The 115,343-nt window shown below is 48.6% G+C and carries 107 protein-coding genes, 2 tRNA genes and 1 pseudogene; 42 read left to right on the forward strand and 68 right to left on the reverse strand.

All coding sequences use genetic code 11. From position 1 onward, the window contains the following. Nucleotides 1-92 precede the first annotated feature (92 nt). The 3 genes from FIM25_RS06295 to FIM25_RS17045 all read left to right on the forward strand — a co-directional run bounded on the left by FIM25_RS06295 (nucleotide 93) and on the right by FIM25_RS17045 (nucleotide 2,979). A complete protein-coding gene (locus tag FIM25_RS06295) occupies nucleotides 93-920 on the forward strand; it encodes a transposase (protein ID WP_139447447.1) in 828 nt (275 codons plus the stop codon). Nucleotides 921-1,051: 131 nt separating this feature from the next. Continuing rightward, nucleotides 1,052-2,593: an ATP-binding protein gene (locus FIM25_RS06300; protein WP_139447449.1), complete on the forward strand. Its 1,542-nt coding sequence runs from the start codon at nucleotides 1,052-1,054 to the stop codon at nucleotides 2,591-2,593. A gap of 212 nt (nucleotides 2,594-2,805) precedes the next feature. After that, nucleotides 2,806-2,979: a hypothetical protein gene (locus FIM25_RS17045; RefSeq protein ID WP_179953204.1), complete on the forward strand. Its 174-nt coding sequence runs from the start codon at nucleotides 2,806-2,808 to the stop codon at nucleotides 2,977-2,979. 344 nt (nucleotides 2,980-3,323) lie between these two features. Here FIM25_RS17045 and FIM25_RS06305 read toward each other — a convergent pair whose 3' ends face one another. From FIM25_RS06305 to FIM25_RS06325, 5 genes are all read right to left on the reverse strand, one after another. Further along, nucleotides 3,324-5,051, reverse strand: coding sequence for a transposase (locus tag FIM25_RS06305; protein WP_139447451.1), 1,728 nt, complete (start codon nucleotides 5,049-5,051; stop codon nucleotides 3,324-3,326). Between the two features lie 207 nt (nucleotides 5,052-5,258). Beyond that, a complete protein-coding gene (locus FIM25_RS06310; RefSeq protein ID WP_139447453.1) occupies nucleotides 5,259-6,998 on the reverse strand; it encodes an ABC transporter permease subunit in 1,740 nt (579 codons plus the stop codon). Then, nucleotides 6,989-8,023, reverse strand: a complete 1,035-nt coding sequence (locus tag FIM25_RS06315; RefSeq protein WP_139447455.1) for an ABC transporter ATP-binding protein — start codon at nucleotides 8,021-8,023, stop codon at nucleotides 6,989-6,991. Before FIM25_RS06315 ends, FIM25_RS06310 begins: the two co-directional genes overlap by 10 nt. A 66-nt stretch (nucleotides 8,024-8,089) precedes the next feature. Continuing rightward, complete coding sequence (locus FIM25_RS06320; RefSeq protein WP_218961316.1) at nucleotides 8,090-9,121, reverse strand: ABC transporter substrate-binding protein; 1,032 nt, start codon at nucleotides 9,119-9,121, stop codon at nucleotides 8,090-8,092. Nucleotides 9,122-9,342: 221 nt separating this feature from the next. Continuing rightward, a complete protein-coding gene (locus tag FIM25_RS06325; protein WP_179953205.1) occupies nucleotides 9,343-9,774 on the reverse strand; it encodes a TraR/DksA family transcriptional regulator in 432 nt (143 codons plus the stop codon). A 262-nt stretch (nucleotides 9,775-10,036) separates the two neighbouring features. Between FIM25_RS06325 and FIM25_RS06330 the strand changes: the two genes are divergently transcribed. Beyond that, nucleotides 10,037-11,734 (forward strand): methyl-accepting chemotaxis protein, encoded by a 1,698-nt coding sequence (locus FIM25_RS06330; protein ID WP_139447459.1) that lies wholly within the window; start codon nucleotides 10,037-10,039, stop codon nucleotides 11,732-11,734. On the opposite strand, the gene FIM25_RS06335 is transcribed toward FIM25_RS06330, so the two are convergent. The 5 genes from FIM25_RS06335 to FIM25_RS06355 all read right to left on the reverse strand — a co-directional run bounded on the left by FIM25_RS06335 (nucleotide 11,704) and on the right by FIM25_RS06355 (nucleotide 22,773). Then, entirely contained in the window at nucleotides 11,704-12,177 is a 474-nt protein-coding gene (locus FIM25_RS06335; protein WP_139447461.1) for a YaiI/YqxD family protein, read from the reverse strand. The genes FIM25_RS06330 and FIM25_RS06335 overlap by 31 nt on opposite strands. Nucleotides 12,178-12,298: 121 nt before the next feature. Further along, on the reverse strand, nucleotides 12,299-12,823 hold the full coding sequence (locus FIM25_RS06340; protein WP_139447463.1) for a DUF2937 family protein: 525 nt from the start codon (nucleotides 12,821-12,823) through the stop codon (nucleotides 12,299-12,301). Between the two features lie 137 nt (nucleotides 12,824-12,960). Beyond that, on the reverse strand, nucleotides 12,961-14,088 hold the full coding sequence (locus tag FIM25_RS06345) for a hypothetical protein (RefSeq protein ID WP_179953206.1): 1,128 nt from the start codon (nucleotides 14,086-14,088) through the stop codon (nucleotides 12,961-12,963). 12 nt (nucleotides 14,089-14,100) lie between these two features. Beyond that, complete coding sequence (locus FIM25_RS06350; protein ID WP_179953207.1) at nucleotides 14,101-16,200, reverse strand: DUF1538 domain-containing protein; 2,100 nt, start codon at nucleotides 16,198-16,200, stop codon at nucleotides 14,101-14,103. A gap of 156 nt (nucleotides 16,201-16,356) precedes the next feature. Beyond that, nucleotides 16,357-22,773: a response regulator gene (locus FIM25_RS06355; RefSeq protein WP_139447470.1), complete on the reverse strand. Its 6,417-nt coding sequence runs from the start codon at nucleotides 22,771-22,773 to the stop codon at nucleotides 16,357-16,359. A gap of 461 nt (nucleotides 22,774-23,234) precedes the next feature. Here FIM25_RS06355 and FIM25_RS06360 point away from each other — a divergent pair, with 461 nt between their 5' ends. The 9 genes from FIM25_RS06360 (at nucleotide 23,235) to FIM25_RS06395 (ending at nucleotide 34,358) form a co-directional block, all read left to right on the forward strand. Then, nucleotides 23,235-24,161 (forward strand): acyltransferase, encoded by a 927-nt coding sequence (locus FIM25_RS06360; protein WP_139447679.1) that lies wholly within the window; start codon nucleotides 23,235-23,237, stop codon nucleotides 24,159-24,161. A 145-nt stretch (nucleotides 24,162-24,306) separates the two neighbouring features. Further along, entirely contained in the window at nucleotides 24,307-25,386 is a 1,080-nt protein-coding gene (locus FIM25_RS06365) for an AAA family ATPase (RefSeq protein WP_139447472.1), read from the forward strand. Beyond that, nucleotides 25,383-26,276 (forward strand): DUF4435 domain-containing protein, encoded by an 894-nt coding sequence (locus FIM25_RS06370; RefSeq protein WP_139447475.1) that lies wholly within the window; start codon nucleotides 25,383-25,385, stop codon nucleotides 26,274-26,276. Before FIM25_RS06365 ends, FIM25_RS06370 begins: the two co-directional genes overlap by 4 nt. Before the next feature lie 125 nt (nucleotides 26,277-26,401). Next, nucleotides 26,402-27,991 carry a hypothetical protein gene (locus FIM25_RS06375; RefSeq protein ID WP_139447477.1) on the forward strand — a complete coding sequence of 530 codons (1,590 nt, stop codon included), beginning with the start codon at nucleotides 26,402-26,404 and terminating at the stop codon, nucleotides 27,989-27,991. A gap of 4 nt (nucleotides 27,992-27,995) precedes the next feature. Continuing rightward, nucleotides 27,996-28,460, forward strand: coding sequence for a nucleotidyl transferase AbiEii/AbiGii toxin family protein (locus FIM25_RS06380; protein ID WP_139447479.1), 465 nt, complete (start codon nucleotides 27,996-27,998; stop codon nucleotides 28,458-28,460). Continuing rightward, nucleotides 28,450-28,617 (forward strand): hypothetical protein, encoded by a 168-nt coding sequence (locus FIM25_RS17050; RefSeq protein ID WP_179953208.1) that lies wholly within the window; start codon nucleotides 28,450-28,452, stop codon nucleotides 28,615-28,617. Before FIM25_RS06380 ends, FIM25_RS17050 begins: the two co-directional genes overlap by 11 nt. Before the next feature lie 57 nt (nucleotides 28,618-28,674). Further along, complete coding sequence (locus tag FIM25_RS06385) at nucleotides 28,675-29,469, forward strand: hypothetical protein (protein ID WP_139447480.1); 795 nt, start codon at nucleotides 28,675-28,677, stop codon at nucleotides 29,467-29,469. Beyond that, entirely contained in the window at nucleotides 29,462-33,886 is a 4,425-nt protein-coding gene (locus FIM25_RS06390) for a coiled-coil domain-containing protein (RefSeq protein ID WP_139447482.1), read from the forward strand. Before FIM25_RS06385 ends, FIM25_RS06390 begins: the two co-directional genes overlap by 8 nt. Before the next feature lie 184 nt (nucleotides 33,887-34,070). Further along, nucleotides 34,071-34,358 (forward strand): AAA family ATPase, encoded by a 288-nt coding sequence (locus FIM25_RS06395; protein ID WP_139447484.1) that lies wholly within the window; start codon nucleotides 34,071-34,073, stop codon nucleotides 34,356-34,358. Nucleotides 34,359-34,569: 211 nt separating this feature from the next. Here FIM25_RS06395 and FIM25_RS17870 read toward each other — a convergent pair. The 6 genes and pseudogenes from FIM25_RS17870 to FIM25_RS06420 all read right to left on the reverse strand — a co-directional run. Continuing rightward, nucleotides 34,570-35,166 (reverse strand): annotated as a pseudogene (locus FIM25_RS17870) (IS630 family transposase); the annotation flags it as partial. A gap of 12 nt (nucleotides 35,167-35,178) precedes the next feature. After that, the gene (locus FIM25_RS17295; RefSeq protein ID WP_218961317.1) at nucleotides 35,179-35,598 is read right to left on the reverse strand and encodes a winged helix-turn-helix domain-containing protein; all 420 of its coding nucleotides are present in this window, start codon (nucleotides 35,596-35,598) and stop codon (nucleotides 35,179-35,181) included. A gap of 297 nt (nucleotides 35,599-35,895) precedes the next feature. Next, nucleotides 35,896-36,702: a shikimate dehydrogenase gene (locus FIM25_RS06405; RefSeq protein ID WP_246052042.1), complete on the reverse strand. Its 807-nt coding sequence runs from the start codon at nucleotides 36,700-36,702 to the stop codon at nucleotides 35,896-35,898. Nucleotides 36,703-36,711: 9 nt separating this feature from the next. Continuing rightward, the gene (pheA, locus tag FIM25_RS06410) at nucleotides 36,712-37,821 is read right to left on the reverse strand and encodes a prephenate dehydratase (RefSeq protein ID WP_246052044.1); all 1,110 of its coding nucleotides are present in this window, start codon (nucleotides 37,819-37,821) and stop codon (nucleotides 36,712-36,714) included. A 2-nt stretch (nucleotides 37,822-37,823) separates the two neighbouring features. Then, entirely contained in the window at nucleotides 37,824-38,816 is a 993-nt protein-coding gene (locus tag FIM25_RS06415) for a 3-dehydroquinate synthase II (RefSeq protein WP_139447489.1), read from the reverse strand. Between the two features lie 169 nt (nucleotides 38,817-38,985). Then, the gene (locus tag FIM25_RS06420) at nucleotides 38,986-39,789 is read right to left on the reverse strand and encodes a 2-amino-3,7-dideoxy-D-threo-hept-6-ulosonate synthase (protein WP_139447491.1); all 804 of its coding nucleotides are present in this window, start codon (nucleotides 39,787-39,789) and stop codon (nucleotides 38,986-38,988) included. Nucleotides 39,790-40,617: 828 nt separating this feature from the next. On the opposite strand from FIM25_RS06420, the gene FIM25_RS06425 reads away from it, so the two are divergent. The 6 genes from FIM25_RS06425 to FIM25_RS06450 all read left to right on the forward strand — a co-directional run bounded on the left by FIM25_RS06425 (nucleotide 40,618) and on the right by FIM25_RS06450 (nucleotide 45,576). Continuing rightward, nucleotides 40,618-40,887 (forward strand): HU family DNA-binding protein, encoded by a 270-nt coding sequence (locus FIM25_RS06425; protein ID WP_139447492.1) that lies wholly within the window; start codon nucleotides 40,618-40,620, stop codon nucleotides 40,885-40,887. Between the two features lie 341 nt (nucleotides 40,888-41,228). Beyond that, nucleotides 41,229-41,492: an HPr family phosphocarrier protein gene (locus FIM25_RS06430; RefSeq protein WP_139447493.1), complete on the forward strand. Its 264-nt coding sequence runs from the start codon at nucleotides 41,229-41,231 to the stop codon at nucleotides 41,490-41,492. A gap of 8 nt (nucleotides 41,493-41,500) precedes the next feature. Further along, nucleotides 41,501-43,264, forward strand: a complete 1,764-nt coding sequence (ptsP, locus tag FIM25_RS06435) for a phosphoenolpyruvate--protein phosphotransferase (RefSeq protein WP_139447495.1) — start codon at nucleotides 41,501-41,503, stop codon at nucleotides 43,262-43,264. A 28-nt stretch (nucleotides 43,265-43,292) separates the two neighbouring features. Continuing rightward, nucleotides 43,293-43,760 (forward strand): SsrA-binding protein SmpB, encoded by a 468-nt coding sequence (smpB, locus tag FIM25_RS06440; RefSeq protein ID WP_139447497.1) that lies wholly within the window; start codon nucleotides 43,293-43,295, stop codon nucleotides 43,758-43,760. 63 nt (nucleotides 43,761-43,823) lie between these two features. Next, nucleotides 43,824-44,333 carry a chemotaxis protein CheD gene (locus FIM25_RS06445; RefSeq protein ID WP_139447499.1) on the forward strand — a complete coding sequence of 170 codons (510 nt, stop codon included), beginning with the start codon at nucleotides 43,824-43,826 and terminating at the stop codon, nucleotides 44,331-44,333. A gap of 19 nt (nucleotides 44,334-44,352) precedes the next feature. Beyond that, nucleotides 44,353-45,576 carry an HD domain-containing phosphohydrolase gene (locus FIM25_RS06450; protein ID WP_139447501.1) on the forward strand — a complete coding sequence of 408 codons (1,224 nt, stop codon included), beginning with the start codon at nucleotides 44,353-44,355 and terminating at the stop codon, nucleotides 45,574-45,576. A 140-nt stretch (nucleotides 45,577-45,716) separates the two neighbouring features. Here the strand turns inward: FIM25_RS06450 and FIM25_RS06455 are convergent, their stop codons facing one another. Next, nucleotides 45,717-46,820: a ParM/StbA family protein gene (locus FIM25_RS06455; RefSeq protein ID WP_139447503.1), complete on the reverse strand. Its 1,104-nt coding sequence runs from the start codon at nucleotides 46,818-46,820 to the stop codon at nucleotides 45,717-45,719. A 468-nt stretch (nucleotides 46,821-47,288) separates the two neighbouring features. After that, nucleotides 47,289-48,002 (reverse strand): tRNA (N6-threonylcarbamoyladenosine(37)-N6)-methyltransferase TrmO, encoded by a 714-nt coding sequence (tsaA, locus tag FIM25_RS06460; protein WP_246052049.1) that lies wholly within the window; start codon nucleotides 48,000-48,002, stop codon nucleotides 47,289-47,291. Between the two features lie 273 nt (nucleotides 48,003-48,275). Here tsaA and FIM25_RS06465 point away from each other — a divergent pair, with 273 nt between their 5' ends. Continuing rightward, the gene (locus tag FIM25_RS06465; RefSeq protein ID WP_139447505.1) at nucleotides 48,276-48,926 is read left to right on the forward strand and encodes a TIGR04211 family SH3 domain-containing protein; all 651 of its coding nucleotides are present in this window, start codon (nucleotides 48,276-48,278) and stop codon (nucleotides 48,924-48,926) included. Here the strand turns inward: FIM25_RS06465 and FIM25_RS06470 are convergent, their stop codons facing one another. The 7 genes from FIM25_RS06470 to rplM all read right to left on the reverse strand — a co-directional run bounded on the left by FIM25_RS06470 (nucleotide 48,927) and on the right by rplM (nucleotide 53,507). After that, on the reverse strand, nucleotides 48,927-49,319 hold the full coding sequence (locus FIM25_RS06470; RefSeq protein WP_139447507.1) for a hypothetical protein: 393 nt from the start codon (nucleotides 49,317-49,319) through the stop codon (nucleotides 48,927-48,929). Between the two features lie 236 nt (nucleotides 49,320-49,555). Next, nucleotides 49,556-50,341 carry a ParA family protein gene (locus FIM25_RS06475; protein WP_246052051.1) on the reverse strand — a complete coding sequence of 262 codons (786 nt, stop codon included), beginning with the start codon at nucleotides 50,339-50,341 and terminating at the stop codon, nucleotides 49,556-49,558. Nucleotides 50,342-50,515: 174 nt separating this feature from the next. Beyond that, the gene (locus tag FIM25_RS06480) at nucleotides 50,516-50,791 is read right to left on the reverse strand and encodes a hypothetical protein (RefSeq protein WP_139447511.1); all 276 of its coding nucleotides are present in this window, start codon (nucleotides 50,789-50,791) and stop codon (nucleotides 50,516-50,518) included. An 82-nt stretch (nucleotides 50,792-50,873) separates the two neighbouring features. Continuing rightward, on the reverse strand, nucleotides 50,874-51,383 hold the full coding sequence (locus FIM25_RS06485; RefSeq protein ID WP_139447513.1) for a hypothetical protein: 510 nt from the start codon (nucleotides 51,381-51,383) through the stop codon (nucleotides 50,874-50,876). 126 nt (nucleotides 51,384-51,509) lie between these two features. Then, nucleotides 51,510-52,532, reverse strand: coding sequence for a type I glyceraldehyde-3-phosphate dehydrogenase (locus tag FIM25_RS06490; RefSeq protein ID WP_139447515.1), 1,023 nt, complete (start codon nucleotides 52,530-52,532; stop codon nucleotides 51,510-51,512). Nucleotides 52,533-52,652: 120 nt separating this feature from the next. After that, on the reverse strand, nucleotides 52,653-53,045 hold the full coding sequence (gene rpsI / locus FIM25_RS06495; RefSeq protein ID WP_139447517.1) for a 30S ribosomal protein S9: 393 nt from the start codon (nucleotides 53,043-53,045) through the stop codon (nucleotides 52,653-52,655). Nucleotides 53,046-53,069: 24 nt separating this feature from the next. Next, nucleotides 53,070-53,507 (reverse strand): 50S ribosomal protein L13, encoded by a 438-nt coding sequence (rplM, locus tag FIM25_RS06500; protein WP_139447518.1) that lies wholly within the window; start codon nucleotides 53,505-53,507, stop codon nucleotides 53,070-53,072. 201 nt (nucleotides 53,508-53,708) lie between these two features. Between rplM and FIM25_RS06505 the strand changes: the two genes are divergently transcribed. Continuing rightward, nucleotides 53,709-54,311, forward strand: a complete 603-nt coding sequence (locus tag FIM25_RS06505) for a class IV adenylate cyclase (RefSeq protein WP_179953209.1) — start codon at nucleotides 53,709-53,711, stop codon at nucleotides 54,309-54,311. Between the two features lie 143 nt (nucleotides 54,312-54,454). Here the strand turns inward: FIM25_RS06505 and FIM25_RS06510 are convergent, their stop codons facing one another. From FIM25_RS06510 to FIM25_RS06590, 17 genes are all read right to left on the reverse strand, one after another. Next, nucleotides 54,455-55,018, reverse strand: coding sequence for a bactofilin family protein (locus tag FIM25_RS06510; RefSeq protein ID WP_139447522.1), 564 nt, complete (start codon nucleotides 55,016-55,018; stop codon nucleotides 54,455-54,457). A 113-nt stretch (nucleotides 55,019-55,131) separates the two neighbouring features. Then, on the reverse strand, nucleotides 55,132-56,652 hold the full coding sequence (locus tag FIM25_RS06515) for a M14/M99 family metallopeptidase (RefSeq protein ID WP_139447525.1): 1,521 nt from the start codon (nucleotides 56,650-56,652) through the stop codon (nucleotides 55,132-55,134). Then, entirely contained in the window at nucleotides 56,618-57,463 is an 846-nt protein-coding gene (locus FIM25_RS06520; protein ID WP_179953210.1) for a bZIP transcription factor, read from the reverse strand. Before FIM25_RS06520 ends, FIM25_RS06515 begins: the two co-directional genes overlap by 35 nt. Continuing rightward, nucleotides 57,430-58,737, reverse strand: coding sequence for a L,D-transpeptidase family protein (locus FIM25_RS06525; protein ID WP_179953211.1), 1,308 nt, complete (start codon nucleotides 58,735-58,737; stop codon nucleotides 57,430-57,432). The genes FIM25_RS06520 and FIM25_RS06525 overlap by 34 nt, the downstream gene beginning before the upstream one ends. A gap of 199 nt (nucleotides 58,738-58,936) precedes the next feature. Further along, nucleotides 58,937-59,977, reverse strand: coding sequence for a Holliday junction branch migration DNA helicase RuvB (ruvB, locus tag FIM25_RS06530; protein WP_139447531.1), 1,041 nt, complete (start codon nucleotides 59,975-59,977; stop codon nucleotides 58,937-58,939). Beyond that, complete coding sequence (gene ruvA / locus FIM25_RS06535; RefSeq protein ID WP_139447533.1) at nucleotides 59,967-60,614, reverse strand: Holliday junction branch migration protein RuvA; 648 nt, start codon at nucleotides 60,612-60,614, stop codon at nucleotides 59,967-59,969. Before ruvA ends, ruvB begins: the two co-directional genes overlap by 11 nt. A gap of 27 nt (nucleotides 60,615-60,641) precedes the next feature. Further along, nucleotides 60,642-61,148: a crossover junction endodeoxyribonuclease RuvC gene (locus FIM25_RS06540; RefSeq protein WP_342774330.1), complete on the reverse strand. Its 507-nt coding sequence runs from the start codon at nucleotides 61,146-61,148 to the stop codon at nucleotides 60,642-60,644. Beyond that, nucleotides 61,120-61,983, reverse strand: a complete 864-nt coding sequence (ybgF, locus tag FIM25_RS06545) for a tol-pal system protein YbgF (RefSeq protein WP_139447535.1) — start codon at nucleotides 61,981-61,983, stop codon at nucleotides 61,120-61,122. Before ybgF ends, FIM25_RS06540 begins: the two co-directional genes overlap by 29 nt. 69 nt (nucleotides 61,984-62,052) lie before the next feature. Beyond that, on the reverse strand, nucleotides 62,053-62,640 hold the full coding sequence (gene pal, locus FIM25_RS06550) for a peptidoglycan-associated lipoprotein Pal (RefSeq protein WP_246052053.1): 588 nt from the start codon (nucleotides 62,638-62,640) through the stop codon (nucleotides 62,053-62,055). 16 nt (nucleotides 62,641-62,656) lie between these two features. Further along, nucleotides 62,657-64,003, reverse strand: a complete 1,347-nt coding sequence (gene tolB / locus FIM25_RS06555; protein ID WP_139447536.1) for a Tol-Pal system beta propeller repeat protein TolB — start codon at nucleotides 64,001-64,003, stop codon at nucleotides 62,657-62,659. An 11-nt stretch (nucleotides 64,004-64,014) separates the two neighbouring features. Beyond that, complete coding sequence (locus FIM25_RS06560) at nucleotides 64,015-64,884, reverse strand: energy transducer TonB (protein ID WP_179953212.1); 870 nt, start codon at nucleotides 64,882-64,884, stop codon at nucleotides 64,015-64,017. Beyond that, entirely contained in the window at nucleotides 64,884-65,300 is a 417-nt protein-coding gene (locus FIM25_RS06565; RefSeq protein ID WP_139447540.1) for an ExbD/TolR family protein, read from the reverse strand. The genes FIM25_RS06560 and FIM25_RS06565 overlap by 1 nt, the downstream gene beginning before the upstream one ends. Beyond that, entirely contained in the window at nucleotides 65,300-65,998 is a 699-nt protein-coding gene (tolQ, locus tag FIM25_RS06570) for a protein TolQ (RefSeq protein ID WP_139447542.1), read from the reverse strand. Before tolQ ends, FIM25_RS06565 begins: the two co-directional genes overlap by 1 nt. A gap of 210 nt (nucleotides 65,999-66,208) precedes the next feature. Further along, nucleotides 66,209-67,861 carry a chaperonin GroEL gene (gene groL, locus FIM25_RS06575; protein ID WP_139447544.1) on the reverse strand — a complete coding sequence of 551 codons (1,653 nt, stop codon included), beginning with the start codon at nucleotides 67,859-67,861 and terminating at the stop codon, nucleotides 66,209-66,211. A 127-nt stretch (nucleotides 67,862-67,988) separates the two neighbouring features. Further along, complete coding sequence (gene groES / locus FIM25_RS06580) at nucleotides 67,989-68,282, reverse strand: co-chaperone GroES (protein ID WP_139447546.1); 294 nt, start codon at nucleotides 68,280-68,282, stop codon at nucleotides 67,989-67,991. A 253-nt stretch (nucleotides 68,283-68,535) separates the two neighbouring features. Beyond that, nucleotides 68,536-68,781 carry an FmdB family zinc ribbon protein gene (locus FIM25_RS06585; RefSeq protein WP_139447548.1) on the reverse strand — a complete coding sequence of 82 codons (246 nt, stop codon included), beginning with the start codon at nucleotides 68,779-68,781 and terminating at the stop codon, nucleotides 68,536-68,538. Nucleotides 68,782-68,931: 150 nt separating this feature from the next. Next, nucleotides 68,932-69,474: a hypothetical protein gene (locus tag FIM25_RS06590; protein ID WP_139447550.1), complete on the reverse strand. Its 543-nt coding sequence runs from the start codon at nucleotides 69,472-69,474 to the stop codon at nucleotides 68,932-68,934. A gap of 141 nt (nucleotides 69,475-69,615) precedes the next feature. Between FIM25_RS06590 and FIM25_RS06595 the strand changes: the two genes are divergently transcribed. Next, complete coding sequence (locus FIM25_RS06595; RefSeq protein ID WP_139447551.1) at nucleotides 69,616-69,711, forward strand: 30S ribosomal protein bS22; 96 nt, start codon at nucleotides 69,616-69,618, stop codon at nucleotides 69,709-69,711. Nucleotides 69,712-69,778: 67 nt separating this feature from the next. On the opposite strand, the gene hflC is transcribed toward FIM25_RS06595, so the two are convergent. Then, nucleotides 69,779-70,765, reverse strand: coding sequence for a protease modulator HflC (gene hflC, locus FIM25_RS06600; RefSeq protein ID WP_139447553.1), 987 nt, complete (start codon nucleotides 70,763-70,765; stop codon nucleotides 69,779-69,781). Beyond that, a complete protein-coding gene (hflK, locus tag FIM25_RS06605) occupies nucleotides 70,762-71,814 on the reverse strand; it encodes an FtsH protease activity modulator HflK (RefSeq protein WP_139447555.1) in 1,053 nt (350 codons plus the stop codon). The genes hflC and hflK overlap by 4 nt, the downstream gene beginning before the upstream one ends. 424 nt (nucleotides 71,815-72,238) lie before the next feature. Here hflK and FIM25_RS06610 point away from each other — a divergent pair, with 424 nt between their 5' ends. The 7 genes from FIM25_RS06610 to FIM25_RS06640 all read left to right on the forward strand — a co-directional run bounded on the left by FIM25_RS06610 (nucleotide 72,239) and on the right by FIM25_RS06640 (nucleotide 76,976). Further along, a complete protein-coding gene (locus FIM25_RS06610; protein ID WP_139447557.1) occupies nucleotides 72,239-72,559 on the forward strand; it encodes a DciA family protein in 321 nt (106 codons plus the stop codon). Continuing rightward, complete coding sequence (locus tag FIM25_RS06615) at nucleotides 72,556-73,278, forward strand: tRNA1(Val) (adenine(37)-N6)-methyltransferase (protein WP_179953213.1); 723 nt, start codon at nucleotides 72,556-72,558, stop codon at nucleotides 73,276-73,278. The genes FIM25_RS06610 and FIM25_RS06615 overlap by 4 nt, the downstream gene beginning before the upstream one ends. An 84-nt stretch (nucleotides 73,279-73,362) precedes the next feature. After that, nucleotides 73,363-73,454, forward strand: a tRNA-Ser gene (locus FIM25_RS06620). A 97-nt stretch (nucleotides 73,455-73,551) separates the two neighbouring features. Beyond that, a complete protein-coding gene (gene dnaX, locus FIM25_RS06625) occupies nucleotides 73,552-75,525 on the forward strand; it encodes a DNA polymerase III subunit gamma/tau (protein ID WP_139447561.1) in 1,974 nt (657 codons plus the stop codon). Between the two features lie 18 nt (nucleotides 75,526-75,543). Continuing rightward, nucleotides 75,544-75,855 (forward strand): YbaB/EbfC family nucleoid-associated protein, encoded by a 312-nt coding sequence (locus FIM25_RS06630; RefSeq protein WP_139447687.1) that lies wholly within the window; start codon nucleotides 75,544-75,546, stop codon nucleotides 75,853-75,855. A gap of 55 nt (nucleotides 75,856-75,910) precedes the next feature. After that, on the forward strand, nucleotides 75,911-76,513 hold the full coding sequence (gene recR / locus FIM25_RS06635; protein ID WP_139447689.1) for a recombination mediator RecR: 603 nt from the start codon (nucleotides 75,911-75,913) through the stop codon (nucleotides 76,511-76,513). After that, nucleotides 76,503-76,976, forward strand: a complete 474-nt coding sequence (locus tag FIM25_RS06640) for a YkgJ family cysteine cluster protein (protein WP_139447563.1) — start codon at nucleotides 76,503-76,505, stop codon at nucleotides 76,974-76,976. The genes recR and FIM25_RS06640 overlap by 11 nt, the downstream gene beginning before the upstream one ends. On the opposite strand, the gene FIM25_RS06645 is transcribed toward FIM25_RS06640, so the two are convergent. Further along, nucleotides 76,903-77,175, reverse strand: coding sequence for a hypothetical protein (locus FIM25_RS06645; protein ID WP_139447565.1), 273 nt, complete (start codon nucleotides 77,173-77,175; stop codon nucleotides 76,903-76,905). The genes FIM25_RS06640 and FIM25_RS06645 overlap by 74 nt on opposite strands. Nucleotides 77,176-77,242: 67 nt before the next feature. On the opposite strand from FIM25_RS06645, the gene murI reads away from it, so the two are divergent. Continuing rightward, entirely contained in the window at nucleotides 77,243-78,028 is a 786-nt protein-coding gene (gene murI / locus FIM25_RS06650; RefSeq protein ID WP_139447567.1) for a glutamate racemase, read from the forward strand. Here the strand turns inward: murI and FIM25_RS06655 are convergent. The 7 genes from FIM25_RS06655 to FIM25_RS06685 all read right to left on the reverse strand — a co-directional run bounded on the left by FIM25_RS06655 (nucleotide 77,992) and on the right by FIM25_RS06685 (nucleotide 85,015). Continuing rightward, nucleotides 77,992-78,810: a hypothetical protein gene (locus FIM25_RS06655; protein ID WP_139447569.1), complete on the reverse strand. Its 819-nt coding sequence runs from the start codon at nucleotides 78,808-78,810 to the stop codon at nucleotides 77,992-77,994. The genes murI and FIM25_RS06655 overlap by 37 nt on opposite strands. A gap of 15 nt (nucleotides 78,811-78,825) precedes the next feature. After that, a complete protein-coding gene (locus tag FIM25_RS06660; RefSeq protein ID WP_246052057.1) occupies nucleotides 78,826-80,565 on the reverse strand; it encodes a chloride channel protein in 1,740 nt (579 codons plus the stop codon). Then, nucleotides 80,562-81,260 carry a PTS sugar transporter subunit IIA gene (locus FIM25_RS06665; RefSeq protein ID WP_139447571.1) on the reverse strand — a complete coding sequence of 233 codons (699 nt, stop codon included), beginning with the start codon at nucleotides 81,258-81,260 and terminating at the stop codon, nucleotides 80,562-80,564. Before FIM25_RS06665 ends, FIM25_RS06660 begins: the two co-directional genes overlap by 4 nt. A gap of 143 nt (nucleotides 81,261-81,403) precedes the next feature. Further along, a complete protein-coding gene (locus FIM25_RS06670) occupies nucleotides 81,404-82,219 on the reverse strand; it encodes a flagellar motor protein MotB (RefSeq protein WP_139447573.1) in 816 nt (271 codons plus the stop codon). 95 nt (nucleotides 82,220-82,314) lie between these two features. Further along, entirely contained in the window at nucleotides 82,315-83,079 is a 765-nt protein-coding gene (locus tag FIM25_RS06675; protein WP_139447574.1) for a motility protein A, read from the reverse strand. A 278-nt stretch (nucleotides 83,080-83,357) separates the two neighbouring features. Then, complete coding sequence (locus tag FIM25_RS06680; protein ID WP_139447576.1) at nucleotides 83,358-84,341, reverse strand: HD-GYP domain-containing protein; 984 nt, start codon at nucleotides 84,339-84,341, stop codon at nucleotides 83,358-83,360. 104 nt (nucleotides 84,342-84,445) lie between these two features. After that, nucleotides 84,446-85,015, reverse strand: coding sequence for an HD domain-containing protein (locus tag FIM25_RS06685; RefSeq protein ID WP_139447578.1), 570 nt, complete (start codon nucleotides 85,013-85,015; stop codon nucleotides 84,446-84,448). A 315-nt stretch (nucleotides 85,016-85,330) separates the two neighbouring features. Here FIM25_RS06685 and FIM25_RS06690 point away from each other — a divergent pair, with 315 nt between their 5' ends. Together FIM25_RS06690 and FIM25_RS06695 are read left to right on the forward strand one after the other, a co-directional pair. Beyond that, nucleotides 85,331-86,386, forward strand: coding sequence for a LysM peptidoglycan-binding domain-containing protein (locus FIM25_RS06690; protein WP_139447580.1), 1,056 nt, complete (start codon nucleotides 85,331-85,333; stop codon nucleotides 86,384-86,386). A 67-nt stretch (nucleotides 86,387-86,453) separates the two neighbouring features. Continuing rightward, nucleotides 86,454-87,029, forward strand: coding sequence for a GspH/FimT family pseudopilin (locus tag FIM25_RS06695; protein ID WP_139447693.1), 576 nt, complete (start codon nucleotides 86,454-86,456; stop codon nucleotides 87,027-87,029). A gap of 94 nt (nucleotides 87,030-87,123) precedes the next feature. Here the strand turns inward: FIM25_RS06695 and FIM25_RS17670 are convergent, their stop codons facing one another. The 13 genes from FIM25_RS17670 to FIM25_RS06760 all read right to left on the reverse strand — a co-directional run bounded on the left by FIM25_RS17670 (nucleotide 87,124) and on the right by FIM25_RS06760 (nucleotide 103,548). Then, entirely contained in the window at nucleotides 87,124-87,534 is a 411-nt protein-coding gene (locus FIM25_RS17670) for a type IV pilin protein (protein WP_139447582.1), read from the reverse strand. Nucleotides 87,535-87,609: 75 nt separating this feature from the next. Next, nucleotides 87,610-91,221: a pilus assembly protein gene (locus tag FIM25_RS06705; RefSeq protein WP_179953214.1), complete on the reverse strand. Its 3,612-nt coding sequence runs from the start codon at nucleotides 91,219-91,221 to the stop codon at nucleotides 87,610-87,612. A gap of 80 nt (nucleotides 91,222-91,301) precedes the next feature. Beyond that, on the reverse strand, nucleotides 91,302-91,604 hold the full coding sequence (locus tag FIM25_RS06710) for a hypothetical protein (protein WP_139447586.1): 303 nt from the start codon (nucleotides 91,602-91,604) through the stop codon (nucleotides 91,302-91,304). Between the two features lie 37 nt (nucleotides 91,605-91,641). After that, on the reverse strand, nucleotides 91,642-92,133 hold the full coding sequence (locus FIM25_RS06715; protein WP_179953215.1) for a pilus assembly PilX family protein: 492 nt from the start codon (nucleotides 92,131-92,133) through the stop codon (nucleotides 91,642-91,644). 15 nt (nucleotides 92,134-92,148) lie between these two features. Then, nucleotides 92,149-93,324, reverse strand: a complete 1,176-nt coding sequence (locus FIM25_RS06720) for a PilW family protein (RefSeq protein ID WP_139447590.1) — start codon at nucleotides 93,322-93,324, stop codon at nucleotides 92,149-92,151. Between the two features lie 80 nt (nucleotides 93,325-93,404). Further along, nucleotides 93,405-93,911, reverse strand: coding sequence for a type IV pilus modification protein PilV (pilV, locus tag FIM25_RS06725; protein WP_218961319.1), 507 nt, complete (start codon nucleotides 93,909-93,911; stop codon nucleotides 93,405-93,407). Between the two features lie 402 nt (nucleotides 93,912-94,313). Then, nucleotides 94,314-99,062 (reverse strand): PilC/PilY family type IV pilus protein, encoded by a 4,749-nt coding sequence (locus tag FIM25_RS06730; protein ID WP_139447592.1) that lies wholly within the window; start codon nucleotides 99,060-99,062, stop codon nucleotides 94,314-94,316. 86 nt (nucleotides 99,063-99,148) lie between these two features. Then, nucleotides 99,149-99,763, reverse strand: a complete 615-nt coding sequence (locus tag FIM25_RS06735) for a hypothetical protein (RefSeq protein ID WP_139447594.1) — start codon at nucleotides 99,761-99,763, stop codon at nucleotides 99,149-99,151. Between the two features lie 148 nt (nucleotides 99,764-99,911). Beyond that, the gene (locus FIM25_RS06740) at nucleotides 99,912-100,337 is read right to left on the reverse strand and encodes a type IV pilus modification PilV family protein (RefSeq protein ID WP_179953216.1); all 426 of its coding nucleotides are present in this window, start codon (nucleotides 100,335-100,337) and stop codon (nucleotides 99,912-99,914) included. Then, a complete protein-coding gene (locus FIM25_RS06745; protein WP_139447598.1) occupies nucleotides 100,334-100,936 on the reverse strand; it encodes a PulJ/GspJ family protein in 603 nt (200 codons plus the stop codon). The genes FIM25_RS06740 and FIM25_RS06745 overlap by 4 nt, the downstream gene beginning before the upstream one ends. A gap of 8 nt (nucleotides 100,937-100,944) precedes the next feature. After that, complete coding sequence (locus FIM25_RS06750; RefSeq protein ID WP_139447600.1) at nucleotides 100,945-101,412, reverse strand: GspH/FimT family pseudopilin; 468 nt, start codon at nucleotides 101,410-101,412, stop codon at nucleotides 100,945-100,947. Nucleotides 101,413-102,029: 617 nt separating this feature from the next. Further along, entirely contained in the window at nucleotides 102,030-103,247 is a 1,218-nt protein-coding gene (gene trpB, locus FIM25_RS06755; protein WP_139447602.1) for a tryptophan synthase subunit beta, read from the reverse strand. Between the two features lie 4 nt (nucleotides 103,248-103,251). Next, on the reverse strand, nucleotides 103,252-103,548 hold the full coding sequence (locus tag FIM25_RS06760; RefSeq protein WP_139447604.1) for a Trp family transcriptional regulator: 297 nt from the start codon (nucleotides 103,546-103,548) through the stop codon (nucleotides 103,252-103,254). Between the two features lie 635 nt (nucleotides 103,549-104,183). Here FIM25_RS06760 and FIM25_RS06765 point away from each other — a divergent pair. Then, on the forward strand, nucleotides 104,184-105,734 hold the full coding sequence (locus FIM25_RS06765) for a HEAT repeat domain-containing protein (RefSeq protein WP_139447606.1): 1,551 nt from the start codon (nucleotides 104,184-104,186) through the stop codon (nucleotides 105,732-105,734). Beyond that, on the forward strand, nucleotides 105,731-106,402 hold the full coding sequence (locus FIM25_RS06770; RefSeq protein ID WP_139447608.1) for a CPBP family intramembrane glutamic endopeptidase: 672 nt from the start codon (nucleotides 105,731-105,733) through the stop codon (nucleotides 106,400-106,402). Before FIM25_RS06765 ends, FIM25_RS06770 begins: the two co-directional genes overlap by 4 nt. Here FIM25_RS06770 and FIM25_RS06775 read toward each other — a convergent pair. Next, nucleotides 106,389-106,667, reverse strand: coding sequence for a hypothetical protein (locus FIM25_RS06775; RefSeq protein ID WP_179953217.1), 279 nt, complete (start codon nucleotides 106,665-106,667; stop codon nucleotides 106,389-106,391). The two genes, FIM25_RS06770 and FIM25_RS06775, sit on opposite strands and share 14 nt — an antisense overlap. A 692-nt stretch (nucleotides 106,668-107,359) precedes the next feature. Between FIM25_RS06775 and FIM25_RS06780 the strand changes: the two genes are divergently transcribed. The 8 genes from FIM25_RS06780 to ald all read left to right on the forward strand — a co-directional run bounded on the left by FIM25_RS06780 (nucleotide 107,360) and on the right by ald (nucleotide 113,416). Beyond that, a complete protein-coding gene (locus FIM25_RS06780; RefSeq protein WP_139447612.1) occupies nucleotides 107,360-107,821 on the forward strand; it encodes a chemotaxis protein CheX in 462 nt (153 codons plus the stop codon). Between the two features lie 129 nt (nucleotides 107,822-107,950). Next, entirely contained in the window at nucleotides 107,951-108,220 is a 270-nt protein-coding gene (locus FIM25_RS06785) for a glutaredoxin family protein (protein WP_139447614.1), read from the forward strand. Next, a complete protein-coding gene (locus FIM25_RS06790; protein ID WP_179953218.1) occupies nucleotides 108,213-109,112 on the forward strand; it encodes an alpha/beta fold hydrolase in 900 nt (299 codons plus the stop codon). Before FIM25_RS06785 ends, FIM25_RS06790 begins: the two co-directional genes overlap by 8 nt. A 90-nt stretch (nucleotides 109,113-109,202) precedes the next feature. Next, nucleotides 109,203-109,535 carry an inorganic pyrophosphatase Ppa gene (locus tag FIM25_RS06795; protein ID WP_139447619.1) on the forward strand — a complete coding sequence of 111 codons (333 nt, stop codon included), beginning with the start codon at nucleotides 109,203-109,205 and terminating at the stop codon, nucleotides 109,533-109,535. Nucleotides 109,536-109,632: 97 nt separating this feature from the next. After that, on the forward strand, nucleotides 109,633-110,964 hold the full coding sequence (locus FIM25_RS06800; RefSeq protein ID WP_179953219.1) for a PhoH family protein: 1,332 nt from the start codon (nucleotides 109,633-109,635) through the stop codon (nucleotides 110,962-110,964). An 83-nt stretch (nucleotides 110,965-111,047) separates the two neighbouring features. Then, nucleotides 111,048-111,123 (forward strand) — tRNA-Ala (locus FIM25_RS06805). 240 nt (nucleotides 111,124-111,363) lie between these two features. After that, on the forward strand, nucleotides 111,364-112,131 hold the full coding sequence (locus FIM25_RS06810; RefSeq protein WP_179953220.1) for a substrate-binding periplasmic protein: 768 nt from the start codon (nucleotides 111,364-111,366) through the stop codon (nucleotides 112,129-112,131). A gap of 166 nt (nucleotides 112,132-112,297) precedes the next feature. Further along, nucleotides 112,298-113,416: an alanine dehydrogenase gene (gene ald / locus FIM25_RS06815; protein WP_139447623.1), complete on the forward strand. Its 1,119-nt coding sequence runs from the start codon at nucleotides 112,298-112,300 to the stop codon at nucleotides 113,414-113,416. Nucleotides 113,417-113,786: 370 nt separating this feature from the next. Here the strand turns inward: ald and FIM25_RS06820 are convergent, their stop codons facing one another. Together FIM25_RS06820 and FIM25_RS06825 are read right to left on the reverse strand one after the other, a co-directional pair. Further along, nucleotides 113,787-114,584 (reverse strand): DNA alkylation repair protein, encoded by a 798-nt coding sequence (locus tag FIM25_RS06820; RefSeq protein ID WP_218961321.1) that lies wholly within the window; start codon nucleotides 114,582-114,584, stop codon nucleotides 113,787-113,789. Further along, nucleotides 114,581-115,273 (reverse strand): hypothetical protein, encoded by a 693-nt coding sequence (locus FIM25_RS06825; protein ID WP_179953221.1) that lies wholly within the window; start codon nucleotides 115,271-115,273, stop codon nucleotides 114,581-114,583. The genes FIM25_RS06820 and FIM25_RS06825 overlap by 4 nt, the downstream gene beginning before the upstream one ends. Between the last annotated feature and the right edge of the window lie 70 nt (nucleotides 115,274-115,343).

Consider the following 115,343-nt stretch of genomic DNA (forward strand, 5'->3'; position numbering starts at 1 on the left):
GTAAAGAGGTATCGTCCCAGTCACTGCAAAACCCATCCGATCCGGATGCCACCTACTGCGGTCATAAGGGTAAAGGGTTCCAGGTACAGGTCATGGAGACCTACTCACCGRACAAAAGTCAGCCAGATCTGATTACCCACGTCAAAGTTGAAGCCGCCCATGAAAATGATGCCAATGCCCTGCTGCCAGCCATCGAGGATGTGGCGGAACGGAACTTGATYCCGACAGAGCTTTTGGCCGATTCTCTCTATGGCAGTGATGAAAACCTGGCAAAGGCTAAAGAGCTTGGAGTCGAAATTGTCTCCCCGGCTATGGGCAAAACTCCGGCGGGTTTCAGTTTGACCGAATTCTCGTTTTCGGATGCAGACGAGATGATTGCCTRCCCTGAAGGCCAGAAGCCTAAAAAGATCAAGAACGGTAAGAATGATGGCAAGATTGTTCACTTCGATAAGGTCACCTGTGAAGGTTGCCCGAGGCAATCCGACTGTCCTGTAAAAATTTTAAAGAACAGTGCAACCATTAAGTATGACGACAAAGTTTTACGTCTGGCCAGACGAAGAGTGGTGGAAAAAACGGAGGGTTTTCGAGATGTCTACCGATTYCGTTCCGGCGTCGAGGCAACCATGTCCGACCTTGACCGCATGACTGGAATAAAACATCTGCGGATCAGGGGAATGACAAGGGTCAGGGTTGCAGCGGTACTCAAAGTGACAGGATTAAACATCCTGAGGGCAACTGCGTTCAGAAATCGCCTCAAAAGGGTAAAAAGGCGAGGTGAGGGGGCAAACACCCTTAAATTTGCCCTTCATAAGATTGTCAAAGAGCGCATTTTGCATCTACCAGACTCGATTCATCAATTTGTAAGGATATTTTTGTCCCGGAACAATCTTTTCAACTTTTCCTCACAAAATATGGCTTGAGACTTTTTGCGAGTGCATCAATGGTAACTTTTTTTTTATGCCCCACTGTGCAAGAATGATTTCCTTGAGGATTTATTAAAATAAAATTGTTTACTAAAGGTTTATGACGACTAAAAAACGATGGTGAAACAATGAAAAAACTACCCATAGGCATATCCAATTTAAAAGAATTTGCAGAAAACAATTATTGCTATGCAGATAAAACAAAACACATCAGGCAACTTACAGACAATGGAAAATATTATTTTCTTTCAAGGCCGAGAAGATTTGGAAAAAGTCTTTTTGCAGACACTTTAAGGGAAGCCTTCCGGGGCAACAAAGATCTTTTTAAGGGTCTTTATCTTGAAAACAACTGGGACTGGTCACAAAAATATCCTGTGATTTTCTTAAGTTTCGGTGGGGGAGTAATTAAGGAGCGTGAAGATCTTGACCGGAAAATTGATTTTTTGCTTGAAAAATCAATGCGGGAATATTCTATTAAAATTGACTGCAATTCTGTAAGGGAAAAATTCAGTCGGTTAATTGAGCTGCTTAATGAAAAATTCAACAAAAGAGTCGTAATCATAGTAGATGAATACGATAAGCCGATTTTAGATAATATTACAAACAAAGACAAAGCCCTTGAGGTAAGGGAAGGCCTGAAAAATATCTATTCCGTAATAAAAGACAGCGATGCCTATGTACAATTTGCTTTTTTAACAGGTGTAAGCAAATTTTCAAAGGTCAGTCTTTTTTCAGGACTTAATAATCTGCAGGATATCACCCTTGATAAAAGGTATTCAGATATATGCGGATATACGGAAAACGAGCTTGAAACAGTATTTAAAGAACGGCTTGAAGGCTTAAGCAGAGAACGCATAAAAAAATGGTACAATGGTTACAATTTTTCTGGAATTTCTGTGTACAATCCATTTGATATACTTTTGTTTCTGGATACAAAAGAATTTAATAACTTCTGGTTTGAAACAGCAACCCCAACCTTTTTAATAGATATTTTAAAAGAAAAAAAATACCTTATACCCAACCTTGAAAAACTATATGCAACAGAAGCACTTCTTGGAAGTTTTGACATAGACTTTATTGAGCTTGAAACAATTTTATTTCAGACAGGATACCTGACAATAAAGGATTCTTATAATCTTGGTTCAAGAAAAATGTATGAGCTTTCATTTCCAAACCATGAAGTAAAAATGAGTTTGACAGAATTTATACTTGGATACTTTATAAGCAGTCCTAAAATCCAGATAGATTCGGGAATGAAGCTTTACAGACTCATTGAAGCAAACAAAATAGATGAATTAAAAGATCTATTTTACACATTTTTTGCATCAATCCCCCATGACTGGTACAGAAAAAATGAGCTTTCAGGATATGAGGGCTATTATGCGTCAATTTTTTACTGCTATTTTGCTTCCATAGGCCTTGATGTAAGAGCTGAAGATACAACCAATCAGGGCAGACTTGATATGAGCGTTAAGTTTGAAGACAGGGTATATGTTTTTGAGTTCAAGGTAAAAAGGCTTTCACAAAATAACAAATCAGCACTTGGTCAGATAAAAGATAAAAAATATTATGAAAAATTTATTTCAGATTTTAAGGATATTTATCTTATCGGTGTTGAGTTTGACAGTGAGACCAGAAACATTACCTGCTTTGAATGGGAAAAAGTCTGAAATAATAAGTGCTTGTTACTTACTCCAATACTGATATCATCCAGAATACAAAATCCATGGATTGTGGTTCTGCTGATATCTCTGGCTTCCAGGGTAAAGCCATCCAGGGTCTGTCGTTTTATCAAAACGCTTTTACCAGCAGCAGCCCCTTCCAGTACAAAGGCGTAAAGGCCTAGCAGAATCTCATCACCATCCTGAAGAAGGGTGGGCCTATGAATCTGTTTTCCATTCACATAGGTGCGGCAAGGCTAGGGCTGAAGTTTGAAAGAGATTTCAAGTTTAGGGGTCCATTTTGGGCTTTAGAAACCATAACATTAAAGAGAAAAAGAAGGGTCCAGAGCAGCCCAGCCAGCAGGTATCCTGAAATAACAATTAAAAAATTCTGATTCCAACCGACAGACATTCTGAAAAAAATATTTAAAAATACTGATTACTGAGTCCAGGGGAATCCCGATCCATTAAATTTTTAAAATAGTTTTTCTGCATGGCAGCTTCTGGCCCCCACCCTTGCGCCCCCGCCCCCGGATACAGCCACGGTTCTTGGAAACTCTTTTTCTCTTTAATGATTTTTTCCTGACCTTCTCCCGGTTCATTCTGATTGCCCGTCACTCTGCAAGGACCACAAAATAACGACAGAGGGCAGACAACGAACTGTATTACAGTCATCCTATAACAATATATTTACAATCAAATTCATAGCAAATATATTATGATGCACTCGCAAAAAGTCTCAAGCCATATTTTGTGAGGAAAAGTTGAAAAGATTGTTCCGGGACAAAAATATCCTTACAAATTGATGAATCGAGTCTGGTAGATGCAAAATGCGCTCTTTGACAATCTTATGAAGGGCAAATTTAAGGGTGTTTGCCCCCTCACCTCGCCTTTTTACCCTTTTGAGGCGATTTCTGAACGCAGTTGCCCTCAGGATGTTTAATCCTGTCACTTTGAGTACCGCTGCAACCCTGACCCTTGTCATTCCCCTGATCCGCAGATGTTTTATTCCAGTCATGCGGTCAAGGTCGGACATGGTTGCCTCGACGCCGGAACGRAATCGGTAGACATCTCGAAAACCCTCCGTTTTTTCCACCACTCTTCGTCTGGCCAGACGTAAAACTTTGTCGTYATACTTAATRGTTGCACTGTTCTTTAAAATTTTTACAGGACAGTCGGATTGCCTCGGGCAACCTTCACAGGTRACCTTATCGAAGTGAACAATCTTGCCATCATTCTTACCGTTCTTGATCTTTTTAGGCTTCTGGCCTTCAGGGYAGGCAATCATCTCGTCTGCATCCGAAAACGAGAATTCGGTCAAACTGAAACCCGCCGGAGTTTTGCCCATAGCCGGGGAGACAATTTCGACTCCAAGCTCTTTAGCCTTTGCCAGGTTTTCATCACTGCCATAGAGAGAATCGGCCAAAAGCTCTGTCGGRATCAAGTTCCGTTCCGCCACATCCTCGATKGCTGGCAGCAGGGCATTGGCATCATTTTCATGGGCGGCTTCAACTTTGACGTGGGTAATCAGATCTGGCTGACTTTTGTYCGGTGAGTRGGTYTCCATGACCTGTACCTGGAACCCTTTACCMTTATGACCGCAGTAGGTGGCATCCGGATCGGATGGGTTTTGCAGTGACTGGGACGATACCTCTTTACTGGGTTTGATAACCACCTTCGTGGTGTCATCATTCTTTTCGACTACACATTGCTCGCTGAACATCCGCACCAAAAGCTTATAAGAGGCCATGGAAGCAACGGCTTCATGATCTTTGAACCGTTCCACCAGAAGAAAGCAGTCGTTGCCAAGTTGCTCAAGGGTGCGGGATGCATCGCTGGGCTTGACAGCAAACAGACCATCATTTTTTGCTTCATAGCAGGTGGCAAGCTCATCAAGGGAATGGTAAAGATCAGGATGGTGTCGTTTGAGATTGATGAGAAACTTCCGGTGAGTTCTGACAAATAAACGGATCCGTCCCAGGTGGGCCATGTTGGAAAAGATATGCACCGAATCCAGGCGCTGTTTTGATGTATCCAGACTGAACAAWTTTTGCAGTGTCTCTGAGATATTTTCAAAAAGTGCCTGTTCAAGCCCAAGCTGCCCGATTTTATCCCTCAGGCCCCAAAGGGTTCGGTGAGCCACATAGCAGCTGGAGTCGGAAGGGTCTGTAATGTTCAGTGCATAGTGCCACTCGATATTAAGGGCATATTGCCGAATCGCCTGATCATCAGTCAGATCCTCCATCTGCTGTAACAAAACAAGTCCGAGCATGGCATGGAGTTCYTTGGTAGGCCGACCCTTVCCGTCGTCAAAGAGATGAAACAGTTTCTTGACCGGAAGTCTGTGGAGGATTTCTTCACGAAACAGATGCGCCCATGATGACTCCAGAAGAGCCAGCCTCTTTGGACCAAGATGCTCAAACGGRCTGAACATGTCGTACTGTTTGTGGTCTTTGACGTAGATCATGCAAAATCCTTATAATAGATTAATATCACAGGATATATGTAACAAAAACGGCTCCTTGAATCAATAGCAAAACCACATCAAGACAACAAATTTAAAAGGTTATGGAATTTTGTTTTTTTGCGAGTCCATCGTATTTAATTAAATAAATATTTTATCTTCAATGCTGGATGGTTTTCACGGCTCTGTCTTTATTTTATGCCCGGAAACTTAACGGATCAAAGAAATATGCCTGTACCCGAAGGCATTTAGCAGAAGCCTTGCCACCAGCAGCACACCCACCACTACGGCCATGATGCATACGGAAAATGCGGCCGCCTGATTCACAGCACCCCGATCTTCCAGCATCAAAACAGAAACGGCCGCCACCTGCGTGGAAGGCGTTATGAGAAAAATCACCGCACTGAGGGTCACCATGCTTCGCATGAAGAAAAACACCGCCACCCCCACAAGGGTGGGCCACATCAGGGGCAGGGTGATTCTGCGCAGGGTCCTTATGAAAGACCCGCCCAGAGCGGCGGAAGCCTCATCATAGGTTCCTGCTATCTGTTTCATGCTGGTGGAAGCGATGAGAAAACCCTGGGCATGGTAATGATAAACATTACAAATGGCTAAAAGCAGAAGAGAACCATAGAGCATGGAAACGGGACTGGAAGGATGGTTAAAGGCCAGCACATAGCCAAGGCCCAGCACCATGCCGGGAATGGCTGCGGGTGCAATGCAGAGAAAATACAAAGGTCCGTCCATGAATGTGCGGCAGCGTTCCGTAACCCATGCACCCAGACCCGCAACAATCACACCGATACCTGCAGCCATCAGCCCGATATAAATACTGTTCCACAGGGGAGCAATGCCATTTTGCACATCAAAATTGTAGTGACGCAGGGAAAACTCCATGCGATAGGGCCACAGATGGGTAAAGCTTGCAAAAATCACCACTCCCACCACTGCGAGAATGACAGATGCCATGGGAAGAACAAAGCTGCCAAAGGCAAGATCCCTTGGGAGATGGGGCTGAATCTCTAAAGGCTGGGCACGGTCGGAGATCTCCATATTTCCACCTCGTGTCAGCCACTTTTCCAGTCCAACAGCCAGTGCCACGGGCAGCAACAGAATCATGCCGATGACCGCGCCCAGCTCAAAGTTTGCCTGTCCTATCACCTGATTATATACTTCCGTTGCCAGTACACTGTAATCTCCGCCAATAACCATGGGATTGCCGAAATCCGTCATTACCAGAGTGAACACCACAAATCCCGATGCCATGACGGCAAAGCGGGTGGAAGGCAGGGTTACTTTCAGAAAGGTTCTGACACTGCCTGCCCCCAGAATGCGGGAGGATTCGTAAAGGCGGTTATCCGCCATGGCAAGGGAGGCGGAAAAAATGAGAAAGGCATAGGGAAACACATAGAGAACACTGGCAATGACAATTCCCCAGTATCCGTAAATGGAAAAATCCGTGCCAAAGGTGCGGTTGATCAGGCCATTGCGGCCCAGCAGAAGAACCAGCCCCTGGGCCTGAACCAGAGAGGGAGCAAACACCGGAATCAGGGCAAGAAGTCGGAAAAAATTTTTAAAGGGAATACGGGTTCTCTGTATGGCATAGGCATAGATATAGGCCAGAATGAGGGTAATTCCCGTTGTCATCAGGGTAACGGCAAAACTGTTGTACACAAGACCCAAAAAACGTGATGTTCCCATAACGGAAATATAGTTGCCAAAACCCGTGCCCTCGGGAGTCTGAAAACTGCGGCCAAGGATATGCACCATGGGGTAAAGTACAAAAAGAACAAGGGGCAGCGCCACCAGCAGAGGCATCAGTCCCTTGAGCAGAGCTTCTCCATCCATCTGTTTCATTTTCTGTACAAAAACAGCAGGGGTAATCATCGTCAACATCCTGCGGGGAAACAGTCTTGGGGAAGGTTCTTCTTCCTGTCGAATCAATGCCATTCCAGTACCCTCACATTTTCCGGCTGAACGCAGAGCGGCAGGCTGGCACCCACTTCCAGTCCATCCCCCATGCCCTGCAATTCCGATACAATCGTAAAATCTTTTTCCCCACCCATAATATTTCCCACCCGCAGGCTCACGCGGGTAAGGTTACCCAGCCTTACCACCTGATCCACAACACCGTTGAAAGTGCCTTCTTCCCTGCTGCAACAGGCAATCTGCACATCTTCGGGACGAATCCCAATGACCCTTGGCCTGCTGCCCTCTGCAGCCACATGGCTTTGAACGGGTATTTCCTTCTGGGCAGGAAGAACATTCATTTTGCCGATAAACTGCGCCACAAAGGAGTTTTCCGGTTTTCTGTAAATGTCCATGGGAGTTCCCGTCTGCATCACCCTGCCGTCTTTCATCACCATTACCCTGTCGGCCATGGAAAGGGCTTCCTCCTGATCATGGGTTACCATGATGCTGGTGATTTTCAGATGCTGCTGCACCCGCCGTATTTCTTCCTGCAGCTCTTCCCTTACCTGTGCATCCAATGCGGAAAGGGGTTCATCCAGAAGCAGAAGGGAAGGTTCCGGCGCAAGCGCCCTTGCCAGAGCCACCCGCTGCTGCTGCCCGCCCGAAAGCTGGTGGGGAAGTTTACGGGCATGGTCCCCAAGATGCACAAGGGCAAGCATTTCCTCCACCCTTGTTCTGATTTTCGCCCCCGGCCACCTGCGACACTCAAGCCCGTAAGCCACATTGGCGGCAACACTTAAATTGGGAAAAAGGGAATAGGACTGAAATACCACACCGAAATTTCGTTTTCTTGCGGGAAGGGATGATAAATCCCTGCCATCCAGATATATGCTGCCCCCATCGGCAGATTCAAGGCCTGCTATTATTCTCAACAGGGTTGTTTTGCCGCAGCCAGAAGGGCCAAGAAAACAGATCATTTCTCCTGTTTCAACGCTTAAGGATACGCCATCCAGCGCCTTCATCCCCCCGAAGAACTTGCTTATTTTCCGTATTTCCAAAGACATGCTTATCCCTTCCATCGCAAAACAAAAAAGCTGCACAGGCAAAAAGCCCGTACAGCTCTGATTTTTCTAGCGTTCCAGCCGCTGCTGCCAGGTATTGAGAATCCGGTCCCTGTTTGTCGCAGACCAGTCAAAATCCATGTCCACCATCACAGAGCCTATATCTTCGGGAAGACCGGCTGCCACAAAGTTCTTTGGCATGGTGCCACCACTTACGGTAACGATTTCTTTCCACTTATAGTATTCATTTACCGCATTGGCAGAAAGTGCCCAGTCAATGAAACGCTTTGCATCCTTCTTGTTGCGGGAGGATTTCATGAGCCCTGTGGCTTCCAGCTCATTGCCGGCACCTTCTGAAGGAATGACCATGGTAATGGGAAATCCTTCATCAATGTTTTTGATGGCCCGAAGGGCAAAGGAGGCACCCACGGCAAATTCACCAGCACTGGCCGCATTACAGGGCCGGGAACCGCTTTTGATATACTGGGCAATATTTTTGTCCAAAGCTTCCAGATAACGCCAGCCTCTCTCCTCTCCCTTCATCTGCAGGATGGAGGCAATCTGAAGATAACCGGTACCGGAGCTGGCAGGGTTAGGCATGACCACTTCACCCTTGAATTTGGGCTTCAGCAAATCTTCCCATGAGGTGGGCATGGGCAGGTTTCTGCGTTTCAGTACTTCATTGTTCACGCAAAAAGCAGCCATGTATCCTGTGGTGGCAAACCAGCGGTTCTTTGCATCCCTGAACCGTGCGGGTACCTTTTCAATGCCTTGCGGCTGGTAGGATTCCAGCATGTTAAGAATCCGGGGATCGACCATGTTGGTTACAGCCCAGCCCCAGATTACATCGTGGCGGGGATTGGCGGATTCCGCCAGCATGCGGGCATGGAGATCTCCTGTGGAAAGACGCAGCATATTCACTTTGATATCCGGCAGATCCCGCCGGGCAGCGGCAAGAAAGGCTGCTGCCTCATCTTCCTCATAGGAGGTATACACGGTGATTTCACCCGCATGTACAACGGTGGCAGGCAGAAAGACACCCATCATTCCTGCTGCCGCAAACAGACATACCATAAAGGATTTTATTCCCCAGAACTTCATCCGGACACTCCGCTGTAAAGGTTTTCATCAGGAAAAGGAACAGGCTTTTGCCTGTTTTTTTCCGCCAGTATCGGAAGGCACCTTACGCAGGAATTGTCAGGATAAAATATGGTTTCTGTTTGTTTTTTGTGAGCAAAAATGCCCTTTTTCATGGAAAAAGGGCTGACGGAAAACAAGGCTACTGAAATCAGGGGCTTACGCCATCCAGCTTCCCTTAAATATCAACCGCAAAGCAGGGCCATATACCCTGCATTTGACTCCCTGAACTCCTGAGCCTCCACACTGAAAAGGGCATCAGGAAGAGCCAGCATTCTGGGAATACCTATGGGTTCACCCGTCAGGCAGCAATATCCGTAATCCCCTTCCTCAATAAGACGAAGGGCTTCGGTGTTTCTGTCCAGCACTTCCCTGAAACGGGCCTGCACCCTAAGTTCCTGCTCCCTCCATGTTTCGCATATGCTGCGATCCACCATATCGGAAACCCTTACCATATCCGCTTCACGGATCTCCCTGAGCCGTATGCGGGCCTCCTGCACCAGCAAATCCCGCTGTTCCATCAGGCGTTCCCGAAACCACGCCTTCTGCCGTTCATTCATATAAGGCTCATCTTCATAGAGCTGATACGCATCGAGAACAATCATGGATAAAGCCATCTTCATGCTCCTTTCCTAAAATATTATTTTCCCGATTCTGCCAGCATGAAGATAGAAAAACCATGTTCAGGGAGTATAAGGGTCTGATTAAAATCTGGTCATTCCTGCATTCTCTCCTGCCCACGCATGGGAGCAGCCTTCAGGATCTTTTCACAAACTTCTAACACATTTCTCATTCTTCCTGCTCCTTGATGGCCTAAGTGTCCGCAGAGCTCTTTCCTATGATGCTCTAAGATATCTTCATGACTATTAAGGAGAAGAAATGCGGATAGCAGGAAAAATTCAGCTTCTTGTGGGAAGCGTGCTGGTACTTTGCCTCACAATCGCTGCCGGACTGACTTTCCGGGGACTTCACTCCCTTGAAACCATGTCCCTCAATGCCATGGAGTCTCAGCTCATGGATGAAAGGCAGCGACAGCTAGAAGATCTGACCGCTGCCGCTGCCCACATTGTATCCACGGCCAGTTTTTATACGGATGCGGTGAATGCCCTTTCGCCCATGCGTTTTGGCGCACAGGGTCAGGATGGTTTCTGGGTGATGGATACGGCGGGCATGCTCTATGTTTCTGCCAGCCTTCCTGAGCTTACGGGCAAGGTACAGAAGGGGCATTTTCAAGACAGCCATGGCCGCTATATGGTAGATGAAATTCTGGAAGCGGCAGCCACCTCGGAAACCGGCTTCCTCTCCTTTTCCTTTGAAAAGGACGGCCATATTGCGGAAAAACTGCTGGCCTACCGGCTGGTGCCTGAATGGGACTGGATTGTCTGTGCTGATTTGTGGATGGATGATATCAAAGGGCATCTGGATGCCCGGCGCATGGAACATGGCAATGCCGTTTTCCAGACAGGAAAATCCATGGCCGGAACAGGTCTTGTGCTGGGTATAACGCTTTTTATTTTTGTCCGGTGGATGACAGCCCGCATTTTTGGACCCCTCCGGGAAACGGCATACCGTTTCCGTGAAGTTGCCGAAGGCGGTGGCGATCTTACGGCCAGCGTAAAGGTCTGGACCCGTGATGAAGTGGGGCGGATGGCAAAGGCCTTCAATGCCTTTCTCGGGATGCTGCGTAAACAGGTGGGAGCCATAGGGTTCATTGCACAGAGCATCCAAAGGGAAGCCGTGGCCTTCAGCCATGTGGGCCGGGAGCTTGCAGAAACATCCCAGGCCGTGGAAAAAGGCACTTGCGGGCTTGCAAAACAGATGGGCCATATGAAAGAAGAAATGGCCTCCGTAACGCAGGCCATGCTTTCCGTGGAATCGGATACCCATAAAGTTCGTGGAATTGCAGACAAGCTGAAAGAAGCCGTGGGCCTTGTGGCTGTTCAGAGCGAAAAGGTACTGAACACAACAAAAATCACCCTTTCCCGTTCAGAAACCGCCAGCCAGCGTATGCAGAAACTGGGAGGAGCAGCCGCCAGTATTCATCGAGTGGTGGATCTGATAACAGATATTGCGGATAAAACCCACCTGCTGGCTTTAAATGCCACCATAGAATCCGCAAGGGCCGGAGCAGCAGGCAGGGGCTTTGCCGTAGTGGCTTCAGAGATCAAGGAACTTTCCAGAAAAACTTCCGAGGCCACCGGAGAAATCCGGGGAAGGCTCAATGAAATCCTCAGTACAGCAGGGGAAGCCGGTGAAGAAATCAGTGGCATTGTGGGTGTGGCGGAAGAACTTGAAACCATGATGCAAGCCATGGCGGCAGATATGCAAAGCCGCCAGCATCAGGCGGTGGATCTCAGCACAGCCATGGCAGGCATTGGTCAGGGGGTTGACAGGGTGAAGGAAAGCATTGGCCGCACCCTTGAAAATACGGAAAAAATGGCAGAAGAGGTGGAAAAGGTAGGCCATACCGCAGCCCACCTCCAGAAAAACAGCAATGCCGTGGGCAACTCCGTCAGTATTCTCGAAACCCTTTCTCTGGATCTGGGTCAAAGGATGGGGCGTTTTGTGGTGAGCTGACGCCGGATCGCCTGAATCATCTCGTCAAATTTCTGGAGAAAACGGGATCGATCCTTTGGTCCCATGGGCTTTGGCCCGCCGGTGATTTCTCCGGCTCCCCGCAGCTCCGCAAGGAGGTTGCGGCTGGCAACCACATCCCCGATATTGCTTTCCGTAAAGGCTTTTCCACCGGGACCAAGGACGGAGGCATTTTTTGCAATGCAACGGGCGGCAAGGAGTATGTCGGCGGTTACGAGGATATCAAAGTCTTGTATTTTCTCAACTATCCAGTCGTCCGCCTCATCAAAACGTCCCCCCACCACCTGAAGAGTGATTCCCTTTTCACGGGGAATCCGCATGGAAGTATTGGCAACCAGAGTTACCGGAAGATCGTAGCGACGGGCAACCCGGTAGATTTCTTCCTTTACCGGGCAGGCGTCAGCATCCACAAAGATATGAAGCACCTAAAACCTCTCTTTTTATAAAAATATGGCTATGCTTTTTTCTGCATAAGACAATAAATTCTGATCAGCACTCTGACTCAGCCATTGATTCCCAGCCCTGTTCTGTCCGGAAGAAAAGGAGTCACCCCTTTTTCTTTGATATTTTAAGGGTCTTTCGGAAAAGAATAAGAAAAACCGACAAGAGCATCTCCAGAAAAAGGGCTGTGACAAGACCTGCCGCAAGACCCGCAAACACAGCATCCGTATCTAACCGGATAACATGGGTGTAGGTTTCAAAAACACTATCGCGTACGTCCTTTACCGGCCTGAGAAGCACATGACAAATGGCATTGAACCGGCTTTTTCTGAAATCAATAAGGGCCTTTTCAAGAAGATTTTTCCTTGCACTGATGGCGGCAATATTACCGCCGCCATCCTGAAAAACAGGATCTCCGGTTTTATCGTAATGGTCAATGAGGCGACCAAGATCCCCTTCAAAGTAACGGTCCGCATCCTTTTGAAAAAGTGCAAGACTGCGCATGGATTCCTGAAGACGAAACTCCAGGCTTTTGCCGTAGGCATCCAGAAAACCTGGAATCTGGATACCAAAAAGCACCCCAGCCATAAAAAGAATAAGGCGGGCATAGGCATAAAGTTTCATCATCATTGCCCCACTACTCCGTATAGTCTGCTGCAATTTTATCAAAAATCAAATTATCAGAATGCAGCCTCCACCCCCAAGAATAAGAACAGGCTAGCGGATGCCATGAAAAAACACAGTTCTTTCTTCAAAAACCGCTCCCTTTACTGCCCGGCATCACCCAGAAAGGTACAAGCCTTTGGAACCAGACTGATCTGCACCTCGCCTGCGGCTTCTTCCATAAAAAGCCCCGCCTGTCTGAGGGCCTCCAGCACCTCCTCCACCTGATTTTCGCCTATGGTCATCACACTGATCTCCCTCGCCGGACTGACTTTAGACTGGGACTTTTCCAGATCTATGTGTTTTAAAAGACTTAAGGTGGCTCCCCCGGCACCGGCTTCCATGGCCCTGCGGGTAAAGGCCTCCCCTAAACCCTCGTTGCAGATCATGGAAAAATTCACAAGACCTGTGAGAAATCTCCGCAAAGCAGGTTTTGCCGATGGATTCAGGGATTTTCTGCGCCACTCCGTATTCCCCCGGATTTCATCCAGGGCGGCTACAATCTGCTCGATGCTGGCCGCCTGACTGGCAGGACCTGCGGCAAAGCGGGTATTGAGAATCCCCATGGACACGGGAGAAAGACTGATGAAGCCCTTGCCCGGCTGATCCAGAGACCCTGCCTGAATCATCCTGTCCATAACCGTCTCTGCATGGGCTTCATCCACCACCAGAGTGGTAATTTCCTTTTCCGCAGGAATCAGAACACGCCACAGCCCCAGCCGATTGCGCAATCCTGTCCCTGTACCGAAGGTGATGGCGGGCACCCCCGTTCCCGTGCGCAGGCCGATTTCAGCCACCCGGTTCCCCTCCCCCTGCTGGGTGATGCAGCGGATGGCCATCAGATCCGAAGCCATGAGCTGGGGGGCAGATTCCGGAAGGGACAGCGGCAAGGGAGGCAGGGAGAGAAAGGAAGCGGGAATCCGGATATCCTCGGCATAGAGGGTCCCCCTGCCCGGAATGTCCATGCGCAGACGGGCCGCAAAGAACTCTATGACCGCCCTTGCCTGTCCGGAAGCCACCACAAAGGAAAAAATCTGTATGGGATCTTCCAGAAGGGCATTTTTTCCAAAAAAAAGATTCCGGAACCCACCCCCTGGCCTCAGCATCACACCGCGGCCCATTTCGCAGGTCAGATGACTGATCCCGATGTCATGGGCTGCGGCCAGCACATCCTTTGCAAAAACCTTATCCATGCTGGCAGTAATCCGAGTGCAGGAACAATTGTCTTCCATGGCAAACCTTTCTCAGGCCACAGGGCTCTGGAGCATGGCCTGTTTGCGCATCCGGATCAGAAGACCAACGGCAAGCACGCAGACAATGGGATACACGAAGGCACAGGCCAGAATGCCAAAACCTTCCACAGCTCCCACCTGGGAGCTGATGCCAAGCCCCATGGACAGGACGAGGGGAACGGTAATAGGTCCTGTGGTCACACCGGCACTGTCCCAGCCGATATTGACAAACTCTTCTGTGGAAAACCAGGTCAGAACCAGAAGCAAAAGGTAGGGTGGGACAATAAGATAGAGGAGGGGAACCCCCCAGATGATCTTCACCACACCCACGCTGATCCCAATCCCCACACCAACAGCAACTGTCTGCATGAGCAAAGATTTTCTAAAGGCTCCAACGGTGAGAGTCTCCACCGTCAGCCCGAGGGCATTTAGGGCGGGTTCCGCAAGGGTGGCCCCGTAACCCATGACAAAGGCAAAGAGCAGCACCACAATGAATCCCGCAGGATGCCCATCATGCCCGAACATAGGTCCCTTTGCGGGCACAAAGGTATAACGGCCGGTTTCAGCATCCAGCCTCTCCTTTTCAAAGGGAACCTGCACATAGCCGCCGTTGAGGTTGGCATAGAAAAAACGGGTCTTTTCTCCCCCGGGCCCCAGAGCCGTATGGATAAGGCCCTCATCAAAATGGGGCAGAATACGGGTCTGCTCCACCAGCTCAATACGCTTAAAGGATGCGGGAAGCGCGCCTCCCACCTGATTACCCAGCCGGGAAAGCCCCATCTCAATGCCCACATTGAATAAAAACATGCCCAAAGTCGCAAAAAACAGCCCCAGAACAATTTCATCCGCACGGGGAAGCTTTTCCCGGAGCCAGCCTACCAGTACAAGAATCAGAAAGAGGGAAAGGGGAACAATGGCCTGTACACTCTCAATTCCGTTACGCAGCAGAAAAGCCCCCGTATCCGGACGCACTGCCATCCCCGAATATTCGGCCACGGCCCTGCGAACGGCCTCACTGCTCCCGAAAATCTCCATGCGCTGCTCCGGACTGCCCTGGGAAACGGCCCACTTTTCCAATGAGGATCTCTCATTGCTTCCGAATATCCGCCTTCTCAACTCCCCGTCCTCCTGAAGGGTCTTCAAAAAGGCCTGCATTTCTTCCCTCCCACCCAGAAGACTCAACTGGGAGGCTTCGCTGGCGTTTTTAAGGGCATAGGCCCGAAGGTCAGTCTCGTCCTCAAAAAGAAAAAGCACCTTTTCCCGGTTTTCAGAGCTGAAAAAAGCCTCCTGGGACATGGGAGACGGTACGGCAGGTAAAAAGAAAAGGCCAAGGAAGAGCACCGTAAAAACAGGGATCAGAGAGGCCAGGGTCACCACCCCGAAACCACCGCCATCGACACCTCCCCTGCTCACCACACGGCAGATCCCCATTCCCAGGGCCAGCACAAGGGGAACTGTCACAGGCCCTGTGGTGGCTCCCCCCGCATCCCAGGCCAGACTTAAAAGGGGATGCATGTTGGCGTCATAAAAAGACCAGAGGGAAAAGAAAAGCAGGAAACCTACGCTGATATACAAAAAAGGCTTCAGTGACCACTGATACATGAAACGCAGCATCCCCAGCACCACGGCAAGCCCGACACCGACCCCCACCGCATGGCGCAGGGCTTCGGCATGCTTATTCAGAAGAAGAAAAAGAAGGGGAGCATCCCAGGCCTTGATAAAAGCTCCTGTGAGCTGCAGCACACCAATGGCCGGTTCGGCAAAGGTAACCCCCAGCCCAAGAATAAAGGCAAAGAGCAGAATCACCCCAAGCCCCGATTTCTGGGGCAGGCGAATACCAATGGCATCACCCAGCGGCATTAGGCCCAGAAACAGCCCCTCCATGAAAAAAGCTAAACCCACCACGATGATGGCAATACCCAAAGCCACGGTGGCGCTTTCCGCCACGGGGATTCCCAGCACAAGGGTCTGAAAGGCCACAAGATAAAGGACAATGAGGGCTATGGCCTGCACCTGCTCCATGATTTTTTTTCTCACATGGGGAAGCAGAAGGCCCATCTTCTCCTGAAAACGCAGTTTCACCCGTACCACGGACTCTCTTTCTTTTTCCATCATCTGCCCCTTGAAAAAATACCTGCAAAACAGAAGAACCTGCCCTGAAAAGAGAACTTTGATCCCTCAGCCCAGCCCCTGGCTTCGAGAGTCTCAGCCACCATCCAGAGGGTGCCATAAGATATTTCTATTTCAGGAAATAAACCAAGCTCTTTATCAGCCGTATGTCTTCAGGATTTCCAGAAGTTCCGTTTTTTTGAAGGGTTTAGCCATGTATGCGGTGCATCCGGCATCAAGAAGCTCCTCTTCCATAGCCTTCAGAGCGTGGGCAGTAAGGACGATAATGGGAGTTTCATCCTTTCCCTTTTCCCTTTCCCACTGCCGGATATATCTTGCGGCTTCAAACCCGTCCATGACGGGCATCTCCTTGTCCATGAAGACCAGATCAAAGGAGCCTTCCTTAAATTTTTCAAGACCGGCAAGTCCGTTGGCCGCCATTTCAAGCCTGTGGGGTGTATGCTTCAGATTAACGGCAAAAAGGGTCTGATTGATCGCATTATCCTCCACCAGCAGAATGGAAAGGGGCCGCAGGCATTCTTCAAAAGCCCCCTCACCTTCCGACCGGACAGAGACTTTCTCTTTTGGCCTTAAATCTGCCCCTGAAAAAACTTCCTTCAAATCATCACGCTTCACAGGCTTTACCAGTTTTACGGGAATACCGAGCTTGCTGGCCTTTGCAATCTGATCAGAAATATGATCTGAAGTAAGCAGTATTGCGGTATTGCCAAGATCTCCATAACGCTCCAGTATTTTCTCAGCCGTCCTGAACCCATCCATACCCGGCATGTGGGCATCCAGAATAATATAGTCAAAGGATCTGGCAGAAAGGGCTTCCAGTACAGCGTCTCCACTTTCAACGCTACAAACCTCTGCTCCCAATTCCCCAAGCATCCCCCCAATAATTTTTCTGCTGCACCCATGGTCATCAGCAAGGAGAACAGAAAGACCATCTACCCGGAAATCCGCTGATTTTCCAAGATCTGTGTCTGTATCAAAAAGAGAAGTGAAGCTAAAAATGCTCCCCCTGCCGGGTTCGCTTTCTACCCAGATATTTCCCCCCATGGCTTCCACAAGCTTTTTGCAAATGGAAAGGCCAAGGCCAGTACCTCCATATTTGCGGGTGGTGGCGGCATCGGCCTGCTGAAAATCCTGAAACAGTCTCCCTTGCGCTTCTTCAGAAATCCCTATTCCTGAATCCTTAACGGTGAAAAGGATTTCCACCTTCTCCCCCCGGCTCTGCTCCCGCACTTCCACCAGAATCTCACCCGCATCGGTGAATTTTACAGCATTACCGATCAAATTGGTCAACACCTGACGCAGACGGTTAGGGTCACCAAAAACCTGCAAAGGCACTTTTCGATGGATGTCACAGAGAAACTCGATCTTTTTTTCATGCACCTTAAGGGCCAGCACCTCGCATACCGTTTCAACCATATCCTTGAGATTGAAGGAAATCCTTTCCAGATCAAGCTTTCCTGCCTCCACCTTTGAAAGATCAAGGATATCATTGATGAGATGGATAAGGCTCTCCCCGGCGTTTCGGATAATATCCACAAAGCGTTTCTGCTCATGGTCCAGCCTTGTTTCCCACAGAAGATCGGCCATACCCATAATGGCACCCATTGGTGTTCTGATCTCATGGCTCATATCCGCAAGAAAACGGCTCTTGGCCTGATTGGCCGCTTCGGCGGATTCCTTGGCAATCCTGAAGGCCTCAGCTTCCTTCCTTGCGGTGATATCCTCAAGAATCCCCTGTATATAAAGGGGATTTTGACTGGCATCATAAATCAGGCCCGCTGTCAGGGACACCTGCATGATTTCCCCGTTTTTTCTGTACATTTCCGTTTCAAAATTCCGTACAATGCCATATTTCTGAAGAAGCCCCACAAAGTCGCTGCGTTTTTCAGGATTTACATACTGCTTTCTCGCATCACTATGCTTTTCCAGAGCTTCTTCCATGGAGCTATATCCGTATATTTTTGCCATGGCCGGGTTGATGGTCAGGATGCGGCCTCCCAGAGTGGCCTGAAAAATCCCCACGGCCACATGCTCAAAGATCCCCCGATATTTTTTTTCCGATTCATGAAGCTTTCTGTAAAGCCTTGCATTTTCGATGGAAATGGCGGCCTGAGCACAAAGCATATTCAGAATCTGTACACGATCCCGTGTAAAAACCCCTTTAGCCCCGTTGTTTTCAAGGTAGAGAAGCCCCGTCAGCTTTCCCTGCTGGAGAATGGGCAGACAGAGAAGGGATAAGAGCTTTTTGTAAACAACCTGGGTATCATGGGCAAAAATACCCTCACCCGAGGCATTTTCCAGCACAAGCTCCCTGCCAGTGCGCGCCGTGTAATAAACAATGGAAGGAACAAGGGCATCGCAGGCATCCAGCGCAAGTCCATCGGGAAAAACCAGAGGTTCGGAATCGGCGAAAACAAGGGCTTCCACCATGAGCCTGTCCCCTTCCTTCAGGATCAGGGCACCCTGCTGGGCTCCGGCGTTTTCAATAAGATGCCCCATGATTTTTTTCAGAAGCTTTGTATAATCCACCTCGCCCGAAAGGGCCTGGGAGATTTTTACTATGCTCATGAGATCCAGAGCTTCTCCTCCGGCATCTAAGGAACTGGAGGAGATGGAAGAGATCCGGCCCAACCGCCTTTCCGATAACGCAAGCCCTGCCAGAATGCCAGGATGGCGGCGCTCCATGGCCTCGGTCCTGATTCTGGCTCCCCAGAGGGTATAAGCATAATGGGCTTCTTTCATGTACAGACCCGCAGGCTTCTCATCTCCCTGCTCCATGAAAAATTCCCCATAAAGCTCATTGGCCAGAGCCTCATCCTGAAGAAAAGCGTTAGTCCGGGCCAACCGGATAGCCTCCCTGTAATGGCCCATGGCCTGAAGGATCTGCCCTCGGATACGGCAACGCTCTGCCTCAATAAGATGCCAGCGGTGCAGGTGGTTCATGGGGGCATGTATTGCCCATTTCTTTATTTTTTTCTGATTGCTTGCCACCTTCCTTAAAAACCGCCTTTTTTCTGAGCCCTTAAGGGAAGGCACCCTGCCCAGCCGGATCAGGGAATCATAAAAAAAGAAAAAGGGCAGGGCAAAGGTAGATCGGGCACCCGCAAGATTCTTTTCTACTATTTCCGCACTCTCCACTGCCCTGCAAAGATCACCGGCAAAATAAGCCTGTACGGTAAGGTTCAGATGTCTGTGGAAAAGCGGCATGGTTTCTCCGCTTTCAAGCGGCTGTAATTCCGAGACTTTTTGACAAAAATCCGCCTCATCCGCTTCTTTATCTTTACCCATGAGCAACAGGGCCGTCCTGTAGTAGTCATCAATGACATGCAGGGGAATGGTCTGGCGGATGCCCGAAGTTATGGCCCGATACTGCTGTATCTGATGCACCAGCATTTCCAGAGGCTTTCCCGCTGCATAAAGATGCAGGCAATAAACCATGGCGGACAGGGCCGCAAACTCAAAATCTCCCCTGTCAAGACAGATACGGGAGGCCCTCGCCAACTCATCCAGAGTGCCGTCTAAGGGCTCTTTCCAGTGCCGGATAAAAGCATTGCAGACAAAGACAGCCCGCCCCTCAATCTCAGTTGCATGGAGCTTTTCCACAAGCTGCAAAGCCAGCCTTCCAAAATCATTGCCCTTCTCAACCTCGCCCATCACTCCGCAGAGAATGAGTCCGTAACCGGCAAAGACATAGGGGGCCTCCCGGGAAAGACCATGCTTCAGAAGAAGGGCAATCCTTCTGAAAGAAAGCAGCGGAGAAAGCCGTGGCATTACCAGATAAGCGGTGGGAGCCAGCATGGTCATGATCCGGAGAACGGCCTCCTTTGCAGGGTCCTCCATGGCAGGAAGGGCCAGAAGATCCTCCATGGATCTGCCCGCCAGAAGGTATCGGGTCTGTAAAAGGCCCATGAGCAGATGGGGGGCTGCCGGATCTGAAGGAAGCTTAACACCTAATCGTTTAAGAAAGGAAAGGGCGATTTCTATGGTTTTAAGGGGCTGATTCCTTGCTGTAAAGGCATGCATGCGGATAATCACTATGCCGGTCTGATCCAGAAGGCTAGGGGCATTCTCTGTGACCATCCGGGTCATGGCCTCCATGTCTTCATAGTGGCCTGTAAGGTAAAAGGCCTCTGCGGCTGCCGTATAAAGGGAAAGGGTAAGGTCATACTGCTTTTCCCAAGGGGATTCAGGAAGCCAGAAAAGACCATGCTGGAAATAGTCCAAGGCCGCATCAAAGGCCGCAGACGCTCTGGCCCTGCGTCCGGCGGCAAGGTTTAAGGCACTGAGTCCTTCCCCTTCTCCGGCAGCGTCCGGACAGTCACGCCCGAGATTGAAATGGTTCACGATCTCAAAAAGACGCTCCTCCTGCCCCTTTGGAGAAAGGGAAGTCCGCAGAAGACGCCCCACCCGGACATGCACCGCTTTTTTATAAATCTCCGGAATCATGGAACCTGCGGCCTGCTGCACCCGGTCATGGAGAAAACGGTAACGACTTGAAACACCTTCTTTTTCATGGAAAAACCCCTCCGCCGAAAACACGGTTCCTGTAAATGGGCCGGGAATATCCCCTGTTGCCATCACAAGCCCCGCCTTCAGGGCGGGCCACAGCTCCGAAATGGTTTCGGGCAAGGTTTTTTCCCGGACAATGGAAAGCACTTCAAGGTCAAAGCTGCCGCCGATACAGGCGGCAAGCTGTAAAATTTCCTGGGTTTCTTCGGGAAGCTTCCCAAGCCTTGCCACCATGAGGTCAATGACGTTATCCGTCATCCCAAGGCTTTCTATCCCAAAAAGATCCCAGACCCAGCGCCTGTTTTCCCTGTTAAAGACAAGAAGCTTTTCAAGATAAAGGGTTTCAAGGAACTGGTTGAGGAAAAAGGGATTGCCCTGGGTTTTTCTCAGGCAGAGTTCCGCAAGGGGCTTGACCTCCCCTCTTTCGCAATGGAGGGTATCGACAAGGAGTTCTTCCACGGAGGCAGAGCTCAGGGGATTGAGAACCAAGGTCTCAACACGCACACCCGCCTTCCTGATATTCTCCAGAACGGCCGACAGAGGATGGTGTTCATCCACATCTTTATCCCGATAGGCAGCAATGAAAAAAAGATGCCTGATACCTGGACCGGTCATCAGGTATTCCAGAAGACTTAAGGATGCGGAATCCGCCCACTGCATATCATCAAGAAAAATGAAAAGGGGATGGCCTTCACAGGTCAAAGCCCGGAGAAAACCCTGAAACACATGGCAAAAACGATTTCTCGTTTCAGGGGCAGACAGCTCAGGAACAGGGGGCTGGGAACCGATGAGCAATACCAGCTCAGGAATGACATCCGTCATCACACAGCCATTGTTTCCCAAAGCTTCAAGGATATTTTTCCGCCAGCCCCCCAGCACTTCTTCCTTTTCCGTTAAAAGAGTCAGAATCAGGTTTCGAAGGGCTTCCAGTATGGGGGCATAGGGCACACTGCGTTTTAAGGGATCAAATTTACCCTCAATGAAAGATCCCCCCTTCTCCAGCCCGTGTTTCCGGATTTCACGGACAAGGGCGGATTTTCCCATACCGGCAGGACCACTCACAAGCAGGATGCCCGTCCTCTGGTAAGGGTCGTTGAACATTTCAAGAGCTTTTCCCAGAGCCTCGCTGCGCCCATAGAGTTTCTGGGAAATTTCAAAGCTTTCAAAAAGATCCTCTCCACCGGGTAGAAAATCATCGATTCGCCCCTTTGCCTGTAACTGATCCAGGCAGTTCTGAAGATCCGCCACAATCCCTGAAACGGACTGGTACCTGTCTTCCGCCATTTTAGCCATGAGCTTCAGGATCACAGCGGAGAGGGCCTCCGGGATATCCGGCCTGAGCTTGTGGGGCGGAAGGGGCATTTTTGCGATGTGGCTGTGTACAAGCTCTAAGGGGTCTTCGAAATCAAAGGGAAAGCGGCCTATGAACATATAGTAAAAGGTTGCCCCAAGGGCGTAAAAATCACTGCGGTAATCCACTGCCCGGCCCATGCGTCCGGTCTGCTCCGGAGACATGCAGACAAGGGTTCCCTCCAGTACATTGGGATTCAGGACGGCCTGATGCTCACGGGAAAGCTCCGTGGAAACGCCGTAATCAATAAATCGAAGGGTTTTTGTTTCCGGATTGTAAAGAATATTGGAAGGATTGATGTCCTTGTGGATCACCTGCTGCCCGTGGATACGTCCCAGATTTTCAGCGATGCGGATGGAAAGGGTTAGAAGTTCTTCAAGATCCGTGCTGTGGGAGGTAAGGAAGGCCTCCAGGGTCTCTCCCCCGAAATCCTCCTGCACCATGGCATGGGAATTCCCGAACCTTTCAAAGCCCAGAATCCTTATGCCCCCATGATCGGAGAGCTTTAGCCCGATCTCATATTCCTGCCTGAAGCGGGCGATTTCTTCAGGGGACGGGTACTCCCGGTTCAGACATTTAAGGATAACGGAAAGGGCATCCGACTCCCTTGTGGCACGGTAAATGATTGAACGGGCGCTCTGGAACAGAAGCTCCCGGATCTGATACCCTGAAATGTTCTGCCATTTTTCATCCATTATAGACCTTTTGTGGGACAGACTTTTTGTGACTGCCGGAAAAAAGGGAGGGAGAGGAAGTCAAAAAAATAATGGACTTATGATACACCAGATCCCATCATCTATGCAATCGGACTTGCGGCAGAGGGATTCTTGCAAGGTACTCCATAAACAGGCAAAGCCCCTTTTTCCAAACTTCATTCCAAAGAACTAACTGGTGAACCATGCAGCGCTAACACCCTAAATGCCAAAACCAATACATATTTTTTATACCCTTTTTTGCAGGAATATTACCCAGCATGCTACCAACTCTCCTTATCTCAAGCCTGAAGGTGAAAGACACCGCTTTCAATATTTTCTGTAAACTATCGTAACAAAATGAAAAAACCTTGAAAAACCTGCCCTTTACTGGTATGAAGAGCCTCCCTTGAAAATCTCTGTTTTACGGGAAAAAAAGAACTGTCTAAATGAAGGATATCCCCATGCAAACTCCCCTTGCCCGTCTGAAAGGCTGTATGGTTATTACGGCCATTGTTCTTTCAACCCTCATCCATTTTATTCCCCTGATTGCCGTCACCATTGTCAAAGTTTTTATTCCCCTGCGGATCAGCCGCCTTGTCTGCACCCGGATGATCATCGGCATCAGCACATCCTGGATTCAGGTTAACAACTTTATTTTTTCCCTTTTCCACAGAACCCGCTGGGAAATCCGTGGCGGAGAGAATCTTTCGCCCGAAGGCTGGTATCTGGTTCTCTGCAACCACCAGAGCTGGGTGGATATTTTTGCACTCCAGAGAAATTTAAACGGCAAAATTCCCTTTCTTAAATTCTTTTTAAAGCAGGAGCTGATCTGGGTGCCTGTCATGGGTCTTGTATGGTGGGCCCAGGATTATCCCTTCATGAAACGCTACTCCAAGGAATATATCCTGAAAAACCCCCATAAAAAGGGAAAGGATCTGGAAGTAACCCGCAAGGCCTGTGAGAAATTCCGCACAACCCCGGTCTCTGTGATGAACTTTGTGGAAGGCACCCGTATTACCGAAGCCAAGCATCTTCGCCAGAAAAGCCCCTTCCAGAGACTGCTCAGGCCCAAGTCCGCAGGAACAGCCTTTGTTCTTTCCGCCATGGGCAGAGAAATGAATACCATCGTGGATGTAACCATTGCCTATCCCCATGGCGTACCCTCTTTCTGGAAATTTATCTGCGGGGAAGTTCCCCTGATCCGAATGAATATTCGAACCCTTGCCATCCATGAAGGACTGCGGGGTGACTATTTCAATGACAGGGATTTCAGGGAGTCCTTTCAGAAGGAACTCAATACCATGTGGGCGGAAAAGGATCTTCTTCTGGAACGGATGGTGGCACCGATCTGGTCGGAAACAGAAGATGAAATAAAAGAAGTTGCCTGATGGCTATGTTTTCCCGACTGCTGCGGTGATATTATGCATCCTTCGAAATCAGGCCCTCTGACTTGCAGAGACAGGCCTGTGATCTTCCATGCCTGCCTGAGAAAAAAAGAAACAGCCAGACAACAATGTCCATACGTAGGGTTTTATGACAAAAAACCAAAACATCCCCATAAAAATAAGACGTATAAGTATTATCAATTACAAGGGCATTGATGCACTTGAAATGAATTTTCCCATCCCCCGAATGCCCGATGATCCGGATATCATGATCATGGGCAGCCAAAACGGCCTGGGCAAGTCCTCCATTATTGAATGCTGTGCCCTGCTCCTGCTGGCACTCACCCAGGGAAAAGAGCAGTTCAAACTGCGTGACCGTTACGCCATTGTGAATGTACCCGATCTGCTCATCAAGGCTGGCTGTCATTTTGCGGAAATAAGCGGTGATATTCTTATTGGTGATGAACCCTGTACGGCTCTGATCAGAATAGAACGGGATGGAATTATCCGGGTATCTGGTACTTCCGACCTTAAGAAATTATATGGAGATGATCAGACCGGGCCTGAAACCGAAACGGATGATTTTATCAAAGCAATCTGTGGCTTTTCATCAAACCCTGTCATGGCCAATAAGTTCCTGCTTTTTCATAGCTACAGGAAGGTTCAGGAAGGCAATCCGGATCTTGGTATGATGGTTGACCGCAGCCGTTCACCGGGACATTCGTCCCACGAGCGTTATGAAGCACCAATGAGCACATTCAAGCTAAGAATTCTCCGATCTCTGATGGGGCAGGCCAATCTGTTTGAACTTGAGGATGACGAAGATCCGGCGGAAACCATAGAAAAGCTCAACGAGCTTGTTCGATTTTATGCCCATGGCACCATTAGCAAGCTTAGGCCCTCACCGGATAATACCGTTGACTTTCGCATAAAACCCGTAAACGGTGAAGGCTCCTTTACCTTTGACGGACTCAGTTCCGGTCAGAAGGAAATCATTTCCACGCTGTTTCTCGTCTGGTACCACACCCGAAACAACCCTTCTGTGATCTTCATTGATGAACCGGAGCTGCACCTCAATGCCCAGTGGCACCGGAGTTTTGTCAAAATTCTTTTGCAAATGTCTCCGCAGAACCAGTACATCATGGCAACCCACTCCGAGGATATTATGGATTCGGTGAGTGAGGATCGCCGTGTTCTCCTTCTGGGCAAGGATGAGGGGGAGTTATGATCCGTGTAAAAACTGGCATCCGAGCCGAAGAAGTCAGGCTGAAAAGCCAGCATGTGCTTTTTGTGGAAGGAAAGGACAAAAATTCTGTTGATCCCAAGGTGTTGGATGCACTGTTTGGGCAAAGCATCCGCATCGAACCCCTGGGGGCTTCTTTCTCTGTAAGGAGCGTTGCAGAGGCTCTTTTCCCATACCACCCGACCTATTACTTCCTCATAGACCGGGACCACCACGACAATACGTTTATTGACAAATGCTGGACTAACTTCCCGGATCCAGCAACCCACAATCTTCTGGTCTGGCGGCGTCGTGAAATTGAAAACTATTTTTTGGAGCCGGAGTACCTGTTTCAATCCCGTTTCTGCAGGGTCAGTCAAGAGGAGCTGGAGCGACAGGTTCTGCGCTTTGCCAATGAAAGACTGTATCTGGATGCGGCAAATCATGTGGTGACATCCATTCGTGAGGAACTCAAACGAAACTGGATTCAGATATTCTCCAATCCTGCAGACTTCCCAGACAAAGAAAAAGCCCTGCAGAAACTGAAAAACGCCGGTGAGTTTCACCAGCATAGCGCAAATGTGGAACAGAAAGTTTCCGCAGGGGAAGTGGAAAGAAGATTCCATAGCTATCTGGAAAGTATGTCCGGCGGGAAAACTCCCCTTGCATTGGGAACTGGCGACTGGCTCCATATGATTCAGGGGAAAAAGGTACTTGCCCAGCTTATCCATTCGGGCTGTTTTCAGGTTCTGGACAGTAACGGAAAGCCGGTCACAGGTCGGGAGAAAATCAATGCTGTTATAAAGGATCTCCTGCAACAAGGCATGGAAAAACAGCCAGGCGATTTTGTAGCCTTAAAGCAGTTAATAGACAAAAGGATCAAAGAAAAGCATTGACGACCACCACTGAATCAGCGAACCACAACTTAATCCGATATTGAGAGACTGTGCAAACCTTTAAAATAAAAGATTTCCTGCCAGTCTCCTGATGAGCCCTTCCAGCTCCATACAAAGAGATTTCCATGCCCATTCAACTCGAACTCATCGACTTTGTTAAAAAAAATCTTCCGGCTGAAAGCGATTCCCCGGAGACCATGGAGGCATCAAAAACCCCCTCCTCTCCGGGTTTCGGATCGGATGTCAGCAGGGCGGTTCATTCCGCTCTGATCCTTCGACCCATCTTTGAGCTGGAAGCCCGTCGTTTCGGTCAGGGTGAAGAAGAACTCAGCGGCGAGATCTGGATGCGGGTTGATCTGATGTGGACGGCATTCGCCATTCTGGATGTCATCTCAGAGCTGACCGAATACCAGATCGGTGTCACCCGCAGTGAAGTAACGCAAAAAATCCTTCCCCTCCTCCGTCAGCAGGTTGCTGCAGAAAACAGATTTTTTCCCGATGAAGCCCTTGAAGAAGTAAGCTCTAAAATTTTTGACCATCTCACAAACAGGAACAACCGTTACCTTCCCTTTTCCTGTCCCTTTTTTGATGCGGATGCAGGACGCTACCGCACCCGCCGCTTCTGGCTCATCAAAAATGTCTATACGGGCGAAGGCAGCGAGGCCCTGTTCGCCCTCACGGAAGAAGGCTACACAGCCTATTTCGGCCTGCACGAAACCAGTGCCCTGGATGCTGCTGCCATCGGCAACCTGCGCATCAAGCTGCTCATTGAAAGGGGCAATCTGGATGATGCCATTGCCGTGGCCGAAACCAACCGAAGGCAATGCGCCCGAAAGGCAGGAGAAGTGAGAACGGTGCGCCGCCAGATCAGCCGGAACATCAAGGCCGTGGGTTTTGACCGGGTTCAGGCCCTGGCCGAAGAGGGTGTCAATCAGGTCATGGATATCCAGAAGGAAGGCAACCGTCTGCACAACCTTGTCATCGAAAACCTGCATGGTGGCGGATACAGGGGCCACAGCAGCACCCTTTACAGGCTGGCCGACAAGCTTGAAGGATTAAGTAACCAGCTGATGAAGCTTTCCGGCCAGCTCCAGAGCCTGCCCGAAGACTACCAGAAACACAGCCACAAACTTTTCAGAAAAGAAGCCAGCGGCGTATTTCCCGGCATGGATGAGGTCATGGAAAGGATTTTTTCTCTGGATGAGGAAAACGCCGCCCGCATGGGGAAGGAATTCATCGCCCGCATAAATCCTCCGGCACAAAGGCCTCTTTTTGATCCGGCATCGGTGATGGAAGCCTGTGAACGCGCCATGGAGCGCAGGAATCCGCCGGGCGATCAGACCCAGGTGCTCCTGGAGGTGGACGGTGAACCCCTTATATGCTTTCAGCCGGAACTGAATGAGAAAGTAATGCAGCAGGCCTTTCACCTGATCCATAATCTCCTTGGCCGCAAAAAAGAGCTGAGACTGGGGCAGGTTCTGGAACAGGCCCTGACGGAGTCCGATGAAAGCCTTTTCCCCGTTGCAACGGCCATGGCCGTTTTTCAGTGCCTTGTGGAAAAACGCATTGCAGACAGATACGGCATCCATGTGGACATGCCCGACCCGCAAAGTCGCATCACCATGGATCTCGGAAGCGGAAGACGCTACCGGGGCCATGAACTGCGGCTGAGGCAGCGGGTTTCCGATCTCTCAAATATCCAAACGAAAGCTTAGGATCATGGATCTTCTGGTTGAATTGAAGAATATTATTGAAGCTCTTGATAAAAAAAAGATAGCTTATGCCCTATGTGGCGGTCTGGCTCTGGCTGTTTATGCAAGGCCCAGAGCCACACTGGATATTGATATAATGGTTGAACCTGATCTTCTCGATGAAATCAAAGACGTTCTCTCAGATCTGGGATACAATATTCCGGCAGCACCCATGTTTTTCAAAAATAATGCCATACAAATACACAGGCTAACTAAGATTGACAGTGACAGCGAAGAACACCTGATGGTGGATCTGCTACTTGCCACTCCTGAGGTCAGGGATTCCTGGGAAAAAAGGGTTACTGTTGACTGGGATAACAGCAGCCTTACGGTATTGTCACCCGAAGGACTTATTTTTCTGAAATCGCTCAGAAAAAGCGGGCAGGATCTGGATGATATCCATTATCTGAAGGAGTTAGTTGATGAAAATTGATATGAGTTCCAAAGCCATTACCGAGCGTCTTAAAACAGTCAATCAGTTGAGAAAAGCATGCCTCGCCCTTGCCAGAACCAGTATCGGTAAAAAAATCATAAAAGAGCATGCTTCCAATGAATCCGTTCAGAAAACCTCCCTTGCCCTTGGCCGATGAGCCTGTGCCGGAATTTGAATTGATTACCTATTCAGCCTAGTCAGGACCCAATCCATTATGGAACACCATACAGAATCCTTTCATGGGGCCAGCCGCCTTATTTATTTAAGCCTCATATACAGCAGCGGCAGCCGCAGGGCCATGGCCCCCTTCAGTGCCGAGATGGCCGAACTCATCCAGCGTTTTCAGTCCCAGGACAGCTTCCGCCAGATGGTGGAAACGGGCCTGAAGGCCATGGAGCTGAGGCTACTTGCCCTGGAAGACAAGGGCCTTCGCCTTTCCGCCCGTCGCTCGGACAGTTTTTTTGCAGCCACCCTCACGGATTACGGAAAACTCCTTGCCAGAAGCGACCTCAAGGCAGCGGAAATCCTTCCCGTTCACTGCGCCATTGCCACGGCCTTTTTCCCGACGGAGGCGGATCTGGATGCTCCGGTGGAAGACCTCGGTGCCATTGTCATCATGGATGTCATGGATATCCTGAAACGCTTTGCCCTTGCAGAATCCGCCCTGCCCGATGGAGAAACAAGGCTGCATCCCCAGGTGAAGAGCGTTGCGGAACGCCTTCGCCTTCTGCCCGAAGACAATCCGGACAGGCAAAGGGCGGGCAGCGGTTCAAGCTGGGTGGAAATGATTGCCATCGTACTGGATCACATGGTGGAAACGGGCTATCTGCTGGCCTTTGAAGAAACACCTGGGGAGGTGGAATACAGGCCGACGCCTGCCTATCAGACCGCCCTGAGGGAAGGCATTGTCTATGCTTTCCACGCCTTCCGGGATATTGTGACCACCGCTCCCCTGCAGGAAAAAAAGACAGCCGAAAATACGCCAGGGGAAGGAGAACCCCATGTTTAGACTCAATAAATTCTTTGTAAGCGATATCAAGGCAGGGGACAATATTCTGCGAAATGGCTTTGTACCCGTCTTCCGGGAGGATGGGGATGCGGATCATGGTGTTCTTTTTGCTGCCAACGGCACCTGTAAAACCACCCTCTTATCCTTTATCCTCAGCGTGTTCAGCCCATCCAGACAGCGCTTTGTGCAGCACCTGCAATCCGGCGGAGACAAGAGTCTGGACCAGTATCTGATTCCCGGCCGTCCTGCCATCGTCATGCTGGACCTTGCCATGGTACTGCAACCCACCCTCTTTGAGACAAAACCCGTGGATCATCTGGTTCTGGGCCAGCTTCTCTATCGCCACAGCAACACGCCGGACAAAGTTGATCGCACTTTTTTCCTGGCCAGATCCGCTGATTTTTTTGACACCCTGCGCAGCCAGTGGGACGGACTTCTCGATCAGGAAAAACCCTATCAGGCCCTGAAGGATTTCATGGCTCCGCTTATCCAGCAGACCACCAGCCAGAAGGAATGGGAGGAAACCCTGGAAGGGCTTGGGCTTGATCCCTGGCTCATTGACCGTCAGGTGGATTTTGCCCGTACGGAAGGGGGCATCAAGGATGCCTTCCGCTTTAAATCCGAAGGAGATTTTTTAAGTTTCTTCCTTGGCTGCGTGACGGATATGGAAGCTGCCAAAGAATTGCGCGAGCGCATGGATCAGGACTTAAGCAAAATGAAGGACCGCCCAAGAAAACGGGCCCAGCTTGATGCCGTACGCAGCTTAAAGGAGCGCATCGCCGACTTTGACACCATCGCCGCCCTCTGGCGCAGTGCAGGAAAGGCCATTGAAAAATGGCGGATGCAACTGGGAGAGGCCAGCCATCTTCTCCATGGTGCAGAAGCTTCTTCCCGGACAGAGCTGGAAGAACTTGAAAATGAGCAGAAGCATGCCGAAGACTCTTTGCGGACCCTTCGGACCGGACTGGAAACCACCCGGAGCAATATCCTTTATCTGGAGCACTTCTGCATATCCAGTGCAGTGGAAGAAGGAGAAAAAAGCCTACACAGAAATCATGGGGAAAGCGAGGCGCTGAAGGCTGAAAAAAACGCCCTCCTTGCTGCGGACTTCATGGCGGATATCCGTAAAAATCAGGCCGAAGCGGACACAAAGGATAAGGCTCTCGCCGAAGCAGGCAAAGAAATCAATCCCTTGCAGGAAAAACTGAAAACCCTTGCGGCCCAGTACCATCTGCGTCTGGATGCAGACCGCCACGGACTGAAAGCCGCCATGGAAAATCTGTGCCGGGAAGAGGAAGAAAGAAAGCAGCATCAAAAGGCTGTGGAAAAAAAACAGCAGGCAGGGGAAATCCTCAGGCAAGCCCTTGAAAAGGAGCTTGAGAATCTGAACGGTCGCATCCGGGGAGCCGAAGCTGGCCGTACCTTGCTGCCCCTTGATCCCGGAGAAGAACCCTCCGCCGCCCTGGACCGGCTCCATGGGGAAAAAGCGGGCTTTGAAAACCGCATCATTATGGTTGAAAAGGAAATGAGTGCCGGAGAAGAGGCCCTGAAGGCCCAGGATCGCAACTGGCGTCGTCTGCTGGAAGAGTGTTCAAAAGCACAGGGAAAACTCAGCGAATCCCTCAAAGCCATGGAAGAAGAAGCAGGTTTGCGGCGGCATCTTCTGGAAGATCACCATCTTGTGCGCATTGCCGGAACCCGTGATATGGAAATCAGCTCGGCAGAGCTCCTTTCCCGGCTGGATGATGCCCTGGTGCGCAGCGAGGAACGTCTCAGAAAAAAGGAAAGGCAGACCCTTCAGCTGGAAGAAAAGCTGGAAGCTCTGGATCAGGGAGGCGGCCTTGCCGCCGATGACCTTACCCGCCGCCTTCTTTCCTATTATCATAAAAAAGGCCATGAAAAGGGTATTGCCCCCGGAGAACTCAAGTCCTATCCCGAATACCTTGCGGATCTCTACCCTTCGCCGGAAATCCTGGCCCGGTACATCGAAGGGGATCCGGCGCGGTTCACGGGCATGATGGCGGCCAGTCAGGATGTCATTGAGAGCATCCTTGAGATGCCACCACCTCCCTGGCTGCACCGGCCCGTAGTGATTTCCACCCCCTGTGCTCCGGAAGCGGTCAGCACTGTGGAGCAGACCCTGATCCGCCCCCTGACGCCCGAGGTCTATTCCAGACAGCACATGGAAAAGGTGAAGGAAGAATACCATAAAACGCTGGAAAAGGTGGCAGAGGAAAGGGAAGAAGCCCGGAGCCTCCTTAAAGCCATGGAAGGCGTAAGCCGCAATCTCCATGCCTATCAGGAGCGTTTTCCCGATGCCGGAGCTGTGGCCGCCCTCCGTGAACGGGCAGATGCGGAGGAGAAAAAACTTTCTGAAATCAAAGCTGCCATTGCTGAGGCTGAGACGGGCATGGAAGCCCTCAGCCGCTCAAAAACAGATCTGGAATCCCGCTACCGCCATCTGAAAGACCAACTCGCAGACCTTTCCCGGATGCTCCAGCAGGTGAACACCTGGGTTTCATCCTTTGCGGATCTGGCCGCATGGGAGGAGGAAAGGGAAAAAAAGACACTTGAAAAAGGAGCCGTGGAAAAGGCCATCCGGGCGGATGGAATGACCCTTACGGAACTCAAGAAAAAAGAACTCCGGATTTTTAAGGATATCCACATATGCAAATCCGATCTCAAAGGGCTGGACGAAAAGGCCTCTGAAATCATGCGGCCTGAGGATACGGAACTGAAGACCGAAGAGCAGGAAGAAGCCCTGTCCATGGATCTTCAGACCCTGCTCCATCTTCATAGGGCCGCAAGGGAAACCCTGAGACAGATGAGCCATACGCTCGGTATAGACCATCTTGGCAGAGAGCTTGAAGATCTTCAGGCACGCATTGCAAGGCTTCAGTCCGAATTCGAGGCCTTTGGCCGCAGCCACAGCTTTGATGGAAAAAGTGCGGAAGACTGGGCCACGCGGGGCTTCAGGGATAGAAAGGCGTACCTTGAAAGCCTTTCCGGGAAACTGGAAGGGCTGAAGGAAAGCCGCATCCGCATGGAAACGGAACTGGAACACAAAAAAAAGGATCAAATCCGCAGCGAGGCCCTTCTTTCGGAACAAAAAGCCAAAGGTTTTCCCCATAATCTTAGGGAAAAAAACCTGAAGGATCAGGACACAGATGCGCTGCTGCATCGTCTGGAAAGCGAAAAAAGAAGGCAGCAGACCGAATGCGAAACCCTTTTCTCCCGCTCTGAGCGCCTCAAAGAGAAGCTCAGCTTCCTTGAAAAATGGCGTCAGGAACTTCGCATTGCCATGGCGGAAAACCAGCCCTTTGAACCCCTCTGGGATCAGGATTCTCCCCGTCATCCATGGCCGGACCTACTGGAGCCGGGCAGAGACAGAATGGCTTCTATCCGGCAACTGCTGGAAGAAATAAGGGAAATGGCCGCATCCGAAAGAAAGGAGCGGGAGACCGGAGAAAACGCCCGCAGACGGATGCGCAGTGCCTTTGACCGTCTCCAGACCCACCTTCAGGATGACGCCTGCCGCCATGACCTCCCCGCTGTGGTGGATGCCCTGAGAAGCCACGATGCCGAATCCTTAGGGCTTCAGGCCGAAGACCTGATCCGGCGCTGCGGGGATATCGCCAGCAACATTGAAATGGATCTGGAAATTACCCAGCGCTTCATGGACAGTCTTGTGGACAGGCTGCTGCAGCACAGCCGGGATTATCACCAGAAACTGCAATCCGCCGCAAGGGAGCTTCTTCCGGAGACCGTTTTCATTTACGGAGGAAAACCCATTCTTCGCACAGGTGTCCGACTGGATTTTGCCCGCTACCAGGATGCCTTCCGCCAGTCTGTGGAAAACTGGCTTTATCAGCTCATGCAGCAGAACCGCCTGCCGGAAGTCAATCCAAAGGCAGGCAACGGCCTTGGCTCTGAACTGCTTTATCAGCTTCTGGGGGCCGCATCGGGCCGGGAGAATTTCGGTATCCGCATGCTGAAATGCGATGACTCCGGCAACACCTACGAGCCCGTGGGAAAGGACCTCGGTTCCGGCGGCGAGGCCCTCACCATTGCGGTCATGCTCTACACCCTGCTCATCTCCATGCGAAAAAAGCGCAACAGTACTTCCGAAGGCAGAATTCCCGCATTCCTCATTCTGGACAACCCCTTAGGCGTCTGCAACCGCTCAGACTTTGTGGATGCCCAGCTCAAGGTGGCGGGAAACATGGGCCTTCAGTGCGTCTATTTCACCGGCATCCATGACCGGGAATCCTTAGAACTTTTTGAACTGCGCACAGCCATCCGCAAAGGGGATAAAAAACTTGAGATCGACGGCATTTCCTATAACTGCCTTGAAGTCACGGAGCTGAATGTGGAAAAAACGGGCCAGAAAACAGTGACTGAACCAAAAACGCCATAAAATTTGATACGATCATCGAGCTTCGGGACTTCAATATGAAGCCCGAAGAAATGATCAGAATTACAAGGCTAACTTCTGAAAAAGTAAAAACTCTACTGACTACAGATGACAAAGGGCTGAAACTGCTGATAGATCAAGATCTATTGGAAAACTGATTTTTCCCTCACCCCCAGAGGTGCAAAGCATGAAAAAAAGAATCCTCTACGGCGAAGCCAATTATCCAGCCATTGTTCGTGAAAACGGCTACTTTGTGGACAAGACCGCCTACATCGAAAAACTGGAATCCGTTAAAAATACCGTATTTCTGCGTCCAAGGCGTTTTGGAAAATCCCTCCTCTGCACCATGCTGGAGTCCTACTATTCGGTTTTATATAAAGAAAACTTTGAAGAGCTTTTCGGGCACACATGGATTGGCAAAAACCCAACGCCCCTGCACAATACTTTAAATTCATGTACCGGACATGACGGATAAGCGGCTCTCAGGCCAAACAGGTTTCTCTGTGCATACCCGGATAAAAGCAGGCTTTCAAGTTTACAAAGCCCACATGCCATGTTACATTTCTTAAAGTCTTATCCCATAAACAACTATTATAAAATGACATACACATTACATACGCACTATCAGAAAGCAGAACATGAAAGAGTGCATGACATATACTAATAAGATCATAACACACTCGACATTAAGCTAAAATATACTGGGTGTCTTGTGCTCTAAAAAAACTGGCAACTCTTACGGTTTTCTTTTGCAATGATCTCAAGATGGAGAAGACCTTTTTTCTGAGGTCTTCCGGGCCTGAAACAACCATTTTTCCAATCTTGTGATGTTTCAGGTATCCCCATACCATTTCATCCGGATTCAAATGAGGGGAGTATGGAGGCAGGAAGAACAAGCGGAGCTTTCCTGCCGTTTCTTCAACAAATTTATTGACCTTGCCTGATTTATGGACAGGATGCCCGTCCACAATGAGGAAGATGGGAGAATCAGCCTTGTAAATCAGACGTTTCAGAAATGAGATAAACTTATCGGAATTCATTTTTCCGTCAATGGTCATGAATCGGAGTTCCCCCGAGGGAGAGATGGCCGAAACCATGTTGATACCAAAGCGAGCCCCCGTTTTTTCAACGACTGGGGTGACTCCTGTGGGAGCCCAGGTCGTCCCGCTGTGGTAGTCTGATCTTACGGTTGATTCATCGGCAAAAAAGATTTTTGCATTCTCTTTTTCAGCCTGTTTCTTTATTTCCGGGAACTCATTTTCAACCCATTCCTTTACCCGGTCTTCGTCCCTCTGTCAGGCTTTTTTTAAAGGCTTCTGTGGCGAAAAACCAATTTTTTTCAAAAGACGACCGACAGTGGCATTACTTATGGAAACATCGAACTCCTTTTTGATAAACTCCCGAATCATTTCACGGGTCCACAGAGCAAATGGAAATCCGTAGTCCATAGGATTTTTATCCGCAATCTTCCAGAAAAGCTCATCAAAATCTTTGGTATGGAACTTAACGGGCCGACCTGGAATCGGTTTCGTCTTTAAAGCGTCAAGGCCGCCTTTGCGGTATTTGGCTATCCACTGGTAAATTGCGGATCGATGGTAACCCAGAGCCCTGGCGATAACCTCTGGGCTTTCACCCGRTTCGATCTGCTGGACAGCGCGTATACGGATAGCCTCACGGGTCTTATGATCGAGTTTTCTAGCGTCTTGTTTTTTCATAAGCAGCAATATACATCATGTCGAGTTGGTTTTGAACTTTTTAGTAAGCACGCTGCCTTTGTGGCGCCTCAGACAGTTTGCCGCTTTTATAGCACTCCGGCACTCCGGCACTCAAGCTTGCAAAAGCCCATTGTTTTCATCGCATGCTTTGGGTTTATGGCTTGAGTGCCGGACAAAGCTCTGATCTGAAACGATTGCAACGTCACTCGCAAAAAGTCAGGGTGCCTTGCTACGGAACATTATTTTAAAATTATAACAATTAAATCCAATGATATAACGAATAATTACTTTCGTTTTTCATAAAACATCCTCAACGGCTTTCCGCATGCAATCAACGGGAGCTTCCCTGCCCGTCCATAACTCAAACTGCAAAGCCCCCTGACGGATGAACATTTCAAGGCCATCCACCACACGGCATCCAAGGGACTCCGCAGCCCTGATCAGCTTTGTCTTTCTGGGATTGTAAACGATATCCATAACCACCATCCCCCCATGGAGTACGGCAGCCTGAACAGGCATGGTATCCACATCCGGATGCATGCCAAGGGAGGTTGTATTCACCAGAATATCCATACCTATCCCCGTAAAATTCGAAAGAAGACAGAAATCAGCACCCAGATCACAGGCCAGCGCCTCCCCCTTTTCCCGGCTGCGGTTCACAATGAGGGGAAAAGCCCCAGCCTCACGAATACCGAAGGCCACAGCCCTGCCAGCCCCTCCTGCACCCAGAATGGCAACCCTTTTCCCATGAAGGGGACCTGCCTCCAGAAGGGCATCCCTGGCTCCGCACCAGTCCGTATTCAGCCCGATAATTCTGCCATCATCCTTCAGACAAAGAGTATTCACAGCTCCCATTTTCTCTGCCATGGGATCCAGCTCATCCACCAGTGACAAGAGAGCTTCCTTATGGGGCAGGGTCACACTCATGCCCCGGATACCAAACGTTCTCATGGCAACGGGAACTCCTGCGGGATCCTTTACATCAAAGGCAAGGTAAACGGCGTTAAGTCCCAGAAAACCAAAGGCGGCATTGTGCATCACAGGGCTTAGACTATGGGCCACAGGATGACCCATCACTCCGAAAAGAGCAGTCTCGGCATCCATCATTCCCCCTTAAAAACTGCACCGGGCATAGGAGCCCACGGTTTTCAGGAAAAGGCAGTTCGGCCGCATTCTGTCAATGGCCTCCCGGATGAGTTCATCCTCCCGATGGCCTTCAAGGTCAGCAATGAAAAAATAATTCCAGTTTTCCTGACGGGTGGGTCTTGACTCCAGCTTCACAAGGTTGATGTTCAGATCCGCCAGGGGCTTCAGACCACTGAACAAGGCACCGGGTACGTGGGCCGTAACAAACATGATGGTTGTCTTGTCCGATCCCGTGGGCCGAGTCTCGTCCCTCCCGATGACCAGAAAACGGGTGGTATTGCGACCACTGTCCTCTATGTGGGATGCCAGCACCTGAAGGTTGTATATGGCCGCAGCCTGGGAACCCGCCACCGCAGCGGCACCCGGCTCCATCGCTGCCTTTCTTGCCGCCGCCGCAGTACTGGCCATCTCCACAAGACGGGCATGGGGCAGGTTCTGGGCCAGCCAGCGCCTGCTCTGGGCCAGAGCCTGGGGGTGGGAATACACAACGGAAACTAAAGAAAGATCCGTTTCACGGGATAAAAGATCATGGGAAATGGCAAGGCAGGTTTCCGCACAGATACTCAAGGGAGAGAGGAACAAAAGATCCAGCGTGTGGTTCACAGCCCCTTCCAGTGAGTTTTCCACGGGCACCACACCATAGTCACAACTTCCCTTTTCCACTTCTTCAAACACATCGGCAATGGTGGTTCTGGGAACAAACTGGCCTGCATAATCGAACTGCTGCAACGCAGCAATATGGGTATTGGTGGCCTCCGGCCCAAGATAGGCGATGGTCCGGGAACGCTGCACCTCACGGGTAGCAGCCATAACAATGCCATATAAATGATGGATCAGGGTATCGGAAACAGGCCGTCCCTCACTGCGGGCCACAAGGCGGTCAAAAATACTCTTTTCCCGGGACCGGTCCAGCACCTGAAGCCCGGCCTTTTCCTTAACAGCTCCTATCTCCCGCCCAAGTTCCAGCCTTTCATTGAGAAGATCAAGGATGGTATCATCTATGCTGTCTATGCGGATACGCAGGCGATCCAGCGCCTGTCGCACCCCTTCCATATCTTCAGTCATGTTTTCACCCATCCCTACTGTTCCGTAATGGTTTCTTCCACCGCATGACCAAAATGCCTGCCACCCTCTTCCAGACAGACCAGCACACGGTCTCCGGGATTGATGGACACAACGGACAACGGCCTGCCTCCCGGTGCCGTCAGGCGGATAGTTTCCGCATTCTGTACAATGGTATGGATACCTCTTCCAGCAACCTCAGCACGGATCAGAAGGAGGGGTCTTTTTTCTATCTTCACCCTACCCACCACAGCGGGACTGGTGTTTCCGTTACTGTCCACAAGCATCACTGAATCACCGGCCTTAAGCTCGGCAAGGTAGCGGGTACGCCCCCCGTCCACACGGGTATAGGCATGCACGGCTCCGGCATTCACCCGGAAAGGCCGGGGCGCCACATAGGGATTGGATTCTGTCTCTGCATGCACAAGGAAAAGAGCCGAAGAACTGTCGCCCACCAGCATACCCTGGCCGGGCAGCATGGATGTACAGGTATCCACACAGACCCGGTCTCCCATGCCAAGGGACCTGACCTCCGTCACCACAGCCTCCTCCAGAACTTCACTGCCATGAACCTCCTGCAAGCCGGAAAGGGCCGCCTGAAGGGCCAAAGGATCCTGAATATCCAGCATCACCCGCCGGACGCCCACCTCAAGGATACCAAAGGCCGTGCGTGCCTCCTCAAAACTCCGCACCACGGGCATAACATCCGCTTTTTTGGCAATAAGATTTTCAAGGGGAATAATGGTCCAGTCCGTACACTCCAGCACCACAAGACGACTGAGAGACAAAGCAGCCACAGCCTCTTCCTGACTTCCGTCAGAAATTTTAAAAATTTCAGCCGTTTCTCCGGGAATATAATCTCCATCCGATGCAAGCACAGGAATCCTTGCCAGCTCAGCCACTTCCTGCCCCCTGCCATCTTCCACCCAGAGCCCGTGGGCTCCGCCCTCAAGGGCAGTGAGCACCAGCTCCTTATTCCAAGGGGCAATTTTCACCCATATTTCCCGCATCTTTACCCGCCTCTCCTATAATAATAAAAATCCATACAGTCTTAGGGATTTGAAAAACATCGATATACCACATATATGAAGTTCAAATTCTCTGCCTGAAATGAAATACCAGGTTCAAAAAGGTATATTGACAACTTTCGTATCCCTTAGGACATGCAAAAAAATACCCTCAGACAACCTCTTCCTGCAGAATCATCATGGCCTCTTCAACGGAGGCACCTTTATTAATGATAGCAGAAAAAGCTCTGACCAGACCGCGGGGATTCTTGTGCTGGAAGACATTGCGCCCCATGGAAACACCGGCACCTCCAGCATCCGTTGCCCCCTTCACCATCTCAAGGATATCACGGTCCGAGTCCATTTTAGGGCCTCCGGCAATGACAACGGGCCTGAAACAGCCCTCCACCACCTCACGGAAGGACTCTGCGGAACCAGTGTAAGAAACCTTCACAATATCCGCACCCATTTCTGCTCCCACCCTGGCTGCATGCTTGATAGCTTCCTTGTCGTACTCATCCCGAATTTTTTCCCCTCTGGGGTACATCATGGCAAGGAGCGGCATTCCCCAGTTCCGCGCATCATAGCTGATACGTCCAAAGTCATTGAGCATCTGCTTTTCATCACCATTGCCGAGATTCACATGGATGCTCACCGCATCAGCTCCCAGACGAATGGCTTCCTCCACGGAGCAGACAATGGTTTTTGCATTGGGCTTGGGAGAAAGACTGGTGGATGCTGAAAGATGAATGATGAGACCGATATCCGGACCACTGCCCCGAAGGCCATCCTCCACCAGCCCTTTGTGTTCCACAATGGCATTGGCACCACCTTCAGCCACCTTCTGGATAGTGGCGGTCAGATTACGGATACCGTCAATGGGTCCCACGGATACACCGTGATCCAGGGGAACAATAATTGTTTTTTTCGTTTCCCGGTTAATGATACGTTCCATACGAATCTGTTTGCCGATCATGCTGAATGCCTCCTGTATATTAAAATATGCAAAAAGGGCCGCAGAGTTTCTCTCCACGGCCCTTCTATAAATTATACCTATATTGCCACCGTGGGGAGTCGTTTTGCCGACCCACCCTCGGTACGATTGCTGTTTTTATTTTCTCTGTTCCAGCGCACGTGCAGGCAGGTCGATACTAAAATAGTACCACCAATAATAGCAATAAAAGCTGCCTGCAAAAGTCTGGTTCACTATAAAAACCTTTCATTGATTATTCTTTTTTTAAACTTTCTCTCATCTACCCGCAAAATGACCTTCGGTCAAGTTTTTTTTGCGCCTGCACCATCTTTTTCCAAAAGCAGCAGCAAAAGGAATATTTTCTGAAACACAGGGGAAATCAAGGTTGCACAGAATAAAAGTAGCTGCTATATCTTATCCTTAAAGAAACGCTGTTTACCTGTTTTTTATACTAAAAAATTCAAATGAATGCTTGTGCTGCACAGGAACCACATGCATATATTTCAGATAAAATCAATATAACATTTTAATTTTCAAACCAAATTTCATAAAAATCTTTCTTGACAGTCTCCAGACAAGCACGTAATTTGTCCAGGCATACGTAAGACTTTCCTAAATACCATGGTTTTTTTTGAGTATTTCGGTTGTCCCCTGTTGTATTTTCCATAAATATAATTGTAGCTGTTAAAACCCAAAAGATTGATGTCCGAAAGATCGCATTCTTTTCCAGTCATTATGGATAAAAAAGCTTTCGTTCAATCACTACCTACGTTTAGTCCTGCCACTATAAAAGCGATGACTATCGAAGATTAACATTCAAGGAGGTTCTGCATGAACAAGGGTGATCTGGTCGCAGAAGTTGCAAAGGTTGTCAGTTCCAAAAAAGATGCTCAGGCTGCAGTAGACTGTATATTTGCAACCATTACAAAGGCCATGTCCGACAACGAGCCAGTAACCCTCGTTGGTTTCGGAACATTCAAAGCCATGGAGCGTCAGGCAAGAAAGGGCCGCAATCCCCAGACGGGGGAGGAAATTGAAATTTCTGCCCGTAAAATTCCAAAATTTATACCAGGGAAAGCCCTTAAAGATGCCATGAAGTAAATGATGGCAGAAGTTAAGGCCTCACCACGAAAACGGATCTGAGATATCAAGATTGAAATCATTCCGTTTTCCGGGGTACCCTGTCATATGGAACCGGATATGCAGCATGAGGGGTGTAACGGGGCAAAAGAAAAACCCCGTTACACCTTATTGTATTTAAAGAGATTTTTTTAAAGCACACCCTTTTAACCCCATATCTGTTTCATAATATCACTGCAAGATTCAAACTTGAACGTTGCAATCCCCAAAAAAGCGTATACAATCTGACTGCTTTTCTCAGCAGCGGTTTCTTCAAAGAGAAATCCGCACAACCTTTTGATCTTCATGGTTTTACACCCAAAGTGCATCCAAAAGAACTTACCATTACCAATACATCAGGTATCCACGCCAGACCCGCTGCGGCCATTGCCCGTATTGCCCAGACTGCAAAATCAGGGGTGTGGATCTGCCATGAAGAAGAACGGGTGGATGCCACCAGCATCATTGATATCCTGACCCTTGCCTGCGGACAAGGCGCCCGGATTACCCTTTACGCAGAAGATCCTGAAGATCTTCCCATTATCGACAGCATTGCCATGCTGATCGAAAATGGATTTGGAGAATAAAAGAACCCATGCCTACGGGAGAAAAAAAAGAAGCCGTTTTTCAGGGAATCAGCGGTGCCCCCGGTATATGTATTGGAAAAGCTTACATGGTCGGCAGAGAGGGTGTGGATGTTATCCCCCAGTACAGCATCAGCCAGGATCAGCAGGCCCGGGAAATCACCCGATTTAAAACCGCCGTACGTACCGCTAAAAACGAACTGCTTGAGATTATCGGGGCCACCCCCGAAGCTCTGAAGGAACATATACAGATTCTCGAAACCCATCTGGTCCTTTTCAAAGATAAAATGCTTTACGGCCGTACCCTGGAAACCATTGAACGGGAAAATGTAAATGCCGAATGGGCCCTTAAAAATGTTGTAGCTGAAGTCAGGGCCATGTTTCAGGATATTGAAGACCCCTATCTGCAGGGAAGGTCTACGGATATTGTCCATGTATCGGACCGCATCATGCGCAATCTCATGGGTGCCAAGGAAGAAAGCATCAGCAGTATAAACAAGCGTGTTATCCTTGTAGCCAGTGATATTTCTCCGGCCCAGACAAGCCAGATTCAGCTGGAGTGGGTTATGGGTTTTGTAACGGACCACGGTGGCACGGCATCCCATACCAGCATCATTGCCCGCACCTTGGGCATTCCCTGTGTTTTAGGACTGGGCAATGCCACTTCCAACCTGCATAATGACGATATTATTATTGTGGACGGCATTGCAGGCCGTGTTATTGTCCACCCTGAAGACGATACACTTTTATTGTACGAAGGAAAAAAACGCCGTTTCGAAGAGCACAGAGCTTCCATATCCCGGAGCAGCCATCTGCCTGCCGTCAGTACCGACGGAGTGGAGATTCAGGTACTGGGCAATATTGAACTGGCTGAAGAAGTTGTTTCCGTGAGGGATCACGGAGGTGATGGTATCGGGCTCTTAAGAACTGAATTTCTTTATCTGAGCCGGAATAACTTCCCCGGTGAAACAGAGCTTTTTGAACAATACAGGGAAGTGCTGGAGCTGATGGCACCCGCACCTGTCACATTCCGTACTCTGGATATCAACGGAGACAAAGCCATCTCCTACACCCTTACACCGGAAGAAGCCAATCCAGCTCTGGGCCTGCGGGCCATCCGTTTCTGCCTGAGAAAAAAAGAAGTGTTCAAAACCCAGCTCCGTGCCATCCTAAGAGCTGCAGCTTATGGCAAGGCACAGATTATGTTTCCCATGATTTCCTGTATTGAAGAAGTCATGGAAGCAAAAGCCCTTCTAAAAGAATGTGCAAATGAACTGGCCGAAGAAGAAAAACGAAATAACCCAGATATCCCTGTGGGCATAATGATAGAGGTACCCTCAGCAGTTGTGATGGCTGATGTACTCGCCCATGAAGTAGATTTTTTCAGCATCGGCACCAACGATCTGGTACAATACCTTCTGGCCATTGACAGAGGGAATCCCCAGGTGGCTCACCTGTACAATTCCCTTAATCCTGCTGTTCTGCGTATGCTCAAACGAGTTGTGGATGAAGCGGAGAAGGCAGGGATTTCTGTTTCCATGTGCGGAGAAATGGCAGGGGACCCTTTTCATCTTCCTGTCCTGATGGGGCTGGGTATCCGGGAGCTTAGCATGAACCCCCAGTCCATTCCGGCCATCAAGAATATGATACGAAATATGGATAGCCATGATTGTCAGATTTTTACAGAATCTCTTCTTAAAAAAAGCCAGACACAGGACATCATGGACGCCATTTCACTTAAATACGGAAAATTCATGCAAACGGATTTTACCTAAGCCTTATTGGTAAAAAAAGGAGACTGAGGTGAGTGGTACCAAGATCATCACGGACAACCGGAAAGCACGCCATAATTACACCTTTGAAGACGTGATGGAAACAGGCATCGTTCTTACGGGAACAGAGGTCAAATCATTGAGAAACGGCCAGGTCAACCTGAAGGATGCATACGCCCAGATAAAAAACGGTGAAGTTTTTCTCATGCAGATGCACATCAGCCCTTATACCCATGCCTATTATAACAACCACGACCCCCTTCGTACCCGTAAACTGCTTCTGCATAAATACGAGATCGTCAAACTGATTGGCAAAACAAAAGAAAAGGGCTATTCTCTGATTCCTGCCAAGCTCTATTTCAAGCAGGGAAAAGTGAAAGTAGCTCTGGCTCTTGCACGGGGTAAAAAAACCTATGACAAGCGCCATGCCATCAAAGAAAGGGAGGCCAAAGTTACCATGGGCCGACTGAACCGGCAAAAACACGGAAGTGATGACTGAAATAAAATTTCCAGGGACTTTTTTTTCATCGTCCCTCCTCCTTTTCTATTACAGGCGGCTTTCATGACTGATAATCAGGAAATCCTGCCCAGCTATCTTTTACGCCCCGGCTTTCTGTTTATTCCGGACGAAGGCACAGTGATATCCGCCGTCCTTGGGTCCTGTGTTGCCGTGGCTCTCTTTGACCGCAAAAACAAAAAAGGGGGCATGAACCATTTCCTCTACCCCCATGCTCCGGACGCAAAAAATGCCACCACCTTCTATGGTAACGTGGCAACTTCAACACTCATCCGCATATTTCTCAAAGAACAACCATCAAGAAAACACCTTGAAGCCATGATTTTTGGTGGCGCAGTCCACGCTTCCATGCCACAAGCCCAGAAGGTTGCAGAAAAAAATATTAACATTGCCCAGAGTCTCCTGGAAAAAGCCGGAATTACCGTCAGTGTAGCAGATACAGGCGGCAACAGAGGAAGAAAGGTCATCTTTGATACCTTATCAGGAGAATCCCTTGTTTACAGGGTAGAGCGTCTCCGTTCCGGCGACTGGTACCCCTATGAAGGTATGCGCTGACAAAGAGAAAGGAGCCGCCATGCATGAAAATGAACAACGGAACAGACTGCTTCAACTGGGTTGCGATCTGGGAGCCATTCAGGATCTGGACATTCTCATGGAACGCATCCTCACCGAAGCCAGAACCTTTGTCCATGGCGATGCCGGCTCCATCTATATCCGGGAAAAAGACACTCTCCGCTTTGCCTACACCCAGAATGACACCCTGCAGCGCAAGCTGGCAAAAGATGAAAAGCTATTATATACAAGCTTCACCCTCCCCATAGATGACAGAAGCATTGCAGGCTATGTTGCTTTACACAATCAGGCCCTGTGCATTGATGATGTATATCAGATCCCCGAAACAGCCCCCTACCGCTTTTCCCGTTCCTTTGATATCCGGGCACATTACAGGAGCCGCTCCATGTATACCCTCCCCCTTCGGGATATCAACCAGAAGGTTCTTGGTGTTCTTCAGATTCTCAACCCCATGGGGCCGGAAAACATGGTCCGCCCCTTCAAAAATAAAGATACCCGCATACTGAAACATTTTGCATCCATCGCTTCCATGGCTCTGGAGCGGGCCAGCCTAACACGCTCCATCCTCCTGCGCATGATTCAGATGGCAGAAATGAGGGATCCAAAGGAAACCGGAGCCCATGTCAATCGGGTTGCCAGCTATTCCGTACTGCTATATGAAGCCTGGGCAAAACGCAGAGGGATGGATAAAACTGTCATTGAACGACAAAGAGATCGTCTCCGTATGGCTGCCATGCTCCATGACGTGGGTAAAGTTGCCATACCTGACGGCATCCTGAAAAAACCCGGACGACTGACAGAAGAAGAATTCGAAACCATGAAAACCCATACTTTCCATGGAGCCAGACTTTTTCTTGATGTTCATTCAGACTTTGACAATGACGCAGCAGAGGTGGCTCTAACCCACCATGAGAGATGGGATGGCAAAGGATATCCCGGCCATACAGACATTACAACGGGGCTTCCCCTGCCTGAAAAAACCGACGGAAGCGGAAAAGCTCTGGGGCTCAAGGGAGAAGAAATCCCCATTTTCGGCAGAATTGTTTCACTGGCAGATGTCTATGATGCCCTGTCCCATCAGCGGGTATACAAAAAAGCCTGGAAAGAAGAGCGTGTACTGGAAGTGATAAGGGAAGGTAAAGGGACCCAGTTCGACCCTGAGCTTGTGGAAATTTTTTTTGATATACTCGATGGTTTCCAGCAGATCTCCCAACGTTTTCCTTAATTTTAAGATTTGTTCTTCCAGTGTATTCAATTAAACTTCGTAGCCCGGACAAAAAAAGGATGACACGGGTATCCTGCCATAAAGCAGTACCTGCATTATCCTTAAATAAAAAATCCCCATGAAGTCCCCTTACCACCGGACTATGATCTTCCAGCAGCACTGGAGGGAGTTGCAGAAGATTCTGCAGCTGCTGAAGCAGGGACAGCAGTAGCAGAAGGCAAAGGAACAGGAGTTTTCCGCCATTTGCTCTTCCCGAAACGAAGATATCCGTCCACATTATAGAATCTTGGATCTGTAACCTTTTCAAGCGTCGGCAACACGGGAATTTCAAGTTTAGGAGCAAGAAAAGAAGAAAGTGCCTGACTCCCGCCTCCCGTCAGAATAACCCCGTGCATATCCCATTCATCGGACCAAAGGCGTCCAATTTCACCCGCAAGCTCTTCAGCCGCCCTTGCAAAAACCCGATCCCTGAGATTAGCAATATGATATTCTTTACCCCGAATCTGTATGGTCCCCTTTTCCACGGCCTCATACAAACGATACAGTTCCACCTGCACACCGGATTCCCTTTTGAGCTTTTCTGATATGGCCATAAAGCTTCGGGACATGCCCATATCCACCGTTGAGCTGCTGCGTTCGATATAGCTCATACGATCAAAAACAAGAAAATCCGTAGTTCTGAACCCTATATCCACCACACCTATTTTTTTATCCGCCATTCCCCGGTTGACAAGGCGACCATTTTCATCCATGAGAAGACCAAAAACCGTACCCAGGGGCTGTGGCATAATCTGTACCCCATTAATAGTCACATCACGGCTTTCACGACTCCCGTCCGGCCAGTGATACACAAGCTGATGCTTACCGGACATGGCTTTTATCATTTTTTCATAGTCCTGCTTTAAAAAAACAACGGGAAGACCTGTCACGACATTGAGCGTGATACCCTCTTCGGCAAAAAGACCAGCTGCCGTAAGTGAAAGAACCGGCAAAAAATCTTCCAGAAGGCGTTCCTGATCCAGCGTAAATTGCCTGACGGAAGACTGGGCAATGGCAAAATCACCAATAAAATACCCCTTACCATCCACACTTACGTGGAGATTATCCACAATCTCCTTGTTGCCAAGACCGGTGGAGAACTGAATGTCAGTAGTTTCTCCCAAAACCGATTTAAAACATAAAGACTTGCGGCCGTTGGTAACTTTTGTGAATCCAAATCCAACATCAATACCGATGATCTCCATGACAGACTTCCTCCTTGGGGCCTCCGTTAAAAGACAGGGTCTTTTTCAAGACCCCTGCAGGTGCCCGGCTGGCCACCTTATTTCCTTTGCCTATCAAAAAGCAAAAACCGGACCATAGCCTCACTAAAAGTGTATTTGTAATTATTCAGAACAGTTTATTCCGAACTGCCAATGCTATAGTTGCAGCAGCTTCGTACTGTTGCAAGGCTCCGTGGCTGTTTGCAAGTGACATTGCAATCGTTTCGGATCAGAGCTTTGTCCGGCACTCAAGATCCCTAAGCACTTTTGCTCCCGTAAGGGGCTTGGGCCTTTCAGCTTGAGTGCCGGATTGCGTCACGGCAAATAGCCTGGGGCCTGTGCACCTATACTCTATGCGGTCCGTCTGAACAGCCAAAAACAGCGGCACACTGTCAAAAAATCGCCGGTCTGCCAGAAAACAAACAGCCCATAAAGGGTATTCAATCCGGCTTAAAGAGGAAAAAGCTCTGTCACCTCTACACCTTGCTCCCTGAAAAACCACCGCACCTCATACCCGGCTATCTTTGTTCCAAAAGGGCCGGATCTTCTGGAATAAGCTGGCCGAGGGTCCATGGAGAGAATTTCAGAAATCAGAGGCCTTAAATCCCGTCTGCCGGCAAGGACATCGGCCCGGCACTGTGCATGAACGGCCGGACTGAAATATACATCCAGGCAGGATTCCGGACAATCCACAGCAAAGCCTCCTGATGCCCCCTCAACAGCATCTCCATAGGGAAGATAGGGCTTGATATCTAAAACAGGTGTCCTGTCCACAAAATCTCCGCCAGAGACAAAAAGCACCACACTACCATCATTTACCGAAACCCTGTCAAGCCTGACCACAGAAAGACCTATGGGATTAGGGCGGAAAGGGCTCCGGGTGGCATAAACTCCCATACGTCTGTTTCCTCCCAGCCGTGGCGGTCTCACGGTGGGCTTCCAGCCTGCTCCCAGATGGGCATGAAAAATAAAAAGAACCCAGATATGGGAAAATTTTTCCAGTCCCCGAACAGCCTCCTCCGAAGCATATTCAGGCCGCAAATGGATTTCAGCAAAGGCAGAAGGCGCAAGGCCAGCCTGCCTTGGAATCCCGAATTTTTCAAGAAAACAGGAATGAACCTCACCAATGGCATCAAAAGAAAAATTTCCCTGCGTCATTTCCATAAAATAATCACGTTTTTTTTCCTGCGAAAAAGTCTATGTCAGGGGACAGCAAAAGCCAGACGGCCATGATCCAGATTTACTTTTCCTTCATTTCCAGCTATAAAATCCTATCAGAATAGCCACATGGCCCTGTCCATAGTTGTCATGGCTTGCGCCCTTACTTATACACTCCGGAAAGGCTGACTGAAAAATATATCTCTGGCAGAACACAAACAAAGAAACCCTTTTCCAACAATTTCCTGCGAGCAGGTTTTCCCACAAGGACCGGATTTCATGCGTTACTCTTTTTTTCTTTTATTTTTTTTCCTTTTCGTCCCAGGTCTTCCCTCTTCCCTTCACGCAGAGCAGGCCTATGTGACAGACTCCCTTGAAATAAGCGTCCGTAGAGGCCCCACCACCGCTCACAGAATCCTGCGCTTCATTGAATCCGGACACCCTGTAAAAATACTGGAAGAAAATGATGGATGGTCCCATATTCAGACCCTTGACTCAGCCTCCACAAAGGGATGGGTATTAAGCAGATACCTGACCCGGAAACTTCCGCTCAGAATACAGGTTCTTCAACTTGAAGATGAAAACCGTAACCTGACAGAACGGTTTACCAGCACCTTCGATGCACTGGAAAAAGTGGAACAGGAGCGCATGCATCTTAAAGAAGCCCTTGCCCAAAGCACTGATCTTCTAGATGAAACCCAAAAAAAACTTGAAGAGATTATCAGAGACTCCGCAGGCTACCTTAACCTCAAAGAAAAAGCAGAACACCTCGAAAAAGAAAGAGATACTCTGCTCCATGAAAATATAGCCCTACGTACACAAACCCGTAACCAGGCCCTGCTCATTGGAGGAAGCCTCGTGTTTGGCGGACTTTTCCTCGGTTTTTTCTGGGGCCGCAGGCAGAAAAGATACTCAAGCCGCCTTCTCTGATCAGGCCTGAATCCGCAGATATCTGCGAACCGTAAGAATCCTTTTTTCCATATGTTCAGGAGTACGGATTCCGGATAGTGTCATCATTTCAGAAGCCGCTTCAAGGGGATTTTCATTCTGCCTTTCAAGGGAAAGCCTGAACCAGAGTGGAAGCACAAGCTCCATCTGATGGATAAGGACTTTAGCATGCAACCGCAGTCCGTCTATCCTTGAAATATCCACCTTGTTTAAAACATCTTTTCTTGAACTTCTCTCAATAATTTTAAGATCCGCAGCTATCTTTTTTTTGAGTTTTCTATACTGAAATACAGGAGATATAATGAACCGGGTTAGAATATAACCGAAACTTCCCAGAAAAAAACCAACTAAAACACCCCAGACAACACTATCCATACTTAAAACAAACCTTTCCTGAACTATAGCATGCAAGACATTTAATTAATATACACCTTAATTATAAGGTGTGTCCATCTTCCGTTAACATAAATCGATTGTAATCAATGTTTTCGAACTCGTTTTACAATCCCGGCTAAAAACTCAGCAAGACATTGATTTTGTAAATCATTAACCAAACCATACCAGCAATACCTGTACACGACCAAAAATATAAACACTGAAAAAAACTTTTTTTAAGAAAGACAACAGTATAAAGCTTCAAACTCCTGGCTCAGCTTATGCTTTGGATCGAAATATACCATAGGCTGCCCTGCAAAATGAGACTCACGAATTTTTATGGATGAAGAAATATATGCGGGAAAAACAGGATACCCCTCTTCCTTTACCATAGCCACGGCCTTTGCCGGAAAACTTGCCCTCGCCTGAAAATGATTGATAACCACGCCCTCAATATGAAGACTCTCGTTATGATCTGCCCGTATTTCCTCAATACCCCGGGCAAGGGTCTGCAAGGCATACTGGCTGAAAGTGTCACAATCAAAGGGAACAAGGCAGGCATCCGCAGCAATCAGAGCAGATCGGCTGAAAAAATTCAAAGCAGGCGGTGTATCCACATAAATCTCATCAAATCCTTCCAGACGCCGTAATGCTTCCTTTAATTTGAACATTTTATACCGACTTTCCAGCTTAGGTCCCATCTCCTCCAGATCCGGACTGGCAGCGGCAAGGAAAAGGCCATCAAAGGGAGTGGCATGGATTACGGATTCAAAATTTTTCGAAGGAAAAAAACTCACATAAAGATGATCTTTAAAAAAGTCGGCAATTCCTGTATTCGGAACACCACTGCTTCCCGAAAGATACTGGGAAGCATTACACTGACTGTCCAGGTCCACCACAAGAACCTGTTTTCCCCTGCTTGCGGCCACAGCGGCCAGATTACAGGCAATGGTGGACTTCCCCACTCCCCCCTTCTGGTTAAAAACCACACGGATCATCAGGCCTCCTGATTTCAGGGACACAATCTCAATTTTCCCTAGATTATATCCCGGATAATTTCGTAACCATAAAATACCTGTCCTGCCCCTGCACAATATACTGAATTCTTAGCTCCTACACTGAGCAGCAGCTCCTTTCAACCAGACGATGCCCTGACAGCGCTCTCTCAGTATATTCATTTTTCATTACAAAATAAATCATAGAATACCTTCCCTGCGAATCCACTCCCTGTCTCTCTCCAAAAATACTGGATCTGCCTTACGCTGCCATTGTTCATCCCTCGTAAAAAAAGAGCGGTCATTTTGTCTCCACCGGACCTCAGGGTTCTTATCTTTCTTCTGCCAGTTTTTATCTTCCCCGTGAAAGGCCCTGTCCCGCAAACGCCATGCAGGCGGTTCCTCAGCATATAAAGAAACAGGCGCAAGCAGTCCCACCAGAAAGACTACCAGTATGGCGGATTTCCACAGTGTCATATGTCCGTCCTAGCATAATGCCTGATCCGTTTTACCAGCCCGCCCCGCAACAGCGGATGCATGTCCTTAAAAAACCATGGGTTCAAAACATATCCAGAATCTTTGCCTTCTCTTCCTGCAAACGGTTTTGCTGACGATCATTAAACCAGAGGGCCATCTCCTTGCCTGTATACAAAACCCTGGGATAGCCCTCATCGGTTTTATCCATCAGAATTTTTGTTCTTTCCGTCTCCCAAATCCATCGAGACTGATCTTCTGATTCTGTTTTTCCAGCCCCATATTTACTTTCCAGTACCTGCCTGATTTTTTCTTCTCCGTAGGAAGAGTTTTGTGTAAAAACGTATCTTGCTTCCAGCAGCCTGTTTTCCACAAAACGATACCTCAAAAAAACTTCCTGATCCAGCAGCCAGATCCTATAAGCCAGATATGGACCTGACACCGGCTCCGGAACATTTTTCTCTGCCGCCATTACGGCAATTTTTCCCATTCCCCAGCGTACCAGACGAAAATCAGGAGGCCCAGCCATAGACTCCTGAGTCAGCATCAAGGCAGAGATAAAAATAATCATCAGTAAATATGGAGTTCGAAGCATGGGCAATTCCCGGCATCGCTGGTAGAATAAATCCGGATAAGAACATCCGGTACAAACGATTCATGGGAAATATATCGGACAAAACTAAAAAAACTAAAGTACAGCCAAAGAGCAGACAATCCTGTTTCAGCCAGGATCAGTTCCTTGCCCAAGAACAGCAGCTGTGTCCAGCATACGATTGGCATATCCCCACTCATTATCAAACCATGCCATGACCGTTACGAGATGTCCTCCTGCCACGCGGGTCTGTGTCCCATCCACAATGGCAGAACGGGCATCATGATTGTAGTCACAGGAAACCAGCATATCCTCCCCATATCCCATCACATGGGGCTTTTTACATGCAGCCTCTTTTAAAATTACATTGACACCTTCTCTGTCCACAGTCTTTTCGACCCTTGCGGTCAACTGCATCAAAGAAACATTCATGGTAGGTACTCGAAGACTGACCGCCTGAAAACGGCCTTTCAGATGGGGGAAAATCCGGTCAAGGCCACGGGCAAGACCAGTTTCCACCGGAAGAATGGAATAACCAGCACTTCTTGTACGTCGAAGATCCCCATGGTGATAAGCATCAATCACAGGCTGGTCATTCATCATGGCATGGGTTGTCGTAATAACACCGGAAACAATACCCAGAGACTGATCCAGAGCATGGATCAGATGACAGATACAATTTGTAGTGCAGGATGCATTGGAAACAACAGTTTCATATCCGGACAGGCTTTTCTCATTCAGACCAAAAACCACGGTGGCATCCACATCCGGAGCTGCTGGACAGGAAAAAAGCACTTTCTTTGCGCCACAGGCCTTATGGGCTTCTGCATCCTGCCTGCTAATCCAGTGCCCCGTGCATTCCATTACAAGATCCACCCCCAGCCTGCCCCATGGCAAACCTTCTATGGTGGATTGTCGGGTCACTGTAATGATATCATCTTCGACAAAAAGCGCATCTTCATCAAAGCCCACTGTACCTGAAAACCGGCCATGGGTGGAATCATAACGGGTAAGGTGAGCCATAACGGAAATATCCGCAGGCTCGTTAATGGCCACAATACGCAATGATCTATCACCGGAAGACTCATAAAGGGCACGGAGTACACATCGCCCGATTCGGCCATATCCATTGATTGCAATCCTTATGGTCATGGTTTCTCTACACCTTGAAAAGGTTCAGGGCAGGGACCTGAGCACCTGCCCCAAAATCAAAAAAGGCAGACCTGATGGCCCGCCTTTTTTAAGTAAAACAACAATTGCTGAAATATAAAATTAGCGCTTGGAAAACTGAAAACGTGCACGGGCAGCGCGCTGACCATACTTTTTACGTTCTTTGGCCCGGGCATCACGGGTAATAAAGCCGGCTTTTTTCAAAATAGCCCGAAGCTCTGGTTCCGCCTCCACAAGGGCCTTGGTAATACCATGCCGGACAGCACCAGCCTGACCGGAAATACCACCACCCTTAACGGTTACCGTAACATCATAGCGATCCGTTCTTTCCGTAATGGAAAGGGGCTGGCCAAGAATCAGACGGTGGGTATCAATTCTGAAATAATTCTCAACTTCCATGCCGTTGACCACAATTTTACCGGATCCTGGACGAATCCAAGTGCGGGCCATGGAGGTTTTACGTTTTCCAGTAGCGTAAAAACTGTTTTGTTCCATATGAATACTCCGGATATCTTCGGGTTACTGCAGTTTAAGTTCTTCCGGCTGCTGCGCCGCATGGGGATGCGTCGGACCGGCATATACATGCAATTTCTTACGGAGCGTACGGCCCAGACTGTTTTTGGGCAGCATACCCCGGACAGCAAAACGCAGAAGATCTTCAGGTCGTTTTTCCCGAAGCTTTTCTGCGGTTATGGATTTGAGATTACCCGTATAGCCGCTGTGACGGTAATAGGTCTTATCTGCCCATTTTCTACCCGTCAGACGGACCTTTTCAATGTTCACAACCACAATGGAATCCCCAGTATCCACATGGGGAGTATAAAGGGGATTGTGCTTCCCACGGATGCGGGCCGCCACCAGAGATGCCAGACGACCAAGGACCATATCCTCTGCGTCAATGACCCACCACTTTCCCTGGTTGTCTTCTTTTTTTGCACTGTAGGTATATTTTTTCACCGCTGTCACTCCCGATTAAAATAACAAAATTTCCTATACATTTTAAGGAATTCCGTCAATGGAAAAAACCATTTATCTTCGGAAACGGGGCAATCCAAAGATTGACGAAAGACCCGTGCCCGGTTAAACAGGCACATAAAAAAAGCAGGTCACCGGCCTGCCCATAACTGCTGTATTAACCCGATTCACGGAGAGCATCTTTTGGAAAATGACCTCGAAATCGAAGTGAAATTCTATATATCAGAGCCTTTGGAGTTCCGCAACCGGATTCTTTCAAAAAATTCCATCTCCCAAGGCAGGGCCTTTGAAAAAAATATTCTTCTGGATACACCGGATCTGCAATTAAGAAAAAAAGGGGTGCTGCTGCGTCTGAGACAGACTGACACCTGTACCCTAACCGTCAAAAGCACTCCCCGTATAAGACAGGATGGAGAATTCAAAGTGCTCAGGGAAACAGAAACCAGCATTGGAGATTTTGATAACGCAGAAAAAGCCTTTACAACCCTAGGCTTTACACACAAAACAATCTATGAAAAATTCAGGGAAACCTTTCTGCTCCAACAGGTGGAAATCTGTCTGGACGAACTGCCCTTTGGTTTTTTTGTAGAACTCGAAGGGGAAAAAACAGCCATCCGGGAAGCTGCAGACATCCTGGGACTTCAATGGGATCAGCGTATTACCCTCAGCTATCGCGCCCTTTTTGAAAGTCTGGCTCAGCACCACGGATACAACTTTTCTGATATTACCTTTGCCGCCTTTGCCAATGCAGATGCAGATATCAATGCAATTCTCAATGGCCCATAAGCATTCAGCATATTTTATTTCAACTTCCAATAACTGCCTGACAGATGCACAGACACCTTACAACAGCACAAAGATGCTGCAATTACAGCATTGGAATTTCAAAATAAATTGCGCTGAATACTTACGTAAAAAGGAGAAACAGTTCAAAGAACCTGTCGGATTTTATCGTCTTTCTCCTTAGGCTTATCTTCCTGCATCTTTCCATGCTTGTTTTCCTTTGGCTTTTCTTCCAGCAACCCTCTCTCATCTTTTCTTTCCCGGGTACAGGTCACTTCGGCATTAAGAATGCCTCCGCTCTCCACCACAAGATCCTTGCAGGTCACAGTCCCGGCACATTTACCCGTGGCAAGGATCACCACCCGCTCCCGGGCCTGAATATTTCCTTCGAAAATACCACCAATGGTCAACTCTTCCACGGTGGCATCACAATAAACCCTTCCCTCTTCAGCAATAACAACGCTTGCTCCGGCGATGGTACCCTTCACCATCCCTTTAATCACCAGCCGTCCCTTTGCATTGAGAACGCCTTCCACCCGAAGGTCACTGTCAATAATTGATAAATTTTTTACCTTGCCCACCTGTATTCTCCTTTGATTCCCGGCTGAAAGGGAGGGCACCAAGGCCCCGGAAACAGAGCTGGCCCCTTCTCCATCCTTCTGGTCCCGGGCCATATTCTTAACAAACAAACGATGCCACATCTCTTTCATGGTGCCCTCCTCATCGTCCTGCAGCAAATTCTGACATGGCAGAATCCGGTACAAGGGCGACCAGATACAAAAAGATTTCCGTTGACCGTTCTTGATCCATTATAAACAGACCTTTAAGGATCTACAGCATCCTGTCCGGAAACAGCTCCTGTAACCAGACGAATCCTGAAGCCACCAATTCTTTCTCCCTTAAGTGAAGTCTCCACCGGATAAATTTTCCCCCCGTGACCTTCGGAGTAGCGAATCCAGAGATCCTTTGCCGTGTCAATGGGATACCCCCGGTCCTCCCCTGTATTCACATCTACATCCGGCGGCACAAAACCCTTAAAATTCACCACAAGGTCCACAGGATCAATAACACCGGATTCAACCTTAACAATTTCAAAAACAGCGCCATGGGGCACATCCAGAAGGCTGCCATCTTCGATCCACATCAGGTCTCTGTTTATACGGACCTGATAATAAAGGCCTTCTCCTTCGGGCTTACTGACGGCATAATCCGGCTTAACTTTTTTTTCTACGGGCAAAACAGCCACTGAACCACAGGGCTCGTGATCCTTAAAAACACGAATCCGTGCAGGCTTTTCAATCACAAGTGCTTCACCCAAAAGGTTTTTACCCTCAAAACCGTCCATGCGTACGGAAAAACCCCTGGAATAATTTGCCGCGACATGGGAAACACGAATGACAGTCCCTAAGGGAACCTCAAGAACCTCATTCTTACCCACCACAATGGGAGGTGAGCCTTCCATCTCAATAATCAGATAATCCAGTACCGGAGACTCCGTCCGCACATAAGGATATTCCGGAATAATATCAAGATATTCCATAAAGGCATTAATTGCATAAATATGGTGTTTTATTTTTTCTTCAAGCACAAGGGACTTGCTGGTCTCCACACCAAAGGCAGGAATACCATGCCGGGTCAAGGCATAAAAAGTTGCTGAACTCCGCTGTTCTTTGTGGGGTGAGTCCTCTTCAAGGGTTCGGTGGTTATTGAAATGAAAATGATGCAGATCATTTGCAATCTGCAGGTTAATTTTATCCACAACAAACCCTGCGATGGAAGCAAGATCCAGAAGAGCCCCGTCTTTTCCAGGGTAAAGGGCAGCGTCGGCAATCAGAGACTGTCCATATCTCAAAGGATTCCGTTCCTGAGAAATCCACACCGGCGAATAAAAACCTGATCCGTCATGAAGATTTAAGAGAAGATCACTTTCTCCCATCAGAGCCTTTAGAATTTCCGCCACCCTGATCTCATAGGTATCCTGCCTCACTGCTTCTCCAAAACTGCGATTCATGTCCATATGTATCTGTCTGCGGTATTCCAGAATGGCAGAGAAGTTGGCCCTTGGAACAAGAATAAGATTGCCCTTTTCAAGGGCCATGTCCACATAATGGTCCGCAGCAAGAAAAGCTCCTGGCTCATCTCCCTGGATACCACCGATAACCATCAGGGTTTTTCCTTCTTTTTTCCCGCAGATACGGTAAACATCCAGAGGATATTCCGTGTCTGCGAACCAGGTCCGCACCCCACAATTGGCAGCAGCAACCTGAACCCATAATACAAAAAGAAAGAACATACCAAAAAACAGACAATTACGGATTATCGACAACTTCAAAGTCTTCAACATGCATCAGTGCTCCGGCTTCATTAAATACAAAAATACGATTAGCCTGAAAGAGATCAGGGTCCAGATGCCCGAAACGCAAGCGGACGTCCTTAAAATTGCGGATGGAAAAAAACTGACCCCGCTTAGGATCCATGGGCCTTCCATTCTGCACTTCCATGGCAGGCGATGCAGGATAAAGGAAAGAGGGCTCCTTTGGTATCAGAACCGATACAATGTAGCCTGAAACAACGGCATCGTTACGGATATTCCGGATGTTAAAAGAAGCACCATAGGTCTCACCCCGGATACCTGCCCGATAACTGTCAAGGGTCACCATGGGAAAGGCTATATCAACTTCGGGAACCGGAGGAGCGCCGGTTAGTTCCGGGGGCATTTTCTTCGGCTGTATAACTTCAGGAATCGATACCTCCCCTTGCTCCGAAACACCCCATACCTTAGACCAGCTGTCCTCTTCCCCAAAGTAGGTGTCAGGATTTTCCAGGGTAATTTCAAGGGAAGCCACCCTGGCCATCAATCGTTTATTTTCCCGTTGTAAAGCCTGTATTTCCTGCTCAAGCCCGCCATAAAAAGCATATTTATCACCAAAATCCCATTCCCATTTGAACAGATACAAGGCTCCGGAAATCATCAGCAGCATGAAAAAAACAAAGCCGACAGCCATGGCCAGCCCCCACCCAAGGTGCAGGCGCAGCACACGTCCCCGACTTCCCACCAGAAGAAAGCTCCACTTTTCCCGCGGCGAACTTTCCATGGATGGCAGTTTCGAATGCTCGTTTTTCAACCTTCCCAAATCTCTCTGTAAATCTTCCATCGCCCGTCCTCACGTATCAGGTCAAGCCGCTTACGGCCCCGGGTTTCAAAACCACTGGACTCGTACTTCTGTACAAAACGTACTTCCGCCCTTCCTGCTCCCCGCATGCGGATATCCAGAGGCCCTTCCCGTTTTACACGGATATAATCATACTGGCGGTTCAAGCCATCCTTATATCGAAGCCATGCCCGTCGATTCCGGCCCTGAGAACGGAAACCTTCTGCATAGAACGCACCATAAGGTTCTATTTTCTGGCTGGACCAGGCCGTAAGCCAGTCATCCACCATGCTTGCAATAAGAACCTCTGCATTCCAGTCCTTCCCAAAAGAGCTCAGGCCTGCCATTAAAGGGTCACCCACAGGTATGAACGATTCGGGGGCTGCCAACCAGGGATCCCCGACTATCTTCATATCACCCCTTGAATCCGGCTCCAGATAAAGAAGCCTTGTCCCAAGATTTTTACTTGTTTCTCCTGCCTTTACAAAAAGATCAAATATTCCCGTAACCCGGTTATCCACACGGAAAAGATCCAGCTTCTGAACAGAAAAAGTAAAATCCATGCTCTGAGCTTCAAGCTCTTCCCTTAACAGCATCCAGTCAGGCCACCAGGAAATATCCGGGAGAAAATCTACAGAATACACAGAAAGATAGGCATGGTAGGATTCTCCTCTGAGCGCATTTTTCCAGTCATGAATCAGCTTCTTTAAATTTTCAGCTTCCTTTTCCTGTGGATATGCCCCATGGAAACCAAGATTTTCGACGATAATCATGGGAGTCCTGAGAAGCCTTATGTCCCTTTTCATGGCATCCAGGTTATGGTTTTCAAGGGCCACACAGCCATTGCTGTCCATGGGTCGCAGGGCTTTATTGGTTCCATGGAGCCAAATGGCATTGCCGGTTCTGCCTTCCCTCTGATCCATAAAATTTGGATAATCAATGGGAAAGGCACCTGTTCCATAAATCGGAGCCAGAAAGCGCTCTTCATACTCAGTCAGAAAAAAATAAACCCCTTCCGGAGTTTTTCTGTCCCCTTCAAGACGTTTATCCCCTGCAGCCTCACCGGTGGAGCATGGAAAGTTGTGCCTTGAATAAAGAAGATCATTTTCATCTTTACCATACACCCACAACCGCTGTGTCGCCTTTTCTACCACAACAGCCGTAAAGGGACGTGACTCTGTATAGATAAAAACATCCGGAACCTGTGCATGAACAAAAAAATTTACTGCAAAAAAAACGGAGCATAATCCCAGAAAAAACACCTTCACGTACCGCATAGAATATATGTTTCCCCACCACCTATGGTATTTATTCCAAGTCATGGGCACAAAACCCTGACACCTCACCGATAACAACTTCCGTCTTACATCAAACCAGTGCGACATTGTTTAAAAAACGTAACTGTTCAGCACAGTTTCTTTTAAAACTCCAAGGCTGTTTGCAAGTGACGTTACAATAGTTAGTGCCTGTGCATCTTTAACAGGGTTCGCCAAGCCCTAGATGAGCATAGGCTGGAGCCCCCAGACGTCGCCCCGCAGATGTCCGGATCACAAATCCTGTCTTGAGCAGATAAGGTTCCACTACATCCACCAGCGTATCACTTTCTTCCTGCAAAGTTGCAGCAATGGCTTCAATCCCCACGGGACCTCCGGCATAAAAATCCAGTATGGTCCGCAGATAGCGCCGGTCCAGAGGCGTCAGTCCCATGGCATCAATTCCTTCCAGAGCCAGGGCCTCATGCACCGTGACGGCACGAATTTTACCATCTCCACGAACCTCGGCATAATCCCGTACCCGCTTCAGAAGACGGTTAACAATCCGTGGCGTCCCACGACTGCGTTTTGCCAGCATTTCAGCACCTTCACGAAGTACCGGAATTCCCAGAAGAGTTGCAGAGCGCAGGGCAATACGTACCAGATCCGCTTCATTATAAAAATCAAGGCTTCTGAAAATTCCAAACCGATCCCGCAAGGGAGCAGACAGAAGGCCCACCCTTGTGGTTGCCCCCACCAGAACAAATCGGTTCAGGCGGTATCTGTGACTACGCGCATGCACACCCTTGTCAAAGACAAAATCTATGGCAAAATCTTCCATGGCAGAATAAAGAAACTCTTCCACAGTCCTTGGCAGCCTGTGTATTTCATCAATGAAAAGAAGGTCTCCATCGGCAAGATGGGTAAGAATTCCCACAAGGTCTCCGGCCTTTTCCAGGGCAGGTCCCGAAGTAAGGGTCAGGCGTCCAGCCATCTCATTGGCAATAATATGGGCAAGGGTTGTTTTTCCAAGGCCGGGGGGCCCATGCAAAAGAACATGTTCCAGGGGTTCTCCCCTTTTTTGGGCCGCAGTAATGGCAATTTCAAGGGTTTCTACGGTTTCAGACTGACCTACATATTCCTGAAGACGGGTTGGACGCAGGGAAAGATGTGCTTCCATCTCTTCTTCGGGTTTTTCTTCCGGACTCATCACACCCCGAACGCCAGATGAATACAGAAGGGGGGAACCGGATTCATCTGCCATTACTGCCTCCCGGCATATTGCCCCTAAGAATTTCTTCCAGCAGATCCTCAGGGCTGCTTATCTCAGGGCAACGCTTCAAAGCCGAATGAATCAGTTTCTCCGCTTCCATGGCTTTATAACCCAGCTGATCCGTCATCACATGAATTACAACTGGAATCAGATCCTTTGCGTAAACCTCTGAAGCAGCGACTGTTTTATCCTCTTTGGTAACAGCAAAATCGAGAAAACGTTCCGCCTTTCCCCCCAATGTTGCGACAATTTTCTGGGCTGTTCGTTTTCCAATACCCTTAAGGGTAGAAAGACCTTTTACATCTCCTGCTTCAATCAGACGGGCAATCTCTGAAACAGGTTGGGTAAAAGCCTTGGCAGCTTTAACTGGTCCTATGTCTTCCACAGTAAGAAACATCTGAAAGAACTCTTTTTCTTTTTCAGCATGAAAACCTATAAGGACAGGACGGGGCTGGCGTTCTGTCTGATAATAGTAGACATGAAGAGCCAAGGGCGTACCTGCTTCCTTCTCCTTCAAGGCTTCCAGAACTACAGCCGGAAGAAATATTTCATACCCCACCTGCTGCACAAGCAAAAGAATACGATCTTCTTCCTTTTTAAAAAGGGTGCCTTCCAGATAGGCAATCATAGAACTCCAAATTATTTTTTCCCGTTATCATGAAAAACGGAACAGGCCAATAAGGGCAAGGGCAAGAGCATCGGAAGCATGATCGGGACGAATGGCGCCTTCATGGCCCAGGGCATGACGCACAGCCCTTTCAAGTTGATTTTTAGAGGCACTGCCACTGCCAGTCAGCACCTTTTTAGCTTCCCGCACAGCCACCTCCCGCACCAGAACTCCCTGCTGACATCCAGCCAGCAGTAAAACCCCTGTCACCTTACCCAGCATAATACCGGAACGGGGATACTCCCTCAGGGAAAAAATATCTTCCACAACCATCAGATCAGGTTTTTCTCCTGTCAAAAGTTCCGATACCTGCCCATAGATTTTATTCAGCCGCTCAGGAAGAGCTGCTTCCTTGGATGTTTCTATACAGCCAAAGGAATAACTTGATATAGTGGTTCCCCTCCCCCGGACCAGACCGATGCCTGTCCTTGCAAGGCCAGGATCCAATCCCAGAATCGTTACCATCTCATAATTGCCGAAGCTTTCTCTGGGCAATAAGGGACTCACTGGAACCCGGATATTTACGAAGCAGTTCTTCCAGAATCAAACGTGCATTGGCCTTTTGTCCCAGCTTTTCAAAGGCAAAACCCTGCTTGAGAAGTGCCGAAGCCACCTTATTGCCTTTGGGATAATTATCAATGACTTTCTGGTATTCCAGAATTGCCTTTTCATACCAGTTTTCACGATAATAAATGTCACCTATCCAGAACTGTGCATTATCCGCCAGCTTTGCATCGGGAAAACGTGCCAGAATTTCATGAAATCCATCACGGGCTTTTTCCAGCAGACCATTGTCAAAAGCCTGTTTTGCCTCAGCATAAAGGGTATCCAGATCCGCAGGTGCATCGGGTTTATCCCCTTTTTTTTCAACGATTGCAGCTTTTTTACCCTCCACAGCCTCCGCTGAAGATTCAAATCCCACATAATCTGCCATATGCTGCATCCGGCCGGAGAGGGTCATCAGGCTGTCCTTTAAAAAGGCAAGCTCCTCCGCAATAAGATTCCGTTTTTCCGTAACACCCTGCGTCCGGAAAGAGCTTTCTTCCATACTCCCCTGTAGTTCCTGAATGGCAAGCCTCATATGATCCATTTCCGAACGCATACGGGCAAAGGAGGATCTAAGATCCTGCTCCTGAGCTGTCATCCTTGCTTCCAGCTCTCCCATGCGGCCAACAACATCATCCTCCATATGCAGCCTGGATTCACGATATTCTTCCATCTTCCGGATGCGGTCATCCATGTCGATCATCTCATGCCGTGTCGCACAACCGACAAAAAATAAGGCCGCAGCAACAAAAATCCAGATACTGCACCCATTGGCTTTTATCATAGATTTTTCCCCAAAAAAACATCCGGAGCTACCCTGTCAGGGATAGCCCGGATGCCTGAGAGTCATGCTTTATCGGATAACAAACTGAGCCCGACGATTTTTTGACCATGCGGCTTCATTCTGAGCAGGATCCAGGGGACGCTCTTCTCCATAGCTGATGGTGGCAATACGGGCATCAGCAATGCCACTGTCCACCAGATACTGCTTTACACTACGGGCGCGTCTGTCTCCCAGGGCAAGGTTATACTCCCTTGTTCCCCTCTCATCACAGTGACCCTCAACGCTGATTTTTACTCCGGGATTATTCCTCAGCCATGCCACCTTGGCATCCAGCACCTTCATGGCTTCTGAAGTCAATGCGAAGCTGTCAAATTCAAAATGAACATGCTGATTAAGAAAGGCAGCCTTTTCTTCCGCCTTTTTCTTTGCTTCGGCCTTTTCCCTTTCAAGGCGCTCTGCTGCAATGCGTGCTTCCTCGGCTTTCCTTGCTTCTGCTTCAGCAGCAAGGCGCGCAGCTTCTTCTTCCTGTCTCAGCTGCTCAGCCATTTCCTGCTCCGCCAGATCAGCACCTCCGGTTTTACCGGCACAGGATGCCAGCACCATCACACAGGGAACCGCCAGAACCAGGCCAAAACGAACCCACGATTTCACAGACATACATCCTCCTTTATTACTATTCAAAGCGTACAGGTTTCAACGACCATCTCGGCGTAGTCTGAGCGCCGGGCATGGACAACAAACGACGCTGATCTGTTCCGTAGGCAGTCATGACATAAAGATTGAACACACCTTCTCTGGAAGATGTAAACGCAATCAGGCTGCCATCTGGTGACCAGGTCGGATCTTCATTATCTCTGGAATTCTGTGTCAGCTGAACAACCCTCTGCCCATCAAGATCCATGCGGTAAATATTGATTCCCTCGCCCCTGCGCATCCCCACAAAGGCCAGATTCCTGCCATCGGGTGAAAAAGCAGGCGAGGTATTATAGTTACCCTCAAAGGTCAGCCTTTGAACCCTTCCGGATTCCATATTCTTCAAATAAATCTGGGGAGATCCCGATCGCCTGGACACAAAAGCCATTTGTTTTCCATCGGGAGAAAAGGCGGGAGATACATCAATATCCCAACTATGGGTTAATTTCTTAATAACTTTCCCATGACCGGTCAACAAATAAATATTCTGATGCCCTTCAAAGGAGAGGGTAGCAGCCAACTGAAAAGCACCCGGAACCCAGGCCGGAGTAATGTTCAAGCCGGGCTTGGAAACATGAACACCGCGCCCTCCATCCAGATGCTTAATGAAAAGATCCGGATTGCCTTCTCTGTAGGAAGTGTAGGCCAGCCAGTTCCCGTCGGAAGACCATGCCGGTGAAAGGGCTATACTCTGATCCCTTGTAATCTGCCGCACCCCTGTGCAATCATAATCACAGATATAAATTTCTTTATGCCCTGTGGTATCCGACACAAAAGCCAGACGGCTTTCATAAAGACCCTGACGTCCGGTTACCTGAAACAGAACCTCACTGGCAAAAAGCCTGAACATCCTGCGGAAATCCGATACCGGCCCCCGATAACGCTTACCCACCACAAGACTTTCCTGAATCACATCAAAAAGCCTGCACTCCATTTCCAGTTGACCATCCCCGGCCAGGACAAGACCTATACTGGTAAGAAGTTCCACTCCCTGTTTTTTCCAAATGGAAAAATCGATTTTAGATGCCACAATACCATCCAGCGTTGGAAAACCCGGCTTATCATGGGCTGACTGCACCATAAAATAACCTGAAAAATCCACAGCACCGGCAAAGTATTCCCCACCTTTTTCACCCACATCCCGCAGAGTTTCCTGTTCTCCGGAAAATACAAAAGCCGGTATGGCAATGGGAATTTTACGCAAAAAAGGAGCCTGAATATCAATAATGGGAATTTCATCCATGGAAAATGAAGGACATGGAAATATAATCAGAAGACCCAGAATCAAAGTAAAAGCTGCCGCACAACTCCAGTTTTTCTTTTTCATGCCATTCCCTGTCACAGATCCACCCCTTTATCCGTAAAACGAAAACCAATGGCTATACGCTCATCGGACAGGGCCTCGGGAAAAGGCTGAAAAGGCTCAGCCTTCAGTATGGCCCTGCGTGCTGACTCATCAATGTGCCTGTTTCCGGAAGATTGCTGTAACCTGAGGTTTCTTACACGACCTTCCCGGCTAATTTCAAAAACCACAACAGCTCCCTGATCAGAACGGCCTGAACCTGCATAGGCCCAATTCTGCTGAACCCTATGTGCAGCAAGGGAAATATATAAATCCCTGGCTCGCCCAGCTGCTGCCCCACCTGAACCTTGTGTACCAGCTGGCCCTGCACCTCTGCCCGAAGGGGCTTCTGCAACCTGACGTTCAAGATTCTCAAGAGCTTCCTGTAAAGCCACTGGTCTTCCTTCTTCCACCTTCCTTGCCATATCTCCCAAAGCAGAATCCAACAGGCTCCGATGGACTTCTTCCGCCGAGGGACGGGATCTCTGGGGTACACTGGGTCGCTTCAGTGGAATGGGGTCCTCGGTATGTTTTTTTGAAACCGTTTCCCTCGGCTTTTCTTCAGAAGGCAGACGAAGGGTTTCCGGAGACTTTACCGGCAAAGGCTCAGGCGGAGAAGATGGTCTTGAAACAGCAGGTGATTTCTCAGGAACCGCAGCAGCAGGAGCCTGCGCTGTAACAGGTCCCGAAGAAGAAACCGGGGCCACAAGATCCACCAGCATAGGACTGATCTTCTGGGGAACGGCAACACCAAACCATCTGGGAAACAAAATAGTAGACCCAAAAAAAATAATATGGGCTGCCAGAGATACAGCAAGAAAGAGTCCGAAACGATTTTCCAGACCGGACACCATGCCTGCAACCATCATTTAACCTTATCTCCAATGGGTTGGGTCAACATGCCCAGCCGCGTGACCCCCGCCTTACGCACTCCATTCATCACTTCCACAACCCTGCCGTAGGGCACTTCTGCATCAGCCTTTAAAAGAACCTGGACATCGGGATCCCCGCGAAGAAGGTCTGCCATGCGGTTTTCCAGAAAGCCGGGAGCAATGCGAACATCCTGAATCCATACGACTCCATCCCTGTCCACCACAAGGACGAGAGGATCAGCAGATTCTTCCAATGCCGCAGAATCCACCTGGGGCAGATTAACTTCTTCGCCCTGCTGCAGCATGGGAACCGTAACCATGAACATAATCAGCAATACCAGCATGACATCCACAAAGGGAGTCACGTTGATATCACTCATCATCTCACCATTCTTAAGGCCTCCGGCCATCAGGATTCTCCCGGGATACGGTGAAGATCACGCTCCACCACATTTAAAAAATCCGCAGAAAAATTTTCAAGCTCCGAGCCAATGGTACGTATCCTGTGTAAAAAGGTATTATAGGCAACCACGGCAGGTATAGCCACGCCAAGTCCAATGGCCGTTGCAACAAGGGCCTCTGAAATACCCGGAGCCACCACAGCCAGACTGGCTGACCCCTTTAACCCTATACCGTGAAAAGCCTCCATAATTCCCCATACGGTTCCAAGAAGGCCAATGAAGGGAGCCGTATTTCCACATGTGGCAAGAAAAGACACCAGCTGACCCATCCTGGTAACCTCTGCAGAACAGGTACGGTCCAGCGTTCTCTTTAAAGTATCCAGACCTGCAACACCTGTGCCGCCACCCTGCCCTCCCCCAGCCCTTCCCATGGCATTCAATTCTTTATATCCAGCCCGGAAAAGGCGGGCAGCAGGACTTTCACCCATATGCTTCATTTTTGCATAGACATCCGAAAGACTGGAGCTTTTCCAGAAAAACTCCTGAAAACGAAGGGATTCCTGATAATCACGGCGCAATGAAAAAAATTTTATAAAAATAATCGCCCATGAAACCACAGAGAATAAAAGAAGAACCAGAAGAACAAGCTTTACAACAATACCTGCAGAACCAAGAACAGTCAGCAAATCCAGAGAATCGTGGGCCATAATCACTCCCTAAAAAAAAACGGGGTATCTGCAAAAAAACTGAATACCTCCCAAAATAATGCAATCCAATACCTATAGGACACCGTATGCGCTGTCAAGAAAAGGAGAATCCAGCCCGTGTAATCAAAACAACAAAACCCCTGATATGCACAAAATTACACATCAGGGGTTTAAAAAACAGGTACTCATAAAAGACAAAATATCAGACCATTACATCATGCCACCCATGCCACCCATTCCGCCCATGCCACCCATTCCGGGGGCACCCATTGCACCACCACCGGAATTTTCTTCGGGCTTGTCTGCGATCATGGCTTCTGTGGTCAGCATAAGGGAAGCCACACTTGCGGCATTTTGAAGTGCAAAACGAACCACCTTGGTAGGATCAATAACGCCGGCCTCAATAAGGTCTTCATACACATCCGTTGCGGCATTGTATCCGAAGGCACCTTCCCCCTTCTTTACCTTGTCAATAACAACGGAACCTTCCACACCGGCGTTATTGGCAATCTGACGCAGGGGCTCTTCCATGGCACGCATCACCACACGCACACCCAGCTTGTCTTCGGCCTTGAACTTGGCTTTTTCCAGAGCAGCCATGCAGCGAACCAGAGCTACACCACCACCAGGAACAATACCTTCCTCAACGGCAGCACGGGTGGCATTAAGAGCATCTTCCACCCTTGCTTTTTTCTCTTTCATTTCCGTTTCCGTAGCAGCACCAACGCTGATAACGGCAACACCACCGATGAGCTTGGCCAGACGCTCCTGAAGCTTCTCACGATCATAGTCAGAGGATGTTTCATCAACCTGAGCGCGGATCTGTTTTACACGGGCTTCCAGAGCCGTACGGGAACCTGCACCATCAACGATGGTGGTATTTTCCTTATCAATGGAGATGCCCTTGGCCTTGCCAAGGTCCGTCAGCTGAAGGCCCTCAAGGGTAATACCCATATCTTCAGAAACCACCTGACCACCGGTAAGCACAGCAATATCTTCCAGCATGGCCTTTCTTCTGTCACCAAAGCCGGGAGCCTTTACCGCAGCTACACTCAAGGTACCCCGAAGCTTGTTAACAACCAGTGTTGCCAGTGCTTCGCCATCCACGTCTTCGGAAATAATAACAAGGGGCTTGCCCATCTTGGCAACCTGCTCCAGAATAGGAAGCAGATCTTTCATGTTGCTGATCTTTTTCTCGCTGAGCAGAATATAGGCATCCTGCAACTCGCAGACCATCTTTTCCGTATCCGTAACAAAATAGGGAGAAAGATAGCCCCGATCAAACTGCATCCCTTCAACTACATCAAGGGTTGTCTCCATGGACTTTGCTTCTTCTACGGTGATAACGCCTTCCTTGCCCACTTTCTCCATGGCATCGGCAATAATATTACCAATGGTTTCATCGCTGTTGGCGGAAATAGTACCAACCTGGGCAATTTCACGACGGTCTTTGGTCGGCTTGCTTACCTTGACAAGCTCCTTGATGACAACATCTACAGCCTTATCAATACCACGCTTGATCATCATGGGATTGTTTCCGGCCACCACCAGCTTCTGACCTTCTTCATAGATGGCACGGGCAAGAACCGTTGCCGTGGTTGTACCGTCCCCGGCCATATCGGAAGTTTTAGAAGAAACTTCCTTTACCATCTGGGCACCCATGTTTTCAAACTTGTCAGAAAGTTCAATTTCCTTTGCAACGGTAACACCATCCTTGGTGACCGTAGGGGAACCCCATGACTTGTCAATAACAACATTACGACCCTTAGGCCCCAGGGTTACAACAACTGCATCCGCAAGGGTCTTTACACCTTTCAGCATTTTTGCGCGGGCTTCTTCACCGTAAATAATCTGTTTAGCCATTCTATATCTCCATTCAAATCAAATATGTTTTTTATTGAAGAATCAAAACAGAACCTGAGCAACAGGTCTTGATGGACAAAAACAATGTCAGCATATGTTTTTTAAGTCACCTACAGCTTTTAAAGCCTCAGGCCTCATCCACAATGGCGTACACATCATCCTGGGACATCATCAGAAATTCTTCACCGCCCATTTTCACTTCATTTCCGCCATATTTACTGAAAAGCACCCGGTCTCCCACCTTGATATCCATGGGGATGCGCTCTCCCTTATCATTCATGCGACCGGCACCTACGGCAATAACCGTTCCTTCTGCGGGTTTTTCCTTAACAGTATCCGGAATAATAATGCCACCCTTAGTGGTTTTAGCCTCTTCGGTACGCTTGACAACAATACGGTCAAACAAAGGTCTGATGTTCATTTTGAAATCTCTCCTTTTTAAAAAAAATGGGCAAAAAGTTGATTCATTTGGATTACTCCGGAATCCGGTCATTACTTTAATCACGACCAAAGACTTGTAAAGTGCCATGAAAAAAAAGTACTCTTTTTTTCATCCGTCAGAACAGGAAACAGGCACCATAAAGCCCGACTCCGGGAAATATTAAGACAAAAAAACCGTCACCATTCGATGCAGAACCCTAAAGATTCTCTTAAGGAAGGTCAGACACAGAATTTCATTCCGTATCCGATACAGCGGAAGAAGCACCGGAATCCGATACTGGTGCCGAAGAAGGTGCTTTGTTTCCACCATAATCCGTTACATACCAGCCCCCTCCCTTAAGATGGAAAGTCGTCTGGGACATAACCTTGCGAACAGATCCGCCACAGCCCTGACATGTCGTCAGAGGAGGATCGGATATCTTCTGCAATACATCCATCACCTGTCCACACTGGGCACATTCATACTCATAAATAGGCATGCCACAATCTCCTGATCTAAAAAAAGACACAAAACTTTAAGAAAAAAAGCAGGTATCCCAAAGACAGCTAAAGATAGTCAGTTCTCAGCCCTTGTCAAGAATACATACCGAATAGACAACAAAAGAAATCAAAGAAGCAAGCATTTGAAATCAAAAGACATCCAAGCCAGACCCGCCATTGTCATAAAAAAAAGACCGCACAAGATCCATCCCGGAGACCATAATTTCCGAGGCGATTCTGTCCGTAACCTCCTGAACCTTTTTTTCTTCCTGCATTCGCACTTCCGAAGAAGCTTCAAACAATTGCAGATGCCTTGAAAAACGGACCACATGAACCAGTTCATGCACAAGAATATAAACCAGAAATGGCAATTCAGAGATCTGCCTGTTCTCCCGCAGACAGCGCAGAATGGAACCATCCTGAAGACAGATCCGGTAGGCCGTAAAAACAGAAGCCTGGGTACTCCGTTGCCATGGAATACCTACATAGCGCAACACCTGGGCATAGGCGTGACCTGCATGTTCATGGTCAAAAAGATCCTTTGCCGTCTTCACATCATAGCGCAGGCGCCCCCAGCCCGACGTACTCATTTTATAAAAACCAGCAACGGACTCTTCGGCAACGGGCAGTGCCATATCCAGAACTTCCAGCATCTCACCGGAAAAAAACACTGTTCCTTCACAAAGTTTCATCAACACCTCCCGGGCTGCCATGGTTTTTCCAGAAAATCATATGGACAAGAAGAGCAGCCGCATGCTACTAAAGCAACTTATCGATTCGCCAGAAAGATCGATGAACAAGATTTTTTTTCCTTTCAGACTGGAGGTGATATTTTGGGTAGTGTTATTAAAAAACGCAGAAAAAAAATGCGGCGCCACAAGCACCGGAAACTTTTGGCACGTACACGCCATCAGCGTAGAAAAAAATAATTTTCATGCCTTTTTCCGGCAAAAAAAAAGCACCCGTTTCCGGGTGCTTTTTTTTATACGTCTGCAGTTAACGCTGATTCACGCCCTGCCTGTTCAAAAACCTCATAAAATCTGAATCCGTGGAAAAAACCACAGAGCTGCCTTCCAGGGCTTCCCTGTAAGTCTCAAGTGTTTTCTGATAGGTATAAAAGTTTGGATCCACACCATAGGTATCTCCAAGCAGGCGAACCACCTTTGCATCCGCTGTACCCCGGATCTTCTGGGCTGTCCTGTATGCCTCGGATTCTATAAGCTGCAGCTCCCTTTCCTTATCACCCCGGATCTTGCGGGCTTCCCCCACACCCTCGGAACGGTATTTCTCGGCAATCTGCCTGCGTTCAGCAATCATACGCTTATATACGGATTCACGAACCTGCTCCACGTAGTTGATTCTCTTGATCTTCACATCCACAAGCTCAATACCGAAAACATCCAGCCTGGGCTGGGCCTGAGCCAGAATCTGCTCTGTAATTTTCTCTCTGCCCACACGGATTTCACGGGCTCTTTCATCCCTGGCAAAAGCGGTTCTGTCCCGTTCTTCTTCAATGGTTTCCACTTCACCAAAGGCATCCAGTTCCACCCATGGGTCCATCTCACGGTTAGTCCATCTAACGGATTCCACAAGGGCATTGGATGTCACAAGGTTGCGGATGGCAGGATCAATAATTTCATCCAGACGACCTTTGGCAAGGGAAAAACTGCCAATGGACTGAAAGAATTTCACAGGATCCACAATGCGCCAGCGGGCAAAGGCATCCACATAAATATAAGTTTTATCAAGCGTTGGGATCTGTCCCGGATCTCCGTCCCATGCCTGAAGATTCTTCGGGAAAAAAGTTGCTACCTGCACAAAGGGAACCTTGAACTTCAAACCCGGCTCCACAATGGGATCCCCCACAAGACGGCCAAACTGTGTTATGACAGCCTGCTCCGTTTCATCCACAACAAAAGCCGCAGAATAGGCCAGCAGCAGAACCGCCACCAGAACTGCGCCAATGAGACCTTTCATATTCATTGCTTCACCCCGAGTTCTTTTCCAAGGTTCAGGAAGGGCAGCACATTGCCCTGATCCGAATCGATGATGTACTTATCCTTCAGTGTCGGCAGCAGTTCCCGCATCATTTCAAGATACATGCGACGCTCCGTAACATCCTTTGCACTGACATACTCTGCGTATATACTGTTGAATCTCGCCGCATCACCCTCAGCACGGTTAACCCTGTTCAGGGCATAACCTTCCGCCTCACGAATGACACGTTCCGCTTCACCCCTGGCTGCGGGAACGGCCCGGTTATACTCTTCCTTGGCCTTGTAGATCATCTGCTCCCTTTCCTGGGTAGCCTGATTCACCTCGTTAAAGGAAGGCTGAACAGGTTCAGGAACGTTAGTACGCTTCATCTCTACGGTGACCACATGTATCCCGGATTCCGCCTTGTCCAGCTCCCGCTGAAGAATCTCCCGGGCAGCAATGGCAATCTCCTCACGGGCACTTATAACCTCATTGATACTTCTGTCACCCACCACAAGGCGCATACATGCCTCGGAAAGATCCCTCAGAAGCTGCCTTGGGTCCTGAACCTTAAACATGAAATTGTAAGGATCCCGGATCTGATACTGCACAATCCAGGGAACCAGCGCCACATTGAGATCTCCGGTCAGCATAAGGGCAGCATTTTCCATATCACTGCCAGCAAACCGGCTGCGGGCATCCATATTTTCCCTGTACCCGAATTCTTCCTTGTAAACCAGCCGGACCCTCACCTTGTTTACGGTTTCAATTCCCGCAGGCAGCTTGAAGTTCAAGCCGGGTTCCGTGATCCTTGCAAATTTTCCAAAGCGCTGAACAACCCCAACCTCGGAAACACCAATGGTGTAAAACATGGTAGACCCCATGAGAACAGCAATGGCCACCAGAACAATAAGCCACAGACTTCCGGGTACCTTCATGTTTTTCAACTGTTCCACCATTTCATCCACCTGAGGTGGCTTTCCTGCGCCACCACCACCAGAACGACGCTCGTTCTGCTGCTGTTTGTCCCTGAGCTTATCCCAATCCCAATTCATATGTGCATCTTCCTTCCAAAAGGTTTAAATATCCCCAAAGGGGGCACAACCCTTAACCGTTTCCAACCAAAAAAACCATCCTTAAATTCAAATGGTTAAAAAAACCAACTTTCATTTCACCATCAAAAAAACACTCTTGTTTTAATTGCTTTTTCCAAATTCAGAACAAAAGACCACATCCTCCCTTCTAATTATTTCCTGCCTGCTTTCTTCATGTGGTTCAAGAAAAAAGCAGTTATGGGTATGAGCAAACAGATTTAATTTATGAATATTAAAAATAGCGGAAGATAAAAGCAAAAAGTACATTATTACAAAATAAAATGCAAAGGTTTCCAAGTCAAGAAAAATACAAAATACATCCACTGACCCCTTACAGACATCCAATGGATTGACAAGCAGCTTTTTTACAAATAAATTTTATAAAATGATAAATCAAAGACCAAAAAATAAACGTTTCACCCACATCAGCACAGCACTCAACACAACACTGGAACCCTTCCGCTCCCGCTATGCAAAGGGAGATTTTCAGGAAATATGGGCATCATGGGAAGCTGCCGTAGGACCTGAGATTGCAAAAAACGCAAAACCTGCTGGTTTCCGTGACGGCTGCCTTCTGGTTTCCGTCAGCTGTTCTGTATGGATGCAGCATCTGCAGTTCTTAAAATCCGATATTACAGAACGCATCAATACAGCATACGGATCTCCCATAATCCGGGATATCCGCCTTCGCATCGGACAGCAGTGAATAATTTAACCACAGACAGCCTCGGAAACCTTCATATACAGCAGCACAGCAGAGGCTACCGCTTCTCCATAGATCCCCTGCTGCTGGCCTGGCATACCCATCCCCGTGCAGGAGAACACATACTTGATCTTGGAACAGGATGCGGCATCCTTTCCCTGCTGATGGCACAAAAACAACCGGATCTGAGAATCACTGCCGTTGAGATCCAACCGGAGCTTGCATCTCTGGCCCGGCGCAATGTACTTGCAAACCAAATGCAAGATACCATAAATATCTTTGAAATGGACATGCGGTTTCTCAGTCAGAAAAAACTCTGCGGCCCAGTTGACCGCATTCTCATCAATCCTCCCTATTACCGAAAAGACTGTGGCCGTACCAATCCGGGCAGCGAGAAAGCCGCAGCCCGCCATGAAATATATATAAATCTTGAAGAATGGACAAAACTGGCTGCCTCTCTTCTGAAAACCGGAGGCAGACTCCATTGCGTTTTTCCAGCTGAACGCTGCGCAGAAGTGCTTTATGCCATGACCATAAGCAGGATAATCCCGAAAAATATCCGGAACGTCCACTCCACAGCCCAAAGCCCGGCATCCCTTATCCTTGCGGAAGGAGCCCTGGGTGCCGGACAAGGATGCACTCTCGCCCCCCCGCTTATCCTTTACAAGGCCCCGGATGTATACAGTGATGAGGCGCGACAGATACTCTGGCCGCAAATTTGAACTTTTTTCCATTCTCCTGTTGACAGAGGAGCCAAAAGCAAGTAATCACTCACTCCTGTCTGACACGCATATGTGTTCAAACAAGGAGAGGTGACCGAGCTGGCTGAAGGTGCACGCCTGGAAAGCGTGTGTACGTCACAAGCGTACCGGGGGTTCGAATCCCCCCCTCTCCGCCACAAAAATACTGCCGTTAAAATTAAACCCTGCCCTGCGGCGGGGTTTCTTTATTTAAGAGCCTCCACCCCAAAATACATCTACGGCAAGGAGTTCACCATGTCCTACCTGGTACTGGCCCGCAAATACAGATCCCAGTCTTTTTCGGAAATCATTGCCCAGGAACATGTAACCCGGACCCTGCAGAACGCCATCCTTGCCGGCCGGGTTGCCCATGCCATTCTTTTCTGCGGTCCCAGAGGCACCGGAAAAACCTCCATCGCCCGTATTCTTGCCAAAACCATGAACTGCTCTGAAGGTCCGGCCCCCTCCCCCTGCAATCAATGCCGGTCCTGCAAAGAAATCACTTCAGGAAACGGCGTGGATGTAATGGAAATAGACGGTGCTTCCAATAATTCCGTGGATCAGATCCGGGATCTGAGGGAAAGCCTTGGCTACATGCCTGCCCACAGCCGTTACAGAATCTACATCATAGATGAAGTTCACATGCTTTCCACGGCAGCCTTCAATGCCCTGCTCAAAACCCTTGAAGAACCACCAGCCCATGTACTGTTTTTCTTTGCCACCACAGAGCCCCATAAGATTCCCCTGACCATTCTTTCCCGGTGCCAGCGCCACGACCTCCGCAGGGTAGCCACACCGGCGTTGACCGCCCATCTCGCCATGCTCTGTGCATCGGAATCCGTATCCATAGAGGAAGAAGGCTTAGACATGATAGCAAGGGAGGCGGACGGATCCGTCAGGGATGCCCTGAGCCTTCTGGACCGTGTCATCGCAGGGCTGCATGGAGCACCGGCTGCAAGGGAAGACGTTGCCGCCATTCTGGGGCTTGCTGCCCGCAGTCAGTCCTTTCGTATGGCAGAAGCTCTTTTTAAGGGAGATACGGCAGACACCCTTTCCATCATAAGGGATCTCCATGATTCCGGCGTGGATTTAAAAAAATTTCACACAGACCTTTCCACCCACATCCGCAACCTTCTGGTGGTTAAGGTGGAACCAGCAAAATGCAGGGAGATTCTGGACCTGCCGGAGACTGCCGTAAAAGCTCTTCTGGATCAGGCATCCCCCCTGACCGGGCACTATCTTTCAAGGCTCATGGATATACTAATGACAGAAGAGGGAACCATGCGCCACGCAGCCCACCCGAGGCTTGCCATGGAAACACTGATGCTTCGCTGTCTTCGCATTCAGCCTGCCCTTTCCATTGACCGCCTTGTGGAAAGACTGGATGCCCTGCGCAATGACATGCTTCAGGAAACGGAAAAAACCTCCACTTTTTTGAATCCGGTTCTCCTTTCCCCCGCCCCGGCAAATCACTCCCTTCCTGCATCCGGATCAGGGCATAATAAGCCCCATGACGTCCTCGAAGAAGACAAAAAAAACATAAAGCCGGAACCCGGACCCGCTGCACACGCCATGGGCACAAAACCAGCAGCAGAACTTCCACCCGCCATTCCCCATGCGCAAAAAAATACTTCTGCCCCGGCACAAAAGAAAATCAGCCCCCCCATTGCCACCGGAACACCAGTTAAAAATAATGCTCCGCCCTCCACAAAAAACTCCACGGCTTCCATGGCATCCTCTATACCACCTGCCATGGATTCTGACTTTATGGACATGCCCGAAGAGGCCCCATGGCCCGACACACTGGCAGAACAACCTGAACACGAACCCCTTGCTCCACCCAGCAGAACCATGGCTCCGGAACAGGCATGGAAACTTCTTGTGGCAGATATCAGAAAAAAGAACCCATCCCTTGGAGAACTTTTTGCCACCAAAACAACCTTGAAAAAGGTTTCTGATCAGAGTATTCACATTGAGGTTCAGGGATCAGGCTTCTCCGCGGCAAGGCTTGGCAATGACAAAACCCGCCATCTGTTGGAATCCCTTACCGGAAAATTTTTCGGCAGGTCCCTGAAACCCGAAATCACCACATTGGAAAGTGATTCTTCAGAATCCCTTCGAAATCAATCCGAAAAAGAACATTTACGCAACGATGCCACAACCCACCCACTGGTACATGATGCCCTTGAAATCTTCAAAGGCAGGGTTGCGGACATCACATTCCTTTAAGGAGGCAAAATGAAAGGCATGGGCAACATGGGCCAGATGATGAAGCAGGCCCAGAAAATGCAGCAGCAAATGGAAAAAATGCAGGCGGAAATGGCAGATAAAACCGTAGAAGCTTCTGCAGGTGGTGGGATGGTAAGGGTTGTGGCCAACGGAAAGCAGCAGATCCTTTCCATTCATATGGAAAAGGAAGTAGTAGACCCTGAAGATGTTGAAATGCTGCAGGATCTTGTTCAGGCAGCAGTCAATGATGCCCTTCAGAAATCCCAGGAAATGATGGCTGCAGCCATGGGCCAGCTTACGGGCGGCATGAAAATTCCGGGGCTTTTCTGATTATTCTTTTCAAAAAAACAGCTTACAGGCTGCCGTGCTTCAGCCAGAGGTATCCATGCAGCATTATCCGCCTTCGGTCATTCAGGTTATACGACAGCTTGCAACCCTCCCCGGAATCGGCCCCAAAACCGCCGAACGCCTGGCTTTGCACCTTCTCAAGGCTTCCGGGGATGAGGTCAGGGGGCTGGCCCAGAGTATTCTGGCCCTGAAAGCCAATGTACGCCTGTGTTCACGCTGCTTTGCCTTAAGTGAAAGCAGCATCTGCCCCGTATGCCGTGACCCTGCAAGGGACACGGGGCTCATATGCGTTGTGGAGAGGCCTGCTGATATGATGGCCGTGGAGGCTGCTTCCGGCTTCAAGGGCGTTTATCACATACTTCAGGGAGTTCTTTCTCCCATGGATGGCATCGGGCCGGAAGACATCCGGATACGGGAGCTGATCCTGCGCATCCGTACTGAAGAGGTAAGGGAAGTCATCCTTGCCACAGGAACGGCCGTGGAAGGAGAAGCCACCGCAGCCTATATTGCTGAACAGCTCTCAGGTCTGCCCATCCGGGTCACCCGTATCGCATCGGGCATTCCCATGGGGGGGGATCTTAAATACATTGACCAGGTAACCCTGAAAAGGGCATTGGAGTCCAGGCGTCATGTCCCATGAAAATCCTGTATTTGATTGCAAGCAGTGCGGCGAATGCTGCGTTGGCTTTGGCGGCACCTATGTAAGCAGTGAAGACATCCTTGCCATTGCCGCCTTTACCGGAATGCCCGAAGACACCCTGCGCAGCGGCAGCTGTCAGGAATCGGCAAACGGGACAGTCCTTGCGGTGGACAATGAAAACCGCTGTGTTTTCCAGAAACAAAAAATCTGCAGCATCCATCCCGTCAAGCCCAGAATGTGCCGTGAATGGCCCTTTATACCTGCGGTTCTGCGTCAGCCCGGCAACTGGCGGCTCATGGGAGATGCCTGTCCGGGAATCATTAAAGATGCGCCTCCCGAAACCGTATATGAGCAGACCCTTGCGGAGCTGCAAAAAACACGGCCCGGATTCACACCGGAGAAAGCCACTGCTCCGGCGGATGCACCTGATAAAAAGCCTCTCCATTCCGGACAAAAGGGGTGATAATATTCTGTGTTTCCAAAACCTGCAGGGCCCTGTTCAAAACGTCTTCTCCCTGATTCCACACGACCAGCAGGCGTTCCAAAGACATGGTTCCCTCTTCTACGGCAAGGCCGCAGCAGCACAGATAAGCAGAAATGGTATCCACATCCAGCCCCCTTGTAAAAATCTTCTGACTCATGGGGTTGGTATCAAATTTCATCAGACATTCCTTTCCAGCCCGCAGCTCCCCATCTTAAAAAAGGACAGGGCCACTGAAAGCAGCATCCATGATTGGTATTTTTGACTCCGGCATCGGAGGCCTGACCACAGTCCGGGCCATTATGCAGAAACTTCCCGGTTACGATATTCTTTATTATGGCGACACTGCCCGTATGCCCTATGGCTCCAAAAGCCCTGCAACGGTTCAGCAGTATGCCATGGAAAACTCCCGTTTTCTTGTGGAAAACGGGGCTAAAATAATTATCATTGCCTGCAACTCCGCAGCAAGTATTGCCGTCGATGCAGTGAAAGCATCCTTTGATCTTCCGGTTTTTGAAGTAGTGGACCCGGCAGTAGAGGCCGCCCTTGCCTATCCCCTGCCCCATCGCATCGGCGTTATCGGTACCCGTGCCACCATCGCATCGGGCATCTATGAAAAAAAAATCAAGGCCCTGAACCCCGATGCCACAGTGCATTCCCTCCCCTGCCCCCTGCTGGTCCCCCTTGTGGAAGAGGGCTGGCTGGATACGCCGGAAACAACGCGAATCATAAAAAAATACCTCCACCCGCTGAAAACCAGACAGATCAGAAGCCTCATCCTCGGATGCACCCACTACCCCATTCTCGAAAAACCCATAGCCAAAAAAATCGGTAAAGGGGTCCGCATCATAGATTCAGGAAGCTGTGTGGCCGATACCGTGGCACGTTACCTGAAAGAGCATCCAGAGACAGACAATCTGCTGACAAAAAACCACAAGCACCGTTTTTATGTTTCAGATATTACGGAGCAGTTTGAAAAAACTGCAAGAACCATGCTTCAGGAATCCATATCCCTTTCCCACATCCGCATGTAAACCTTCTGCGCCTGCGGCCCCACAAAGATGCAGGCGCCGGGCAGCCTTCTGCGCAGTTCTTTTTTAAAGGTGGAAAAAACACTTTCCCGAAACCAGCCCTTTCCTGAAGCACCCATAATCATAAGAGCTTCAGGAGGAACATCCATCCAGAAGTCATTTCCTTTATTACCCGCAACCATATGACGGACATGCTCCTTAAACGATGCGGACTGTATTACAGGAATGGAACCCTTAGTAAAAACATCGAGAGGCAGCCCCGTATTTTTGGCAATTGCAAGCCCTGCAGCCAGCACTCCTTCATTTTTTCCATCTCCTGCATAAAAAACCGCCAGGCTTTTCCAGTCTCTGCACACAAGGGAAGGTATCAGAACAGAAAAGGGAGCCACAGCTGGCAATCTTCTCATCCCGAGATCCGAATATACAAAATGCCGTGCAGAAGACGGAACCGGGCAACTCATATAATCAAAATCCACAGGCACATCGGGCAGATCCGGCGTTGTCCTGTGGTGAATTTGAATAAAATGGGCATCCAGCCCTGAGCTGGCCAGTATTTCCGATGCCCTTGCCTTACAGAGTTCCCTTTTTCTGAGATCTGAAACATCAATATCAAGATCAAGATCCACCTGAACCACCCGCTTTTCAAAATACATAAGAAATCTGGGGGTCTCCGGAATATACACCACAGGTGCAGCGCCCAGCATCCGGCAAAATAAAGCCGTCTGCAAAAGAGCCTCCCTGCCCACGGGTGTGTCCTGATAAACATGAAAAAAACGTGGATTCACAACCGTCACCAGCCTTTACTCATCGCTTGTCTGTACCCGCAACTCCTTGCGATAATGATCCAGAAGGGTTGCCTTTGAAATCATCCCCATAAAACGATGGTCAGCCACCACAGGCATACTGAAAAGCCCCTGCCTGTCCATGATTTCCAGAGCATCCTTAAGCTCATCATCCGGATGCACCACCATTACATTTCTGTGCATCAGCTGCTCCATGAGAATGGTATCGTAAAGCATCTGATCCATCAGATAGGGCCGCACATCATCCAGATGAACCATACCAACAAAACGGCCCGTTGCCGCATCTTCCACGGGAAAATAATTTCTCCTGGAATTTTTCAGAAGATGAACAAAATCCCGCAGAAGCATACTTCTCTGAACAGGAATGCAGTCCTTTTCCATAACTTCAAAGATGCGCAGATCCAGAAGCACACGGCCATCGGTTCCCGGCCTCAGAAGCTCATTCCTTGCCACAAGATCTTTGAGATAAATGGAGTGCGGCTCACCGTAGCGACAGAGAATGGTGGAAAAGGCAGACACCACCATCAGGGGCAGCACCACCTCATATCCACCGGTAATTTCAAAAATCAGAAAAATTGCCGTTAAAGGTGCCTGCAACACCCCGGCCAGAAGCCCTGCCATACCCAGCAGGGCAAAGCATCCCTCATTCACCCAGGACACGGCAGGAAAAAGAAAAACTAGAATTCTGTGATACAAAAGGCCGGCCATGGCACCCATGACAAGGCTTGGCGCAAAAATCCCCCCTACACCACCCCATCCCAGGGTGAATGCCGTAGCAAGCATTTTGGCTAAAAGTATCAGCAGCACAAAACTAATTCCGGCGGAAAACTCCCCTGCTATCATTTCCCTCACAGCATGGTATCCTTCCCCAAGAACCACAGGGAAAAAAATACCGATAATTCCCACAAAAAGCCCTCCCATACCGGCTTTGGCCCACAAAGACAGACGAAGGCGGGAAGCCACGGAAATGGAAAGTCCATGCATCCTGCGCATGCCCCGCATCAGAATAATGGCAACAACCGCCGTTACCAGGGCCAGACCTGCGGAAGCCAGGGTATCATGCAGCTGAATACCGAAAATGGCACTTTCAAAGGGAATCTGATTTCCCTGTAGCCTGCGGCTGAGCTGGGTTCCAGTAACCGCTGCAAGGGTAATGGGCAGAAGATGACTGCTGCGCCACTGGCCCAGAAGCACTTCCATGGTAAAAACCATGCCAGCCACCGGGGCATTGAAAATAGATCCAATGGCACTGGCGGCTCCGCAGCCCACCAGCACAACCCTTTGCCTTTCATTAAGCCCAAGCACCCTTGCTATATTGGAACCAATGGCTGCACCACTCATCACCACCGGGGCTTCCGGCCCTGCGGAACCTCCGCTGCCTATGGTCATGCTGCTGGCAAAAATCCGGGAAAAGGTGGAACGCAGCCGGATAAGTCCCCCATGGCGGCTTACGGCGTAGATCACCTCAGGCACTCCGTGCCCTCCGCCTTCCCGGACAATTTTTTCCATGAAATAAACAGCCGCAGCAGCACCAATGGCAGGCAGAAGAAAGGACCAGGCCCTCTGCCGGTATCCTGAAAAAAGGCCTGCCACCATTTCTATCATATGATGCAGCAGCACCGCAGCCAGCCCGCCAAAGATCCCCACAACTATGGCCATCAGCATCATAAAGAGGCGCGGATCCATGTGAGTTCTCAGCCATGACCATCCTTTTTTCATCCATGCCGTCATATTCATGGACGGTTCACCTGTTTTCCCGCAAACACCTTCTCCTTCGCCACCAGCATTTCCAGCAAGGTATTTTTTTCGGGTTTTTCCATAAGAAGCCCATACACTTCCTCATCCCGAAGGCAATGGGAAAGGCGTGAAAGCAGATGCAGATGCGTCTTAACATCCCTTGCCAGCAGCAGAAAAAATACAAAAACCCGATGACCGTCTATGGCTCCGTAATCCATGGGATCTTGAGGGAAAGCTGTGATGATGCAGGATTTTTCAGGAAAATTATCCAGCGGCACCCTCGGGTGGGGGAGGGCAATACCCCTTCCAACCCCTGTGGACACCATGGCTTCCCTTTCCAGCAGTCTTTCCAGCAGAATCCCTTCCATGGCCTGGGGAAGAAGGGGAACTCCCCTTACCATCTGCCTTAAAAGATCTTCTTTTCCCTCACATTGAAGATGATGCATGACAGATCCCCGCTGAAGGGCAGCCCCCAGACCTTCGGAGCAGAAAAGCCCTTCGCATACACCATCCTTCTCCCTGATCCTGAAAGAGATATTGTGCTGCCTTGCCCAGCGGGCAAGGGTTTCCTGCCGGAAAACACAGAAATTATCCATAAGTACAACGGGAATACGTCCCTGACGAATCCAGCGTTCCAAAGTATGTACAGGCAGATCAAGGCTTGCTGCCGTTTCCTGAAGACTGATGCGTTTCATTTTTTTCTTCCATTTATGTCAAGGGGGCTTAACAAAGAAAACGGCAACAGACCATGCCGTTGCCGGTATTGCATTTCTTATCCACTGGAGCCGTTTTCTGGTGCTGAGCTTTCCCGTAAAAAAGCTGAATAATCAGGCTTTTTCTACTGCTGCCGCAGCACATCACCAATACTGGCCCGTTCATAGATGATTTCCACCCGGCGGTTCTTCGCCCGCCCCTGGGCATTGTCGTTGGTATCTAAGGGCCTGTATTCACCAAAACCCTGAGCTGTAAGCATAAGGGGATTCAAGCCTCTGTTAATGAGAAAGCGAACCACCTGGGAAGCCCTTGCCGTGGACAACTCCCAGTTGGAAGGGAAAAATGCCGTGGTAATGGGAATATTGTCCGTATGCCCCACCACTCGGATGGGATAACGAAACTGCTTCAGTACCTCCGCAAGCTTACCCATAATTTCGGCCCCCTCCGGAACCATGGTGGCCTCACCGGAGCGAAAAAGAACCATATCTGAAATGGTTATCACAGCCCCAACATCACTTTCACGCACCTCCACCATGCCCCCCAGCCGGTTAAACAGCACAAGCTCCCGCACATCGGAAACAATCTCCTCCAGCTCCTTCTGAACCATGGCTCCCAGCTCATCCACGGCTTCCCGCTGCTTTTCACGGGGTTCCGGGCTGCTGGGGTCCATAATCAGTCCCTCACGGGTTCCGGCTTCGGGTATGGTCTGCACGCCAAGGGCCGTGCGCAGAGACTGGATGATTTCCTTGAACACCTCATCCTGTATGGTACTCATGGCAAAGAGCAGAACAAAAAAGCACAAAAGAAGGGTCATGAGATCGGCAAAGGTTGTCATCCAGCGGGGGGAGCCGGACCCTCCCTCTTCCTCTTCTTCATCGGATTCAGGCTGGACCAGGGCAGAAGAATCCTCCTTTTCTGATGCAGCTTTTTCTTCTGCCATGTCGGCTCCTTTTTCCGGTAGCCCCCCATGAACCCTCTATGTTCACTAATAAAAAAAGGGGGGATGGACTTTAAAATAAACAACTATCCTGACTTCTATTTTTTATCCTGAGCGGGCTTTGTGTTCACAAGAAAAATAGTAAGCTTATCTTCCATGAGTCTGGGGTGCTCCCCTTCCCGTATGGAAAGTACACCTTCATATATAAGCTTCATGTTGAGAATTTCCTCGGCTCCGCGTACCTTCAGCTTATCCGCCATGGGCAGAAAAAAAAGATTGGCCATGACAGCACCATAAAAGGTGGTGATCATGGCAACAGCCATTTTAGGACCTATGGTTGCCGGATCATCCAGGGTCGCCAGCATCTGCACAAGACCAATGAGGGTACCTATCATACCAAAGGCCGGTGCATAAGTACCCATAACCGTAAAAAGGGTGGCACCGCTTTTGTTATCCTTGGTCACCATGGTCATTTTCTTCTGCATTATGGATGCAATATCTCCTGTTTTCACACCATCCACCGTCATCTGCAGGGCAGAGGCAAAATAAGGATCTTCTATGGACTTAATATCCCCTTCTATGGAAAGAAGCCCCCCCTTCCTTGCCTTGTTGGAGATCTCAACCAGACGCACAACCAGATCTTCGGGCTTTTCCAGCTTAAACATGAAAATCCGCTTCATGGCCTTGCCCACCTTGGCAAAATCCTTCATGGGAAAAGCCACCAGGGTGGCCCCAATGGTTCCGCCGATGACAATGGCCATGGAAGGGGCGTTAACAAAAAGCCCGATGCCGCTTCCCAGAAGAATACCCATGAGAATAAAACCCAAGCCCGCCACAAGACCGACAATGGAAGCAATATCCATAGAAAAACGCCCCTTGATTTGTAATCAGAACGAAAAAAATCCGATACACCATTCCAATGCATCTTTAAAGAATATACTCTGCACGGCAATTTTTAAAGCACCCGGCTTCATTGAATAATCATGGAAAAACTGTTGGACTCGCGGTTCAAATTTTCAAATGGTACACGGGTGACCGTTAAGAGTATAAGATCCTGCATTTTAATGGATACCCGGACACATAAATTCCGTGTCAAACGCATCCCCTTGATGCACTTATACTTACAGAATTTCATAAAAATTCAAAGCAGATTTCCACGAATTACCTGCAATTCTTCTTTATAAACACGGACCATATCATCCAGAGGCCCTGCACCGCTGTATGCTGCAAGCCACTCCAGATGCCTTGAGGTCACAGCCGTTCCTTCGGGCAACAGCATGGCTCCAGCCCTTGCATGAACGGGTGCCGCCAGTATCATACCGGGTTTAAGATCCCATATCCGGATACGAAGGCTTTCTCTTTTCTGCTCATTATTATCACCTGCAAAAACACGCAGGCCTTCAATCACTGCCGGATCCCACAGGGCCTGACTGCCAAGGACCAGAAGCACATCCTCAGGACTTCTGCCTTCCTGCAGCATCTCTTTGTATGCCAGCACCGCAGAAAGAATCCGGCTTTCAAGGGGTATGGCCTTTTTTTTCAAACAAAGGGGGCCGCCACTGCCATCCCAGCGCTCGCCCATGCAGCGGAGAATCCGGGCCACCCCGGAAAGCCCGTCCATCTGCTCCAGCATACGGGCCGAAGCCAGGGGAACCTGAACCATGCAGTTTTCTGCCGTGGCCTTATAACAGAGATCCGACCTTTGCCTGTGAACCTCAGGCACATGAAAAAGACCCAGCCTGTAAAGCCTTGCCGCCTGATGCAGCCTCCAATTCTGACCTGCATCAAGCTCCAGAGTTGCGGCAAGGGCCTGGCAATGATCCGGCACAAAGCTCCCTGCCTCACCCAAATGGAGATCCTGAAGAAAAACAAGAAGTGCCAGGGTATTTTCTATGGATATCCGTCGTTTTTTTCGAAAACTGCGGATCTCTTCCTGCAGGGAAGCCCTTTCTTCAAGGAGCAGCCGGTTGCGGTCAAGGGCATTATCCAGAAGAGCCTGCACCTGTCCGAAATGCTTTAAAAGGCGCAGATGCTTTTCCTTCAAATTTCCAAAGGCCTGCTTTGCTTCCACAAGCTCTCCGAACAGGGCCTTCATTTTTTTTCTCTCTTCGGAAATTTCTTGCATAGTCTCCCGGCTGAACCCGCAAGGCCAAATAACGTCAAATAAAGACAAATAATGTCAGTGAAGCCACAAGGGAACTTACAACAGATCCAAAATAAGGCTGCAATTCACTCGGAAACCTTAGAAGGCTCCACATATTTTTCCAGCCACCAGGCATCCCAGTCCGTACCCATCAAACTTTTGGCAAGGCTTATGCCCGTTTCCGTGAGAATTCTTTTTTCCACAACCCCCATCCACTTGGCAGGTCCCCTCCGACCTGTATCCGCAAGGGCTTTGAGATCCACCAGAAAAGCCAGCTGGTCCGCATCCCTTGCCAGCCGGGCCTCAAGGCTTTCACCCTTTGCAAATTCCTCAAGGAGATTTTCCATTTCCTCACCAAAGGGAAGCCCCCGCACCAGATCCTTCACCGCTTTTTTTTCATCGGCACGGACATAATTTTTCTGAACATAATTCAGATCCCCCATGCGTGCTTCGGGCAGATCATGCAAAATACACATGGCCATGAGCTTTCCCTTATCCGCCTCCGGTGTCATCTGGCCCATCACATAGGCAATGAGACTTATCATAAAGGAGTGCTCCGCCACACTTTCACTGCCTGAACCAAGAAAATGATAGCCTGAGCGGGGCAGGCGTTTCAGCATAAGGGCCTCAAAAAAAAGATGCACTATCCTTTGCATTGTCTTTACTCTTTCTTTTCCACCTACAGTTTCTGATATATGATAATAAAGGTGAGCATTGTACAGTCTCAAGCTTAGCGTTTCCAGTTCAACCTTGACAAAACTTCTATAATACCATTAAAAATAATAACTTCTTTTCTATTACAAGGCTGCCATTAAAACCATATTTTTTTATCCTGAACATCTTCCGCTGCCTTTTCATGCAGAATACCAAAAACCCGATAACCTGCAGGACCGGAATTTGCATTAAAAAATAAGGTCAGTCATTAATACTTCTTGCCTTAAACCTTATCACCCTTACAGGAAAGTATAATCATGATTAAGAGACTTTGCCTTTATTTAATCCTCACCTCTTTTCTGATATGCCAGCCTGCCTTATCAACAGAAGAGCATAAGCCGCTTCCGGATGGCATTTTAAAACTAGATGACGGTTATTACTACATCGTGCAGAAAGGCGACACCCTCTGGGATATTTCCGCCAGATTTTTCAATACGGCCTGGTACTGGCCGGGACTCTGGGCAGAAAACGACGTGCAGATCACAAGCCACAATCCCCACTGGATTTATCCCGGTCAAAAGCTTCATCTGGCCCTGAGGGAAACTCCGGTTCCCGTACAAAAACCGGCCCCCCTGCCCGTGGTGGAAAAAACAAGCCCGCCACCTCCGGCACCTGAACCCGAACCGCCCTCCTATCATTTTGCCTCCATACACAGGGTTGGTTTTGTAAAACCTGAGCCAGCTGAAGCATCGGGGAAAATTATTTCCGCCACGGAAAGCCGGGAGATGATCAGTGCCAGCGACAGAATCTATATCCAGCCAGCCCCGGACAGAACCCTGCCCATAGCAGGCCGCTACATTGTTTACGGAAAGCCGGAAAGAATCAGGGAGCCCGGCGGAAGGTGGCGGCAGTACGCCGGATACCTTCACCACATTTCCGGTATCATTGAAATTACAGAGTACAGAAATGAGCTGACCATCGGCAATGTCATTTCCGCCTTCCGGCCCATCGAAGAAGGAGACATGCTTTTACCTATGCCCCAGCGCAAAGCTTCCATCCCCATGCAGCCCCACACAGAAGGCCTTGAAGGAAAAATCATTGCGGGTTATCTGGGTCAGGTCATGTTTGGCCAGGGAGACATCCTGTATATCAACCGGGGAGAAAAGGACGGTGTTCGTGCGGGTCAGACCTACCACCTGATTGAGGAAAAGGAAATCAGCCCCACAGGCTCCCGCCGGGACAGACGCATTGACCGCATTCCTTTTGGTGCCATCTTTATTCTGGACACAAGGGAAGGGGCTTCTGCGGCCTTTGTGATTGATTCAAGGAAGGATGCAAAGATTGGTACACTGGTGGCAAGTCCGGACCGCTGAAAAAAACTTATTTTACAAGAATACAATGTTTTAGCTAAGGGCAGAAAGCTGCCAGAAAGGTAGCGAAATGTATAACAATAAAGGTTTCACACTGATTGAAGTAATTATTATCATGGCATTAATAGCCATCATAGCAGCCATTGCCACGCCCACGTTCCGGGAAGTAAGGGAAAACAACCAGAAAAAAACCACCGCTTTCACCCTGGGAACAGCCTTGAGCTATGCCAGAAATGAGGCAGTTACACGGGGAGTAAATGTTACCGTGTGCAGATCTGACAATCCCAATGCCGCCGATGATGAAACCACACCCGTTCCTGCATGCAGCACAGCAACAACCGCGGGATGGGAAACGGGCTACATTGTTTTTGTGGACGACAATGACAGCGGAACACTTGGAACAAGGGATGCTGACGAAGAGCTGCTCAGGGTATTTCCCCCCGCAAGGGGTGGAATTGTCATACCGGGGGATGGCAATGCTGTAAACAGAATCATCTATAATCCAACGGGTTTTAGCCGCAATGCCGCTGGAACAATTACGGTGGGATCAGACTCCGGAAGCGGTGTTGAAACATCCAAAACATACTATGAAGTTGACATTACGGCCAATGGTCGTTTTTCCACCAAAGGGCCCAAAAAAGATTAAAGCCAAACTAAATCAGACAAAGAAAGCAAAAGACCGGATTGGGCAAAACCCAGCCCGGTCTTTTAATTTTTCCTTTCCCACAAACCAAAGGCAATCACCAACAGACATCCGTTGTATCGCTACTATCTTTATTCTTTGCTGTTCTCTGCCCTAAATGATTGACCACCATTGTATGGCAAAGGGGATCATTTCTCTGGGAAGTGGCTGTCAGGGTAAAGCCCGTTGCCGTTCCCGCATAAACAATTTCGTAGCGGCCCTCGGCTGAAGGAAATGTATTATCACCTTCATTGGAACCAAAGGCATTGACATAGGTGTTGTTTCTAACAAAAAAACGTTCTGCCTGCTGGGCAGCCTCCATCAGGCTGGTTCTGGCATCGGAGCGGCCAGCACGCAGTACATGGTTGTTGTACTGGGGCAAGGCAATGGCCGAAAGAATACCGATGATGGCGATAACGATCATCAGCTCTATCAGGGTAAAGCCCTTTTCTTTCTGACATTCTTCCATAGAGGACTCCATTTTTTCAAATCAGGCCTTTCCTCAGGCAAAAAGATTACTGAGAAAAGGCCTTTACATGAAACATCACTGAATCTGCCGCCATGACCGCCTGTGGGGAGCATCCGCATCACTGCCAGCCCCTGTGACCTTGCCCATCTCTCCGCTGGAGCCTCCCAGAAATCTGAACTCCAGACCATCAAGCCCGGTAATTACCGCAGGGGTGCTGGTGATGCCGATACCGATGTCAATACCTGCAGCAGACACCCATTCACCATCAACAAGTACCATGTCATCTCCATCAACCTTACCATCACCATCAATATCAAAGACAGGATTATCCGTCCTGCCGCAGGTCAGGGCATCCAGCTCCATCAACCAGCTTGAACCACCGGGTTCGCAGGGATCATCAGATGGAATAAGAGTTGAAAAAATTACACGACCATGGCGGAGAAGGGGAGCTGATACCACACGTTCTCCACGCCCTCCAACATTTGTATCTGGAGATTCCAGATCAAGATAACAACCATAATAACTACCTTCTCCTGCAACATGATTGCTTACAACCCGCAATGGATCAGAAGAATCCTCTTCATTTTTTTTTGTTTTAAGAAGACCTTCATGACTGATCTCCTGCTTAAGAAGCTTGATATCATCACGCTTATTAGAAACTGGTACAGGCTCCCCTTTATCTATGATAGAATAAAAAGATTGTACTGGCGGAGAGCTGACTACAGAATTATCCCCAACTTCAAAATACTTTCCTGTGCCAAAAAGTATCTGCAAATGTCCTTCTTCATGACTTTTTCTAATTTCAACGGGTGCTGTAATGGGCTGAGCATTACCGCTATCATCCTTTGCCCTAAACAAAGGAAGCCGGCTATTAGGTTGTCCATAGGCTATTTTCCACTGGTTTCCACCTGTAGCTGTAAGATCAAACTTCCATAAATTTCCCTGAAGGTCTCCAGCATAGGCATATTTCATTATGCGGTCATCCCCAGCCAGCAGGGTCACGGGAGAAAGGCCATTGGCGCTGCTGTTGTCACCAGGGAGTTCCAGCTTTCCAATAATATCATTATTACGTTCCATCAATTTTCCTGTTTCAAGATCAACGATGAGAAGAGATGCCTTATTGTTTTTAGAATGGTAACCATTACCAAGAATTACGGCCCACTTACCATTTTTCATCTTTCCGATTACAGGCTGCCCCATGACATATCCCAGATCATCGTGCTGAAATTCCCAGAGGACTTTGCTTTCATCAAAATCATCAGGATCTGTGATATCCAGAGCAAAAATACCTTTACCACCGGCACCCAGGGTACCAACGAGGATGGTTTTCCAATCATCATCAATGTAGGCATCACCCACAACAGGAGGCCCATCCACATAATACTGATGCTGATATTCTGGTTGTGTAAGTTTCGCCAGATCACCAAAAACAAGATTGGGAACATAGGCAAAAAGTTCCTCACCTGTCATGGCATCAAAGGCATGGAGCATACCATCGTTGGCTCCCACATACAAAACCTGTTTCCGGTTCCTGTTGTCATTCCTAAAGGCCGTATAACCAGTCATTTTATCGTAACCAAAATTCAAACTACCCACCACAAGGGGATCGGAATTCACAATATCCCCCAGCACCCAGGGCTGGTTGTAACCATCAATGCGATTCCTTAAAGCTCCATCATTGCGCTCTTCCTTGCTGTGATCTCCCCGAAGCCAGTTCAGAACATCCTCGCTGCCCAAGGCAGTCTGCTGAGTTGAGGAAATATTATTATTCCAGAGAAACTCCACACCACTACCAGTGGTTTCATTCCAAGTAAAAATGTTCCGCTCGTTATGAACAGGGATTTTGCCAGTATCAGAGGTACTCCATGCAGGCTTGTTCTCATTGTTTTCCTGCTCAAGGGAACCATCCCGCTTCACACGGTAGGCAATGATATCCCCGTTCCAGTAATTTGAATCAAAACGGGCCTGATACACATAGGTATTGCCTATGGTCCGGGTGGAGTTGGTGGCGATGGATGCGGCGGTGCCCATGCCACGATTTACTATATCATCAAGAATACCACTGAGCTCCTCAGAAAAAACCTGTGGATTGGTGGTACTGAAAAAACCACCACGACTATTGACCGCAGCATGGAGCAAATCATCAATTTTTGCCTGATTAACATCTGTAACTTCAGGATCAGGATCAGGATCAGGGTTAGAATCAGGATCAGGATCAGGCCAAGCTATTGCTTCATCTGCACGGGCTTTTGCCCATACATCATCGGGATTCATACTACCTGTAACACCCAGCCCCACACCAAAGGTAACCATGTGCTGCCATGTGGCAGGATTATCAATTTCTCTACCTTGACTAGGGGGCACATTGTTATCTAAGGTTTTATGTAAATCATTTTTCCAATAATACATGGCAACATCGGCAAGGGTATTGCTATAATTATCACTGAAAGGAGGCCCCATGTCAGAATCCACATTGCCTAAAGACGGTGCCCACCCATTCCAGTAACCATCCGTCATGAGAATTGTATAACTGGTGCGACAGGAAATCTGATCCTGGCCATCATCTTTACCGGGGGTGCCACCCCAGGGGCCTTTATTGCATGTCTCGGAAAAATAAGTACCCGCATCCATCAATGCCCGACGCAAAGGTGTGCCTGCTGCCGGAATATTATCCCCGTATAAATGCTCAAAAAATTTTTCCCTGTCAGAACCAGAAAAAGGTCTTATGCCTCTCTTGATGGTACCAATAGAAAAATCATCTACAGTAGTTACTGCTTTATCTGGGCCCTTGAGGTGAGGATTGTTTCCGCTATAACCATGATTAATAGCCCCATAGCCAACCCGCATTCTCTCACCTTGCTGAGCAAAACCAGCACCAATGGCTGCGCGGGAAGCAAGTATCCTTGATCGGTAATAGGAGTACCAGTTGGCAAAGTTCTGGATTTCCTCGGCATAGCTACATTTTGCATTGGCTCTGTCTGCACAGTCCGTTCGCTTTTCACGGCCATGCCCCGTATATGTTGTCTGGGTATCCCTGATCTCCACCTTATGATAATGATCAAAATTCCAGGCATCCCATGCAACGCCCTCCCCAAGTTCTTCTTGGGTTTTAGGCCAAAAATATACGGCAGGCCAGAATGTTTCTCTATGGACCCATATATGCCAAAAGAATCCTATATTTGTTTGCTCACCCAAGTAGCAAGTTGCTGAATCATGACATTTTATCCAGCCATGGCTTACATCTTCCGTTGTTTCTTGTGTTAAATTTCTGGTGCCTCTATTTTTGTGAAAAGGGTTGTTCCATGCGGCATCCACAGGCGCATCAGCAAAACTATCACCTTCGGAATCAACACCATACCAGGGTTTATAAGTTATGGAAGGATTATAATACACAGTGTTATTGGCTGGAGACCTGTAAAAGGAATTGTAAGGGTTATCGCTAAATGTTGGCACATACCCATCATAATAACTACCACCATACACACCACTATCTCTGGGATAGGCATATCTTGCCCTAAACCTTTGCCATGGGTTTTCAGGTTCATCTGGCATAATTTCAAAATGCATGGAACCGGAATCATCAATAATAAATAAAATATTGGGGTCTACACTGGCACTGATAAACAAAGGTACCTGGGCAACCTCTGCCTCCGACTCCTGAGCAGCAGCACTACCCGCCGAAAGCATAAAAAACGCCATCGGCAGACATACACAAAATATCTTAATTTTTTTCTTTAAATTGTCCATACCCTCCTCCCCATATTATACTACTGCGGTTCCACAAACCAGATCAGTTTTGTTATTTGCTCATCATGAATACTGCTGTTTTTCTCCAGTTCAAAAAGCACAATGGTCCCTTCTTGCAAATCCCATACAGTCAGGGTTTCATAAGGCTGCCTGTACCCCTTATAAATACGAATATTATTTGCAAGCCGGTATTTTTTACCATCAATAGTTGCCGTATATGCATGGGGATCAATACTATTCAGATTACCATGATTAAGCTCAGCCCATGCAAATGTTGCAAAAAGAAAAATAACAAAAAAACATATCATTATTTTTATACGCATAGATCATTACTCCTTTTTCATAATCTTTGGGGAAAAATCAAAACTGAAAGGTTGTCTGCAGCATCACCACAGCCCGCCCGCTCTCAGCCCGGCTGGTAATGCGGTACATGGCCGCATCAAAGATTTCCGGAGCAAAGGCCATGGAATCACTGCTTGTGCTTCCAGTACTGATTTCAGTTATAAACTCAATGACATACCTTGCTCCGCTGTCTGCTTCAGCCGAATCTTCGTCACCCACCCACCACGCCGCAGGCGGAGCGAGGGTAGCATGACCTGCGATATAAACACCTTCGGTACCAAAATCTGGCAGGAGACCGCTTAAAAAAATATCCTCCGCCTCCCTTAGGCCCGCCTCGGCCATCTGAAAGGCAATATCCCTTTGTTCCATATTACCTGCCATACGCTCCTGCAGAGTGGAAGACTGCATGGCTGATATGCCAATGAGGGTGAGAACAACCAGAAGAACCAGGGCTGTAATGAGAATCATGCCTTCTTCATTTTCTGTGACAGACTGAATCTGTTTTTTCATAGGATTCATCCTTGGCTATCGGATACGGTTACGCAGACCAACGGTTCCGGAAAAAACCATACGCATACGCCTGTCCCCCGGAGCAGTAAAATCCGTAGTACCATCTCCGGAAACATCGTACTCAGCGGTATCAACAGGCGCTGTAGGGTCACGGCTTTCCGGGGTGCGGAGAAGAAGGCCGATGCGGACACTGAGTACATTCTCCCAATTATTTACCGTTGAACTAATTTCTATTTCATCGGCATCCGCATATCGATTAACCATGCCATCACCCGTTGTATCCTCACCGTATCTCACCTGAAAGTTTTCAACTCCAGAAATAATTGCCTGAGCCTGAGTACTTCCTGGTCTGGATTGCGTAAAAAGGGTGGGTTCGCTAGTTACAGGGTCTTCACCTACATAATAAATAGCTGTGTGATATAAAAAAACCTCTGCGGGAAGACCATTATCAACGATATTTCTAAGGGCTGAAAATTTATCTTTGTCATTTCTAGGTTGATTCCCTCCACTATTATAAACAATTGTACCAGCATTATCATTGTGGCGGTGAATTTTTAAAACCGCCGCTGCACTGCAATCACTTATGAAAATAATTGAATCATTTTCCAACTGAAAACCTAAATTGTCTGAGGTTAAATGAAATGTTGGAGAACCTTTACTGCTGTCATCCGGATCAGGATCACTAGCACTGTTACCACTGGAATGTGGCTTAATTTCCATACTTGGCAAATCTGAACGCACGCCTCTGATGACTAAAATGTCACTACCATGCAAAGGCTCCGGATTTAACCCCATACCGTTCAATCCAGAAGTTGTTGGATCTATATCGCTGTTAGCATTATCCTTCCATTTATTATTATCGGCTTCTAATCCATAAATCGCACTACCTGTAAAGTTTACAGTAAAATTATCTGGATTCTGCAAAACATTTACTACAGAGTTTACATCCTGCAGACAGCCAAGATAACCTGCTCCCCGTATTTCTGTACGCAGAAAGTTCATGGCCATGCGACCGTCTTCCTGCAGTCTTGCCAGCTCTTCATTCAGGGAGTAGGATCGGGTGGTACCCACAAAAACCTGATAGATGCCCGTACCAAGAACAAGGGAAAGGGCAAGCACGATAAGAAGCTCCACAAGGGTAATGCCCTCATTGGACCCATACATTCTCTCTACACGCCTTAAATATTTCATTTTTTTATTCCTATATTTTAGAGCAATCTTTCTTCAGCCTAGGAACAAATGCCACAAAAAATAGGCTGGCAAAATCCACATTATGGTCGTGTAGAGATACTTATCTGCCTACTGATACTCCCATCAACGACTGTCCAATACTCATCATCCGACTCTCCATCCTCACCCCTCACAGACTCCCGCCACTGCACCACAACGGTGACAACACCCGTTGCGGCATCCACTGCAACGGAACCGTCTCCACCGGGCAGGCTCAGGGCCAGACCCCGCCGCCATTCCGTCAAATCAGTTCCTGCCATCCCACCAACCGCAGGAGTCGCCCCAATGGCAATCACATAGTCTCCAAGATTGTTTCTGTTCGCCCGGATCCTGTCTAAAATATCCTCTGCCTGCTGCACTGCTCTGGAGCGCAAAAGGGCGTTATGGTTATCCTTTAAGGCCATATTCTGCAAAACAGCAAGACCCAGAAGACCAATGGACAAAATCACAAGAACCAGCAGAACCTCCATCAGGGTAAAACCCGATGAAGATTGAGGAGCAGGCTCCTCCATCTGTCTTGTTTTCTTTTGGTATATTTCCAAAGCCATGAAAGCTCCCTCTTATTTCCAAATAATTAAATCAAGCCAATATGCCTGCCAAAATCCGCCGCATCTTTCTTGATTTTTATACTACAATACACAAAACACCGTTTACAAGAACCAAAAACAAAAGCTGCTGAAAAGCCCTGAAAAAAGAGTAGCAAGGATTACACCACCGCATAAGAAAAATGAAAATCCGCCCATGGCAAGGCTTTCATCCTTCCCTCTTTTCATAGCCTTTCTAAAAAAAACAAAAACCCCGACATTAATTGTCTTTTTCGGACAAATAACGTCAGGGTTGAGTTTGCCATTGGCACAACAGCCCCCATTCAAACAAGTTATGGGCAAGGATCAGCCCAAAGGGAGGTGGGGACAAAGCTTATTACTATTTCAGGTAATCACCTGAACCGGCTACCGAAGCCGCCAGTAGAAAAGCCCGTCTCCTTCTTTAATAACTGTTTTGGCTTCGGGTAATTCATTATCGGATGTGGGATAAACAATCACATCCACATCTTCACCGGATACCACTGCCGGAGTAAACATCATCCCCTCCACACGGGTTCTGGATACAACATAAGCCTCATCTCCTGCCACCAGCCCGTCATTATGCTCCCACTCACCTTCTTTGTTTTTTCTTGCCCCTTCAAGTTTTCCATCTCCATCCACATCAAAAACAACCTTTACGGCACGACCACTGCAACTTTGAAGAGCATTGAGCCATGAATATCCTCCGGAGTCACAGGAAGAAACACTGCCTTCCGGCACAAAGGAGCTGGCAAACACATGGGAGCCATGAATCACAGCATCCTGCACCATACGCTCTCCCATGTCGGGCAAATCAAAAAACCAGCCCACGGGACTGTTTTCTTTCAACTCCAGAGGCACAATTAATTTATCATTACTATCCTTTTTAAAAGCATAGCTTTGCTTATGATCCGTATGGGATTCCGCAAAAACATTATTTCCAGGCCCAGTCGCACCATGAATTTCCCCATCCCGATGGGAGTGGGAGCTGACACGAACCCGCTGCTCCACCAAATGGAAGGTGCTTCCATCCAGCCCAAACAATATAACCCCGTCCTCATTTTTTACATCCGATCTCTTCAATTCACCCAACCAGCCACTTGCTCTATTTGAGGCACTTCCTCGATTCAAGCCATGATCCCAGACTCCATAAAGGGTCTGCTGGTCAAAATCCGAAATATCCGACTCATGCAGATACTTCCCCGTTCCCCAGACCACCATATATCCGACACCTGAACAGTGGCGTGCTATGCCCGGTTTTGTTGTTACAGGCTGCGCATGGGTGAGATTGCTTCCATCCCCACTCCAGGAACCTCCCCTGCCGGTAAAAAGGGGTTTTGATTCTGTCCCGCTTTTAAAATATACGTCCCAAAGATCTTTTCTGCCTGAAGATATATCAAACTTCCACAAATTTCCCTTTAAGTCTCCGGCATAAACCCAGTCCGCAGTTCCATTGTTATCCATATCCACAACAGCAGGTGTGGAAAGACCATTGCCACCGCTGGCACCGGTTTTTATTTTTCGAATTTTTTCACCGGTGAGGGCATTGACAATGATCAACACGGCCTCGCCTGATGTGGCATTATACCCATTACCAAAAATGGCAATCCAGGGATGATCTGTAAGATTGGACTTCACAATGGCGGCGGAACTGAAGGAATAGCCCATGTCATTATCGGGCCTGTCCTCCTTTGCCGGAAACTCCCAGGGAGAGAGCTTATCCACAAGGTCATTCTCTGTACTGCCCCTTTTTACTTCCCAACTCCCCTTTGAATCACGAAGTGTCAGGCCATAATAGCCCTTGCCCCCCTTACGAAGTCCTCCCACAAGAACATCCTTCAAACCTCCATCATCCACAAGGGTTCGTATGCTGATGGGGCCATCCACAAAATATCTGTGATTATCCATATAATCGGGCCGCATCAGCTCCCATAAATTTGAATGCACAAAGGAAGGAATATAGCCAAATACCTCATCCCCGGTACTGGCATCAAAGGCATGGAGCATGCCGCCATTGGAGCCGGCATAGACAAGCCCCCTGTGATAAACCGGCGCAGAATGCACAAAATCACCCGTCATGTAATGTTCTTCCTGTGCACCTTCATGCCCTGCTTTCCGTTGACGGAAACCTGCCTTATCTTCTCCCCGCACATAGGAAACAATATCTGCCGCCGTTGGCGCAGGAGACAAATGCATATCCGATACAAGGTCATTTTTTAGGTCATCGGGCAAAGTTCGTGGCCAAAATGAAAAAGAAGCACTGCCTGAACGGGTAATCAGGCTTCTCCTGTCTGTTCCCATCTTATTAAGCTGTGCCGCAGCACTCCATTTTTTATCCCCTATCTGGACCCTAGCATTAACCATCCGGAGACTTCTTGCACTCAGATCTCCCAGCCAGTTTTTAGGATAGTATTCTGTCTGATAGATATTCGTCCCTTCCCTGAGTCGATAACCGTTCACAGCAAGGGATGCACCGGTGGCCTGTGTGCGCTTAATGATGTCTTCAATAATTTCCCGCAGGGCAAAAATCATGGTGGCAGGCGTTGCAGCATTCAGATACAACCCCTTTCCCTGAACTGTGGCATGGAAGAGATCGTCCATCTTTTCTTTATCACCCCAGGAAGCTTCAGAACCAGACGGCCAGTTGGGGGGCGTATCGGATTCCCAGTGACGGTAGCTGTCCGGATCAATATTCCCTGCATTGCCGAAAGCCATGGCGTAGGTCACCATGTGCTGCTTTCTGTTGTCATCATACATATTGACAGGAACAAGATCCGAAAGGTCTGGCCCGAGATCCGTTTCATAGAAATACTTTGCTATTTCACCAAGATTTTTACCATAGACAGGGGAATCCGTAGCGGTCCAGAGTCCGTCCGTTGTCATAATCACAAAAGCCTGCTGACACCCCCCTCCCTTTTCTTCACTTTCATAGGCTCTGGGACAGTTGGGAGTACTGAGATCCCTGTCTGAAGGATTTTTATCCGCATGATAATAAAGCCCGATGGTCTCCAGACCTGAACGAAGGGGCTTGTTCAGGCTCATTTCCACCTTAATCTTATACAGCAGGTTTAGCAGGGTTTCCGTATTATCCTCTTTACTGGAATCCACATCTCTACGCACAAGCCTGATGGCATCAGCACTGGTGGGCCTGGTAGCTAACCAAGACCCTCTTTTAACTTCCACAACCACTTCCTTATCATCATGGACATTGTCCACAGTGATGGTGGTGAGAAGGTTCCAGCGATTGGGAGGCCCGATGTTATCACCATCTCTACGAGATATTTTGCGGGAGCCGTTCTGGTTTACGACTCTTTTACTTCCCCAGCTTATCGTACCCTCTTTCTGAGACCGGACACCAACCCTGTACTCTGCCCTGTTATCCCGGATGCCCGGAATAATACTCAAAAAATCATACTGGCTCCAGCGCACATACACATCATACTGGGCAGGGACAGGTACATCCGCATGCCACCTTGCAGTGGCATCACCAATCGTGCTTGTATAGCGGGAATTTGAGTTATAATCCACGGCCGCATTGGAATCCGTCCATAGCCTGCCAGATTCCTCATATTGACCGGCACCATCCCTGTCATCCACAATAATGGTGGAAGCATCGCCTTTATTATTCACCCTCAAAAGATGCTGGGTCACATCTTTATGGATTGTATGATAACCGATATTCACATTATTCAGATCGTGGATGCTGTTGGAGATTGCAGCCTTGGTAGCCAAAAGCTTGGTACGGTAATATTGAAACCAGTTAGTGAAATTCTGCAGATCCGACTCGGGCGTTATATAATTGGCATTTTCGCCATCATCCGTAGCCCCCTCATCGGTATAGCCGAGATCATAAAGCCTGCGCAAACCATCAGGCAATGCAGATGGCTCCATGGCTTTCAAAGATCCCGTCTCAAGCCGCCTGTCACGAACTCTTGCCCCTCCGGGAAGTTCATAAATCTGGCGGTACAGCTCTTCTCCTCCACCAAAATCACCCCATGCAAAATTAACAAGAAAGAGCCTTTCCCCTTCATCTACACGGGTGTTTCCGTTTACATCATCAAAAACAACATAATGGGCGTTAGAAATGGAAATACGGCTGTCTTGATTCTTCTTTTTGACCTCAACATGATCGGCCACAATCCATGAGTTGCCACCGGGATGGGAGAGTTCCACATAAAGATCAGGCCCATGGGAAGAGATTTCAGGAATAGTTACGGTAAATTTCTTTGACCGCCGATTCTGCTCTACCGCAATGCCTTCAACAGGATCTTCACCCTGCCCGACCTCTTTGTTCTTCAAACTATTTTTTGCATGATCCAGTATCCTTACCCTGACATTGCCCTTGGATACATAGCTACCATCCACACGGGGAAACCTTGGCCAAAAAACCTTAATCTCATATTCACCGGTTTCTCTTAACTCAAAAGGGTAGATTATTTTTGCACTTGTATCGTTGGAGGCATGATAGGCACCGTTAAAGATCAGATTTGTAAAACCATCCCTGTCATCATACAGACCAGAACGACTCCAGGTACCAGATCTATCCGCCATATCATCATCAAGCTTCATATCATTGCCAATACTTCGGATTCTGATATATTCTTCCTTCATGGAAACGCTTGCTGATCCGATTGGATTTAATTTAGGATTTAACAGATCCGCATCCTTTAAATCCGGATATTCCTTTGTGGCAATCCATGGAAAATAATTGGCAAAGGGATTGTAGTACAGACGATTATATCCGTTACAGCGGGTTTCCCAATACCGTTTTGATTCATAAGCTCGCTTTCTCAGGTATCTTTTCCGGGAACTTTCCAACACATCATGCAAAGAATCAATATCCTCATCCACATTAAAAGTATCATTACCAAAAAGATAAGCGTAGCCCCATACATTGAAAGGATCTGAGTCCCGATAAAAAAGACCACGCCGTCTTGTACCTTCCATCAGAATCTCAAAATTCATAGTCTGAGAATTGTCTATGAGAAACATAATATTGGCAGGCGGCGGTTTGATAATATTCAAGATGGGCTGATCACTGATCTCCACAGCCCGGGCGGACCAGAAAATTCCGGATAAAATGAAAAGGGCAAAAACAGTGCAGGCCTTTTTCCACATCGTCTGTTTTACAGCCATAGGACTTCTCCCGATAAACAATTCAAATTTTATCAAAAATTACCTGCCATAAGGAGGCAGATTCCGAATTAAAATCAAAAGTTTTTCTACTGCTTTCTGCGAAGGCCGGTTTCCAGAAAACGGACATTACCTCTGCCATCGTCATATTCAGAAAAAACAATATATTCATGGAGAACTGCGCCACCAATATCCTGAGAACCCACTCCGGAGGGCCCAAGATCCACCACCAGCACCCTGCCGCTGCCATCACCAAGAAAGGGCAGGGAGACAGAATCATCTGAAAAAAAAACTTCACCTGAATTTTTTTCAGGCCACTTGGCAACAAAGGAATTAAACTCTTTATCCGTAAGAGCATTAAAGCTTTTACCCGTGCCCAACTCCGCCAGATTGGCTGCCTCCGCCTCGGTCTGCAACCAGAGTTCACGCTGAGGACTCCCCCGAAGCAGATAATCGGGATCTTTGTCCCAGATATCCTGACTGAGATACAGCCCCAGCCCCTCAACCCGGTGAAGCAGGATGCGGGACATTCTGTCATTGCCGGAAACCTGAATATCCCTTGTGGCAAAATACAATAGTGCAAAGCCGGACAGGGTCATGAGGGTGAGGGTCAGAAGTGTGGTCACAAGGGCCATACCCGAAGATGAAAACAACATGGAAGAAACCTTAAAATCCTGTCCTGTCTTCTGATTTTTTTTCTGCATATCTTTAAAAATCCTTTTTCCAGGCATAGGGAGCCTGACGGATTGCCGAGTATTACATAAAATTTCAGTCACCCTGTAGGCACAACCATGAAAAACAAAAAGACTACCCCCAAGGGTGTTCCCCTGACCTCTGAGTCGAAACATCCTGCTAAAGCATCTGCGTTTTTAAAAAATCAAAGGGTATAACCCGCCGCTGCCCCTGATCTTCCCATTGGATTTCCATTTTCACAGAAGCCATGCCATCTTTCGGGGTATCCTCAATGATATTCCAGAAAATCCTGTATCCCCTGACACCAGGGATGTCCGTGACCTTATCCCAGCCACTATCTTCCTCAGCCTTGTCTCCTAAATCCAGCAGTGCCGCCATAGGTATGTTCTGAAAAAGCTCAAGCTGCTGGGAGGCCAGCGCCCCTGCCTCGGTCATGGATGCGGATCTGGCAGCGGTGCGAATACTTTGAATCTGCATGGAAAAAATAGCCAGGCCCACAATCCCCATAATGGCCATGGCGATGAGGATTTCCACAAGGGTAAAGCCCGCAGGACTGGCTAGGGTATGATTCTCAAGTGTTTTCATGATCCTATCCCAAGATTTCTGCATTTTACGGTGGTAACAAGATCCACGCTACCCGGCCTGCCTTTACGATCTTCATAGCTTGCACCAAGTTCAATGCGCACGGCACGGATGCGCGGATAATCAGCCTCCTGAGGTGAGGGGATTACATTCTGGTGGCGATCCAGATACACAAATTTCAGGGTGGCATTTTCAAGAATCTTATCGACATTGCCATTATCGTCTAAGGCATTACGGTCCTTACGCCGGAGCCAACCGTCCGACTCCATGTAATAGTCAAGACGCTTCCAATTATTCTCAAGACCCTGACGATAAAAAAAAGTAAATTTATCAGCCTCCGCCTTAAGCACCGGATGACGGGGAAGGGGTATAAAAGATGGATTCAAGCCCGCCATGCGGAATTCATCCTCCATCCACATCAACACTGTTCTGACCTTCTGCTGGGTGTCAATTTTTGCTTTCTGCCTTACATACATATCCATATGATGAATGAACTGTGCCATCAGTACAGCTCCCAGGATAGCCATCACCCCCATGGCAACCACAAGCTCCAGCAGGGTAAAACCCTTAGACTCAGAGGAATATTTCTTTATTTTAAGCATTGCACTTTCTACCCCGCATCCACACGGATATTGGCAGGGCTCGATACAACAATTTTCCTTGTTCCTCCGGCCCCTTCAAAGGCCAGAGTACCCCAACTGTTGGTCATACCCCTACGGTTAAAAACAAATTCCTTTTTGTTGCTGCCTGCCTCATTGATACGGATTGCGCTACAAAGCTTAAAGGTTCTCAACACAGAATCCTTATTATCCCCCAAAAAAACCTTCGCAGTATCCCCCTCAATCAAAAGACCCACATCCCTTCCCTGCCGGACGGCCTCGGATTTTGTAAAAAGAAAAATGGAATACAGCTCAAGGGATGCGGACTGAAACTTATACCTCTGCACCTGTTCCTGAAACCTTGGTATTCCGATGCCACATAAAATAGCAAATATAGCCAGAGCAATCATCAATTCTATAAGGGTAAGCCCCTGCTGATTTCCCAAAGACACTTTTTCAACATCCGAAAATCCTGACATTATTTCCCTCCTCGCATGGGGCCATTCAAAGCAGCCACACAAAACATTGATTTTAAAGGAATAAAAGAAGGATACCAGATTCGCAAACAATTGGCGCAGCACACTCTTGATTAACCGCGATAGTCAACCGATTGCGACAAACACAAAGCATGACACAAACCATGTGCATTGCAAAAAAACAAAATTGCAAAAGCCGTAAGGAGAATCTCTATTTAAAGATATTATAAAACAATCATTCAGAAACACTGCACAATAAAACTGAAAAAACATGGAAAATCATTGATAACCTTATAAAGAAGCGGAATAGAAAAATCAAGAAAAATATGCGATGACCAGCGGTCAAAAAAACATTGTGCGCAAACAAACTAATATATCAGCGAAGAACAGGCCCGCAGGCTCCGACAAAACACCGTTTATACAGATTTTCAAAAAAGGCCTGACAGGCAGAACAAACTTCAGATCACGAATAAATGAAAGGGGAATGAGAGGGGAATGAGAGGGGGGATAAATAATTCAAAACCATGCATAAAAACAAAACGCCCTGCCGTAAATAGATCACGGCGGGGCGTTGATTTTTTAATCACTGTATTTCAGCATTCCGGCCATAACACCGGCAATCAGATTCCATAATCCTTGCCATAGGTATCCACAACAAAGTCTATATCCTTATCGCCCCTTCCAGAAAGGTTGACAAGAATGCTCTGATCTGACCCCAGCTCCTTTGCCCGGTTCATGGCAAAGGCCATGGCATGGGCGCTTTCCAGGGCCGGAATGATGCCTTCGGTTCTTGAAAGGGTGAAAAAAGCATCTATGCTTTCTTTATCATCGGCTGTAACATACTGCACACGGCCCAGATCCTTTAGGAGGCTGTGCTGGGGGCCCACCCCAGGATAATCCAGTCCCGATGCCACGGAATAAACCGGAAGGGGCATCCCTTCTCCATCCTGCAAAAGGTAAGACTTGAATCCATGCAGTACACCAGGCTTACCCAGAGTGAGGGTGGCGGCATGCTCTCCTTCCTTCATGCTGCGCCCGGAAGGCTCCACCCCGTACATGGCAACGGCATCATCTTCCAGAAAAGCCGTAAAAAGCCCAATAGCATTGGACCCACCACCCACACAGGCCACCAGATTGTCCGGAAGTTTTCCTGTCATTTCCTGAAACTGCTCCCTGGCTTCCATACCCACCACCTGCTGAAAGTCCCTCACCATCATGGGAAAGGGGTGGGGTCCAACCACAGAGCCAATGGCATAAAGCTGGGTAACCGGATCTTCCAGATAGGCTTCAAAGGCCGCATCCACGGCATCTTTTAAAGTTCTTGTGCCCCGGCTTACGGGAATCAGGTTGGCACCCAGAATTTTCATGCGCACCACATTGGGATATTCCTTGGCAATATCCACCTCACCCATATAAATATCGCACTCAAGGCCCACCAGAACCGCTGCCGTTGCCAGTGCCACGCCATGCTGGCCGGCCCCGGTTTCTGCAATGATCTTTTTCTTGCCCATCTTTTTGGCCAGAAGGGCCTCACCCAGACAGTGGTTAATCTTGTGGGCACCCGTATGGTTGAGATCTTCCCTTTTCAGATAAATCTGTGCCCCACCCAGTTTATTTGAAAGGTTTCTGGCATGAAAAATCGGGCTGGGCCGCCCCACAAAATGCTTATACAGGTAGGCCAGCTCTCTGTGGAACTCCGGATCTTCCCGGATTTCCTTATATGCTGCGGTAATATCGTCCATAATGGTTTGCAGGACTTCAGGAATAAATGAACCACCATATTCTCCGAAATAGCCTTTGTCATCGGGCAGCGCATAGCCCTTAAGTGTTGACGTCATTTTCTCACCCTTCAAGGAAAAAGCCCGGTCTGGATGCCAGGCGGTCAAAAATTTTTGCACAGGTACAGTCATCCGATTTCAGAATACGGGAACCCCGTGTAATCTTGCAGAGACTGATGCCATGGCGTTCCGCAATACGACGCTGGGGCTCTCCTGCATAAAGCTCCTTAAGGAGCTGCCAGCGCAGGCAGATATCTGCAATCTCTCTTGGGGTAAGAATTTCCTTGAGGAAACCTTCCATCTCCGCAGTATCCCGAATCTCTGTCATTATTTCCAGCAGCTCCCGCCACGCCTTTTCCATAATACCTCCCTGATATGGTGGCCAGCGGCGGCCAGTGTTTCTCCGCAAAGAAACACCATTATGGCGATTCTGTCAATGGGCATTCCGGGCAGAGGGCAGGTGCAAACCCTTTCATCCCATGGGGCTGTGTGGTTAGAGTAACACAAGGACAGACAAGGGACGGAACAGGAACGAACAAGGACAAACAAGGGCAGGGACAGAATAGGGACGGGCAAGGGACAGGCAAGGGGCAAACCGAAAAACAGTGACGAACCAGGACAAGAACCAGATCATTTTATGACAGAATAGTACATGGGTATCGCATTTCAAAGCATTCTGGGTTATTCTGGAGATAGCAAAAGACTTATGCTGATACATACAAAAAAAGGAGTGTCCCCATGGGAACGGAAGAAAAAAAAGAATCGGCCAGAAGATTCAATCCTTTTATACCGGAATCTTCCCGTAAAAAACCCGGCTGAACCTCTCCCCTTACCTTCGAGACGGGGACCGATCTCTCAGAAATTCTGGATATTTTTTCCGGTGAGCAGGAAGAAGAAAACTAAAAACAAACAACCCTGACAACAGTCCGGCCCAAAGCTGTCACAAGACTTTAACAGCAGGGAATCCGGACTGCCAAACAGATACGGATTTAATCCATGTACCGATTTGTGCCTGTTCCTGCCATTATCTTTCCCGGACTTATTGCCTCTGCCATTCTGGGCTTCCTTCAGATTCATCGCTGCATGGATCCCATACTTAAAAATGCTCTTCTTCTGCAGGAAAAGGGTATTCTCACCCTGCCCCACGGTCCTGCCATAGAGAGTCTTTCCGGAGCAGACGCAAGCCTTTACGCAGCCCTTCTTTTTGTTTTTTCCTTAGGAGCCGGACTGACAATGGCAAGCTTTGCCCTTGCCTTTGCAAGCCGCAATCTTGTTTCCGATCACCGCTACATTCTTTTTCCATCCTTATGGTTGTGGGCAGGGCTGCTTTTCTTTGTGAACCAGCACGGCCCGGTTCTTTTTCCCAGCCTCTGGGTACTTATCATCCCGGCCATCACATGGAAAAGCACACTGAAACACATGCCGGAATCCAGCATCCGCGAGCCTTTTTTCCATAAGACCATGCACCTCGTTCCCCTTATTATCCTGACCCTTGCAGCCATGCCCATGCTGAGTAAGGGCATGTTTCTAGATATACGTGACAGCCTGCTTTTTTCCACACGTGCAGGCCTTGCCATCAGCGATGCCTATTACCGACACACCCTGCCTGCCGCAGAGGTCATAAAACCCATTGCCGCAAGACAGCTGAAACTCTATCAGACGGACCTTGTTTTTTCCGAAGAAATCATAGACAGCCTTAAAGGCCAGGGCTGGCACCCCGCAAGCCCCGGAACACGGCCCCATATCCGGATAGGTGAACAGAAAAACTTTCTTACAGTCAGCGGCAGCGAAATAACAAAAACCAGACTTTTCTGGCCGGACTTTGAATCAGCTCCCGGACACAGCCTCGATAAAGCCACCCTGTCAGGCGACCGCCTCAAAGGTTTCCGCGGCCTTATCCTCTATTGTCTGATTCCGGGATTTCCTCTGCTTCTCTACATCTTTTTATTCTCAACCCTGCGGCGTATCCTGGCCTGGATTTTTGACCGGCCAGCGGCATCTTTACTGGCCTCCGGCATCTGCCTTACGGCAGGACTTCTCATGCTTGTTCCCATACATTATCTAGGAAAAACCGAACGGGGCCCCCAGAACACTGAAACCCTGAACAGCTACCTTGTTTCAGAAAAAAAAAGCCAGAGGCTCCATGCCATGCGCTCGGCGGCCAAGGGGAAAAATCTTATTATAAGCAAAGATATTCTTGATGCCTACCTCAGCCATGGCAGTCCTGCGGAACGATACTGGACAACAGCTTATCTGGGAGCAAGACCCTCGGAAACAAACTGGCCCTTTCTGCTGCAGGCCCTGAAAGATCCCCAGATCAACGTGGTCTGTAAAGCTGTGGAGGCCCTGTCCCTTGCCGGCCCTGTACTGAACAGAAACAAGGAAGCTCAGCAGGCCATACTGGAAACCCTGCAAACCAGCAGCCACCCCTACATCCAGTGGTATGCTTTCATGGCACTTAAAAGACTGGGACCTCTGCCAGATAAAATCAAGGCAGGAAAAGTACCCCTGTCCTTCGGCCACGCCTTAAAGGATTATAGAGCATGACCGAAAACCGCCGGACACAGCTTGATGCCATAACCCTGATGCTGGCGCTAATACTGCTGCTCATTCTTGAATATACAGCTGGATTTCTGCCCGCTGACTGGCCAGGTCTTTTAAAAATATCCCTGCTGCGGCTTGTTCAGTGTAGCGTACTGCTGGGCCTTCTCTATTTTAGAAAACACCCCCCTTTAAGCGCAGGTCTTAGCCTGAAAAATCTTGAAAAAGGCATAAAAACCGGCATTCTGGGCTGCTTTTTTATGGGAGTGGCAGCCCTTTCTGCCGGCCTTGCACTTCATTTTTACGGCATAAATCCCCTGCCCCTAATCCATGTTCATCTGCCGGACAGCACCACAAATCTCATCCTTTTTTTCATTGCAGGTGGTCTGATTGCGCCTGTAGCGGAAGAGCTTTTTTTCCGGGGCTTTATTTTCAGCTACTTAAAAAAATATGGGTTTATCCCGGCCCTTCTCATCAGCACATCAGCCTTTGCCATACTGCACTCTCCACCCCAACCCACCCAGTGGATAGGCGGGCTGGTTTTTGGACTGGCCTACGGGCTTTCCGGCAGCCTTGCGGCCCCTGTTATAATCCACGCCTGCGGCAATCTGGTCCTTTTTTCCCTGTCATGGATGACAGCCCAGCCTTTTTTCCATGCCCTCATTTATCCATGATACCGCCAAGAACCATCAGAAATACTCCCATAACAATCAGAAGAACATACAAAGGCGCAAGGATAACCGCATCCGCTGCTGTCTGAAGCACTTCCCATGGCAGCCTCTCCACCCAGGTAAGATTTTCTGCGGGGATCATTTTTTCAAGGGTAAGATTCGCAGCTGTAAAATCCATTTCCATGAATCCGGCAATGGCCTTGAACACGAGCAGAAAAAGCCCAGCAACAATAAGCACGCCACCCATAAAAGTCTTTTTAAACATCATCTTCCTCCTCCCATGCCCATGGGACATGGCAAATAAATTCACAGATAAAAGAACACAGATCCTGCAACCCGGATTTTTAAAAAATTAACCCGTACATAAATCTGACGGCCTGTCCGGCCCGGTCATTACTTTCCTGAGCTTTCACACATAGCAAGTATCGTGCCTTTTAAAAAAAAGCACTTTTACAGTTTTTCATACATACTTTTTTTATACCACAAGCTCCATGCACTGAACACACAAAGCATCATAAAAAATAAAACTGCCAACGGACATCTCCCCGCAAAAAGATCTGTGTATAAGCCTTAGGGATAAGAACCTGCCCCCAGACCATGAAGCCACCATTTTATTCATCTGTCAGCCCGTTTTCCATGGCTGCTGGAAAGATTCATGCAAAAATTCACCCGCAGCATTACATAAAAGACCTTTGCCGGTAATGAAATCCCGTTGCATGACAGCCTTCCATCTGCTACCTTTTAAAACATTTCAGGTATCATTGCCGGATATGAATTCCGGCCTGGCAGCAACAGTACTGCAATATTACTTTTTTCAGCAGACCGTCCAGGATGTGACCTGACTACTGCAAAAAAACCTTGAGGACTCAGTTTCGCTTCTGACCCGTACAAAAAAATCTGAAGTCATCACAGGTCAGAACCAACGGACATGATTGACCTTCCCGCCCTGCAGAGGTTTATATGAAAGCTGAACATATCAATCCCTTTATCAACGCTACCATTGGTGTCATTTCCACCATGGCCTTTATCAAACCAGCCCCAGGTAAACCCTTTTTGAAAAAGGACAACAAAGCCATAGGAGATGTCAGCGCCATTGTGGGTATGACCGGGCCTTCCCATGCAACCTTCTCCATAAGCTTTCAGAAACAGGCCATACTGGCCATTGTCTCCGGCATGTTCGGAGAAACCATTGAAAGCCTCAACGACGAAGTTGCCGAAGCAGCAGGAGAGCTGGCCAATATGATCTCAGGCCAGGCCAGAAAAGAACTTGAAACTGTAGGTGTTATTTATGATGGTGCCATTCCAACGGTTGCCTCCGGTGAAAACCATGAGCTGAAACACATAACAGACGGCCCTAAAATAGCTGTTCCTTTCAGCGTTGCGGACAGCACCTTCACCCTGGAGCTCAGCTTCGAATCCTGAAAAAAGGATTAAACCGAAAGCTCTTATCTTTCATGCACTCCAGCACAAAAAGACAGTCCGCAGGCCAGTGAGTCCGCTTTACTCAACAGAAAAAAATTCTGCTACGGTATAATTACCAAGGAGCCCCCAATGCTTTACGTTTACAGCGCCACATGGTGTCCCCACTGCCAGAAAGCCATTACCTGGCTGAAAAACCAGAAAGTACCCTTTGAAGTAATTGATATTGAAAAGACAGATGAAGAAACCGTTAAAAAGGTTGTTGCCGCAAACGGTGGCGAGGACTGGGTGGTTCCCACCCTGGAGTTCAATGGTCAGTGGCGTGAGGGCAAGGTTTTTGAAGCTGCATCCTTCCGGGAGGATCTCATCCGCATGGGAGTGGAGATTCCAGGGAATGCATGAAAATACCTTAAACTTCCAAAGCAGGTGGATTGACTCCCGGCAAGGAAAACTGCATACCCTCCAGAGCAAAAACCATCAGAAAGAGCCTTTGTTTTTTGTCCACGGCAACAGCCTCTGTGCGGCAGCCTGCCTGCCTCTTCTGGAAAAACTGTATCAGGCAGGCCACCCTGTTCTGGCCTCAGACATCCGTGGCCACGGACTTTCCACAGGGGAAAGCTCCCTGCCCCTTAAAAACTGGGATATTTTCATCAATGACATTGCCCTGATCCTCAAAGAAACCCAAAGCAGGCCCGTCACCGCCATAGGCCATTCCATGGGCGGCTATTTCCTCTATGCCGCAGCAGCCCGCTTTCCGGAGCTTTTCTCACGGATTATTCTTCTGGACCCTGTCATTTTTCCACCCGGCCACATTTTTCTTTTCCGTCTCACCCAGTCCCTGAAACTGAAAAACTGGTTTTCCCTACCCCGGAAAACCCGAAAAAAAAGAAATTTTTTCCCGGACAGAAAAAGTGCTGAGAACCACTACAGGGGCAAAGGGATGTTCCGCTTCTGGACAGAGGAAAGCCTTCAGGGATTTCTGGATCAGGGCCTCAGACCTTTGGAAGAAGGAGGCCTTGCGCTTTCCTGCCAACCTGAACTGGAAGCCCGCTTCTATGAAAGTGTTCCAACGGATACCTGGAAACATGCTCCAGCCATTAACTGCCCGGTTCATATCATCAGGGCCAGAACATCCCACCTTTTTGCCCCGGAGGCGGCGGCAAGGCTGAAAAAAAAGATCCCCTGCTGTGAGATCCAGACAATAGAAAAAAACGGTCATTTTTTTCCACTGGAAGATCCAGAAGCTACCGCAGACATCATTTTGCAAAGATGCTTAAAACCTTCTTCCCATTAAAAGAGAATGGGACTATAATTACTAAGCTCAATGAATTTTGTTTTGTCTTCATGATCTTTTTAACCATCCCCCATCAGGAGGTGAGTTCCCATGAATACCATGCATTTTCTGGAAACCATCCCTAAACTTGAAATTACCGCTTTCAAGGATACAGACCGCATCCGCCTTTTAAAAAAAAGCCACATGCCCTTTTGCGGCACCCCCAGAAAACATCCCTTTGATACAGAAAAAATTTACCTTCTTTCAGACCCTGAGGGCTGCGACCCCTGCTATTATGAGTTCCACATAAAAGATATTTCCTTTGTGGAAGAGCTTGCTAAAATCGTTGATATTGAAGGCAGAACCGTTTCCCGAATCCGCCTCTGGATACGGCGGGGAAGCATAGCCACACGCTGCTCCCCCTTTCTTGTGGAGGGCTTCTGAGCAACTTTATAAAAAAAACTTTTTATCTCAAGACGGCATTCCTGCATAAGCGGAATGCCGTCTGTCGTCCTGACCCTTACCAAAAAAGGGAGTTATTATGCCCACAAATGCCATTAAAAAATTTGTCCTTGATACCAATGTCATCCTCCATGACAGCACCTGCGTGTATCAGTTTAAGGACAACGACATCATCATACCCATAAGTGTCATCGAAGAGCTTGACCAGTTTAAAAGGGGAAGCGGCATGCTCAACTACCATGCCAGGGAATTTCTCCGGGCCGTGGACACCCTCTGCGGCAGCCAGCTTTTTAATGGTGGAGTAGCCATTGGTGAGGAAAAGGGCAAACTCTCCATCTGCCTGCAGCAGCCCTTCCATGAAGAAGTATCCCGCAATTTTGATAACAAAAAAACGGATCATCATATACTGAACACGGCCTATCTTCTGCGGGAAAACCATCCCGGCACAGAAGTCATCCTTGTCACAAAAGACGTGAACCTACGCATGAAGGCCAAAGCTCTGGGCCTGAAATCCGAAGATTATACCACAGACCATGTCCGGGATATCCAGGAACTGTATTCCGGCTACAGAACCGAAGAAAACACAGACCCAGCCATCATTGACCGTCTTCATCAAGAACCCTTTGAGGTGGATGCCGAAGAATTTACCCCATCCACCCCCTTCAGGCCCAATGAATACGCCATCCTCCGCTGTGATAAAAAATCCGTTCTGGTCCGGATGGATGGGGCCAGCAAAAAAATAAAAAAAGTGGAAAAACCCACAGCCTACGGTATTTCCCCAAGAAATGCGGAACAGAGCTTTGCCTTAGATGCCCTTCTCAATGATGAAATCCCCCTTGTGACCATCACAGGCAAGGCAGGCACGGGTAAAACCCTGCTGGCCCTGGCTGCTGCTCTGGAGCGTAAGGAAAATTACCGGCAGATTTTCATTGCAAGGCCCAACGTTCCCTTAAGCAACCGGGATCTCGGTTATCTGCCCGGAGACGTAAAGTCCAAGCTGGACCCCTACATGCAGCCCCTCTATGACAACCTGACTGTGATACAGAACCAGTTTTCCCACCACGACAAGAAAAAATCACGAATCAAAGAGCTGATGGATGAAGAAAAAATCATCATTTCTCCACTGCCCTATATCCGGGGCCGCAGCCTTGTAAAAATCTTCTTCATCATTGATGAGGCCCAGAACCTGACCCCCCATGAAGTAAAAACCATTCTCACACGGGCCGGAGAAAACACAAAAATTGTTTTTACAGGGGATATTTTTCAAATTGACCATCCCTATCTCGACGGCCAGTCCAACGGACTGAGCTATCTTGTGGAGAAAATGGAAGGCCAGGAAAAGCATGCCCACATAGACCTTGTGAAGGGAGAAAGATCGGCCCTTTCTGAGCTTGCCATTCAGCTTCTTTGAGTGAAATAAAATCCGTACAAAAAAAGGTACAAAAACATATTGACATTCGGAACAGGTTCCCATAAATAGAGCCTCGTTGTTGTGGGGTTGTAGCTCAGCTGGGAGAGCGCATGGCTGGCAGCCATGAGGTCAGGGGTTCGATCCCCCTCAGCTCCACCATACATATAAAATCACCCGTCTTTTTCTCTATGAAACAGACGGGTTTTTTGTTTTATGATTCCCGCCCAGCTGCTGTCATTTATTTTATTGACAAAAAACAATGTTCACAGCATAATTGCCACCAGAAATCATTTTTTTTATCTGCAATACCCGTCCCCACACCCTGAAAAATACAGACCTGCCTGCCAAAGGCAGAGCATCCGTATCTCTCACCAACCCATACCCACCGGAGGTTTCCCCATGAAACGAATAACCCTTTGCCTTCTTACCCTTTTTCTGCTTGCAGGTTTTGGCACCGCTACGGCCCGGAGCCTGAAGGTTGTCACAGATGAATGGCCGCCCTATGAGTTCAAGGCCGGACAACCCGGCAATGAGTATGTTTCAGGATTTGCAACGGAAGTAATCCTTGCTGTACTGAAAAATATCGGTGCTGAAATTGACGGCAGAATTACTCAGTACCCCTGGGCCAGGGCAGAACGCATGGTCATTGACGGAACCGCAGACCTCCTCTATACGGCCACCTACAGTAATCAGCGGGCTGCCATCACCCATTATGCAACGGAATCCCTGATGGATTCCTCCTGGTCTTTTTTTATACGCAAGGAAGACAAGGGCCGCATCAATTTCAATTCCTTTGAAGACTTCAGAAACAAAAAGATAGGCGTAGTCCGGGGATACACCTACACACCGGAACTGTGGGAGTTCATGCGGGATGCAAAAAACTTTGAAGAAGTAACCAATGATGACTTTAATATACAAAAACTTGCGGCAGGCAGAATAGACACCACGATAATGGACTACGGCAACGGCCTGTATCTGCTTCAGAACATGGGGCTTTCCGATAAGATCGTGCCACTTGAAAAACCCATATCCGTCACAGCCCTTTACGTTGTGTTCAGTAAAAACACCGTGGAAAAGGATTTTGTAGACCGCTTCTCCGCAGAACTTAAAAAATTCAAGGCAACGGAAGCCTATCAGGAAATTTTCAAGAAATACTTTGGCGGATAACAGCCTTTAAAACCTGCCTGACATTTCAAAAAAAAGGAAGCCCGGTAAGTGCAATAACCGGCGCTTCCTTTTTTGATCATTGCACCTGCACAGAAGAGAGTGGTAGATAAAGGATCTGTCCAAAAGATCTTCTTGCAACCGCAATCATCAAAAGAAAGGTTTCTCCATGATAGTCGGCATTCTCAAAGAAATCAAACATCAGGAAAATCGTGTGGCCATGACTCCCGCAGGCGTTGAAATACTTTCCGCCAACGGCCACAGGGTTCTTGTGGAAAAGGGGGCTGGCATGGCTTCAGGCTTTGAGGATCAGGCCTATGCCGATGCAGGCGCAGACCTGATTGAGAATCCGGCGGACATCTATGCTGCTGCGGAAATGATCATGCACGTCAAGGAGCCCCAGCCCAGCGAGTATGATCTGATCCGGGAAGATCAGATTGTTTTCACCTATTTCCACTTTGCAGCCTATGAAGAGCTGACAAGAGCCTTCATGAAGACCAGAGGCATTGCCCTTGCCTATGAAACCATTGAAGACGCAAATGGAAAACTTCCCCTGCTCACACCCATGAGCGAGGTGGCAGGTCGCATGGCCGTGCAGGAGGCAGCAAGATATCTGGAGCGCAGCCACGGAGGAAGAGGTATTCTTCTGGGAGGCGTCACAGGTGTGTCTCCGGCGACGGTGCTGGTCCTTGGCGGTGGCATTGTGGGAACCAACGCAGCACTCATGGCCTGTGGACTGGGAGCAAAGGTAGATCTGCTGGATACCAGCCTTGAAAGACTGCGTTATCTTTCTTCAATCATGCCAAAGAACTGCACTCCTCTGATGAGTTCCCCTGCCATGATCCGGGAAAAAATATGCGAGGCAGATGCCGTGATCTGCGCCATACTGGTTCCCGGAGCCAAAGCACCCAAACTCATAACAAAGGAGATGCTGGGCAGCATGAAGCCAGGCTCCATAATTGTGGATGTGGCCATTGATCAGGGCGGATGCACAGAAACCTCACGGCCCACCACCCACGAAGATCCGGTCTACGAAGTGGACGGCATTCTTCATTACTGCGTTGCCAACATGCCCGGTGCCGTTCCCATGACATCCACCATGGCCCTGACCAATGCAACCCTTCCCTATGTGCTGGCCATTGCCAACAGCGGTCTTCTGGAAGCGGTCCGGGAATATCCTGAAATGCAGAAGGGCCTGAACATCGTCCGGGGCCATGTCACATGCAAGGGTGTGGCCGAAGCCTTTGATCTGGATTATACGCCTGTGGAAAAATCCTTTTACGAATAAAGCCATATCTTTTTTTAATTGTTCAGCACGCTTTTAAAAGTATCATACCTGTCAGGCAGATGCACAGGCACCTAGGCTATTTGCCCGTGACGCAATCTTATTCGGAAGCTTTTTGCCCTGTGCGGAACCGGCAAAAACTCGCCGCCACAGGCAGGATAAGCTTTTTTATTACCATAGCAGGCTTATGCACGCTGCCTTTGTGGCGGCTCAGACAGTTTGCCGCTTCTTTCGCACAGGGCTGCAAAGCTTTGATCCGAAACGATTGCAACGTCACCTGCAAATAGCCAGGTTGCCTTGCAATAGAGCTTAGCCCATGAAATTACAGCGTCGGAATTTCTGAATAAAATTGTGCTGAACAATTACATATTCTTTACAGCACAGGCTTTCCCGCAAGCCATGACTTACGTTCTTCAGGAGAAAAATGTTCTATGCTGTAACGCAAAAGGATGCGGGGAAGCCTGGTACAGCGGGGGGCCAGAAATTCTTCCAGCATAGCTCTGTTCTTCTTCCCCACTTCCCGGAGCATCCAGCCTGCGGCCTTGTGCATCAGCTCCTCTTTGTCAGAGGATACCAGATCCGCAAGGGCTAAAGCATCTTCATACTGCCCCTTTCGTATCAGAGTCAGGGTGGAAACCATGGCAATGCGGCGATCCCACAAAAGCTCTGATTCCATCAGGCGATAAAGCAAACCCCTCTCCCTTTCCAGAAGATGGGTTCCCACAATGACGGGAGCGGATACATCCACCAGATCCCAGTTGTTTACAAAAGGGGTGCGGGCCAGATAATCTGTGAATATGGCAGACCGCTGCTCCCCGTCACCTGCTTTATAGCGTTCTACCCATAGCAGAAGGGCAAACATTCTCACCTCATGCCAGGGAGATGCCAGCAGTTTCAGAATTTCCTCCTGCACAAGGCCTGAACAAAAAGCCAGATGCTTTCGCAATACCGGAACACGGATACCCAGAAAACGATCACCCTCCCCGTATTCTCCGGGACCTGTTTTAAAAAAACGCAGGAGCGTCCGGGCATATTCCCTGTCTTCTAAGGCCAACAGCCCCTGCTCTGCGGCTTTTGCATCTTTCCATATCATGTCATTACTGCCCGAAAATTCCTTTTCAGAACCAGAGACACCCCCTTTTTCCCCATGATCCAGTCCCTTTTTTTTCATGGCATATTCTTCCCAAAACTCTTCCGGTACAAGCTGTTCAGCACTTCCGCCTCCACGCCATTGACCCTTGCATATTTTTCCATATAAACGGCAGCAACGGCTTCTTCCATATCCAAAAGTCCCCCGCTTTGGGCCAGAAGGAGCATGGGCAGTACATGGGTCTCCTGCTGCAAAGCGGGCTGTATGTAGCCATCATAAACAGGAAAAAGACCAGCTTTGGCAAAAAAACCAAGCCTTCTTTCACGCACAGTCCTGTCCCTGTCATTTTCAGCCCGATCCGGGTCCTCCACCTCCAGAATTCTGTGCTCCGGCATGGGCATGCCTGCTGCAGCAAAGGTTTCCTGCGCCATGGCCGCAGCTAGCACCCCTGAACCCAGCCCCTGCCCCCGGATATCCGGGTTCACCGCAAGATAGATCAGAAAAGCAGCAGAAATACGCGGCAGAAACTGCAGGGTGCACAGAGCTGCCGTACGCAGGCCATTTTCTTCTTCTGAAGGAATACGAAAGACCAGCACAAGCCCCAGAGGGTCTTTCGCCGTTTTCATGATAATGCCGTCCGGCTCCTTTTCCTCAGGAGGAAAAGCATTATGATAAATTCTCCAGAAATCAAAGTCTTCTGCCAGATCATCACAGCCCCCCGAAGGAAGCCATTTTCCATCTTGATTCTTAACCATAACAAGACTTGCCATTTCTCTTCTCCTGTGCATGGAATTTTCCAAAAATATAAGCTATAGTTTTTCTTTTTACTGTAACAATAAA

This window comes from Desulfobotulus mexicanus (assembly GCF_006175995.1).
In the GTDB taxonomy this organism is placed as follows: domain Bacteria; phylum Desulfobacterota; class Desulfobacteria; order Desulfobacterales; family ASO4-4; genus Desulfobotulus; species Desulfobotulus mexicanus.

Coding starts and splice junctions, on each gene's coding strand:
- FIM25_RS06415 (WP_139447489.1), bottom strand. CDS start 38,816: ATGCGGGAAATATGGGTGAAAATTGCCCCTTGGAATAAGGAGCTGGTG.
- FIM25_RS06310 (WP_139447453.1), bottom strand. CDS start 6,998: ATGGCATTGATTCGACAGGAAGAAGAACCTTCCCCAAGACTGTTTCCC.
- hflC (WP_139447553.1), bottom strand. CDS start 70,765: ATGAATATGAAAGGTCTCATTGGCGCAGTTCTGGTGGCGGTTCTGCTG.
- FIM25_RS06565 (WP_139447540.1), bottom strand. CDS start 65,300: ATGGCCGGAGGCCTTAAGAATGGTGAGATGATGAGTGATATCAACGTG.
- FIM25_RS06675 (WP_139447574.1), bottom strand. CDS start 83,079: ATGGATATTGCTTCCATTGTCGGTCTTGTGGCGGGCTTGGGTTTTATT.
- FIM25_RS06695 (WP_139447693.1), top strand. CDS start 86,454: ATGTATAACAATAAAGGTTTCACACTGATTGAAGTAATTATTATCATG.
- FIM25_RS06445 (WP_139447499.1), top strand. CDS start 43,824: ATGACTGATAATCAGGAAATCCTGCCCAGCTATCTTTTACGCCCCGGC.
- FIM25_RS06645 (WP_139447565.1), bottom strand. CDS start 77,175: ATGAAATTTGATACCAACCCCATGAGTCAGAAGATTTTTACAAGGGGG.
- FIM25_RS06455 (WP_139447503.1), bottom strand. CDS start 46,820: ATGGAGATCATCGGTATTGATGTTGGATTTGGATTCACAAAAGTTACC.
- FIM25_RS06320 (WP_218961316.1), bottom strand. CDS start 9,121: ATGAAGTTCTGGGGAATAAAATCCTTTATGGTATGTCTGTTTGCGGCA.
- ybgF (WP_139447535.1), bottom strand. CDS start 61,983: ATGATAAAAGCCAATGGGTGCAGTATCTGGATTTTTGTTGCTGCGGCC.
- FIM25_RS06670 (WP_139447573.1), bottom strand. CDS start 82,219: ATGGCAGAAGAAAAAGCTGCATCAGAAAAGGAGGATTCTTCTGCCCTG.
- ruvB (WP_139447531.1), bottom strand. CDS start 59,977: ATGGCAGATGAATCCGGTTCCCCCCTTCTGTATTCATCTGGCGTTCGG.
- FIM25_RS06390 (WP_139447482.1), top strand. CDS start 29,462: ATGTTTAGACTCAATAAATTCTTTGTAAGCGATATCAAGGCAGGGGAC.
- FIM25_RS06750 (WP_139447600.1), bottom strand. CDS start 101,412: ATGTCAGGATTTTCGGATGTTGAAAAAGTGTCTTTGGGAAATCAGCAG.
- FIM25_RS06665 (WP_139447571.1), bottom strand. CDS start 81,260: ATGAAACGCATCAGTCTTCAGGAAACGGCAGCAAGCCTTGATCTGCCT.
- FIM25_RS06470 (WP_139447507.1), bottom strand. CDS start 49,319: ATGGATAGTGTTGTCTGGGGTGTTTTAGTTGGTTTTTTTCTGGGAAGT.
- FIM25_RS06715 (WP_179953215.1), bottom strand. CDS start 92,133: ATGAAAAAACAGATTCAGTCTGTCACAGAAAATGAAGAAGGCATGATT.
- FIM25_RS06330 (WP_139447459.1), top strand. CDS start 10,037: ATGCGGATAGCAGGAAAAATTCAGCTTCTTGTGGGAAGCGTGCTGGTA.
- FIM25_RS06785 (WP_139447614.1), top strand. CDS start 107,951: ATGCTTTACGTTTACAGCGCCACATGGTGTCCCCACTGCCAGAAAGCC.
- pilV (WP_218961319.1), bottom strand. CDS start 93,911: ATGGCTTTGGAAATATACCAAAAGAAAACAAGACAGATGGAGGAGCCT.
- FIM25_RS06365 (WP_139447472.1), top strand. CDS start 24,307: ATGACAAAAAACCAAAACATCCCCATAAAAATAAGACGTATAAGTATT.
- FIM25_RS06760 (WP_139447604.1), bottom strand. CDS start 103,548: ATGGAAAAGGCGTGGCGGGAGCTGCTGGAAATAATGACAGAGATTCGG.
- FIM25_RS06345 (WP_179953206.1), bottom strand. CDS start 14,088: ATGGAAGACAATTGTTCCTGCACTCGGATTACTGCCAGCATGGATAAG.
- FIM25_RS06525 (WP_179953211.1), bottom strand. CDS start 58,737: ATGCGGTACGTGAAGGTGTTTTTTCTGGGATTATGCTCCGTTTTTTTT.
- FIM25_RS06520 (WP_179953210.1), bottom strand. CDS start 57,463: ATGGAAGATTTACAGAGAGATTTGGGAAGGTTGAAAAACGAGCATTCG.
- recR (WP_139447689.1), top strand. CDS start 75,911: ATGCAGCATTATCCGCCTTCGGTCATTCAGGTTATACGACAGCTTGCA.
- FIM25_RS06640 (WP_139447563.1), top strand. CDS start 76,503: ATGTCCCATGAAAATCCTGTATTTGATTGCAAGCAGTGCGGCGAATGC.
- FIM25_RS06630 (WP_139447687.1), top strand. CDS start 75,544: ATGGGCAACATGGGCCAGATGATGAAGCAGGCCCAGAAAATGCAGCAG.
- FIM25_RS06810 (WP_179953220.1), top strand. CDS start 111,364: ATGAAACGAATAACCCTTTGCCTTCTTACCCTTTTTCTGCTTGCAGGT.
- FIM25_RS06380 (WP_139447479.1), top strand. CDS start 27,996: ATGGATCTTCTGGTTGAATTGAAGAATATTATTGAAGCTCTTGATAAA.
- FIM25_RS06660 (WP_246052057.1), bottom strand. CDS start 80,565: ATGAATATGACGGCATGGATGAAAAAAGGATGGTCATGGCTGAGAACT.
- FIM25_RS06450 (WP_139447501.1), top strand. CDS start 44,353: ATGCATGAAAATGAACAACGGAACAGACTGCTTCAACTGGGTTGCGAT.
- ruvA (WP_139447533.1), bottom strand. CDS start 60,614: ATGATTGCCTATCTGGAAGGCACCCTTTTTAAAAAGGAAGAAGATCGT.
- FIM25_RS06710 (WP_139447586.1), bottom strand. CDS start 91,604: ATGCGTATAAAAATAATGATATGTTTTTTTGTTATTTTTCTTTTTGCA.
- FIM25_RS06355 (WP_139447470.1), bottom strand. CDS start 22,773: ATGGATGAAAAATGGCAGAACATTTCAGGGTATCAGATCCGGGAGCTT.
- FIM25_RS06740 (WP_179953216.1), bottom strand. CDS start 100,337: ATGAAAACACTTGAGAATCATACCCTAGCCAGTCCTGCGGGCTTTACC.
- FIM25_RS17045 (WP_179953204.1), top strand. CDS start 2,806: ATGAATCTGTTTTCCATTCACATAGGTGCGGCAAGGCTAGGGCTGAAG.
- FIM25_RS06350 (WP_179953207.1), bottom strand. CDS start 16,200: ATGGAAAAAGAAAGAGAGTCCGTGGTACGGGTGAAACTGCGTTTTCAG.
- FIM25_RS06315 (WP_139447455.1), bottom strand. CDS start 8,023: ATGTCTTTGGAAATACGGAAAATAAGCAAGTTCTTCGGGGGGATGAAG.
- FIM25_RS06720 (WP_139447590.1), bottom strand. CDS start 93,324: ATGAAATATTTAAGGCGTGTAGAGAGAATGTATGGGTCCAATGAGGGC.
- FIM25_RS06705 (WP_179953214.1), bottom strand. CDS start 91,221: ATGCTTTCGGCGGGTAGTGCTGCTGCTCAGGAGTCGGAGGCAGAGGTT.
- FIM25_RS06325 (WP_179953205.1), bottom strand. CDS start 9,774: ATGGCTTTATCCATGATTGTTCTCGATGCGTATCAGCTCTATGAAGAT.
- FIM25_RS06690 (WP_139447580.1), top strand. CDS start 85,331: ATGATTAAGAGACTTTGCCTTTATTTAATCCTCACCTCTTTTCTGATA.
- FIM25_RS06735 (WP_139447594.1), bottom strand. CDS start 99,763: ATGCAGAAAAAAAATCAGAAGACAGGACAGGATTTTAAGGTTTCTTCC.
- FIM25_RS06745 (WP_139447598.1), bottom strand. CDS start 100,936: ATGCTTAAAATAAAGAAATATTCCTCTGAGTCTAAGGGTTTTACCCTG.
- FIM25_RS06795 (WP_139447619.1), top strand. CDS start 109,203: ATGAATACCATGCATTTTCTGGAAACCATCCCTAAACTTGAAATTACC.
- groES (WP_139447546.1), bottom strand. CDS start 68,282: ATGAACATCAGACCTTTGTTTGACCGTATTGTTGTCAAGCGTACCGAA.
- FIM25_RS06685 (WP_139447578.1), bottom strand. CDS start 85,015: ATGCAAAGGATAGTGCATCTTTTTTTTGAGGCCCTTATGCTGAAACGC.
- FIM25_RS06360 (WP_139447679.1), top strand. CDS start 23,235: ATGCAAACTCCCCTTGCCCGTCTGAAAGGCTGTATGGTTATTACGGCC.
- FIM25_RS06820 (WP_218961321.1), bottom strand. CDS start 114,584: ATGAAAAAAAAGGGACTGGATCATGGGGAAAAAGGGGGTGTCTCTGGT.
- FIM25_RS17050 (WP_179953208.1), top strand. CDS start 28,450: ATGAAAATTGATATGAGTTCCAAAGCCATTACCGAGCGTCTTAAAACA.
- FIM25_RS06790 (WP_179953218.1), top strand. CDS start 108,213: ATGCATGAAAATACCTTAAACTTCCAAAGCAGGTGGATTGACTCCCGG.
- FIM25_RS06800 (WP_179953219.1), top strand. CDS start 109,633: ATGCCCACAAATGCCATTAAAAAATTTGTCCTTGATACCAATGTCATC.
- FIM25_RS06590 (WP_139447550.1), bottom strand. CDS start 69,474: ATGAAACTTTGTGAAGGAACAGTGTTTTTTTCCGGTGAGATGCTGGAA.
- FIM25_RS06375 (WP_139447477.1), top strand. CDS start 26,402: ATGCCCATTCAACTCGAACTCATCGACTTTGTTAAAAAAAATCTTCCG.
- FIM25_RS06780 (WP_139447612.1), top strand. CDS start 107,360: ATGAAAGCTGAACATATCAATCCCTTTATCAACGCTACCATTGGTGTC.
- FIM25_RS06680 (WP_139447576.1), bottom strand. CDS start 84,341: ATGCAAGAAATTTCCGAAGAGAGAAAAAAAATGAAGGCCCTGTTCGGA.
- ptsP (WP_139447495.1), top strand. CDS start 41,501: ATGCCTACGGGAGAAAAAAAAGAAGCCGTTTTTCAGGGAATCAGCGGT.
- FIM25_RS06560 (WP_179953212.1), bottom strand. CDS start 64,884: ATGGTTGCAGGCATGGTGTCCGGTCTGGAAAATCGTTTCGGACTCTTT.
- FIM25_RS06385 (WP_139447480.1), top strand. CDS start 28,675: ATGGAACACCATACAGAATCCTTTCATGGGGCCAGCCGCCTTATTTAT.
- tolQ (WP_139447542.1), bottom strand. CDS start 65,998: ATGGCCCACGATTCTCTGGATTTGCTGACTGTTCTTGGTTCTGCAGGT.
- FIM25_RS06765 (WP_139447606.1), top strand. CDS start 104,184: ATGTACCGATTTGTGCCTGTTCCTGCCATTATCTTTCCCGGACTTATT.
- FIM25_RS06340 (WP_139447463.1), bottom strand. CDS start 12,823: ATGATGATGAAACTTTATGCCTATGCCCGCCTTATTCTTTTTATGGCT.
- FIM25_RS06425 (WP_139447492.1), top strand. CDS start 40,618: ATGAACAAGGGTGATCTGGTCGCAGAAGTTGCAAAGGTTGTCAGTTCC.
- murI (WP_139447567.1), top strand. CDS start 77,243: ATGATTGGTATTTTTGACTCCGGCATCGGAGGCCTGACCACAGTCCGG.
- trpB (WP_139447602.1), bottom strand. CDS start 103,247: ATGACGTCAACACTTAAGGGCTATGCGCTGCCCGATGACAAAGGCTAT.
- FIM25_RS06405 (WP_246052042.1), bottom strand. CDS start 36,702: ATGGATGCCGAGACTGCTCTTTTCGGAGTGATGGGTCATCCTGTGGCC.
- groL (WP_139447544.1), bottom strand. CDS start 67,861: ATGGCTAAACAGATTATTTACGGTGAAGAAGCCCGCGCAAAAATGCTG.
- FIM25_RS06370 (WP_139447475.1), top strand. CDS start 25,383: ATGATCCGTGTAAAAACTGGCATCCGAGCCGAAGAAGTCAGGCTGAAA.
- FIM25_RS06490 (WP_139447515.1), bottom strand. CDS start 52,532: ATGACCATAAGGATTGCAATCAATGGATATGGCCGAATCGGGCGATGT.
- FIM25_RS06395 (WP_139447484.1), top strand. CDS start 34,071: ATGAAAAAAAGAATCCTCTACGGCGAAGCCAATTATCCAGCCATTGTT.
- rpsI (WP_139447517.1), bottom strand. CDS start 53,045: ATGGAACAAAACAGTTTTTACGCTACTGGAAAACGTAAAACCTCCATG.
- pal (WP_246052053.1), bottom strand. CDS start 62,640: ATGTCTGTGAAATCGTGGGTTCGTTTTGGCCTGGTTCTGGCGGTTCCC.
- hflK (WP_139447555.1), bottom strand. CDS start 71,814: ATGAATTGGGATTGGGATAAGCTCAGGGACAAACAGCAGCAGAACGAG.
- FIM25_RS06825 (WP_179953221.1), bottom strand. CDS start 115,273: ATGGCAAGTCTTGTTATGGTTAAGAATCAAGATGGAAAATGGCTTCCT.
- FIM25_RS17670 (WP_139447582.1), bottom strand. CDS start 87,534: ATGGAAGAATGTCAGAAAGAAAAGGGCTTTACCCTGATAGAGCTGATG.
- FIM25_RS06585 (WP_139447548.1), bottom strand. CDS start 68,781: ATGCCTATTTATGAGTATGAATGTGCCCAGTGTGGACAGGTGATGGAT.
- pheA (WP_246052044.1), bottom strand. CDS start 37,821: ATGGGTGAAAACATGACTGAAGATATGGAAGGGGTGCGACAGGCGCTG.
- FIM25_RS06420 (WP_139447491.1), bottom strand. CDS start 39,789: ATGATCGGCAAACAGATTCGTATGGAACGTATCATTAACCGGGAAACG.
- tsaA (WP_246052049.1), bottom strand. CDS start 48,002: ATGGAAATGACGCAGGGAAATTTTTCTTTTGATGCCATTGGTGAGGTT.
- tolB (WP_139447536.1), bottom strand. CDS start 64,003: ATGAAAAAGAAAAACTGGAGTTGTGCGGCAGCTTTTACTTTGATTCTG.
- FIM25_RS06730 (WP_139447592.1), bottom strand. CDS start 99,062: ATGGCTGTAAAACAGACGATGTGGAAAAAGGCCTGCACTGTTTTTGCC.
- FIM25_RS06775 (WP_179953217.1), bottom strand. CDS start 106,667: ATGATGTTTAAAAAGACTTTTATGGGTGGCGTGCTTATTGTTGCTGGG.
- FIM25_RS06300 (WP_139447449.1), top strand. CDS start 1,052: ATGAAAAAACTACCCATAGGCATATCCAATTTAAAAGAATTTGCAGAA.
- FIM25_RS06480 (WP_139447511.1), bottom strand. CDS start 50,791: ATGACACTGTGGAAATCCGCCATACTGGTAGTCTTTCTGGTGGGACTG.
- FIM25_RS06485 (WP_139447513.1), bottom strand. CDS start 51,383: ATGCTTCGAACTCCATATTTACTGATGATTATTTTTATCTCTGCCTTG.
- FIM25_RS06515 (WP_139447525.1), bottom strand. CDS start 56,652: ATGTTGAAGACTTTGAAGTTGTCGATAATCCGTAATTGTCTGTTTTTT.
- dnaX (WP_139447561.1), top strand. CDS start 73,552: ATGTCCTACCTGGTACTGGCCCGCAAATACAGATCCCAGTCTTTTTCG.
- FIM25_RS06465 (WP_139447505.1), top strand. CDS start 48,276: ATGCGTTACTCTTTTTTTCTTTTATTTTTTTTCCTTTTCGTCCCAGGT.
- FIM25_RS06510 (WP_139447522.1), bottom strand. CDS start 55,018: ATGAAAGAGATGTGGCATCGTTTGTTTGTTAAGAATATGGCCCGGGAC.
- ald (WP_139447623.1), top strand. CDS start 112,298: ATGATAGTCGGCATTCTCAAAGAAATCAAACATCAGGAAAATCGTGTG.
- FIM25_RS06770 (WP_139447608.1), top strand. CDS start 105,731: ATGACCGAAAACCGCCGGACACAGCTTGATGCCATAACCCTGATGCTG.
- FIM25_RS06610 (WP_139447557.1), top strand. CDS start 72,239: ATGATAAATCAAAGACCAAAAAATAAACGTTTCACCCACATCAGCACA.